Origin of the sequence: Vibrio sp. ArtGut-C1 (assembly GCF_002105475.1) — a bacterium.
In the GTDB taxonomy this organism is placed as follows: domain Bacteria; phylum Pseudomonadota; class Gammaproteobacteria; order Enterobacterales; family Vibrionaceae; genus Vibrio; species Vibrio diabolicus.
In genome coordinates this window covers 115344-230686 of sequence record NZ_NCTH01000002.1, presented here as the reverse complement: position 1 = coordinate 230686, position 115343 = coordinate 115344, and the positions used below count along the sequence as shown (strand labels likewise).

Sequence of the window (115343 nt, the reverse complement as noted above, 5' to 3'; positions counted from 1 at the left end):
AGCGAGACTTGGTCATTCAGCGGCAAAGCCTGCTTTAAAATACAGTGGCTCACACTTAGTGTTAGAAGCCGCGTTATCACTACAAGGCGTAGCGCTCGTCAAACACAGTTTAGCTCATCAATATTTCCGTTCAGGCAAACTGGTCCGAATTGGTGATATAGCCATTAAACCCAAATTTGCGTATTACCTGTGCGCTCCAAAAGGCTACTTAAAGCGACCTAAAGCCCAATTGTTTGCACAATGGTTGAGAGAAGAAATAGAAACATTTGAAAAGTCAGTGATACCAGATTTTAAAACCATCGACCTCAATGTTAGTAATACTGGCTCAGCTTCAGAATAGTCGGTAAACAACACCAAAGACGTATATCAGCGAAACCAAAACGCGCTGTGTATAAGCGGTTAGATACAAAAAGCCCCGCACTAGGCGGGGCTTTCAAGTTATAGAGTTAACTTAAGAATTACTTCTTAGCGTTACGCTCTTTAACGTCAGCAATTACTTGCTCAGCAACGTTTGCTGGACATGGTGCGTAGTGTGAGAACTCCATAGAGAACTGACCACGACCAGAAGTCATTGTACGTAGAGTACCGATGTAACCAAACATTTCTGATAGAGGTACATCACCCTTGATACGTACGCCAGTAGACGCAGCTTGTTGGTCTTTGATCATACCACGACGACGGTTAAGGTCACCGATTACGTCACCAACGTGATCTTCTGGAGTGAACACGTCAACTTTCATGATTGGTTCAAGAAGTTGCGCGCCAGCTTTAGGCATAGACTGACGGAATGCGCCTTTAGCAGCGATTTCGTAAGCGATTGCTGAAGAGTCAACTGCGTGGAAACCACCGTCGAATAGTTCAACTTCAACGTCTAGAGTAGGGAAGCCAGCTAGAACACCGTGCTCCATCATTGACGCAAAGCCTTTCTCAACTGCAGGCCAGAATTCTTTAGGTACGTTACCACCAACAACTGTTGACTTGAACGTGAAGCCAGAGTTTGGCTCACCTGGTTTGATACGGTAATCGATCTTACCGAACTGACCAGAACCACCAGACTGTTTCTTGTGCGTGTAGCTGTCTTCGATTGCTTGAGTGATAGTTTCACGGTAAGCAACCTGTGGAGCACCAACTTCTAGCTCAACGCCGTAAGTACGCTTAAGGATATCTACCTTGATGTCTAGGTGAAGTTCACCCATACCTTTCAGGATAGTTTCGCCTGAATCTTCATCAGTCTCAACTTGGAATGATGGATCTTCTGCAACCATTTTACCGATCGCGATACCCATCTTCTCAGAACCGCCTTTATCTTTAGGCTTAACTGCGATAGAGATTACTGGATCTGGGAAGATCATTGGCTCAAGAGTACATTCGTGCTTAGGATCACATAGAGTGTGACCAGTTTGAACGTTCTTCATACCAACTACAGCGATGATGTCACCAGCTTGTGCTGAATCGATCTCGTTACGCTCGTCTGCGTGCATCTCAACCATACGGCCGATACGCTCTGTTTTACCAGTTGCAGAGTTAAGTACTGTGTCACCTTTCTTCATCTTACCAGAGTAGATGCGGATAAAGGTTAGAGCACCAAAACGGTCGTCCATGATCTTAAATGCAAGCGCACGTAGTGGCTCGTCTGCAGATACAGTCGCAACTTCACCAGTTGGCTCACCAGTCTCTGAATCAGTTAGAGGCTGTGGATCAACTTCTGTTGGAGATGGTAGGTAATCAATTACCGCGTCAAGAATAAGTTGGATACCTTTGTTCTTGTACGCTGAACCACAGTAAGTTGGGAAGAATGCTAGATCACGAGTACCTTTACGGATACAACGTTTGATGTCTTCTAGAGATGGCTCTTCGCCTTCTTCTAGGTAAGCCATCATTAGATCTTCGTCTTGCTCTAGAGCAGTTTCGATTAGCATTTCACGGTATTCAGCAGCTTTTTCTACCATGTCTGCTGGAATATCTTGAACTTCGTAGTTCTCTGGCTGGCCAGACTCATCCCATACGTAAGCTTGTTGGCTTAGTACGTCTACAACACCTACGAAATCTTCTTCGATACCGATAGGTAGAGTCATAACTAGAGGTGTAGCACCTAGTACGTTTTGTACTTGATCTACAACTTTGTAGAAATCTGCGCCCATACGGTCTAGTTTGTTAACGAAGATCAGACGTGATACGTGTGATTCGTCAGCGTAACGCCAGTTAGTTTCTGACTGAGGCTCAACACCACCAGAACCACAGAATACACCGATACCACCGTCAAGTACTTTTAGAGAACGGTAAACTTCGATAGTGAAGTCAACGTGTCCAGGAGTATCGATGATGTTTAGACGGTGATCGTTCCAGAAACAAGTTGTTGCTGCAGACTGGATTGTGATACCACGTTCAGCTTCCTGCTCCATGAAGTCAGTTGTAGTTGAACCGTCGTGTGTATCACCGATCTTATGGATCTTACCAGTTAGCTTTAGGATACGCTCTGTAGAGGTAGTTTTACCCGCGTCTACGTGAGCAAAAATACCAATGTTTCTGTATTTTGATAAATCAGTCATTGTCTTACTCTGTTAATAAGGTATAAAGTGCGCGCAGAGTATATCACATTCTGTCAATACTGATACCCTTGCGTGCGGATGGAAGAAAAAAAATTTTAACGTGAAATTTCCGTCCCCAAAGCATAGTCAAACACAGCAATTTATGTACTTTATTCGCATTTTATTGAGGACGGATAGAACAGTTTGTGATTACACAAATACCATTCTTATGAGCATTACAGCTCGTCAAAAGCCTCTATAGCTTCCGACAATTTCTTAACGCCGTGAATTTGCATGCCAGGAATGCCGCCTTTCGGCATGTTTGCTGCAGGCACAATGGCTTTCTTGAAACCATGTTTGAACGCTTCATTCAAACGTTCTTGCCCACTTGGCACAGGACGGATTTCGCCTGCAAGCCCGACCTCACCAAAAATAACCACATCTTTGGGTAGTGGACGGTCACGAAAACTCGATAAAAGCGCCATAACTAACGCAAGATCGGCACTCGTCTCCGTCACCTTAACACCGCCAACCACATTAACAAAGACATCTTGGTCTGCCATTTGTAAGCCACCATGCTTATGCAACACAGCGAGCAAAAGTGATAAGCGGTTCTGCTCCAAACCGACCGCAACACGGCGAGGGTTTGCCAATTGCGAGTAATCCACCAACGCTTGAATCTCTACTAATAGAGGACGCGTACCTTCCCAAACCACCATAACAGAAGAACCTGATGTTTCTTCTTCACCACGAGAAAGGAAAATCGCGGATGGGTTACTCACTTCTTTCAACCCTTGGCCTGTCATTGCAAAAACACCGAGCTCATTCACAGCGCCAAAGCGGTTTTTATGACTACGCAATGTGCGAAAGCGGCTATCAGTACCACCATCAAGCAGCACTGAACAGTCTATAATGTGCTCAAGAACTTTAGGGCCCGCAAGGGTACCATCTTTTGTTACGTGACCAACAATAAATACCGCGACGTTATTCTGTTTTGCGTATCGTGTCAGAGCTGTCGCAGATTCACGTACTTGAGCAACACTGCCCGGTGACGATTGAACATCTGAAACGTGCATTACCTGAATCGAGTCAATCACCATAATGCGAGGTTGCTCTTTTTCAGCAATTTGGCAAATTTTGTCGACGTTCGTTTCCGATAGCATTTTTAAATGATCTTTCGGCAACCCTAGTCGAGAAGCACGCATTGCTACCTGCTGCAACGATTCTTCACCTGTTACATAGAGCGTTGGCATTTGCGCAGACAAACTACACATGGTTTGCAGCAGCAAGGTGGATTTACCAGCGCCAGGGTTACCACCAATCAAAATAGCGGCGCCGGGTACAACGCCCCCACCTAATACGCGGTCAAGTTCTTTAAACCCACTTGTGAAGCGTGGCACTTCCTGCAGATCAATTTCGGATAACGTTTGAACTGTAGCTTCTGTTGCGGAGCCCGCGTAGCCGGATAAACGTTCATTACGAGCAACCGTTGGCGATGCAGCGATACGGACTTCTGTTATCGTATTCCACGAACCACATGCGTTACACTGCCCCTGCCAACGGGGAAAATCCGCGCCACAATCATTACAAACATACGCTCGTTTTGCTTTCGCCATGATGCCTCGATTTTTTCTACAAATGTGACTAAGCACAGCCAAGTCAGACCTTAACTGAAATGAACTATTGATATACTTAAGTTTTACTTCGCTTAGCCGATACAATTTAAAGTAACGACATACTCTAACAGAAATAATGCAGCAATCTGAAATTCTCTCGATCGCAGAACGACTCATTCCCGTTTACGGTTCGGATGACTTTGACTTTGTCCTTGGCCAATTGACCGAGGAAGAGCCGCCTTCGGCCAAAATCTTAGTGAAAATGGAACTTAACCGCTTGATGGCTCCGTGCAAAAAAAGCATCGATCTGCGCGGTCGCGTCCAAGGTGAATGTCGCGAGTATATTTTGGATGGTATTCCACATTGGTTAGATGACGTTGCTTTCAACGCTTACCATAAAAACATCAAAAAGTTTGGCGGCTACACTGAGGGAATGTGGGAAGCTTTGGTCAACACGCGGAATAACTTTCGCGTAATGAGCAAACGTCTTACTCAACAAAAAACGCAATCGTTAACGGATCCTAAAAGCCCTTTCTTAGCGGAGCCTGTTCACCTCGGCTATGACTTAAAGCGCCAAGAAAAGCGCTTGAAAGTCCAATCTCAAGTCGAGATTTGCCGCTCTAAAGGGCAACTTCTGCATGGGTTAAGCATTGACTTATCCTGCTCTGGCGCAAAGTTCAAAGTCCCAAGTGCGTTTAAATATAACCTTGGGGAGATTATTCAGGTCACGTTTACTGAATTTGCCAGCAAATCTCAGGTTGCCGGAATAGAGAAACCGCTGGCGTACCGCATACTTGCGGTTGATGACTGTTACGAGAATGACTCAGTTCGATACCTCAGAACCATACGTTTAACTGAAACCAATGTCGTTACTCGAGTGATCGATGAAGCGCTCAACAGCGCAGCGAAAAGAGCTCGTCACGATAATCAAGATAAGATCATTCGAGCTCGAACTCGTGGTTATGAGCACATCGCGCTTAAGCACACCAGCAGCTTACCTCTATTCTTTGATGGCAGTGAGCTGAAACTCGCTATGTTGACGCCAAACAATCAAAAGCTTTGGCAGTACTGGCATGATGAAAGGAACCAGCAAATGTTTGGATCCTTATTTAATGAGAAGCGAGTCGCGTCACTCATTAAACCTGGCGTTAAAGGCACCACCAATGTCCTTTATTCATTTACTCACGAGCACGAAAACCGAACCTATTTCTATTCGATGCTTCGTCCTGAGGCCACTCGTGAACAACGCCAGCTATTTTGGCATTTAGGTGCTAAACGTGAAAGTTGGCGCGCGTTTAGAATTTCGATATTTGAACTGTCAGAGCAAGAACAGGAAGACTTAGCCGCTTTCTCTCCGGAGTTAGCTGAAACGTCCCAATCATTGACTCACATTGGCATCTTGCAAGAAATTGCTGACGAAAAATCAGGGCAGGATTATCTGCTCACTGAAAAGCCGCGCTTACCCGCAAATACGTTAAATGCATTTCGCCATCCGAGAAGAGTTATAGGCAACCCGAAAGGCATTTATTTTGATGCCAAGTCTCGTCGTAAAGAGCCACGTTACCGATTTAAGACCCCAATAGAACTACGTTCTGGGCCCGTCACAGCGATCGGCAGCACCGTCGATATTTCAAAGCGAGGGCTCGGCATTAAACTGGACGAACCTACCATGTTGCGCTCTGGGCAAGAGGTTCAGATCAACTTCCGAGAGTTACAGCTCTACGACAAAAAGCTGCCTTTAACGTCGGTGCCATACCGCGTAATTCGTGTTAGCCCAGATGGCTGTAGCGTACAGCTAGTTATTGATGAAAGCAGCCACACCATTAAAGTGATCGCCTTTTTCAACAGCATTATCGAGCACAATCAAGATAAGTTGATCCCGCAAAAAGAGATGCTACCGAGTAATGCGTTACTTGAAAGACTGCACAGCATGTTGCTCTCTCGAACTCTGAGCACACCCATTTTTATCAGTAAAACTACGTCGTCTTCAATCAAAACCCCCGTTATTGGGGTGAATTTGCCGCTACCTAAGCACATTGAGCTTTTTGCACGCCTTGGGCACGATCAATTGTTGTCACTTGAACCTATCTTTAAAGGTCGAACAAGCACATTAATCGCAGAGCCGATAAAGCGTGTAGAGGGAGCTCAAGCAAGGCATCAGGATATCTACATTAGCGCAGCCAAAGTCGGCAATAAAATTACAGGCATTGAGTCTAAGCTTCATCAAGAGTTCAACAGCGTAAAAGAACGGATTCAATTTATAAAGAAAGCGCGAATGATGGGTGACTTCTACGTAATTCGCTTATCTACAGCCCCAATTTTCGATCCGATGACATCGTTGCTGCAACAAGATTTAAGTGACTTAACCCAATTTGGTGTACATCAAGCGAGCAAATTAGAAAAGGAGCTGACCGCTTTGGTCGGTTACAGTGAGTTTGAAGACATTACGGAAGAGGTTGTAATTAGATTGGAGTTAACCGAGTAAATTTAGAGCCATACTAAGTCAACGAAAAACACCGCCAGAAAGGCGGTGTTTTTGAATGGATAAATTAAGGTTTTGCTTTCCAGCTGACCTTTTGCTGCTTCACCAGTGCACCAGATAAAATACAGAGCACACCGCCTAAGCCTGCAAAGCGAATCGCAGATTGCGCTTGAGCTTCCACTTTAGGTTTTGCGTGGTACGCGATACCTAAGCCCGCCACCGACATCATCACAAGATCGTTAGCGCCATCACCGACAGCAACCGTGTTGTGCTGCTCAATTTCGTATTCATCCGCCAACTCCACCAGGATATCTGACTTCATCTGCGCGGTAACCACATCGCCAAGTACGTTCCCCGTGAGCTTACCATTAATGATTTCCAACTGATTAGAGCGAGCAAAATCTAAATCGACTTTATCTTTGATATAGTCCGAGAAGTAAGTAAAACCACCGGAAGCAATCGCTGTTTTCCAGCCTAGTGCTTTTAACGTTGCGATTAACGCTTCAAAGTCCGGCATAAATGGCAATTGGGAACGAACTTGTTCAAGAATTGATTCATCCGCACCTTTGAGCTTGCCTACGCGTTGACGCAAACTTTGCTCAAAATCCAGTTCTCCTTGCATCGCACGTTCAGTAACTTCTGCCACCTCATCCCCGACTCCGGCCAATTTTGCGATTTCATCAATACACTCTATCTGGATTGCCGTTGAGTCCATGTCAAATACAATCAAACCTTGGGTTGAGAGATCTGGAACTTCATTAAGCGAGGCGTAATCCAAGTTGAGGCTTTGTAAGATCGTTTCGTGTTGAGGGGTCAACTCTCCTGCCATCAAGGCGACTTCATATTGGCCAACTTTCCACGTTTCTAACACGGGGTTGTAGACACCTGTGAAGAAATCAATGTCTTCAAAATGACGTGGCGAAAGGTATTCTGCAAACACTATCCAGTTTGCTTTTGCTTTATCTAGTTGGGAGGCAAATCGAGTCTCGGGTAATCGTTTTAAAAGTGTCGTATGTTTTCTGATAGGCAAGCTTTTTGACGCGTCCATGTATATAATCCCTTATGACTTTGCTAAAACGTTACCTCAACAAACTAAAAAGGCAAGTCTTTGTTTTATTTTAAATGGATGAGTAAAGAGCATGAGTGAATCCTTGTTCTCAGTAAGGAATGCCCTAAGAATTCTGGCACTAATCCTACTGTGTGTGATGTTGTTTATCACGATCAAAAACAGTGTTGTGATCAGTAAGGGCAACGAGAAAATTCAAGCACAGCAGCTTGAGACACTCACCAAAGTTTTGATTTCACAGGCGTCTCTTTCTGCCAGTGAAATGATTTTGACCAAAGATCAAGAACGCTTACTTAAGCTGACAAACCAGCTAGCACAAGACCGTTTGGTGTTTGATGCGACAATATATGATGCACAAGGCGTACGTTTAGCGTCTAGTGAAGATGCGCTATCGGTACGCGAAGTTTTAGGCTTAGACACGCCCTTGGCAACAGCTTCCATTGGCCGCCAGCAGTTGGTTGAACCAGTATTTGCCGATGAAGCACTCATCGGTTTTGTTCGCGTTACCTTTGAGACAGGTCGTGTAACCGCGATTTCTGACCACCACTATCGTAAGAGTGATCGCTACATGTACATGATGGTGCTAATGAGTTTTGTGTGCGGCATGTTATTCATTATGATTTTACGTAGACAGCCTATCCGCCGTAAAAAAGCGCAAAACCTACTGCTAACCAAATAGTCAGTCGGTAATCAACATCTAATACAAAAACAGCCCGCATTGTGCGGGCTGTTCTTTTAGTTCTTAATGTCAAGAAACTAAGATGACTCTTTGTCGCTTATTCTTCGTCGCCTAGCAATACTGAATCTAGTGCGATTAGCATCATGTCGTTGAATGTTGTTTGACGCTCATCAGAAGTTGTTTGCTCACCCGTTTTGATGTGATCTGAAACCGTACAGATTGTCAGAGCTTTTGCACCGTATTCTGCCGCTACGCCGTAAATACCCGCCGCTTCCATTTCAACACCAACAATGCCGTACTTGTCCATTACGTCGAACATTTCTGGATCTGGCGTGTAGAAAAGCTCCGCTGAAAATAGGTTACCGACTTTCACATCAATGCCACGTGCTTTTGCTGCGTCTTCTGCCGCGCGAACCATTTTGTAGTCTGCGATTGCTGCAAAGTCATGACCTTTAAAACGGATACGGTTCACTTTAGAATCCGTACACGCGCCCATGCCGATCACAACATCACGCACTTTGATGTCTTCGTTTACTGCGCCACAGCTACCAACACGGATAATTTTCTTCACGCCGAAGTCTTTAATTAGCTCCGTTGCGTAAATCGAGCATGATGGGATACCCATACCGTGGCCCATAACCGAGATCTTACGACCTTTGTATGTGCCTGTGTAACCGAACATATTACGCACATCACACACTTGCACAACGTCTTCAAGGAAGGTTTCTGCGATGTATTTTGCACGTAGCGGGTCACCCGGCATCAGTACGACGTCTGCGAATGCACCCATTTCAGCATTGATATGTGGAGTTGCCATTTTCTTTTCCTTAACCTTTCTCTAGCGCTCCGCGCTTAAGGCGATATAAGCCAGAGTATTCTCATTTCCGACAAGCAGTACTTGCATACTGCAAACATAAAACTAGGAGCATTCAGCTCCTAGTTTTCAATATCCTAATTATAGGAAATTCTTACCGTAATCCATTGGAGAAGTACCGAAGTAGCTCGCCAATGTTTGGCCAATGTCTGCGAATGTTTCGCGGCGGCCAAGAGAGCCTGCTGGCACTTTTTGGCCGTAAACCAATACTGGGATGTGCTCACGAGTATGGTCAGTGCCTGGCCATGTTGGGTCACAGCCGTGGTCTGCTGTTAGGATAAGCACGTCATCTTCACCCATCAGTTCAAGCACTTCGTTGATGCGACCATCAAAGTACTCAAGCGCCGCAGCGTAACCCGCTACATCACGGCGGTGGCCGTAAGCAGAATCGAAGTCAACGAAGTTAGTGAATACGATGGTGTTATCACCCGCTTCTTTGATCGCTTCTTTCGTTGCTTCAAATAGTGCTGGAATGCCTGTTGCTTTGGTTTTCTTAGTGATCCCGCAACCAGCATAAATATCTGAAATCTTACCGATGGAATGAACCTGACCGCCCTTCTCATCAACTAACTTTTGTAAGATAGTCGCTGATGGTGGCTCTACAGATAGGTCACGACGGTTACCCGTACGCTCAAATTGACCTTTACCCGGGCCAATGAATGGGCGCGCGATTACACGGCCGATGTTGTAATCTTCTAGTTCTTCACGTGCAATTTGGCAAAGCTCTAGTAGACGGTCTAGACCGAATGTCTCTTCGTGACAGGCGATTTGGAATACAGAGTCCGCAGAGGTGTAGAAGATTGGCTGCCCAGTCTTCATATGCTCTTCACCCAAGTCATCAAGAACTTGAGTACCAGATGCGTGGCAGTTACCTAGGAAACCGTCAAGACCCGCGCGCTCAAGGATGCGATCCGTCAGCTCTTTAGGGAAGCTGTTTGATTTGTCTGTGAAGTAACCCCAGTCAAACAGAACAGGAACACCTGCGATTTCCCAGTGACCAGACGGCGTATCTTTACCAGAAGAAAGCTCTGCGGCGTGACCGTACGCACCAATGATTTCTGCATCTGCGTCTAGGCCAGGTGCGAAGCGACCTGTTGACTCTTTATGTGCCATTGCCAAACCTAACTTAGATAGGTTTGGAAGGCGTAGTGCGCCTTGACGTTGGTCGTTATCTGCTAAGCCTTTTTCGCATTGTTCTGCGATGTGGCCTAGTGTGTCTGAACCTACATCACCAAATTTCTCAGCGTCAGCGGTTGCACCAATACCGAATGAGTCTAGTACTAAAATAAATGCTCTTTTCATTGCTCGTTCCTTAGGCCCACTCGGCTTTTTATTATGGTTGAGTAGGCCTTGTGTAATTACTTGTTCTATTAAATATCTTCTGCACGAATTTGGCGGTAAACCTCTGGAGTTGGTGTGTACTCACCACCTACTTTGATTGCACTGCGCAGTGCTTTTGCCGCTTCTTCCCACTGCTCTTCACTGCGAGCGTGGATAACGGCAAGAGGTTTATCGCTATCTGCAACTTCACCCAAGCGGATGAACTCGTCGAAACCTACGGCATAGTCGATTTCATCAGTAGCAACACGGCGACCACCACCCATAGCAACGACAGCCATGCCAATCGCACGCGTGTCCATTGCTGAAACAATGCCCGTTTCCGTCGCGTAAACAGGCTTGATGATTTCCGCTTTTTCTAGGTAGTTATCGTAGTTTTCTACGAAGTCTGCTGGGCCGCCAAGACCCGCAACCATCTTGCCGAAGCATGCTGCTGCTTTACCGTTGTCTAGCGCTTCCATCAACTTCGCACGTGCGTCTTCTGTGTTCTCAGCCAGTTTGCCAAGTACCAGCATTTCTGCACAAGAAGCCATGGTGACTTCAAGTAGGCGTGGGTTACGGTATTCACCAGTTAGGAAACGAACCGCTTCACGAACTTCCACCGCATTACCTGCCGAAGAGGCCAATACTTGGTTCATGTCTGTCAGGATTGCAGTGGTCTTAGTACCCGCACCGTTTGCTACTGCAACGATTGATTTCGCTAGCTCTTCAGACGCTTCGTAAGTTGGCATGAATGCACCAGAGCCGACTTTAACGTCCATCACTAGCGACTCCAGACCCGCCGCCAATTTCTTAGAAAGAATGGAAGCAGTGATCAGAGAAATGTTGTCTACGGTTGCGGTAATATCACGAGTCGCGTAAACACGCTTATCCGCTGGAGCAAGGTCACCAGTTTGACCGATGATCGCCACGCCAGCGTCTTTAGTTACTTGCCCAAACACATCGTTGCTTGGTGTGATGTTGTAGCCTGGAATAGACTCAAGCTTATCTAGCGTACCGCCTGTGTGGCCAAGACCACGGCCAGAGATCATTGGTACGAAACCGCCGCATGCTGCCACCATAGGGCCAAGCATCAAAGACGTTACGTCACCCACACCGCCGGTAGAGTGTTTGTCGACAATTGGGCCACCAAAGTTCATGTGGCTCCAGTCGATAACCATGCCCGAATCACGCATTGCACACGTTAGGGCGATGCGCTCATCCATGGTCATTTCATTGAAGAAAATCGTCATAGCAAACGCCGCGATCTGACCTTCAGATACGGTGTTATTTGCTACGCCTTGAATAAAGAAGTTGATTTCGTCTGCGGTAAGTACTTCACCGTCACGTTTTTTACGAATGATTTCTTGTGGTAAATACATTAGTGCCTCCCATGCTCTCAGTGAGCCATGGTTAAGTAGGATAGAAGAGGTTTGGTAGCACCCGTTTAGGTGCTACCGTTCAGACATATTATTGGGATTAGTACGCTGCTGGATCAGCAGTTTCGTCTGTCACTTCTAATGTATTTAGTAGGTTAGTTAGCAGGCTAGACGCACCGAAACGGTAGTGACGGGCATCAACCCAGTTGTCACCTAGGATTTCGTCAGCCATTGCTAGGTATGCAGCTGCGTCTTCAGCAGTGCGCACACCACCTGCTGGCTTGAAACCAACAGTTTCTGCAACACCCATGTCGCGAATCACTTCAAGCATCATGCGTGCATATTCTGGTGTTGCGTTTACTGGCACTTTACCAGTTGAAGTTTTAATGAAGTCAGCACCTGCTTCAATACAGATTTGAGATGCTTTCTTGATTAGTGCTTCTTCTTTTAGTTCACCCGTTTCGATGATCACTTTAAGAAGAATATCACCACAAGCCTCTTTACATTGCTTAACTAGTTCGAAGCCTACTTTCTCATCACCCGCCATTAGCGCGCGGTATGGGAAAACAACGTCAACTTCGTCTGCACCGTAAGCAACCGCCGCTTTTGTTTCAGCAACAGCGATTTCGATGTCGTCGTTACCGTGTGGGAAGTTCGTTACTGTTGCAATGCGAACCTCTGGCGTACCTTGCTCACGAAGTGTCTTCTTAGCAATAGGAATAAAGCGAGGGTAAATACAAATTGCAGCTGTGTTGCCTACTGCTGTTTTCGCGTCATGACATAATGAGATCACTTTTGCATCAGTGTCATCGTCATTCAACGTAGTTAGGTCCATAAGTTTAAGTGCACGTAGCGCTGCTGCTTTTAAATCGCTCATTTCTATCTCCGATCAATATTCAAAAAATTCACTACTCAGCCTTACATCACGTCTCTAACTATAATCAACAAGTCGAGACAATGTGAGTAAATGGCTAAACAGTCTATTAATGAACGGACTTGGTTCCCTGAAGACTCGGCATATACAGCGAAAATTTCATATGCCAATTGCTATCCTTGTCACCGCACAGTACCAGTTTGGCCTATGGCACAACAATCTATGATTGCGGTGTCTTTAATATCACATCACACAGCAAAACGCCTATTAGATCTGATATTGCTGGGCAAGTCATTTGCCCATCGATTATGTAATATTCATTACGTGATTAAGTATCAACCTTAACCACTATCCTGTGATTAATACATTATAGAGTTTCACCGCAAAACTGTAGCACCAAATAGAGCGCAAACGGTTTGTATCTCAAAATTTCCTAGCCCCTATTCCATCGGCTGCGTAACTCATAGACTGAGTCCGGCACCCGGTGAGATTTTAGAGCCCGAAAAACGAAAAATGCCCCGCAGCAATCTCTTGCTACAGGGCATGATGTAAAACGGCGTCTATATATTAAGAACCGATTCTAATTATAGTGCTGCAAGGCTTAAGCAGAAGCCTGCAATTGTCGCTGCCATAAGGTTAGACAACGTACCTGCAAGAACAGCTTTAACACCCATGCGAGCAATGTCACTACGACGGTTTGGTGCAAGGCTACCTAGACCACCAAGTAGAATCGCGATAGAAGAAAGGTTCGCGAAACCACATAGTGCGAATGAGATGATAGCTGTTGTCTTCTCAGACATTACTTCACCAGTTGCCGCGATTACTTGAGCGTTTTCACCTAGGTATGGTGTGAAGTTCAAGTAAGCAACGAATTCGTTCACTACGATTTTCTGACCGATGAATGAACCAGCAGTTACTGCTTCAGCCCATGGAACACCGATTAGGAATGCTAGTGGAGAGAATGCGTAACCTAGGATTAGCTCTAGCGTTAGTTCTGGCATGCCGAACCAACCACCGATGCCACCTAGCATACCGTTGATCAGCGCGATTAGACCAACGAATGCGATTAGCATCGCACCTACGTTAAGCGCAAGTTGTAGACCAGAAGCCGCACCGCCCGCTGCTGCGTCGATTACGTTTACTGGTTTGTCGTCGCCGCCGTCCATCGCTTCTTCGATACTTTCGTGAGGCTGGTCAGTCTCTGGGTGAAGGATTTTAGCGAATAGTAGGCCACCTGGTGCAGCCATAAATGATGCCGCTACTAGGTACTCTAGTGGAACACCCATTGAAGCGTAGCCCGCTAGTACACCACCAGCAACAGAAGCTAGACCACCACACATTACCGCGAATAGCTCTGATTGAGTCATTTTTGGAACGAATGGACGAACAACTAGAGGTGCTTCTGTTTGACCTACGAAAATGTTTGCTGCTGCTGACATTGATTCCGCACGTGAAGTGCCCAGCGCTTTTTGTAGTGCGCCACCAAGAATCTTGATAACCCATTGCATAACGCCAATGTAGTAAAGAACTGAAATCAGTGCAGAGAAGAAGATCAGTGTAGGAAGAACACGGAATGCGAAGATGAAACCGCCGCCGCCGAATACTTCGAACATCTTGTCAGAAACAAGACCACCGAACAGGAATGATGAACCATCGTTACCGTAGTTGATAACGTTAGAAACACCTGAAGAGAAACCGTTTAGTAGATCACGGCCCCAAGGTACATACAGAACAAATGCACCTAATGCGAATTGGATAGCGAATGCGCCACCCACAGTTCTTAGATTGATAGCTTTTCGGTTATTAGAAAATGCCACTGCAATCGCAAGAAGCACTACCATACCGATTAGGCTCATAAACAGGCTCATAGTTTATGACTTCCTTATAAGTTATTTATTGGCGTGTTACAAAATGGAGCTATAAAGCGGGAGCAATTATACTCATGCAGAATCAATTAAAGTAATGCCAGCCTCACACTTTCCTATAAGATTCATGATTGATTCAGCCAGCTTTGTGAGTTAATTCACAATAAGCAGGAAAACGTTTTCTATTTCAAACCACATCTTTAGATTTTATTCACATATCGAGAAAGCAAAATTGCTATTTTTCCATAACTGAGAGGCAATCGATTGCTTTGAGCCGTTATGCAACTCTACGAGCTCATTAAAGACGTGAATGAGTTTGGCTGGGTGATTCGACTCCCCTTGATACCCAAGTATAGGCATATCCGGTGCATCTGTTTCGATCACGAGATGTTTGAGTGGTAATTTTTGAATTGCGTCGCGCGTTTTCTTCGCTCTTGGGTAGGTGATGGTTCCTCCTACACCGATAAAAAAACCTAATTTGACCCACTCCATTGCTTGCTGATAACTCCCAGAGAAAGCATGTAGCACACCGCCCCGAGGGAGCTTCGCCGCTTTAACTATTTGAATAAGGCGATTGTGCGCTTTTCGGCTATGTAAAATAACTGGGAGTTCGAAGCGTCTAGCCAGTTCAAATTGAACTTCAAGTGTCTTTTCTTGCAACTGTGGGTCAACATCAATGGCAAAATCTAGCCCACACTCTCCTATTGCCACGCACTGGGGAACATTTTGTTTTAGATAATGTTCCAACTCAGCAAAGTGCTGCTCGACGTTATCTTCAAGAAAATACGGATGAAACCCAAGGGCGTAATACAAATTGGCATGTTGATCTGCCAAGGTTTGAATACGAGCCCAGTTTTGAGGTCCCACTGAAGGAATCAGAATTCTTGTCACGCCTTGCGTTTGAGCTAGCTGAAGTTGATGTGCAAAGTCACCTTGGAATACATCAAAGTCAAAGTGACAATGGGTATCAAAGAGCTTCATCTTGAGACTTTTTATCTGTACCGACAAACTGAGAATCAGAAAATAGTAGAGCTTCACTGTTCTCTTCATTTTGATGGGCAGGATCTTTTCGATACGGAACGCAGCTGCGTTTTTGATCAGGGGTTAGCCCCATCTCCTTGCACCAGTCGTCGTAACGCTTCAATCCTCGTTTAAACCAGTTCATATCTCATCCTTATAAAAAACGCCCTTGGCTAAGTTTATAGCCAAGGGCGTTTTAAAATCTAGTTTGCGTTAAAGCTAACCCAAACCGCTTTTTGATTAGTGCTCACGCGTCGCACGGAAATCAATATCAGGGAAACGCTCTTTCGCCAAGTTTAAGTTAACCATTGTTGGCGCAATATACGTTAGGTTATCACCACCATCCAATGCTAAATTTGCTTGGTTCTTACGTTGGAACTCATCCAGTTTCTTCGCATCATCACACTCAACCCAACGCGCAGTCGCAACGTTAATGCCTTCATAAATCGCTTCAACGTTATATTCAGACTTCAAACGAGCCACAACAACATCGAACTGAAGTACACCAACGGCACCAACGATCAGGTCGTTGTTTTGTAGTGGACGGAATACCTGTACCGCACCTTCTTCTGATAGTTGCACCAAGCCTTTTAGTAGCTGTTTCTGCTTTAGTGGATCTTTCAGGCGAATACGACGGAACAGTTCTGGGGCGAAGTTCGGAATACCAGAGAACTTCAGTGACTCACCTTGAGTAAAGGTATCACCAATCTGGATAGTACCGTGGTTATGCAGACCAATGATATCACCCGCGTAAGCGTGTTCTGCGCGTGAACGGTCACCCGCCATAAAGGTTACTGCATCAGAGATACTCACCTGCTTGCCAAGACGAACGTGGTTCATCTTCATACCCTGCGTGTAAGTACCCGATACAATACGCATGAATGCGATACGGTCACGGTGTTTCGGGTCCATGTTTGCTTGGATCTTGAATACGAAACCAGAGAACTTCTCTTCTGTCGCTTCAACTTCACGCTCAACCGCTTGACGCGTTTTCGGTGCTGGTGCCCACTCTGTTAGACCGTCTAGCATGTGGTCTACACCGAAGTTACCTAATGCGGTACCGAAGTAAACTGGCGTCAGGTCACCTGTTAAGAACATTTCCAAATCAAACTCAGGGCAAGCACCCATAACAAGCTCAAGCTCTTCTCGAACACTTTCCGCAAGGCCTGCACCGACTTTTTCATCAAGCTCTGGGTTATCTAGACCTTTGATGATTCGAACTTCTTGAATCTCATGACCGTGACCAGATTCGTATAAAATCGTTTCATCACGGTGAATGTGGTACACACCTTTAAACTCTTTACCACAGCCGATTGGCCACGTGATAGGCGCACACATCATGCCCAGTTCGTTTTCTACTTCGTCCAATACTTCCATTGGATCACGAACGTCACGGTCAAGTTTGTTCATAAAGGTCACGATTGGCGTATCACGTAGACGGGTTACTTCCATCAACTTACGAGTACGATCCTCGACACCTTTCGCAGCATCGATAACCATCAAACACGAGTCGACTGCCGTTAGAGTACGATATGTATCTTCCGAGAAGTCTTCGTGTCCAGGAGTATCAAGTAGGTTTACCAGGCAATCATTGTAAGGGAACTGCATCACAGACGTGGTTACCGAGATACCACGTTCCTTTTCCATTTCCATCCAGTCTGATTTTGCGTGCTGTGCATTACCACGACCTTTAACCGTACCTGCTTTTTGAATCGCGTTTCCGAATAAAAGGACTTTTTCAGTAATGGTGGTTTTACCCGCATCCGGGTGAGAAATAATAGCGAACGTTCTACGTTTAGACACTTCGCTTAGAAAAGGAGTATTTGACATGAAACTGGTCTTCTTTGATGTCTGAATGCTTGCTCGAAAAGCAAACACGCTTTTTAGATTCAATATTGCGCGGTATTCTCGCTTATTATTGCCTCAGGGGCAACTGATCGCTTTAGGGGCGACTTCCCTTATGGGATGCGTTAACGTTAGTGAAAGAAGAGATAACTCATGATGATCGCATCTTCTTTTCCCGTGCCAGTTTTCGCAGGGTAATAATTATGACGTCGATCAACTTCATTGAATCCAGCTTGTTCATAAATATAAATAGCAGGCTTATTACTCTCTCGCACCTCAAGCCAAGCACTCTCCGCTTTTGATTGCTCACAATGTTCTAAGAACGCATCCAACAGTTTTTGACCATAGCCTTTACCCTGAAGATGCGGCGCGATAGCAATATTCAGCAACGTAACTTCACCGACAATATTCTGCGCATAGAAGTAGCCAATCACCATCTCGCCATCGAGCATCACATGATGACATGCTCCACGGCTGGATAAATCACGTACCAAAGACTCTGCCCACGGATGCGAGTGTGCTTGCTGCTCAATTTGCCAAACTTGATCTAAGTGCTCAGCGCACATTGGTAAGATTTTAGTTGTCATTATTTACCTAGGGGTTCATGTGCAATACCAATTGCAGTAAAACGGGGATTAATGCTTATTTGCTCGAATTGTTGTAAGAACAAATCTGTTGCCAAAGTGCACGTTTTTGTTGGGTATTCCCATCCACATCTTGCAACAATGGCGATGTCAGCGGTTTAGTGTCAGGCAATACTTCGGCTTCACACCCAGCAAACCAAACCCACTCAAGCTCGTGCTGGCCAAGTAATGGAAATCGCTCTGGCTCAATATGTAACGCTTGGTCAAGCGTTAACTTCATACTCTTTAGGATGTTTTCAAACAAAACCGCCGTCTCATTCTCTGGACATACCGGAGAGATCAACAGGAGTTTGCAAGAACTTTGCAAATCGATTTTTGGCGATTGGTAACCTGCCAATCTATCTGGGTGTACCAGCTCCCATGTGCTGATGCCCATTTCGTGTAAATACTGTTTCTCGTTAATTGACATTTTCCGTCACCTATTTGAACGAGGGCAATCCTAACAAATAATCGTGATTATACCTAAAGGACTTCAAGGAACACCTCAATACATTGGAATGATTGAACTGTTCTGCCTATGACAATGGCCATACCGTAGGTATAACATATGAGGTACATTATGAAATTCTTACCTACACTGCTGCTTTGCGCACTGGTAGCCGCCACCAGCATGAGTGTTTTTGCTAATAGCAGCGATGAGTGGGAGCTGATTGCAACGAAAACCGTCAAATTCCAAACAGAAACGGATACCGTGACACCAAATAGCCTATTTCGAAATCGCAGCTTCAGTAAAATTAAACTGAAATGTGTGCAGGGCACGGTAGACATTAACGACTTAAAAGTCTTGATGACGGACGGTAGTGAGAAAAAGCTAACCTCTATGGGTGTGCTAACAAGTGGATTATCGACTCGTGCATGGAGCCTTCCTGGCTCAAAAGAAGCGAAGCTAAAACAGATTGAAATGACTTACAGTAGTTGGGGCAGCAGAAAACTCAATGTTTTAGGGCTAAGTAAGAAAGCAAAAATAGAGGTTTGGGGTAAGAAGAAAAGTGACCAGTCATCCTAATCTCCCTATCTCAGTTTTCAATGAACTAAGAAAGAAGCCCACTGAGTTAGTGGGCTTCTTTCATTTACAGTTCAGAGAACTCTGGCGCGTAATCTATGCGTCCGGAGCGTCCGGCATATTGACCTTCGACCAACTCTGCGATACGAAATGCACCTTTAGGAACATCCCAAGCGCATTCGAATCCCATCTCGTCGCATGATTGAAAGCCCTGGCGCGCGTAATAATCAGGATCGCCCAACACCACACACACTGGATAGCCAAAATCACGCAGTGAATCAAAACCTTCTTTGATCAACTCTGCAGCGATGCCTTGGCGACGGTAATCTTCATGAACAGCCAATGGCGCCAGCCCTTGCCACGACAAATCTTCACCATTTAAGGTCACTGGGCTAAATAAAGCATGGCCTATCACCTCTCCCTCATCTGTACACGCGACTAAGGAAAGTGTGAATTTGCTGTTTTCGCGCAAACGCATCACAAGCTTAGCTTCAGCTTCCGTCGGGAAGGCGTGTTTCAATAAGCGGTCAATGGTAAGAATGTCCGCAGGGGCTTCAGTTCGAATAAGCATTCGCTACTCCGGTTGGTTGTGCTGGCGCTTGAACCCCTTTCTGAACAAAATCAGCCAATTGATTCAAAGCGACTTGCATTGCTTTCGGTAACTGCTCTAAGTCGACACTGTCCATTAAGTTTTTCACTTCTAAGCCAAGCTCAGTATCGCCTTCAATTGAAAGGCGACGTTGGAAGAACAGTGTGTCAGGGTCTTCTTTACGACCAGCAATCAGTACTAGGTCGTTTAGATTACCACTAAAACTCACATCTTCCTGAACTGGTTTTTCAGCTACCACTAATTTTTCGTCTTGATAGCTGATGTACCATGCTAAGTTCAAGTCTTTAATCGCAACTTTTAACCACTTGTCTTCAAGGAACTCAAAGTCACCATCTTCCAAGGCTTCTTTAAACACCATTTTTAGCCCCTCCAGCAATGCTTTTTGCTGAATTGGCTGTGGTAATAACTGGACTGGAGAACGCAAAATGTTAGCTGCGTTCTTTACTAGTTGACTGCGAATCTTGTTTAACACGTTCATTATCCGTTACTTTGTCATTAGGTTGCCTATATTAAGCAATCGTGGCAATGAGATTACTGTTATGTATCAATAAAGTGCTTATTTTAGATTGGTGGATTATTGTTCACTAACGCTTCTTTTTTTGAAGTTACGTGTATTATTGATGCGAACAGGTGGATAAACACTTTTACAACCGTATTTTCAAAGTTATAGTTATCTGAGCGTATCCATGTGATTGTCGACTGTAAAGTTAAAACCGCGAGCCCTTTAATGGCAAGCGATACTGTGACTTGATAGTAGACCGCCGCAGGCTTATCAGGGTGTCGCTTTTTATACACGGACGAATAATCTGGCTCATTGGAGATCGGTAATACCCTAATGCCTTCCCAGCAATTAAAACATTGGTTTGCCACGCTAACCTCAAATAGCCCTTTCTTCTTTGCCATTCTTGATAAAAAACACAATTATCGAATGGTAAGTGACCGTTACTGCGATATCGCAGGTTTAAGTCATGAGGAAATCATCGGCTTAAACGATTGCCAGGTACTGGGTGAGCAGTTTTATAAAAAGCTGGCCCCTTACTATCAGCGTGCATTCAAAGGAACGCATGTCGAAGCCGAAATCACCCTCGATGAAACCGACCTTGAAACAAGCCTGCACTTTAGTCTGTCACCGGTTTTTGAAGGTAACGAAATTCGCTTTGTCGTTTTTCACGCTGTGGATACTTCAGAAAAGCAGATCCTCGTACGCTCCTTAGAGGAGTCCGAAAGTAAGTTTGCTAAATTAACACAACTACTGCCTGACGGTCTGCTGCTTATCGAAGATGACATTATCATCTCTGCCAACCCTGCATCAGCACGCCTTCTGGGACTGAACTCTCCCCATGAGTTGCTAGGCGAAGAGCTCAGCCGTTTATTCATCGATGAAAACAGCAAGAAAGTGTTTAGTCATCGTTTGAGTACATTAATTTCTGACAAGCCTTTTGTTTGCTTAACCAGCGCGAGATGTGGCTTTGAACGAAAAGTTCAGTTACACGCTGATTCCACGGCGATATTAGGCAGCGAGTCTCAAATCATCTTGATCCAAGACGCTGACGATACACCTAAGAATTTGTCTTCTGCATCGAATGAAGACATACATATTGATTCGCTCACCAAACTGTACAACCGCTTTGGCTTCACCAAACGTTTGGAACAGCTGATCAAAAAGCAAACACCGCTTCTGGTGTTCTATTTGGATATCGATAACTTCAAAAATATTAATGACTCACTTGGTCACCACATTGGCGATAAAGTGATTCAAGAGGTATCAGCCCGTCTTAAACGATTACTGCCAAATCAAGCGATTATTGGTCATTTGGGTGGCGATGAGTTTGGCGTCATTCTGCCAGAACCAGAAAATACCCGCATGGCTGAAATTTTGTCAGATCGCATTATCTCGTTGATCAACCAGCCTTTCGACTTGCACCACTTCAGTAAACGCCTTGCGTGCTCAATTGGTAGCGTTCGTTACCCTGAAGACGGGCAAGATGCGCGAATCCTGCTACAAAATGCTGATACAGCGATGTATGAAGCCAAAGATCGTGGCCGAAATCGCCTGATCAAATTTAACGACCAGATGAACAAAGAAGCGCGCATGCGTTTGTGGCTTGAAATCGAACTGCAAAAAGCATTGCAGCAGAACGGGTTAGAAGTGTGGTATCAACCAAAGGTTAACGCGCGTGACTTCAGCATTAACGGTGCCGAAGCGCTCGTTCGTTGGAAACACCCTGTCGAAGGTTACATTAGCCCAGGTTCATTCATTCCTGTCGCCGAGCGTGCAGGGTTAATCGAACACCTTGGACGCGTCGTGATGCGTGATGTTTTCAATACGGTAAAACGTTGGAAACAACAAGGCATACTGCCAGGTCGTGTCGCTATCAACCTCTCTCCCGAGCAATTTGGTAACCCACAGCTGATCGACTTTATGGAAAAGTTACTTCGCACTACCGAGCTTGACCCAAGCTGCATTACCTTCGAGCTAACCGAAAGTGCCGTGATGAGTGATAGCGAGCATACACTGCAAATGCTGAATGCGATTAAGAAACTGGGCTTCGCCCTCTCTATCGATGACTTTGGTACCGGTTACTCTTCCCTTTCCTACTTAGCGCGCTTCCCTATCGACGAGCTGAAAATCGACCGCGCGTTTATTAACGATATCGACACGCTACCTAAACAGGTCACTGTGATTGAAAACATCATTAATCTGGGTAAGTCACTCGACTTGACGGTCGTTGCCGAGGGGGTGGAAACCCACCAGCAAGCTACTTTGCTCTCTAACCTTCAATGTAATGCGATTCAAGGATTCCATTTTTATCGCCCACAGCCAAAACATGAAATTGAAGAGCTGTTTGTACAGAATCGTCGTCACAAGAACTAACCCCGACTCGATATCCTTACTCTCAAGGGGTAAATATCGACTTTATTGAGCTAAACCTAACTTAGGTCAATTTCGCTATTCATAATTCTTCATAAAATGCGGACACCTTTTTATTCTCAATGATTGTGAGCATATGGAACTCTTGTGTCCCGCGGGTAACCTGCCTGCGTTAAAAACTGCGATTGATTGCGGTGCCGATGCCGTCTACATTGGCTTCAAAGATGATACCAACGCCCGTCACTTTGCTGGCCTCAACTTTAACGGCAAAAAGTTAGAAAAAGCGGTGCAATACGTTCACGACCGCGACAAAAAAATTCATGTCGCGTTGAATACCTTCGCTCATCCCAATGGCTTTGAGCGCTGGACGAACGCGGTAGACAATGCAGCGGCATTGGGTGTGGACGCGCTGATTGTTGCAGACATTGCAGTTCTGGAGTACGCGGCTCGCAAATATCCCGATCTGGAACTACACCTTTCAGTGCAAGCATCAGCGACCAACGTCGCAGCCATTGATTTTTATAAACAAAACTTCAACGTAAAACGTGTGGTGCTGCCTCGCGTCTTATCGATTCATCAGGTGAAGCAGCTTTCGCGCAACATCACTAGCGATGTCGAGCTAGAAGTCTTTGCTTTTGGTAGCCTTTGTATTATGTCCGAAGGCCGTTGTTATTTGTCATCATACATGACGGGTGAGTCCCCAAACACTGTGGGTGCCTGTTCTCCTGCCAAATACGTTCGTTGGCAAGAAACTGATCAAGGCCTTGAGTCTCGTCTAAATAATATCCTAATTGACCGCTACTGCGCAGGAGAAAACGCAGGCTACCCTACGCTCTGTAAAGGTCGTTTTGAAACAGAAATTGATGGTGAGAAAAAACGCTATCATGCTCTGGAAGAGCCAACCAGTTTGAACACCCTTTCGATGCTGCCAGAACTGTTTGCCGCTAATGTCGCATCTGTAAAAATTGAAGGGCGCCAACGCAGCCCAGCTTACGTAGAGCAAGTCACTCGAACATGGCGAGCCGCGATCGATCGCTACCAAGCCAACCCAGAAGCTTACCAAGTTGAAGCCGCATGGGATGCGACGCTCGCAAATGTGTCGGAAGGAACGCAAACCACCTTAGGTGCTTACCACCGTAAATGGCAGTAGAGGTTAAGATGGATAACTCAATGAAATACGCACTTGGCCCACTACTCTATTTTTGGCCAAAACAAGATGTAGAAGCCTTCTACCAACAAGCAAAACAAAGCTCTGCAGACATTATTTACCTGGGTGAATCGGTTTGCTCTAAACGCAGAGAAATGAAACCTGCCCACTGGTTGGAAATCGCCAAAGACTTATCTGCTTCTGGCAAGCAAGTCGTTATCTCTACGATGGCGCTACTGGAAGCACCTAGTGAAGTAAACATAATGAAGAAGTACATCAATAACGGTGACTTCGCCATTGAGGCTAATGACGTATCGGCGGTTCAATTAGCATCAGAGCATAAAGTGCCTTTCGTCGTTGGTCCTGCAATCAATACTTATAACGCACACACGCTCAACTTATTTTTGAAGCAAGGTATGATGCGTTGGTGCATGCCTGTCGAGCTCTCTCGCGAATGGTTAAACGATACTTTAGTTCAGTGTGACGAGCTGGGTATTCGTAACAAGTTTGAAGTTGAGGTATTTAGCCACGGTTATTTACCTTTAGCGTATTCCGCTCGCTGTTTCACAGCCCGAGCTGAAAACCGAGCGAAAGACGATTGCGAAACCTGTTGTATCAAATACCCAACAGGAATCCAGGTCAGTAGCCAAGAAGGGCAAGAAGTCTTTAACCTTAACGGTATTCAAACGCAATCAGGGTATTGTTATAACCTGATCAATGACTTACCAAGCATGCAAGGGCTGGTTGATGTGGTCCGCTTAAGCCCTCTCGGTGTGAGTACACTTTCTGAGTTAGAGCATTTTCGCTCAAACGAGCACGGCGACAACCCTGAAAAACTCGAAAGCCGCCAATGCAATGGCTATTGGCATCAGCTAGCTGGCTTAGAAGTAAAAAACATTTAGCTCCCCAAAAAGAAAAGCGAGGCCCAACCTCGCTTTTCTCTATCAGCCATTATTAACAGGCTTGCACTGTTGGCTCAGCCGAAGCTTCGTTTAGCAGCTTTTTCACATCCCGCCACAACATACTGACCACAACTAAACTCAGCGCAATATTGGACAATGGGAAAGCCAGCCAAATGCCTGTCACGCCAAACAGTTTCGGCATAACGAATAAAAACGGCAGTTGAACCAACATGTTGCCTAGTGTCACAAACATGGCTTTGCTGCCTTTGTTTACCGATTGGTAGTACGCAGCCGCCACGACTAAAAAGCCATCTAGGAACAACGCAAACATGTGTAAACGAATCCCGATCACCGTGCTATCAATCAACTGTTGATCAGCATTGTTAAACACCGAGACCAACTCGTACGGGAAAAGGTTCATCAAACCCACAAACGCTACACCACCAAGCACAGATGTCCCCATTGCGACTTGCAGTAATTTTCTGACGTTCGCCTGGTTGCGCGCCCCGTGGTTGAAGCTCACTAGCGGTTGCATACCGTTCGCTATTCCCTCTGCAATCAGATAGTAAACCGTCACGATATATCCCAAAATAGCATACGCCCCGATCAACATTGCACTTCCGTACTGAGCAAATAATGCGTTGTGCATTGCCACCATCACAGAACCGTACGCGTACATAAAGAAGCTAGATGTACCGATCATTATAATCTTTGGTACAACATCAACTTGAACCTTAAAGTCACTGATTCGAAGGCGTAAGGTCGCTTTTGAAGTAAAGAAGTAACCAATACCAAGCACGGTTACCACCAATTGTGCCAGCGCTGTAGCAATGGCCGCTCCGGTTAACTCCCACCCCAACCAAGCAATAAATACGTAGTCTAATACAATATTAATGACAGCACCGATGACCATCAGCATCGTTGCTAAGTTCGGGCTGTCGTCATTGCGTAAAAGAAATGGAACCGCGATAGAGCCTAGCGTAAATACGCACGCGACAATCAGAATATGCAGATATTGCAGCGCGAGTTCAAACACTCGCCCTTCCGCCCCCTGCCAGCGAATAAATTCATCGGCAAAATAGAACAATATGGTAGCAACGACCGGCATCAATATCGCTAACAACCCCAATCCGGTTGTTAAAATACGCTTCGCGCCTTCATGATCGTTTTCTCCTTGCTTAATCGACGTTAGCGCACCAGTCCCCACGCCAATCATCATCCCTATACCAAGGATGGAACCGATGATCGGCCACGCAACATTGATCCCTGCTAATCCGTCAGCACCAACATAACGGCCAATAAAAATGCCATCAACTATTTGATATAAACCGTTCACGAGCATTGCTGCGACGGTTGGAATCGTATATTTCCAAAACTGTCTATAAATTGAGTTTTGCATGACTGCCACCAGTAGTTAGCAAAGCTAACCATTTAATTAGCAAGACTAACTAAATAGTTAAATTAAATAAAAGAAAAATGAAACACCAAAGGCTAATGCGTACAGCGGAGGCCTTTGGTTTAATTTAAAATGACTTATTGCTCAATGCTTTATTCAGTAAAGCTTGTAACTGCTCAGCTTCTTGCTGATTTAATTGTTGCATCATTTGTTCAGAGATATCTTTGTAAACCACCTGCTCCAAAGACATTTTTTCTGCGACTTCTTTTGTCAGCAATACACGCTTAGCACGGGCATCCTCATTACATGCGATGCGTTTCACTAAACCCTTTTTTTCCAAACGAACAACCATTGTCGATGCGGAAGGCTTAGTCACTTGCAACTCTTCTGCAAGATCGGTTATTCGTACACCCTCAGGGTAAACCTGAATCACACGTAAATAATCGAACTCATTAAAGCTTAGATGTGATAACGGATCTTCTTTGGCATAAACACGCCAAGCTTTTGCGCAAAAACGCTCTAAATCAATCAAGCTTTCTTCTAGTGCCATAAAAGCCACCACCACTTAGTTAGCAAGACTAACTATTTTAAATGAGTCACTAATCAAGTTCAATCATAAAAAAAGCCGCTCTCATCGAGCGGCTCTAAATCATTCCATTTCCTGCTTCTTAGCGGCCTTTAGCTTGGCTAATCTATCTTGCTGTAATTGATCGTAGATTTGTGCCAGTTCCAAGAAGGAATACCGGTGCTCAACATAATCATAAACGTTGAACGAAATCGCGAGCTTATAAAGTGAGATGGCACTTGCGATGTCACCTTCAAGCTGATTACGCTTTCCAAGGTAGAAATACGTTTCCGTTAATCGTTCAGCTAGGCGATAGTTCTCTCTCGTTCCATCCATAATGGCTTTAAGCGCGTCTTCGTCCGAGACGTCGCGCAGCATGATGGCAACAAGAACCCATCCCCACTCTTCACTACGATCTCGTAAATAACGCTGTTGAAGATTGGCTTTTGCTTGCTCTGGATTTTGCTCAGCTTCGATGATGTACAGCCATAATGAACGAAAAGGATCCGTTGGCATTTCTTGATAGTGCTTGGTCATATCTTCTAAAGCGAGATCGATTCGGCCACCATAATATAGTGCAATCGCACGGTTGCGCTCAGCATAGGTATTATCCGGAGCCAACTCTATGGTCGAGTCAAACGCTTCATAAGCAGCGTCAAACTCCCCCACTTGGGTGAAATACACCCCCAAAAGATTGAAGATATCCGGTTGAGCAGGATTCAACTGCAAAGACTGGTTAAAGTCCAAACGGGCAAGATCACGCAAACCAACGCTATCGTAGTAGCTACCGCGCTCATAATGCATTTTAGCGCGTACTTCATCACTGAGATCAGGACGTTGTAGCAACTGCGATAAACGCGCGATTTGTACTTCTTGTTGAACGCTAGGCTGAAGTGGCACCGCCATCGGTGGATATAGCCACTTTTGTGCTGATTGCTGAGAAGTATTTGCACAACCGGTCAGCGCGATAGCAACACATAAACTTGCGGTTTGAAACCATTTCACTAATTGATACTCCTGTTTGGACCGCTCAAAATTTATTTCTCTTAATGCAATATAGGCGATAACCTCGTTTGAGGTTAATGCGTCGAAATAAACCAAAAAAAGGGGAGCGAAAATGCTCCCCTTTTATAACATGCTTTCAGGCCCTTAATCTAATAAAAGGCTGAAAGTCTCATTTTGTCTTACTCGTCTTTCGCAGCTGGTGCTTCAGCAGCAGCTTCTTCAGCTGGCTTTTCTACCGCTTCTTTCATGCTTAGACGTACACGGCCTTGGCGGTCGATTTCAAGAACTTTAACTTGAACTTCTTGGCCTTCAGCTAGGTAGTCAGACACTTTCTCAACACGTTTTTCTGCGATTTGAGAAATGTGTACCAGACCATCTTTGCCTGGAAGAACCGTTACAAATGCACCGAAGTCAGCTAGACGTGCAACTTTACCCGTGTAGATACGGCCAACTTCAACTTCAGCAGTGATCTCTTCGATACGGCGGATAGCTTCTTTCGCAGCAGTGCCTTCAGTTGCAGCAATCTTGATAGTACCGTCGTCTTCGATTTCGATAGTTGTACCAGTCTCTTCAGTTAGAGCACGGATAACTGCACCACCTTTACCGATAACGTCTTTGATCTTCTCTGCGCTGATCTTCATCGTGTGAATACGAGGAGCAAATTCAGAGATGTCTTCACGGGCACCAGAGATTGCTTCATCCATTACAGATAGGATGTGCTTACGTGCACCTTGAGCTTGGTTAAGCGCAATTTGCATGATTTCTTTAGTGATGCCTTCGATCTTGATGTCCATTTGAAGAGCAGTGATACCAGTGTTAGTACCTGCTACTTTAAAGTCCATATCGCCTAGATGGTCTTCGTCACCAAGGATGTCAGAAAGAACAACGAAGTCGTCGCCTTCTTTAACAAGGCCCATTGCGATACCCGCAACAGAAGACTTGATTGGCACACCTGCGTCCATAAGCGCAAGAGACGTACCACATACAGAAGCCATTGAAGATGAACCGTTAGATTCAGTGATTTCCGATACAACACGTACTGTGTATGGGAACTCATCTACTGATGGCATTACTGCTGCGATACCACGTTTAGCCAGTTTACCGTGGCCGATTTCACGACGCTTAGGAGAACCTACAAAACCAGTCTCACCTACACAGTATGGAGGGAAGTTGTAGTGTAGTAGGAAGTGATCTTTACGCTCGCCTGTTAGCTCATCAATGATTTGAGCATCACGCTGAGTACCTAGAGTTGCCGTCACGATAGCCTGAGTTTCACCACGAGTGAATAGCGCGCTACCGTGTGTGCGAGGAAGAACACCAGTGCGTACATCTAGTGCACGAACCATGTCTTTTTCACGGCCATCGATACGAGGGTTACCCGCGATGATGCTACGACGTACGACTGTTTTCTCTAGATCATGGAAGATAGTGTGAATTTCTTTTGTATCCGCTTCTGGATCTTCAGCAAGAAGAACTTCATTTACTTCCGCAGCGATCTCATTGATACGGTCGTAACGAGCCATCTTCTCAGTGATTTTGTAAGCCTCAACAAGCTTCGCTTCTGCTAGCTCAGCAATCTTATCTTTAAGCGCTGTGTTTTCTTCAGGAGCTACCCAATCCCAAGCAGGAGTTGCCACTTCTGCTTTGAATTCGTTGATAGCTTTGATAGCAACTTGTTGTTGATCATGACCGTAAACAACCGCTGCTAGCATTTCTTCTTCAGTTAGGTTGTCCGCTTCTGATTCAACCATCAGTACGGCTGATTCTGTACCAGCAACAACAAGATCAAGCTTAGAAGTTTCTAGTTCAGTTTGGCTAGGGTTAAGTACAAGCTGACCATCGATATGACCAACACGCGCCGCACCGATAGGGCCGTTGAATGGAATGCCAGAGATAGCAAGAGCAGCAGAAGTACCGATCATTGTAACGATATCTGGCTGAACATCTGGGTTTACAGACATTACTGTCGCGATAACCTGAACTTCGTTTTTAAACGCGTCTGGGAATAGCGGACGGATTGGACGGTCGATTAGACGAGCTGTTAGCGTTTCGCCTTCAGAAGGACGACCTTCACGCTTGAAGAAGCCGCCTGGGATTTTACCCGCAGCGTAAGTGCGCTCTTGGTAGTTAACCGTTAGTGGGAAGAAGTCTTGACCTGCAACGGCTTCTTTTTTACCTACAACAGATACGAATACAGACGTATCATCCATTGTGACCATAACTGCTGCTGTAGCTTGACGTGCAATAACGCCAGTTTCTAAAGTAACTGTGTGGTTACCGTACTGGAACGTTTTAACAACTGGTTTTTCGAACATTGTTATTCCTTGTTTCTAATCTTCCTTTAGTGCTTAAAGAAATCTTAGATGTGTTAATTGACACTCAAGACATTACGAATCGCGACTAGTAAAAAGAAACTCGGAAATTCCTTTTGAATAGTCGCGACCTTTTGGTCGACGTGGTTGACTGTAATGCTATGAGCTTTTGAGAAAACCTATTACGAGGTTTAGCCGCCAGTATTATAACGGCATAAGTCTAATTTGGCTAAATTTAGGCAACAAAAAAGGGGCATAAAGCCCCTTTTTAGACAAACTGCTATGCAGTCGCTGATTAGCGACGTAGGCCTAGACGTTTGATTAGGTCTTGGTAGCGAGCTAGGTTTTTACCTTTTAGGTAATCTAGAAGCTTACGACGACGAGAAACCATGCGTAGAAGACCACGACGGCTGTGGTGATCGCCTTTGTGCGCTTTGAAGTGACCTTGTAGATGGTTGATAGAAGCTGTAAGTAGAGCTACTTGAACTTCTGGTGAACCAGTGTCGCCTTCGCCTTGTGCGTATTCTGCAACGATTGCTGCTTTAGTTTCTGCATTCAGAGACATAATTCTCTCCTAATAAGAGTAGGTTTAAAGTTGTAGCAGCCAATCTCTGATTCAGCCGCTACGCGAAGCGCGGATTATAGGGAAATTTCCTATTTCGTGCAATATAAAAATACCGACACTCAGGTCGGTATTTTCAATCATTTACTTGGATGCGACGTCATCTCGGAACACAACCAATCGCTTAGGAGCGATTTTGCCATCTTCGTTCATTTCGCCAACGCCAATAAACAAACGCTCTTCACCCATGGTAAGGCGAAGTGAGCCTTCGGTAGGCGCACCAAATACTTGAACAGGTTGCCCATGCTGAACCATATCCGCCAGTTCAGGCACTAAGTTGACTTCTGGTAAGTCTTCTACCGCTGTATCCATTGGTAACAGCAATGGGTCCAGTAGTTCTCGAGGAGCGCGTTCTTCACGGTGTGCTTGCTCTAGTAACTCATTCAGTTGCTCAAGTGTCACCATCTTCTCGTAAGGGTATTTCGCAACACCAGTGCGTCGAAGCATAGTTACGTGCGCACCACAACCTAACATTTCGCCTAGGTCATCCACGATGGTACGAATGTAGGTGCCTTTTGAGCAATGAACTTCCATCTCGACTTCATCGCCTTCAAAACGGTGAAGAACAATCTCGTATACCGTGATCTTACGAGATTCACGCGGAACTTCGATGCCTTTACGAGCGTATTCATACAAGGGTTTCCCTTGATATTTCAACGCTGAAAACATGGAAGGTACTTGATCAGATTCGCCACGGAACTTCTCAATGCACGCTTCTAGCTTGTCTAACGTAACATCGATTGGACGTGTCTCTACAACTTCACCATCCGAGTCAGACGTGTTGGTACGTTCACCAAGCTTTGCGATCACACGGTAGCGTTTATCAGAATCTAGAAGAAACTGAGAAAACTTCGTCGCTTCACCCAAGCAAATTGGCAGCATGCCTGTCGCTAATGGGTCCAAGGCACCAGTGTGGCCTGCTTTCTCAGCAAAGTAGATTCGCTTTACTTTTTGCAGTGCATCATTGGAAGAGATACCTGTTGGTTTGTCCAACAGTATAACGCCATTAATTGGACGACCTTTACGACGACGAGCCATTATTCTTCGTCCTCACGACCAGAATCTTTTTGCTTTTGTTTGTCTGAACTAACGACTTCAGACACTAGGTTAGACATACGCATACCTTCAACAAGCGTATTGTCATAGTGGAAGCGGATTTCTGGCGTTAAACGTAGACGAATGCGCTTACCTAACATCATGCGAATGTGCACTTCGTGCTCGCGTAGTGCTGCTAGACATGATTCTGGTGTTTGCTCGCCCACACATAGGAAGGTCACAAATACTTTTGCGTAAGCTAGGTCACGAGAGACTTCTACGTCTGAGATCGTCACCATGCCAAGGCGAGAGTCACGAACTTCACGTTGAAGGATCATCGCTAGTTCTTTTTGCAGCTGCTGTGCAACGCGCTGCGTGCGGCTAAATTCTTTTGACATATCTTTACTCTTATATAGAAAGAATGGGGGGGTGGTCAAAGCCAGCCCCCCATGGTGTATTCAACAACCAATTACTACTTATCTTTCAAAGACAATATTAGTAATTTTAGTCAATTAGTCTAGAGTACGTTTAATTTCAACGATTTCGAAGACTTCGATTTGGTCACCAACGCGAACATCATTGTAGTTCTTAACGCCGATACCACATTCGTAGCCATTCTTAACTTCTTGAACGTCATCTTTGAAACGACGTAGTGACTCTAGTTCACCTTCGTAAATAACAACGTTATCACGTAGTACACGGATTGGGTTGTTACGCTTGATCACACCTTCTGTAACCATACAACCAGCGATAGCGCCCAGTTTCGGTGACTTAAACACGTCACGAACTTCAGCAAGACCAATGATCTCTTGCTTGAATTCTGGAGCAAGCATACCGCCCATTGCTTGTTTAACTTCGTCAATCAATTGGTAAATGATTGAGTAGTAACGTAAGTCAACAGCTGCGGCTTCTACAGCACGGCGAGCAGAAGCATCTGCACGAACGTTAAAGCCAAGGATGATTGCGTTTGAAGCTTCCGCTAGTACTACGTCAGTTTCCGTAATACCACCAACACCAGAACCAACGATGTTCACTTTAACTTCGTCAGTAGATAGCTTAACTAGTGAGTCTGCGATTGCTTCTACAGAACCTTGAACGTCTGCTTTAAGTACAACGTTAAGTTCAGCAACTTCACCAGCAGTCATGTTAGAGAACATGTTCTCTAGTTTAGATTTCTGCTGACGAGCAAGTTTCACTTCACGGAACTTACCAGCACGGTAGTTAGCTACCTCACGCGCTTTACGCTCGTCACGAACTACTGTTGCTTCATCACCTGAAGATGGTACACCTGAAAGACCTAGGATCTCTACAGGGATAGATGGGCCAGCCGAAGTAATTTCTTTACCTAGCTCATCACGCATTGCACGAACACGGCCGTATTCTTGACCACAAAGAACGATGTCGCCTTTGTTTAGTGTACCTGATTGAACAAGTACTGTTGCAACTGGACCACGACCTTTATCTAGGCGAGATTCAACAACAACACCAGATGCCATGCCTTCAGCTACAGCTGTAAGTTCAAGAACTTCAGACTGGAGAAGGATTGCTTCTAGAAGACCATCGATGTTTGTACCCTGTTTAGCAGAGATGTGAACGAACATGTTCTCACCGCCCCACTCTTCAGGAATAACGTCGTATTGAGCAAGCTCGTTCTTAACGTTATCTGGGTTCGCGTCTTCTTTATCGATCTTGTTCACAGCAACAATTAGAGGAACGCCTGCCGCTTTCGCGTGCTGAATCGCTTCTACTGTTTGTGGCATTACGCCATCGTCTGCTGCAACTACAAGAACAACGATATCTGTCGCTTGAGCACCACGAGCACGCATTGCAGTAAACGCTGCGTGTCCAGGAGTATCAAGGAACGTGATCATGCCGTTGTCTGTTTCAACGTGGTACGCACCAATGTGCTGAGTAATACCACCCGCTTCGCCAGAAGCAACGTGTGTGCGACGGATGTAGTCAAGTGTTGACGTTTTACCGTGGTCAACGTGACCCATGATAGTAACAACTGGAGCACGTGGAACTGCTTCCGCGTTAGTGTCACGGTCAGATAGTACCGCTTCTTCCAGTTCGTTCTCTTTACGAAGAACTACTTTATGGCCCATTTCTTCAGCAACAAGTTGTGCTGTTTCTTGGTCGATCACTTGGTTGATAGTCGCCATAGCGCCCATCTTCATCATTACTTTGATAACTTCTGTCGCTTTAACCGACATCTTGTTAGCAAGTTCTGATAGAACGATCGTTTCGCCAATTACAACGTCTTGCTTAGCAACCGTTGCTGACTTATCAAAGCCATGCTGCATTGAAGTCGGTTTAGCAAGTTTGCCTTTACGACCTCTACCGCCACGTTGGTTGTTACGGCCACCGCGAGCTTGGTCGTCTTTACCTGAAGCTTTTTTCTTCTTACGACGACCGCTCTCTACTTTGCGATCTGCTTCATCTTCGGCTTCACGTGCGTATTGTGAAGTCGTTACATGGTAATCTGTATCTTCCATATCACCCTTTTTCTCTTCTGCAGCAGACCAACGCTCTTTATTCTTTTCAGCCAATTCGCGAGCTTCTTCAAGCTTGCGCTGACTTTCCTCTTCAGCCTTACGCTTAACTTCTTCTTCCTGACGACGTTTAAGCTCGTCGGCCTCTTTTCGCGCTGCTTCTTGCTTAATTTTCTCTTCAGCATCACGCTTTGCTTTTTCTTCAGCATTGCGTTGTGCATTCGTATCTACGTCTCGCTTCGCTTTTTCTTCAGCTTCACGTTTCGCTTTTTCTTCCGCTTCACGTTTTGCAGCTTCTTCAGCTTCACGTTTTGCAGCTTCTTCAGCTTCACGTTTTGCAGCTTCTTCTGCTGCACGTTTTGCTGCTTCTTCTGCTTCACGTTGTGCTGCTTCTTCAGCTTCACGTTTCGCTTCATCTTCAATTGTGCTGCGCTTCACGTATGTACGTTTTTTGCGCACCTCAACCTGAACATTCTTACTCTTACCACCACCCGCGTTCACACTAAGTGTACTACGAGTTTTACGCTGAAGCGTAAGGCGAGTCGGCTCTGAATCACCTGATTTATCACCGTGTTCTTTCTTTAGATGAGAGAGAAGCTTCTGCTTCTCTTCATCAGTAACATTGTCAGAGCTCGCCTTTTTAATGCCAGCGTCAGCAAGTTGTTCAATCAAGCGGTCGACTGGCGTACCAATCTCATCACTCAGTGCTTTAACTGTTAATTGTGTCATGCCGCTTCCTCCTTGCCGAAATTATGCTTCTTCGCCGAACCAACAGATGTTACGTGCGGCCATAATTAGCTCACCTGCACGTTCTTCGGTCAGGCCTTCGATACCTTCTAAATCGTCAATACCTTGGTCAGCAAGATCTTCCAGTGTCGCTACACCTTTCGCTGCCAATTTAAATGCCATCTCACGCTCAAGACCTTCAAGTGCAAGCAGATCTTCAGCTGGTTCTAGACCTTCAAAAGACTCTTCTTGTGCTAGTGCGATCGTCGTTAGTGCATCTTTTGCACGTCCACGAAGCTCTTCGATTAGTTCTTCATTCAAACCATCGATTTCTAGTAGCTCGTTAACTGGCACGTATGCGATTTCTTCTAGCGTTGAGAAACCTTCTTCAACAAGAAGTTGAGCGAAGTCTTCTTCAATATCTAGGTACTTCATGAAGTTTTCAATAGATGCTTGTGATTCTTCAGCGTGTTTCTTCTGAAGATCAGCAACTGTCATAACATTCAGTTCCCAACCTGTTAGTTGAGATGCTAGACGCACGTTTTGACCGTTACGACCGATAGCTTGCGCTAGGTTGTCAGCTTCAACTGCGATGTCCATTGAGTGTGCATCCTCATCAACGATGATAGAAGCAACATCAGCTGGCGCCATTGCGTTGATAACGAATTGAGCTGGGTTATCATCCCAAAGCACAATATCGATACGCTCACCACCAAGTTCGCCAGAAACAGCTTGTACACGTGCACCACGCATACCAACACACGCACCTACAGGGTCGATACGTTTGTCATTTGTTTTGACAGCGATCTTAGCGCGAGAACCAGGATCACGTGCCGCGCCTTTCAACTCGATAATATCTTCAGCGATTTCAGGCACTTCAACACGGAATAGTTCTGCCAGCATTTCAGGCTTAGAACGAGTGATGAACAGTTGGAAACCACGTGCTTCTGGCGCGACTTTGTAAAGAAGACCACGAACGCGGTCGCCTGGACGGAAGTTTTCACGAGGAAGTTGGTCATCACGTAGGATTACCGCTTCAGCGTTGTTACCAAGGTCAAGTACGATTGTGTCGCGGTTTACTTTTTTCACAACGCCAGTGATTAGATCACCTTCATTATCGATGAACTGCTCAACGATTTGTGCACGTTCAGCTTCACGAACTTTTTGTACGATAACTTGCTTAGCCGTTTGAGTCGTAATACGGTCAAACGTTACTGATTCGATTTCGTCTTCTACGTAGTCGCCAAGCTCGATTGAGTCATCTTCGTACTGTGCTGCTTCTAATGAGATCTCTTTTGTAGGGTTCTCAACATCATCAACAACTAACCAACGACGGTAAGTCACAAACTCACCAGTTTTACGGTCAATGGCAACACGTACGTCGATTTCGATTTCGTATTTTTTCTTTGTAGAAGTTGCTAGAGCAATCTCAAGAGCCTCAAAGATACGCTCACGAGGTACCGCTTTTTCGTTCGATACCGCTTCTGCTACCGCTAAAATTTCTTTACTCATTGTATTTAGCCTCTAAGCTTAAACTTTTTTAGGGAACTAAAATTTAGGGATCAGGTTAGCTTTGGAAATGTTACTTAGAGCAAACTCTTCTTGCTGACCGTCTACAGTAATTGTCACTGTTTCGCCATCAACGCCGTGGATAATACCTTTCCACTTACGACGGTTTGCTACAGCCATTTTCAATACGATGCTGACCTCGTGACCAATAAATTGCTCGTAATGTGCTGCTTTAAAAAGTGGTCTTTCTAAACCTGGAGAAGACACTTCTAGGCTGTAAGCAACAGAAATTGGATCTTCAACGTCTAAAACCGCACTAACTTGGTGGCTAACTTCTGCACAGTCGTCCACGTTAATACCATTTTCATGGTCAATGTAGATGCGTAACGTTGAGTGCGCGCCTGCACGAATGAATTCTAATCCAACCAACTCATAGCCTGATGCCTCTACTGGTGCTTCAAGCATTTCAGTAAGTTGTCTTTCTAAACCAGTCATTTAACCACTCCAGAAACAAAAAAAGGGCTCAGAGCCCAATCAAAAAACCAAGCAGTCTCTGAGCTATTTCAAAAAGCTCAGATAACAAAAAACCCCGATAGTCGGGGTTTTATGCTGCTGGACCCTGATACGTTAAGAATAGCCAACAAATGCTTCTCTTAACTCGTAGTGTGGTTAGCACTACGCAAACTTGCCAATCTACGATTTCTTCTTAAAGAAAGAGATTGGTTGCGGGGGCCGGATTTGAACCGACGACCTTCGGGTTATGAGCCCGACGAGCTACCAAGCTGCTCCACCCCGCGTCCGACTTGCTGAGCATTATACTCGCAAACAAGTGATTTACAAGTTTGTAAATACATGGTGCCGAGAGAGGGACTCGAACCCTCACACCTAAGGCACTAGCACCTCATGCTAGCGTGTCTACCAATTTCACCATCTCGGCATCAAAACCTTACAGCTTATTGAGGAATTTCATCACCCGCAGGGGCTGGAACTTCACTCGCTGCATCCTTAACTTGTTCAACAACTGGTTGACCTAATGTTGGGTCTACCCATTGTGATTCAGTCTGGTGCGTAGACATACGACCAAGCAACAAGCTAACGATAAAGAATACGGTTGCTAAAATAGCAGTTGTTCGGGTTAAGAAATTACCTGAGCCGCCAGCACCAAACACTGTGTTTGAAGCACCAGCACCGAACGAGGCTCCCATATCTGCGCCTTTACCTTGTTGAATCAACACAAGGCCAATCACACCAAGCGCTGCCAACAGGTAAATCACAAGTAGAACTGAAAACATTTTTTCCACCTATGTTCCAAATTGTTGAGCCAGCGCCGTTCAAGAGAATAAATCATAATTGAACAAGGCTAGCGACCTCCTAACAGGAGGCGGAGCAATACTAGCGAAAGCCGGTAACGCTGACAAGGGAAAATTAGTAAAAAATCAATGCCAATGCGCTAAGCGCTCAAAAAAAGGGCAAAAGATGCCCTTTTCATTCACTGCACACTTTAACGCAATGATTAACAACTTGCTTTTACAGCTTCGGCAATTTTCAGTGCAGAGCTTTGAACTAGCTCGCCATCCTCACCTTCCACCATAACGCGAATCAAAGGCTCTGTGCCAGATTTACGCAACAATACACGTCCTTTATCACCCAGCGTAGCTTCTACTTCGGCGACGGCGTTTAGTACTGCTTGAGCTTCAAGAGGATTACTTTCCCCTGCAAAGCGGACATTTTCTAGAACCTGAGGATACAACGTCATGCCTTGCGATAGCTCATGCAAAGACATATCGCTGCCAACTACAGAAGCCAGCACTTGCAGTGCTGCAACAATCGCATCGCCCGTGGTGACTTTATCTAATAAGATCACATGGCCTGAGTTTTCAGCACCAATTTTCCAGCCTTTTTCTAGCAGTTGTTCCATGACATAACGGTCACCAACAGCGGCACGTACGAATGGAATGCCTAGCTGCTTTAAGCCATTTTCCATGCCCAAGTTAGTCATCAACGTACCAACGACACCACCCTTTAGCTCGCCACGACGAAGAGCATCACGAGCAATAATGTAAGCGATTTGGTCGCCATCGACTTTGTTGCCAAGGTGGTCGACCATAATGATACGGTCACCATCACCATCAAATGCTAAACCAAGGTGTGCTTGCTCTTCAACGACACGCTTTTGAAGCGCACGAACATCTGTTGCGCCCACTTCTTCATTAATGTTGATGCCGTTAGGCTCTACGCCCATTGCAATAACTTCTGCGCCAAGCTCTTTGAAGACATTTGGAGCAATGTGGTACGTTGCACCGTGCGCACAATCTACCACAATTTTAAAGTTTGCAAGACTCAATTCAGATGGGAAAGTACTCTTACAGAATTCGATGTAACGGCCTGCAGCGTCATTTAGACGAGTGGCTTTACCAAGTTCTGCAGACTCAACACATTCAATGTCTTTATCCAGCTCAGCTTCAATCGCCAACTCGATATCGTCAGGTAGCTTAGTACCTTCAGAAGAAAAGAATTTAATGCCGTTGTCGTAATATGGGTTATGCGATGCAGAAATCACAATCCCCGCCTCCGCACGGAAAGTTTGAGTTAAATATGCCACTGCTGGGGTTGGCATTGGACCAGTAAATGTTGCTTTAAGTCCCGCTGCAGCAAGGCCTGCTTCTAATGCAGATTCAAGCATATAACCGGAGATACGCGTATCTTTACCTATAATAACTTTCTTTGTGCCTTGTTTTGCTAGTACACGACCAGCAGCCCAGCCAAGCTTAAGTACGAAGTCCGGAGTGATTGGGTATTGTCCTACTTTACCGCGCACACCGTCAGTACCAAAGTAACGTCTTTTATTCGACATAAACTTTCCTTTATTATTTTTAAATATTGTTTTTCGTCATCTCAACAACTTTCATTGCTTCGATTGTCTCTTCAAAGTCATGCACACGAATGATCTGCGCGCCTTTCATTGCTGCAATCGTAGCGCAAACGACACTCGCATTTGTACATTCAGCCGCTGGCTTATCCAACAATTTAAAAATCATTGATTTACGAGACATGCCAGCCAAAATTGGCAGGCCGAATTCATGAAACTTTTCAAGATGAGCGAGCATATGATAATTGTGTTCTATCGTTTTGCCAAAGCCAAATCCAGGATCGAGAATCAGTTGAGATTTATCAATCCCTGCAGCTTCACATGCCGCGATACGTTCTTCTAGAAAGGCAGATACGTCGCTCATCACATCATCATAATGAGGCGCAACTTGCATGGTTCTAGGTTGACCTTTCATATGCATCAGACAAATTGGAAGCTTTGCTTCTGCTGCGACTTCGAGAGCACCAGGTTCTTGCAAAGATCGAATGTCATTGATCAAATCTGCACCAGCATCAATAGCTTGACGCATAACTTCCGCTTTGCTGGTATCGACCGAAATCCACACATCGTACTTTTCACGAATGGCCTTGATTACTGGGACAACACGTCGAAGTTCTTCTTCTAAAGACACATCTGGCGCGCCAGGCCTTGTCGACTCCCCACCGACATCAACAATGCTTACACCAGCCTTTATCATTTTATCAACTTGAGCAAGGGCGAGTTCAATCGAGTTGTATTTACCACCATCCGAAAAGGAATCCGGAGTCACATTTAGAATGGCCATAACATGTGGACGGGAAAGATCTAAAGATTTGTTATTTGCTGTAATCATCATCATAAACACAAAAACCCCGAGATAACTCGGGGTTTATTATTATCAACACTCTTTATTCAGAGTCTTTCTTTTCAGGCGCTTCGCTAGAAGTCGCTTCTGAAGAGCTAGACTTTTCTGCATCTTTCGCAGCGTCCGTTGCTTCTTCTTTAACTTCTGGCTTTGCTTGAGGCTTCTCGCTGTCTTCAGGTTTGCTAGTTGAGTTATCACTCCAACCCGCAGGCTCACGAATTTCAGCTTTGCGCTCCATTAAATCATCAATTTGACGAGCATCAATGGTTTCATACTTCATCAGCGCATCTTTCATCGCATGCATGATATCCATGTTTTCTTGAAGAATCTTCTTCGCACGGTCATAGTTGCGGTCAATGATCTGACGAACTTCATCATCAATCAACTTCGCCGTATCGTCAGATACATGCTTAGTCTGAGTTACACTACGTCCTAAGAACACTTCGCCTTCATCTTCTGCATACAGTAGAGGACCAAGCTTTTCAGAGAAACCCCATTGAGTAACCATCTTACGAGCAATATCAGTTGCACGTTCAATATCGTTTGACGCGCCTGTTGAGACTTTATCAGCACCGTAGATGAGTTCTTCCGCTAGACGACCACCGTACAAGCTAGAGATCATAGACTCTAGATGCTGGCGAGACATGCTGACACGGTCTTGCTCCGGTAGGTACATAGTCACACCCAACGCGCGACCGCGTGGAATGATCGACACTTTGTACACTGGATCGTGCTCAGGTACTAAACGACCAACAATTGCGTGACCTGCTTCGTGATAAGCCGTTGACTCTTTTGTCTCTTCAGACATCACCATTGAACGGCGCTCGGCACCCATCATGATTTTGTCTTTCGCTAATTCGAATTCAACCATAGAAACGTTACGCTTGTTACCACGCGCAGCAAATAGCGCCGCTTCGTTGACTAGGTTTGCTAAATCAGCACCAGAGAAGCCTGGTGTACCACGAGCGATTAGAGAAGGCTCTACGTCACCTGCTAGAGGGACTTTACGCATGTGTACTTTTAGAATCTGCTCACGACCACGTACATCTGGCAATCCAACCACTACTTGGCGGTCAAAACGACCAGGACGTAACAATGCTGGGTCAAGAACGTCTGGACGGTTAGTCGCAGCGATTACGATGATACCTTCGTTACCTTCGAAACCATCCATTTCTACTAGCATTTGGTTTAGTGTTTGCTCACGTTCATCGTGACCACCACCAACACCAGCACCACGCTGACGACCTACCGCATCGATTTCATCGATGAAGATAATACAAGGTGCCGCTTTCTTAGCTTGTTCGAACATGTCACGTACACGAGATGCACCGACACCCACGAACATTTCTACGAAATCTGAACCCGAGATGGTAAAAAACGGTACTTTCGCTTCACCAGCAATGGCTTTCGCTAAAAGCGTTTTACCAGTACCAGGAGGACCTACCATTAACACACCAGTAGGAATCTTACCGCCCAGTTTTTGGAAGCGGCTTGGATCACGCAAGTAGTCCACCAGCTCTTTCACGTCTTCTTTTGCTTCGTCACAACCTGCAACGTCAGCAAAAGTTGTCTTGATTTGCTCTTCGCTCATCATTCGAGCTTTACTCTTACCAAAAGACATGGCGCCTTTACCGCCGCCGCCTTGCATTTGACGCATGAAGAAAATCCATACACCAATCAGTAAGATCATTGGGAACCAAGAAATGAAAATAGTACCAAGCAAGCTTTGCTCTTCTGGAGGCGTGCCCTGTACTTTCACGTTTTGGTTAATTAGGTCATCTAGAAGCTTTTGGTCATACACTGGCATGTAAGTGACCATTTTGGCACCGCCGCCACGACGAACAAAGCTAATTTCACCGTCTTTAAAAGTTGCTTCTTGAATCTGGCCTTGGCCAACTTCCTGTACAAACGTGGTGTAATCCACGGTTCTGCCATTGCTTTCTCCAGGGCCAAAGCTCTGGAATACCGACATCAATACGACGGCGATAACAAGCCACAGAATTAAATTTTTTGCCATGTCACTCAAGGTGTAAGCCTCTCGATAACTAATTGTAATTAAAGGTAGGGTACTACAGTTCATTCACTGTAGCTATAGTGTTAACACGCTCTCAAGAGAGCAAAATGGTTAACCTTTGTAACCAGTGGCTACAACAAAGACTTCTCGAGAGCGAGCTCGCGATGAGTCTGGTTTTCTAATTTTTACGGCTTTAAACATGTCTCGGACTTCTTTCACATACTGATCGAAGCCTTCCCCCTGGAAAACCTTTACGACAAAGCTACCATTAGGCGCTAGAACTTGTCGACACATATCTAAAGCCAATTCAACTAAATACATAGCACGAGGTTGGTCAACAGAGTTATTTCCCGCAATATTAGGTGCCATGTCAGACATTACTACGTCTACCATTGAAGGTTGGATTCTTTCTAGCAAAGCTTCCAATACAGCATCATCGCGAAAGTCGCCTTGTAAAAAGCTGACACCCGCAATCGGGTCCATAGGAAGCAAATCACACGCAATGATCTGACCACTGTCTCCTACTATCTTAGCAGCATATTGAGACCACCCGCCCGGTGCCGCACCCAAATCGACGACTGTCATCCCAGGCTTTAACAATTTATCTTTCGTTTGAATCTCATCGATCTTGAAATAAGCACGTGAGCGATAGCCTTTTTTACGAGCCTCATTCGCGTATTTATCATCAAAGTGTTCTTTCAACCAACGACCAGAACTAGCCGAATGTTTTTGTTTACTCATTTTAATCCCAACAAGGCGCAAATTGGAGCTATTGTTTTAATAGGCGCTACCTATTACTCAATAAATTATAGTCTTCAGCAATAGATGGCGTTAAAATAGCTTTTTTCAACCCTTATTTTAAAGAAAATTGGCCGCGTAATGAACCTAAGCACCAAACAAAAGCAGCACCTTAAAGGCCTAGCTCACAGTTTAAAACCTGTCGTGCTAATGGGCGCAAATGGACTTACAGAAGCCGTGCTAGCAGAAATTGAAATCGCTCTTAACCATCACGAACTAATCAAAGTAAAAGTTGCTTCAGAAGATCGTGAAACAAAACAGCTAATCATCGACGCTATCGTACGTGAGACGGGCGCAGAAAAAGTTCAGACTATTGGTAAAGTGCTTGTGCTGTACCGCCAGTCTGAAGAGCGTAAAATCGAAATCCCTCGTAAGTAATTCTACTTACGTTGCTGAAGAAAAAAGGTCGCCATTGGCGACCTTTTTGCGTTTTATTGGAGTAACAGACTACTCTCAACGACTTAGATGTACTCTACTCGGTCGATTTCGAAGTCTTTCGCGCCACCCGGAGTTTGAATAGCAACCTCATCGCCTTCCATCTTACCGATCAAGCCACGAGCAATTGGTGAGCTTACTGAAATACGACCAGCTTTAATGTCTGCTTCGTCATCACCAACAATTTGGTATGTTTTTTCTTCTTCGGTGTCGATGTCAATCAAGGTTACGGTTGAACCAAAAATAACTTTACCCGTGTTCTCCATCTTCGTTACATCAATTACTTGAGCAACTGACAGTTTGTATTCAATGTCACGGATTTGTGCTTCACAGATACCCTGCTCTTCTCGAGCGGCGTGATATTCTGCGTTCTCTTTTAAATCACCTAACTCACGAGCTTCAGCGATTGCCTCTGAAATTTGAGGACGTAGTTTAAGTAGACGATCGAGTTCTGCACGTAGCTTTTGCTCGCCACGTAGTGTCATTGGAACTTTTTCCATTTTATAACCTCAAGCCCAAATGGGTCTTTGGACAATAAAAGCCCACCCTGCCATAGGGCTGGGTAGTGCGCTTAAAGATGTATTTCATTTAGTGTAAACAAACTCCCGGACGAAATCATCTTAATTCGAAAGGCTGTAAGACTATGCCCTTTCGGCATAATGATATAAGTCACTTTTAGAACGATTCTAGAGTGCATCACTGTCGCAATTTGTTGAAAAACAACACTGTTCATTACACAAAAAACATCAAAAAAGATAAAAACTAATCAATGTCAGACGAATGTTATAGCCACAAAATCTTATTTAAAACAAAAAGTTAAACAAAAAACCAGAGCAATCGAACAGTGTTCATCGATACGATTTATATCATTTTACTAACTCATACGGAAACTTTAGCAGTAAAACATGTCCAGCGAGTTGTTAGATCAAAGGCTTACAAGGGCGAATTATACCGCTCATTGGCCGATTATAGACCAACAACTTGTGAGAGATTACCTCTCCCCCATACAACAATGATTATGGACAGCTAACTAGGACAAATAAGATGAAAAAGACTCTAATTGCTCTTTCTGTATCTGCAGCAGCTATGGCAACTGGCGTAAACGCAGCTGAACTTTACAACCAAGACGGCACTTCTCTAGAAATGGGCGGCCGTGCTGAAGCACGTCTATCTATGAAAGATGGCGACGCTCAAGACGAATCTCGCATCCGTCTAAACTTCCTTGGTAAACAAGAAATCAATGACAACCTATACGGTGTTGGTTTCTGGGAAGGTGAGTTCACTACCAACGAACAAGGTGGTGTTGATGGTGACGTTAATAAAGACAGCAGCAACCTAGACACTCGTTACGCATACGCTGGTCTTGGCGGTGCATGGGGTGAGTTCACTTACGGTAAAAACGAAGGTGCACTAGGCGTTATCACTGACTTCACAGATATCATGGCTTACCACGGTAACTCAGCAGCTGACAAACTAGCAGTAGCTGACCGTTCAGACAACATGATGGCTTACAAAGGTCAATTCGAAAACCTAAGTGTTAAAGCAAGCTACCGCTTCGCTGACCGTGTAGAACAAAACGGTGAATACTCTGATAACAAACAAGACGGCTACTCTCTATCAGCTATCTACGCTGTAGCAGACACTGGTCTTGAGCTTGGTGCTGGTTACGCAGACCAATACGATGCAAACGAGTACATGCTAGCTGCATCTTACACAATGTCTGATCTTTACTTCGCTGGTATCTTCACAGATGGCGAAAAAATGACTGACACATTCAACAACACTGTTGATTACACTGGTTACGAACTAGCGGGTGCTTACACGCTAGGTCAAACAGTATTCACAACAACGTACAACAATGCAGAAACTGACAATGAAACTTCTGCAAACAACTTCGCTGTTGATGCTTCTTACTACTTCAAACCTAACTTCCGCGGTTACGTTTCTTACAACTTCAACCTAATTGACGCTGGCGATAAGTTCGGCTCAACTAGCGGTAAGACAGTTGCGAACAAGATCGATGCTGAAGACGAGCTAGCTCTAGGTCTACGTTACGACTTCTAATTCCGGTCTTTGACTAGAATATCGAATGCCCGCTTCAAGCGGGCATTTTTTTTACTCCATTTTAAGCCGCGCGCCTTTCTCTCATGTCTCATTCCTGATGACATATAAAGCATTTCTTTAGTTACCTAGCATATTGAAAGGACTTGCGTATACTCAATCACATAACTCACCTTAGAAAGTATCATTATGCGTTTACGTTGGCCCTTGCTCATATTCTCTTCATTACTTTCTGCTTTTTCACAAGCGTACCCTCATCAAGAAGTGTTGCCGGAAGGCTCTCGCATCAGTTTAGTCGCAGAAAAACTCAGTGAGAATGTTGAACTTGACGGTGTTCATCCTACCGAACAACTGTTCCCACCAGCTAGTACATTAAAAATCGTCACAGCATTAGCGGCAAAGTTAGAGCTGGGTGATAACTTCCGCTTTCGAACCAAGCTAGAAGCTTCGAGCTCAGACGCAGTGATTTACTTTGTCGGCGATCCAACGCTCCAAACCAACGATTTAAAATCACTTCTTACCCTAACCAAGAAAAATGGCTTAAAACGTATTGACGGTGACTTATGGCTCGATAACAGCGCATTCACTGGTTACAACCGTGCAGTGGGCTGGCCGTGGGATATCTTGGGAGTTTGCTACAGCGCTCCGGCATCGACCATCACACTCAATAACAACTGCGTGCAGGCTTCTATCTATACGCAAAAAGACGGTGGGACTCGAGTCTACGTACCTGAGCATCAACCTATTCGTGTAACAAGTACTGTCGAGACCGTTTCTAAAACGATTAAGAAAAGTCGTCATTGCGATTTAGGCTTAGTCGCAAACCCTGATAACAACTACAAGCTAACTGGATGCTTAGTTGAGAGGGAGAAACCATTGCCACTTAAATTTGCCGTTCAAGATCCCGAACTTTATACCAGCCATAGATTGGCAGCTTTGCTTAAGCAGCTCAATATTGAGTTATCAGGAAAGATTCGGATCGGTTCGGCTCCGGAAAAACAGCGCAAGCTAATCGCCATGCACCAATCAGAGGCATTACCAGACATTTTGGAAGAGATGCTTAAAAACTCTGATAACTTGATTGCAGATACATTAACCAAAACACTTGGCGCTAAGTTTTTTGTTCAGTCAGGTAGCTTTGCTAACGGTACAGAGGCGATCAAGCAGATCATTTTCGCCAATACTGGTATTGATATTCGTAATGCGCGCCTAGAAGACGGCTCAGGACTTTCACGAAACAATCGTATCTCCGCCACCAAAATGGCGGAAATTCTTCGTTATATTTGGAAGCACGAAGACGAGCTTAAACTGATCGCCATCATGCCGAAGTCAGGTGAGTCAGGCACACTAAAGTACCGACAAAGTATGCGAAAGTTGCCAATTAAAGGACAATTGATCGCCAAAAGCGGCTCCCTCTACGGAACTTATAACATGGCCGGATATGGCTTGGATAAAAATGGTCAACCTAATACCGTTTTTGTTCAGTTTGTTTCAGACTACTTCCCAGAAAAAAGGGACGATAACAAACCTGTCATCGCCCCTATTACACATTTTGAGCAGCTTTTTTATAGTGATATTGTGAACTTTAGTCAGGCGATACCCAAGAAATAGTTCACCACATTAAAGTATATCCACATCCCTGAGATATCGACGATAGATGCAAGCACTGGACTCACCAATACCGCTGGGTCCATCTTGCAAGCTCGTGCAATAATTGGTAGCAGCCCACCTAATGTTGTAGAAATCGTTACTTGGATGAATAACGCAACCGCTATTGCCAATGCGATATCGGTAAGTTCAAAGCCCCCTATTGATTGACCGGCACTAAATAACATAATGCGTCCAATCATCACGATAGCGATAGCTAACGCAATAAATAGAGCAACGCGGCTCTCTTTCCACAAAACTTCTAACCATTGGCGTTTTTTTAGCTCTCCAGTTGCAAGAGCACGAATCACCAAAGTTGCAGCTTGTGTTCCTGTATTACCACCAGCCGCAGCGATCACAGGCATGTACACCGCAAGCAAAACGAGCTGGCTAAGGGTGTCCTCATACTGAGCAATGATCAAACCCGACACAATCCCTAAAAGGGCCAGTGCAATGATCCACCCAATACGCTGCTTCACGTGCCCCAAAACACTAGTCGATAAATAACCATCAGGTGTATCAACTTCAGACATATGCAAACCCAATTGGTGAGCATAATGACGTGCGCGTTTGTCATGGCCTGCTTGCTCAAGTTGAGCAATAAGACTATTCACATAACCGACAGAGCAATGCTGCAAAATACCTACCGCCTCATCAATCGGCATGATCGTAAGCAAATGGACTTGTTGCTCTTGCTCATACTGCAAAAATGCATTGCGAGCTGCACCAATTTCTACTTCAGAAAAGTTTGGTGTTGTTTCAATAAAAGTGTTGTTCATTACCGTCATGGCGAATCTCCCGATTGGCATTGGTAACGACCATCGACAAGGCACGCAAAGTCACTCTTGCATACTTAAAGTCACACAACAATTAAGATGCACAGAGAAAACCAATGCGGACGCACTGTCTATTCAGAATGTATGAAGGAAATAACGAGAAGAAAATTAGAAAAGATGCCTCACCACTTAGGTAAGGCGGAGATCGCCAATACCGAAGCGGGTTATTTCGCTCCCTTGCTCTTACTCACCCAACGACTGGGAGGATGGTCGGTATTGTTCATGTAAATCTCCGATAACGCTGCCATTATTGGCAGCGAGAGTATAGTAGCAAAGTTAAACATGTTTGGAAGTTTTACTTTGTCTTTTTCGCTAAATTTTTATACAAAAAAAGCGCCCATCAGGCGCTTTCATTTGCAGCGATTATTGATTACTGAATAGTAATACGTGCAAATTTACGTTTGCCTACTTGGAACACGTAAGTACCCGCTGCTGGAGCAAATTTGCTGTCCGCAATTTTTTCACCATCTATCTTCACAGCGCCCTGCTTAACCATACGCATCGCATCTGACGATGATGGGCATAAGCCAGCCTCTTTCAACAGATTGCTCACTGGGCGACCTGCATCAAAATCAAATTCTGGCATTTCATCAGGAATTTGGTTCTTCGCAAAACGGTTTACGAATTCTTGCTCTGCCGCATCTGCATCAGCTTCACTGTGGAAACGAGCAATAATTTCTTTTGCTAGCAATACTTTGATGTCACGAGGGTTTTTGCCCGCTTCTACATCAGCTTTGAATTGAGCAATCTCTTCCAGAGGACGGAAAGATAGCAGCTCGTAGTAGCTCCACATTAGGTCATCAGAAATAGACATGATTTTACCAAACATTTCGCTTGGCGCTTCACTGATACCGATGTAGTTATTTGCTGACTTAGACATCTTCTTCTCGCCATCAAGGCCCACTAGAAGAGGCATCATCAGAACAACCTGTGGTTTTTGACCGTGAGACTTTTGCAGTTCACGACCCATTAGCAGGTTGAACTTCTGGTCAGTACCACCAAGCTCAACGTCAGTTTCCATTGCTACTGAGTCCCAACCTTGTAGAAGTGGGTACATGAATTCATGAATAGCAATTGGCTGACCACCCGCGTAACGCTTTTTAAAGTCATCACGCTCTAGCATACGAGCAACAGTTTGGTTTGCAGCAAGACGAATCATACCTTCTGCACCAAGCTCAGATAACCACTCAGAGTTGAACTGAATCTTAGTTTTTGCAGGGTCTAGAATTTTGAATACCTGCTCTTTGTAAGTTTCTGCATTACGCAATACGTCTTCGCGGCTTAGCGGTGGACGTGTTGTGTTTTTACCTGTTGGGTCACCAACCATTGCAGTGAAGTCACCAATTAGGAACGTCACCTCATGACCTAGCTCTTGGAACAAGCGAAGCTTATTGAAAATAACCGTATGACCTAGGTGAATATCTGGAGCCGTAGGATCCGCACCCAACTTAATACGTAGAGGACGGTCTTCTTTTAGTTTTGCGATAAGCTCTTCTTCTGGAATCAGCTCTTCAACACCGCGCTTAATCTCGGCTAGTGCAGCTTCAATGCTCGCCATTCTTGTTCACTCCCACAGATTTGGCAAAAATATAATAGCTGAACATATTACTTGAATAGCGATGCATTTTGAAACACGTTAGACTAGGTAGTTGTCAATTTTTCCGTTTAATTTAGCAATCAAGTACCTCATGCATTCGATTTTTGTCCGACTTCCACTCTTGCACAAAGTATTGATCGGTTTTTTTAGTGCGCTGATTATCTTCGCGCTCTTCTTTTTACCTGATCCGCAAGACCTAGACCCGCAGCAGAGCCGATTAAAAGTTGGTCAACATTATCCTGTGCCAGTTTCCCTAGAACTCAGTGCACTAAACAGTTCGTCTCCAGCGTCCTCCGCTGTACTGCGTTGGGAAACGTACAAAGTGAAAAATGGTGAGAGTGCCGCCATCTTGTTTAGTCGCGTGGGGCTTTCTGCCCGCCTATTGCATGAGCTTGTCTCATCAGACAAAGAAGTGGAAAAGCAATTAACCCGACTTCGACCTGGCGATCGATTGCAATTCGGTTTTGACGAAAACAACGACTTAGTACAGTTAAGAAGAACATTAAGCGCATTCGAAACTTTTCGTATCACGTTAAAAGATGGCAAATACGTCTCAGAAGTCGATAAAAAAGAAGTCGACTTCCAGTACAACTACGCTGAAGCCACCATCAAATCAAACTTTTGGAATGCGGGAATCTCTTCAGGATTAAATGGCAACCAAATCATGGAACTGGCCGGCATATTTGGCTGGGATATCGACTTTGCTTTAGATATTCGTAAAAACGACAGCTTCCGAGTGCTTTACCAAGAGGAAGTGGTAGAAGGTGAAGTAATCGGTCGTGGAAAAATCATTGCTGCGATCTTTAAAAACCAAGGCGATACCTTCACCGCAATACTGGATCAGAAAAGTGGCAAGTATTACGACGAAAATGGACGAGCAATGAAAAAGGCGTTCTTGCGCGCACCGTTGGATTTCCGTCGAGTTTCGTCTAACTTCAACCCACGCCGCTTACACCCAGTAACGGGACGCGTTCGTCCTCATAGAGGCACGGACTATGCGGCACCAGTGGGCACCCCGATTTGGGCGGCTGGCGATGGTGTCGTTCAAAAATCGTCTTACAACAAATTTAATGGTAACTACGTTTTCATTAAACATAGCAATACTTACATTACCAAGTACCTGCACTTAACTAAACGTACAGTACGAGCTGGTCAACGCGTTAAACAAGGCCAAACCATTGGTACGCTTGGCGGAACAGGTCGTGTAACAGGCCCTCACCTGCACTATGAGTTCCTTGTGAATGGTGTCCATAAAAACCCGCGCACGGTGAATTTGCCACAATCTAAATCCCTAACAGGCAAAGCAAGACAAACTTTCATGGCAAACGCAAAAATTAGCATGGACAAACTTGAGCGCTACAGCAAACTGTTAGCAATGAAGTAAATTGATGTATTGAAAAGGGCAGATCAGCTGCCCTTTTTGTTTCTTCAATATCATCACGATGAAGCTTACTTTTCGGAGTGATGCTCTCTCCCGAGCATGAGCAAGCATGGTGTCAGAACCAGTGTTAGCAAAGTCGCAAACGCCAATCCACCCGCGACAGCCGTCGCAAGTTGAGACCACCATTGAGTGCTTGGCGCGCCAAATTCCACTTTTTGGTTAACTAAGTCGATGTTCATTTCTAGCACCATTGGCAATAAGCCTAGTATGGTGGTCACCGTCGTGAGTAAAACGGGTCTTAAACGCTGCACACCTGTACGCAAGATCGCCTCAGATTTCTCTAAGCCACGTTTACGCATCTGATTATAAGTATCGATTAATACGATGTTGTTATTCACAACAATACCTGCAAGCGCAATCACCCCTATTCCCGACATGATGATGCCAAATGGCTTTTGGAAAATAAGCAATCCAGCAAAGACCCCAACGGTAGAAAACAACACAGCACTGAGGATTAAGAAAGCTTGATAAAAGCTATTAAACTGCGTAATTAAAATCAGAGCCATCACACCAAGCGCGACAATAAAAGCATTTTGCAAGAATGCTGATGAGTTTTCCTGCTCTTCATTTTGACCCCGAATCTTATATTCAATGCCTTCCGGTAAGTCGAGCTGTTCCATTCCAGCGGCAATCTTAGGTAATTCAAGCGCTAAATTGTAACCTTCCACCATATCCGCTTTAATATTGATAACTCGATGACCGTCGACCCGACGAATGGTGTCTTGCTTATGATCTGCTTTGATTTGAGCAAAATTCGTAATCGGTACCAGACCAGCTGCCGTTTTCACTCTCAGTTGGTCAAATCGACCAATATCGCGCTTATCTTGTGGATAGCGTACCAAAATATCGACTTCTTCATCCGCATCATCGGGCAAATAATCGCCTATTTTCAAACCGTTTGTAACAAACTGAACAGTATTCCCGACTAAGGTCGCATCCGCTGCAAAGCGAGAGGCGTCATCTCGCTGGATATCAATTTGCCAATCAATCCCTTCCTTATTAGTGGTATCACTCAAGTTGGTCAGTGCAGGATTACCATCAGCCCAATGTCGTACTTTTTTGGCTGCTTCATCTAACGCACTAACACTCAAATTTCGTGATGACACTTCAATCACGAGATCATGCTCGACAGGCGGTCCTGCGTCCGGGAATTTATATTCAAGTTCAACACCATAAAAGCGGTCTGTCGTCTCTTTTAGTTCCTCAATAATGGTTTTCACTTTGCGTCGATACTGCCAATCCACAGGCGTTATTTGAATCTGGCCAATCTCGTCCCCATTATCGCTCGATCCTGTGCGCGTGTAGACACTTTCAAACTCGTCATGACCGAGCATCACCTTCTCGATTTCGCGCATAACAACATCTTTTTCGTGAATAGACAGGTCACCATAAGAACGAACTTTAACGGTAAAAAAGGCAGGGTCCACCTCAGGGAAAAACTCTGCACCCAAGCCAGCTTTGTTGTAAGTGAAGCCGACACCTGCCGCTAGCAGTATCGCGCTGAGTAAGACCTTCCATGGATGACGAATCGCTACCGACAGAGTCTGGTAATAAAGCTTGGTAATGCCTGTCGCTTTTTCAAAGTTGCCGTTATGCAGCTCAACCATTTCTCGCTGAGCTTTCTGATTGACTACTTGAGGTTTGCCAATGATCCCACCGATGACAGGAACGAACAGCAACGCCATCATCAGTGAAGCGGCCAAGGTAGCAATTAAAGTGAGTGGTAAGTACTTCATGAACTCACCGGTGATGTCAGGCCAGAAAAGTAACGGAGCAAACGCTGCCAATGTGGTTGCAGTGGATGCGGTAATTGGCCATGCCATCCGCTTTGCTGCATCTCGATAGGCTTCTTTACGTGGCGTACCTTCTTGCATGCGCCTGTCAGCAAACTCTGTCACCACAATGGCACCATCCACCAACATGCCCACCGCCATAATTAAGGCAAACAGTACGACGATATTGACCGTCAACCCAAATACCGATAACACCAACAACCCAGTCAAGAACGATCCCGGAATAGAAATACCTACGAGAAGCGCGGTCCTAACCCCCAATATAGCAATAATGACGATCACGACGAGGATAATTGCGGATAAGATATTGTTTTGTAGATCACTGAGCATCAATTTGACATCGTCGGATTGATCCCAAGTGTATTTGACTTGCAAATTGTCGGGCCACTCGGCTCGCTGTTGTCCTTGAGCAATCACCTCTTTGACTAACGCTACGGTTTCAATAATGTTCTCGCCCGCACGCTTTTTCACGTCAAGCACAATGGCAGGCTCACCATCTAAACGAGCAAAACTTTCAGGGTCGCGAAATGCACGCCGTACTGTCGCCACATCGCCAAAAGTGATCACCTCTTTGCCATTCACCTTGATCGGTAGTTCAAGCACATCTTTCAGTGAATCAAACACCGATGGGACTTTTACCGAAAAGCGTCCATACCCAGTATCGACAAACCCCGCTGCCACAACCCGGTTATTCAAGGCGATTAAATTATAGATATCCGCTTGATCGAGACCGTAGCTTTCCATTAATAGTGGATCGACAACTATCTCCACGATGTCTTCGCGATCTCCTGCGATTTCAACCTCAAGAATCTGACGGAAACTTTCCAAGCGATCACGTAACGTTCTAGCAATCTGAACAATGGTTCGCTCTGGTACGGTGCCATAGAGCACAACGGTCAAAACAGGCTCTTCAGATGCAAACGTGACTTCGTTTACCGTTGGCTCATCACTGTCCTCTGGCAATTTTGGCTTCGCAAGGTCAACGGCGTCTCGGACATCTGCCATCGCTTTATCAAGATCCACTCCAACACTAAATTCCAGCGTCACCGAAGCATGACCTTCTGATGCCACAGAGGTCATCTCTTTTACGCCTTCAATAGAGCGCAACTCTTGCTCTATTGGGCGAACTAATAAACGCTCGGCATCGACGGGAGAAATGCCTTGATGTCCAACGGAAACGTAGATAATAGGAATGGTAATATCAGGGCTCGATTCCTTGGGGATAGTGACGTAAGTAATGACACCGGCAATTAAGATCATCACCAATAATGTCAGCATAGTGCGAGCGCGAGATAACGCAGCATCAATCAGAGTGTACATAGGTGCTCCTTACTGCTCACTAGCCGCTTCAACAACTACGTCATCAACTTTGTTGGCCAGTACTTTATCGCCATCGCGTACAAACCCTTGCCCCAGTACGATAATATCGGCTCGCTCTCCTAACCCAGAGAGCCAAACACCATCATCCTCGGCCTTAACGAGCTGAATCGGAACAAATTCAACATGCTCATTACGCAGTGTTTTAACGCCTAAATTACCTTCTTCATCGAGTGCTAGCATTGCAGCCGTAATCTTTACCGCTAACACTTCACTCAACGGCAACTGTACTTCAGCGCTCATACCGGCCGGAATTCTTGCGTCTTGGTTATCAATTTCGATTTCAATTGGAAAGGTGTTAGTAGAAGCAGAAGAAACACGCCCAATGTAGCGTACCCGACCTTGATAATGCTGTTGGTTAATGGTTCTTACATCGGCTTGTAGACCTTCCTTAAGGTATTGTATATGCCGTTCACTGACATCGGCTTCAATCACCAAAGTGTCCAAATCAATGACCGTCGCAATAGGGTCGCCAATCCCTACAAAGTCGCCTAACTCAACAAAGTGGTGATCAACAATGCCATCGAATGGTGCTTTCACCTCGGTATTTCTTAATGCCGTTTGCACGTTGCTCAAATTCGCTCGAGCATCCACCAATGCCGCTTGTGCTGTCGCAAACGCAACTTCGCCCTGTAGTCCGCGACTTTTTAGCGATTTAGCTGCATTAAACTCTTTCTCTTTAACCAACAGCATCGCCTGAGCCCGCTTGAGCTGAATACCAAGATCGCGCTTGTCGATGCTTGCGATCACTTGCCCCTGCTTGACTGTTTGACCTTTTTCTATAGTGAGGCTGACTATTTTACCCGCGACTTCAGCGCCAAGGCGCGCTTGACGATTGGGGGCAGTCCGTCCATACAGTTCGATGGTTTTACTTGTGGGTTCAGCAATAAAGGTGTCGAACATCACCTTTGCAAGTGGCGTGGTGTTAGTTGAAGAGGATGAAGAATTGAGATTATCATCTTGTGCTTTCAGTTGACCTATTGCCAGCCATGCAACAAGAAGCAATATGAGGATAAGAGATACTAGCCACGGGCGCTCGACAATGCGACGTCCGAAAGACGATCCAGACATATAAAGTCCTTTTTATTATTTCTCTGCATATTCTGCGAGAGCGACTTTACGTGACATCCTTCTACGTAAAGTTAAGGCAGCCACTGGCTGCCTGATTGGTGTTAATTACACACTAAACGATGCACCACAACCACATGTTGTCGTTGCATTTGGGTTGTTTACAAAGAAGCGCGCTCCTTCTAACCCTTCTGTGTAGTCAACAATGCCGCCAACGAGATATTGCAGACTCATAGGGTCTACAACCAGTGTTACACCACTGTTTACGATTGTCGTATCGCCTTCGTTTACATTTTCATCAAAAGTAAAGCCGTATTGGAAGCCGCTACAGCCGCCACCAGTAATGTATACGCGCAGTTTCAATGCTGGGTTTTCTTCTTCAGCAATCAATGCTTTAACGCGAGATGCTGCTGCGTCAGAAAAAGATAATGGTACGTTTACTTCGCTCACGAAGACCTCTCTCACTCGTGTAATGCGTCAAGCCTGAAGCAAGACGTCAAATTTGTGCTAATTGAGACGATTATCCAATACCTGACAAACTCGTTCAAGTATTCGCCGCCGATTCTTTATAACAGATGCGGATATATAAGATTACACTGCGAAACAACACATAAATTAAGCAAAACGTTTCTAACTTGATTATAGCTAGGTACAATGCGCTCCACTTGGTCCGAGCAATCAAAAGAGGATAACCCCATGACCAAATCATCAGAGCTGTATCAAAAAGCTCAGCAAACCATCCCTGGCGGTGTCAATTCACCAGTTCGTGCATTCAACGGCGTTGGCGGCTCTCCGCTATTTATCGAACGAGCAGACGGTCCACTGATTTTTGATGCCGATGGTAAAGCGTACATTGATTACGTTGGCTCTTGGGGTCCAATGATTCTTGGCCACAACCACGCGGTTATCCGCGAAGCCGTCATTGACGCAGCGCAACGTGGCCTTAGCTTCGGCGCGCCGACAGAACTTGAAATCGCGATGGCAGAGTTAGTTTCTGAACTTGTTCCATCAATGGAGCAAATCCGCATGGTAAGTTCTGGTACCGAAGCGACTATGAGCGCGATTCGCCTTGCACGTGGCTTCACTGGTCGCGACAAGATCATGAAATTTGAAGGTTGTTACCACGGCCACGCTGACAGCTTGCTAGTCAAAGCGGGCTCTGGCGCATTGACCCTTGGTCAACCAAGCTCTCCTGGCGTTCCTGCAGACTTTGCTAAGCACACACTAACAGCAACATTCAACGACCTAGATTCTGTACGCGAGCTATTCGCTGCTAACAAAGGCGAAATCGCTTGTATCATCGTTGAGCCAGTTGCAGGCAACATGAACTGTATTCCACCAGTGGAAGGCTTCCACGAAGGTCTACGTGAAATCTGTGATCAAGAAGGTGCCCTACTGATTTTTGATGAAGTTATGACAGGCTTCCGTGTGGCACTTGGTGGCGCACAAGCGCACTACAACATCAAGCCAGACCTAACGACACTGGGTAAAGTGATCGGTGGTGGTATGCCAGTGGGGGCTTTCGGTGGTCGTAAAGAAGTAATGCAATATGTTGCGCCAACGGGTCCGGTTTACCAAGCGGGTACGCTTTCTGGCAACCCTGTCGCAATGGCTGCAGGCTATGCATGTTTGAACCTTCTTAAAGAAGAAGGCAACGAAAAACGTCTAGCTTCAAAAACCAAACAACTAGCAGATGGCTTTAAGTCTCTAGCAGAGAAACACAGTATTCCTCTGGTTGTGAACCAAGTCGGTGGCATGTTCGGCTTCTTCTTCACTGACCAAGAAAAAGTGACTTGCTACGAAGACGTAACGAAGTGCGATGTGGAACGCTTCAAGCGCTTCTTCCACTTAATGCTCAAACACGGTGTCTACCTAGCGCCTTCAGCGTTCGAAGCGAGCTTTACTTCCCTTGCTCATGGTTCAAAAGAAATCGATGCCACGCTAGAAGCAGCTGACCGCTGTTTTGCAACTCTTGCAGAAGAAGCAAAATAATCGCTTAAAAGCTGCGATAACTAATTTAAAAAAGGACCATCACGGTCCTTTTTTATTGCCAATTCAATATAACCAATACTGCTAAAACACCAATAACAATGCCAAACCACGGTATTCGTTTGGCTTTTTTCTCGGTTTGACACTTTTTATCACCGTTGCAACAACCCATAGTTCATCTCTTGATTGATAACCGACTGATTTGTGGTCATTATAACAAGGTATATTGCTCTGCTCTAATTCGGCATTGTCATAAGCTTGAAAGAGTTAAGAGTGCAAAGTAATAAAGGTTCAACGCCATCTTTGAAGGCGCAAACCGTAAACGTCACCTGTAAGTTGGACTAATCTCATGCCAAATAATGTAAAAATAACGTCGAGTCACCGAGTGCTAATGGTCGCTTTACTCGCCGCTGCTTTTGCTTGCTACTTATTGGTTGAGCCATACATCAATTCCATTGTGATGGCTTTTATCATTTCTTTGCTCATGTTTCCGGTACACGAATGGTTTGAGCGAAAAATCCCCAAGCACCCCAATATGGCCGCACTGCTGTCATGTGTCGTCTTGACGTTTATTATCGTTATCCCACTGCTATTTGTGTTTGCAGCCATTGTTCAACAAGGCTCTGTTTTTTCACAAAATACGTACAACTGGGTCACTAATGGTGGAATCCAAGATATATTCCAACATCCTTTTGTTATCAAAGGCTTAGCCATAGTTAATGAGTACTTACCTTTCGATAAAATCGAGCCAAAAGCCATTGCGGAAAAAATTGGTCAATTTGCCACATCGTTTGGCTCTAACCTAGTTGCTATCAGTGCCAAAATTTTAGGAGACGCCACCAACTTCCTAATGAATTTTTTCCTGATGCTGTTTGTGCTGTTTTTTCTACTTCGTGATCACGACAAAATTATCTCTGCGATTCGTCATATTCTGCCACTCTCACGTAGCCAGGAAGACCGTATATTGACAGAGATAGAGCAGGTTTCTAAATCAGCCGTGATGGGCTCATTCCTAACGGCTATTGCTCAGGGTCTGGCTGGCGGTATCGGTATGTGGCTCGCTGGCTTCCCTGGGTTATTTTGGGGAACGATGATGGGCTTTGCATCATTCATTCCAGTGGTCGGAACCGCACTAATCTGGATTCCTGCAGCGGCGTACTTGTTCTTAACAGGCGATATGACTTGGGCTATCTTCTTGACGGTGTGGAGTGTGGTCGTCGTTGGTTCTATTGATAACCTATTGCGTCCGCTGCTAATGCAAGGCAGCGCAGGCATGAATACCCTAATGATTTTCTTCTCGTTACTGGGTGGTCTGCATCTATTTGGATTGATCGGCCTGATTTACGGTCCACTGATTTTTGCCGTGACAATGGTACTGTTTAATATCTACGAAGAAGAATTCAAAGACTTCCTCAACCAGCAAGACAACAGCTAGTCACAGCTTAATCACTTCAAGCTTGGGGCAGATTGTGCGAAAATCTGCCCCAATTATTTCTGATGAACCCAATTTATGTCTGCTTATATCGCTCCTAGCCAAATCGCTCAGCGTCAGCTCGAGTACTTCAACGGAAAACATGTTTTAGTTGCAGGTGAAGTCGAAGATCTCTTTCCACTTGAACTGACCAAACACTGTGAATCTGTAGAAGTCTTCACATCAAACTACAGCTTCTACCGTCAAATTCGCACTCATCACAAGGTTAAAAGCCATTTTGGTTCTGAGTTTAATACTGAGACACAAGCAGACATGGTGCTTTTGTACTGGCCTAAAGCCAAAGCCGAAGCCGAATACCTTCTGGCGATGTTGATGGCGAAACTAGGCGTGAACACTGAAATTGTAGTGGTTGGCGAAAACCGCTCAGGTGTTAAAAGCATCGAGAAGATGTTCAAAGAGTATGGCCCGGTCAATAAATACGATTCCGCTCGTCGCTGTTCATTTTACTGGGGCACTTGCCTCAATGAACCAAAGCCGTTCAATCAAGCAGACTGGTTTAAAACCTATACGGTCACACTTGGTGAGCAATCACTGACTGTTAAGAGTTTGCCTGGAGTATTCAGTCATGGCGAATTCGATTTAGGTAGCCGCCTATTACTCGAAACCTTACCTACTCTATCAGGTAAAGTCCTCGACTTTGGATGTGGTGCTGGGGTGTTAGGTGCTTTCATGGCAAAAGCCAATCCAGAAATTGCGATTGAGATGTGTGACATTAACGCGTATGCCATCACATCGAGTCAAGCCACACTAAAAGCCAATGGATTAACCGGCCATGTATTCGCCTCTGATATTTACTCAGACACTGCCGACGATTATCGTTTTATCATCAGTAACCCACCTTTCCACAGTGGTTTAGATACGAACTACAACGCAGCAGAAACACTCTTGGGTCAGGCTCCAAAGTATCTCGATAACCATGGTGAAATGATCATTGTCGCGAATAGCTTCTTAAAATATCCACCAATTATTGAGCGAGCGTTTAATAATTGCGAGACGCTAAATAAGACCAATAAGTTTTCTATCTACTACGCGAAAAAGTCATAATCTTCCCTCGCGCAGGTACAAACCTGCGCGATTTTTTCTCAAAAACTCAACACTCATAAGAAAAACTGCGTCACCCTGCACGCTTTACAACTAACTTTCTTGTCAAAGAAAAAAAACTCGTTAATTTTGTTAATTCTATCTAGTTGAACATCTTATCCGTTTTTAACGAGAACCTCGGCAGCGAAGTACATTTTAGAACTGCCCTTTATGAGTTGTAATCTTATCCATGTTTAAATTCTACAAAAAACAGAAATTTAAGCGCCTTCAGAGTACACTGATGACCGCATTTCTGGTGCTCAGTATCACACCTCTTACTATTACTGCGATCTTTTTCCTACAGTCCCACAGTAAAGATCTGCAAGAACAAAGCACCTCACACTTGTTGTCTGTTCGAGATACAAAACAACAGCAAATTATCGACTACTTTGAGGCGCGGGAAACCGAAGTCATGGGCTTTGTGCGCTCTGAACTGGCTTACGCCAGTGGTGGTCGATTCTACGGTCTCGTCAATGCTTTTAGTCGTTTAGGTAATGACATTGAAGAATCTCGTAAAAATGCCCAACAGCGCTACATTGAAGGCAGCGGAGATCAAATCAAAACGTCAACGTTACCCGAGTCTTCCAACTATGTCGGAAGTGAACGTTACCGACTCTTACATAAACGTTACCACTGGGCCTACTTGGAGCTCCTCAAGCGCTCTGATTTTAATGATATTTTGCTGGTCGATATCAACGGTAATGTCACCTACTCGATCAACAAAGACGATAACTACGGAACAAACTTATTATCAGGCCCCTACAAAGACTCAGCACTTGGCAAAACCTTCAAGCGTCTAGCTGATGACGTCACTGAACGCCGTAAGGTGAATGAAGACTACACCCCTGTGATTGTGTCTGATTTCGAACTGGAAGGTGGTAAACAAGTCGCTTGGTTAGGTGCTCCAATTGTTCAGCAAGGCTACCTACACAGCTATGCTATGTTCCGCTTACCAAATAATGGCATCACGAAGTTAGCCGCTGACGCCAACCGAGAGTCATCCATTAACACCTTACTGGTTGGAAATGATCACCAACCTCGCACAATTAACACCAAGCAAGATGACATTAAGAACAGCTTAGAAGTGATCGATAAAGCACTCTCTGGTGCATTTGGCGTCGGCACTTACACGAACGGTTTAGGTGAAGAGATCATCGCTGCTTATGCACCGATTGAAACGCGTGGTGTTATTTGGGCACTCGTCGTGCAATTACCTGAAAACGAAGCTTTCGCTCGTATTCATCAACTCGAAAAACTGTTTGTTATCGCCATGCTGATCGCCATCATTCTAGTGGTAATCGCTTCCCATTATTTATCAAATTTTATTACTTCTCCGTTGCTGAAGTTAACTTGGGCTGCCGAAAAAGTGTCTGCCGGAGATCTTGATGACACCACCTTTAATACGGTTCGCAAAGATGAAATTGGCCGTCTTGCGCTGAGTTTTGAACGAATGCAACGCTCTATTCGAGAGAAAATTCAAACCATTAAGAAGCAAAATGAAGAGCTCGAGAGCAACATACAGATCATTCAAAAACAAAATGATGAACTGCAATTGGCCGACAAACTTAAAGATGAGTTCTTAGCCACCACTTCTCATGAACTCCGCACACCATTGCACGGCATGGTCGGAATCGCTGAGACTTTAGCGTCCGGCGCTAACGGTGCTATTCCTGCTAGCCAAAAATATCAGCTTGATATCATCATTAAAAGTGGGCAACGTCTCGCAAACCTTGTTGATGACTTATTGGATTATCATAAAATGCGTTACGGAAGCATGGATATCCAGAAGTCAGCGGTGAGTTTAGCCAGTGCAACGCGACTGGTACTAGAGCTTTCCAGCCATTTACTCGGAAATAAAACCATCCGTATCATCAACCAAGTACCAGCGGATTTGAAAGCGGTGTCTGCCGATCCTCAACGCCTTGAACAAGTGTTATATAACCTGATCGGTAATGCGATTAAGTACACCTCAGAAGGTAAAATCGTTATCTCCGCCAATGTGGTTGATGATCATGTTCGTGTGCAAGTTGTGGATACTGGGCAAGGTATTCCTGCAGAACATCTTGAACATATTTTCGAACCACTTATCCAAGCAGGACAAGACGCAAGTCGCTATCGTCAAGGTGCAGGGCTCGGGCTTTCGATTAGCCGTCAATTGATTGAGTTGATGGGTGGCTCGTTGTACGTCAGCAGCCAGCCTATGGTCGGCACCACCTTCAGTTTCACGTTACCACTTGCCAGTGAAGAAGAGATCCAAACAACTCAAACCCTTGCTGCGCACGGACACTTCCAGATTCCTGAAATCGATGTAGAGAACAGTGAAGACTTATCGCTGCCAGAGAATCCAGACGGCCCGTTACTGTATGTCGCTGACGATGAGCCAGTAAACCTGCGTGTGCTTGAGAGCTTCTTACGTTTAGAGGGCTATCGCGTACGTACCGTCTCTGATGGACCAGAAACATTAGCACTCGTTGAGCAGGAAAAACCGGAACTCCTATTATTGGATATCATGATGCCAGGCATGAGCGGCTATCAAGTCTGCAGTGAATTACGTGAAACTTATGACCATGCCGAGCTACCTATCATTATGCTCACCGCGCTTAGTCAAACAGAAGATCGTGTACGAGGCTTTGAAGCAGGAGCCAACGACTATTTATCTAAGCCATTCAATAAACAAGAGCTAGCTGCGCGCATCCAAGCGCACTTAACGGCAAGCCAAGCTGAAATGCGCCACATGGAGAATAAGATACTTGAATCTGAACTTCGCCAACGAGCGGCTGTAGAGGCAAGCTTATTAGAAACTCAAGGGCGATTGTTGGAACAACTGGAATCGGCTCCTGAAGCGATTATCTGTTTGCGTGAAGATAAGCGTATTCGGTTTGCTAATGAAGCTGCTTGCAAGCTATTCAAGCGTAACTTAGAACAATTAAAACGTTCATCTGCCGATGAGTTGATTGCACCTAAGTATCTGACCGTCAAACAACCTCATTACTGTGGCAAGATTGATATCTATATTGAAGATATTCGTCAAAACATCGAAGCAGACATTCTTAAACTACCTGAAGGCTCAGGCTTAGATGTCATGTATATCTTTAATGTTGGCGGAGGAGCCAATGCCGCTCGCATACACAACCTAGAAACTGCCGTAGAAGTGCTTTCAAGTTATGCTTTTGATGGCGATAAAGACCAGTTGCAGAAGCTGAAAGAACTCGGTGGAGAGTTTACACGCCTTGCAGACAAAGCGCTTGGTAACAAAAAAGACAAACAAGAGCTAATGCGAGAAATTCTGGTCGACGCAATGACACACGCCTTAGAGTATTGGGAGTCAGTCACTGGTGAAAGTAAATTCGCATTTGCCGAACAAAGTGGCTTATGGCGCGTTTATCTTGACCGTAGCACTCTGCAAACACGCACTTTGGATAAATACATGCGTATAGAAACGCTGCCGAAAACGCCACGTTGGAGAACGGTGTTGAGCTCGATAGAATTCATCCTTGAACACTGTAAAGAACAGAGTCCTGAGCGTGCGTACATCGAAGCTCAACGAGATAAACTACAGCGACTGTTGACCAGCTAATACCTATCAAAAAAACTAGCCCAGCGCATAAGCTGGGCTTTTTATTATCCAAGCCTTCTCTTTCTCTAAAGACGAACAATACAGCGACTCTCTACCGTTACCACATTAAAATGCCGAATAAGCCTCTGGACAAAGTTGTCCATGTTAGGAATTCCAAACATACGCTTCTATCGATATAACCAACCCAAACTAGGTTGAGTCGAGCGAATAAAACACTTCATTTTCACAATAAAAAAAGAGCAATAAATGAGAGAAAACTGTCGATAAAAGAGACCATTTTTCAGATAACAAACGGTTTTTAACCAACAATTGACAGAGATTGCGAACTCAATCACAACAGAACGGCAGATTAATTTTTAGCTAATTAATTAACATATTTTCTGCATGTGAGCGAGATCTCCGAACCAGGAAGAGAATCAGAAGGCTTTTATTTTAAATAGACTGTAGGTTAGCAATCACTAACACTCACTATTAACAAGGATATAAACTGCGACGCATATCAACGTTTATTTTTTGGTCTATCTCTAGTCAAAATTAGCCAAAATAACGTTTATAACGGAGAGTGACGATATTTTAACGTTTTTAACGAGAATCGAGTTTGATTATTTTATGGATAAGGTGTTTTCTTACTCCTGCCTAAGGCCTACAGGCCACTCTTGGCGAAACTCAATGTTGTAATGAGTAATGCATAAACAAGAGGTAGGTCTTGGAGAGTGTTTATCAATTGATGACATTCAATTCCATTTAGTGAAATGAAAGCAAATAGTAAGGAACAGCTATGCTTGCCAATATTAAAAAAACAGCACTAGCAACAGCAATTATTGCAACGGCTACTACAGGTTTTGCATCGGTAGCTACTGCGGCTGAACGCAGTGAACTGACTATCCACCCTAAAGAGTTTACAACTTTCGTTCGTAACTTTAACCCTTTCTTGGGTGCAACTAACCTGCACACAACAACCGACTTTATTTACGAGCCGCTCGTTGTTTTTAACGAAATGCACGGTAACACGCCAGTATTTCGTCTAGCAGAAAACTTTACCATGGCTGATGACCTAATGAGCGTGACCTTCGATATTCGTAAGGGCGTAAAATGGTCTGACGGCAAAGCGTTTACCGCTGATGACGTAGTTTATTCTTTCAACCTAGTTAAAGAGAAACCAGAGCTAGACCAATCTGGTATCAACTCTTGGGTTACTGGCGTAGAGAAAGTTAACGACTACAAAGTTAAATTCCGTCTAAGCGAAGCAAACTCTAACGTTCCTTACGAAATTGCGAAAGTACCAGTTGTACCTAAGCACGTATGGAGCAAAGTGAAAGATCCAGCAACATTCACAAACGAAAATCCAGTAGGTAGTGGTCCATTTACCGAAATCGACACTTTTACACCGCAACTATACATTCAGTGTGAAAACCCGAATTACTGGGATGCTGATAACCTAGATGTAGACTGTCTACGAGTGCCACAAATCGCGAACAACGACCAATTCTTGGGCAAAATCGTTAACGGCGAAATGGACTGGACGTCTTCATTCGTACCAGACATCGACCGCACTTACGCTGCAGCAAGTCCGAATCACCACTACTGGTACCCACCAGCGGGTACTCAAGCGTTTGTAGTGAACTTCAAAAACCCAGACGCGGCGAAAAACGAAGCACTTACTAACGTTGACTTCCGTCGTGCGTTCTCTATGGCGCTAGACCGTCAAACGATTATCGACATTGCATTCTACGGTGGCGGTACAGTAAATGACTTCGCTTCAGGTCTAGGCTACGCATTCGAAGCTTGGTCTGACGAAGAGACGCACAACAAGTACAAAGGTTACAACACATACAACGCCGAAGGTGCGAAAAAGCTTCTTGCTAAAGCAGGCTTCAAAGATGTAAACAAAGATGGCTTTGTAGATACACCATCTGGCAAGTCTTTCGAGCTTCTCATTCAATCGCCAAACGGTTGGACTGACTTTAATAACACTGTACAACTAGCTGTTGAGCAACTAGCAGAAGTCGGCATTAAAGCACGTGCTCGTACTCCAGATTTCTCGGTATACAACCAAGCAATGCTAGAAGGTACATACGACGTTGCTTACACCAACTACTTCCACGGTGCGGATCCACACTTGTACTGGGACAGCGGCTACAACTCGAAGCTACAGTCTGGTGACGGTATGCCTCGCTTTGCAATGCACTTCTACAAGAACGATAAGTTAGACGGTCTTCTTAACAGCTTCTACAAAACCGCTGATAAGCAAGAACAGCTAGAAATCGCTCATGGTATCCAGAAGATCATTGCTCAGGACCAAGTAACCATTCCTGTGCTATCTGGCGCGTACATGTATCAATACAACACAACTCGCTTCACTGGTTGGTGGAACGAAGAAAATCCTAAGGGCCGTCCAAACATTTGGGCTGGTATCCCAGAGCGTCTACTTCACGTGCTGGACCTAAAACCAGTTAAATAAGTAGAAGTTCATTTCAAGCGGCATACATCCCGTGTGCCGCCTATAAAAATCCCTTGTTAACGAAACCAATATGTGGCGCTCGTCGTCAGGGGATTTTTCGCTCTAAATTTCGCTAGGAGCGACCTGAAACCAGAAACAGGGAAAAAATCTGGGTGAGTAAGGTGTGAGTTATGGGTTATTTTTTAAGACGTTTGTCGTTCTATCTTGTCGCGCTCTTAGTTGCAGCGACGTTAAACTTTATTATTCCGCGAGCAATGCCTGGTGACCCAGTTACCATGATGTTTGCTAACGCTTCTGTACAGGTAACGCCAGAACGAATCGCAGCAATGAAAGAACTGCTCGGTTTCGTTGATGGGCCGATTTACATTCAGTACTTTTCGTACATTAAAAACATTCTAAGTTGGGAGCTAGGTACATCAATCCAGTTCTACCCTCTTTCAGTTAACTCTTTACTAGGTAGTGCATTTGGCTGGTCTCTCTTCCTAGCTGGTACTGCGGTTGTACTTTCTTTCTCAATCGCTTCTGTACTCGGTATTTTTGCCGCATGGAAGCGTGGTAGTAAATACGATGCATTCGTAACACCTGGTACATTGATCATTCAAGCTATCCCACAGATGGTTATCGCAATGTTAGCGCTGTTTACCTTTGCGATTGGCCTAAAATGGTTCCCATCTGGCTATGCTTACACGCCAGGTACTATCCCTGATTGGTCAAGCTGGGAGTTCATCAAAAACGTGGGTTACCACGCAGTACTCCCTCTATTCTGTGCAACCATCGTTCAGATCGGCGGCTTCCTCGTCAATATGCGTAACAACATGATCAACCTTCTTGCCGAAGACTACATCACGATGGCGAAAGGCAAAGGGCTTAGCGAGAACCGTGTCGTCTTCAATTACGCCGCACGTAACGCGCTACTTCCAAGTGTAACCGCGCTATCTATGTCTTTGGGTATGGCCATTGGTGGCCAATTGATCATCGAGATGATTTTCAACTACCCAGGTTTAGGCACCGTGCTACTTAACGCAATTCACGCTCGTGACTACCAAGTACTTCAAGGTCAGTTAATTATCATGACGATGTTCATGCTGTGCTTCAACTTAATGGCTGACATGCTGTACATGATTCTAGACCCTCGCCTACGTACGGGAGGCAAATAATCATGAAAGAACTATTCAAACTTATTTTAGGCAACTCATTCGCTCGAATCGGTCTTGGTATTGTTACCGTATTCGTATTCGTTGCGATCGCAGCTCCTTTACTTACGAAACATGCGCCAGACAAGCGAACCGGTAATCCACACGAATACCCTAGCTTTGTCGTAAAACAAGCGCAAAATAATCCTGATGGCTGGGTAGCTAAAAATCTAGCAGATGATCGTCGTACGCTGATTATGTCGAAAAAGGCTGATCACGTTCTGGGGACTTCACGTATGGGTCGTGATATTTGGTCACAAGTGGCTTACGGTGCTCGCGTATCGCTGGGTGTCGGCTTTGGTGCTGGCATCATCGTATGTTTCCTAGCAACGGTCATTGGTATCTCGGCAGGTTACTTCGGCGGCAAAGTGGATGACATATTGAGTGCAGCGATGAACATCATGCTGGTAATCCCTCAATACCCATTGCTCTTTGTACTGGCAGCCTTTATTGGCGAAGCAGGTCCACTCACCATTGCCTTGATTATCGCTGGTACCTCTTGGGCGTGGGGCGCACGTGTTGTCCGTTCTCAAACCATGGCTCTGCGCGAGAAAGAGTTTGTGAAAGCCGCTGAAGTATTGGGCGAGTCTTCATTCCGCATCATCTTCGTTGAAATTTTACCAAACCTAATCCCGATTGTCGGTGCAAGCTTCATCGGCTCAGTAATGCTCGCTATCAATACTGAGGCTGTAATCTCGTTCTTGGGCCTGGGCGATGCCAACACCATCAGTTGGGGCATCATGCTTTACAACGTGCAAACCTCATCAGCAATGTTGATTGGCGCATGGTGGGAAGTATTAGCACCTTGTATCGCCTTAACTCTTTTGGTGACTGGTCTTGCTCTACTTAACTTTGCCGTTGATGAAATTGCTAACCCACAGCTTCGTTCTCACAAAGGCATGAAACGCTGGAAGAAACTGGCAGAGAAAGACAAGAAAGAGCGCGCGCCTGAAATGGCACCACAAAATGCACTATGGAGCGGAGATAAATAATCATGACTGCACCACTAATTTCTATCCGTAACCTATGCGTAGATTACATCACAGATGCGGGCGATGTCCGCGCCTGTAATAACGTTAGCTTTGACATTGCGCCAGGTGAAGTCTTTGGCCTGGCAGGTGAATCAGGCTGTGGTAAATCCACAGTTGCTTTCTCGCTCATGCGTCTTCATAAGCCGCCAGCATTCATCACTGGTGGTGAGGTCATCTTCAACGGTGAAGACATCATTAAGTACAGCGATGAACGTATGCAATCATTCCGCTGGAGCGAGATGTCGATGGTGTTCCAAAGTGCAATGAACGCATTAAATCCGGTGCTTACGATGGAAGAGCAGTTTTGCGATGTCATCATGCGCCACACCAATATGACACGTGAACAAGCGAAAAAGCGCGCCGAAGGATTGTTGGAAATCGTTGATATTCACCCAAGCCGCTTGAATGACTACCCACACCAATTTTCTGGTGGTATGCGCCAGCGCTTAGTCATTGCGATTGCTCTGGCTCTCAATCCAAAGATGATCATCATGGATGAGCCAACGACGGCACTCGATGTTGTGGTTCAGCGTGAAATCTTACAAAAGATCTATGCACTGAAAGAAGAGTTCGGCTTCTCGATCCTTTTCATTACCCACGACTTGTCACTCATGGTCGAGTTCTCGGATCGAATCGGCATTATGTACTCCGGAGAGTTGATTGAAGTCGCCCCTTCTAAGCAAATTCTGGAAAGTCCTTACCACCCTTACACCAAAGGTTTGGGTAGCTCTTTCCCTCCACTAACTGGTCCTAAAACCAAATTAACTGGTATTCCAGGCAACCCTTTGAACCTATTAGAGATTCCTCAAGGCTGCCGATTCCAAGCTCGCTGCGACCGCGTCCACGAAGCTTGTACACGAGTACCAACTCAGCTGCGTCAAATTGAACCTGGTCGTTTTTCAAATTGCCACTTATACGGCGACACGATTGCTCAAGCTAAGGTTTAACAACAAAAAATAACGCTAGCTAAGAACAAAATTACACTGGAGAGAATTATGAGCAAACAACTCGGCGAACTGCTGATTGAGGGTAAACATGTCGTTAAGGACTTCCCTTTAAATAGTAACTCAATCAAGCAGTCAAAAATGCGCGCGATCAACGACGTGTCATTCAAGATGTACAAGAGCCGCGGTTTGTCAGTAGTAGGTGAATCAGGCTCTGGTAAATCTACTACCGCTAAAATGATAGCTAAAATGTACGCCCCTACAGAGGGGGTGATCGAATACAGAGGTCGTGATATCCAAGATATTACCTCTCGGCATGACTTGATGACATACCGTGAAGGCGTACAAATGGTATGGCAGGACCCATTTGGCTCACTAAACCCTACACACAATATCTTTCACCACATTGCTCGCCCGTTGCTGATCCATAAAAAGATTGCACCAGGCAACAAAAAGGAACTGGAAGAGCGTGTGTATGACCTACTAGAACAAGTTGGTCTGATTCCGCCAAAAGAAACCGCGCAAAAGTTCCCGCACCAGCTATCTGGCGGTCAGCGTCAACGTGTAAACCTAGCCCGTAACATCGCTGTAGGTGCAGAAGTGGTATTGGCAGATGAGCCAACATCAATGCTGGACGTGTCAATTCGTGCAGGTGTTTTGAATTTGATGGAAGAGATGAAGTTTGAAAAACAAATGTCTCTGCTTTACATCACTCACGACATCGCAACGGCGCGTTACATTGCTGAAGATCTCGCGGTTATGTACGTAGGTCACATGGTTGAATGGGGCGATACTGAAGAAATCATTCACGATCCTCAACACCCATATACGCAACTGTTGGTATCTGCTGTGCCTGATCCATCGAAGTCTATCCACGAGAAGCTGAAAGGCAACAAAGGGGAAATCCCACTTTGGACACCGGATTCAGTCGGCTGCCCATTTGCAGGACGCTGCGTACACGCAACCGATAAATGTCGCGAACGACTACCAGGCGTCACTCAGCTTTCTGAGAACCACTTTGTTCGCTGTTACTTATTTGAAGATTAATTATAACGAGGGTCAGGTTCAGCCTGACCCATTCCTGTTTTATCGTTTCCCGGAGACATTGAATGCTGCTACTGACTAACCACATTGGTTATGAACATCTGGGCCCAAAGAAAGCCATTGTCCAGACCGAACAACCACACTTGTCTTCTTACACTGCTCAATTGATTTGTGCCACTAGCGAGCAAACCGTGGCAACTTTTGCGGTTGAAGAACAAGGTAAAGTGGCGAACTGGCATCAGGGCTATTTCTACCTCATCGACTTTTCATCTTTCACAGATTCAGGCGACTATTTCCTGCAAGTGGAAGATTCGCGTTCTTCCTCTTTCACTGTTGGCGAACATATTCTGTTGGATCAAACCCTGTCAGATGTGATCCACTACTTCAAATCACAACGTTGCGGTGGGGTTTTCGATCAACAAGATCGACAAGTGCCAGTGCTCAACGCCAACCAAACAGTTGATGTTCACGGTGGCTGGTACGACGCATCTGGAGACGTTAGTAAGTACTTAAGTCATCTTTCATACGCTAATTATTTGAACCCTCAACAAACTCCAATGGTGGTTTGGAACATCCTAAAAGGGCTTTCATTGCTTGAAGGAAGCGAAGACATTGCAGCCTTCACACGCACACGTCTTATTGAAGAAGCCCTGTTCGGTGCAGACTTCCTTGTTCGTATGCAAAACGAAAAAGGCTTCTTCTACATGACGGTCTTTGATAAGTGGAGCAAAGATACTGCGCAACGAGAAATCTGTGCCTACGAAACGCAACTTGGTCACAAATTTGACGACTACCAAGCAGGCTTTCGACAAGGTGGCGGTGTCGCCATCGCAGCGCTGGCCGCGGCGTCGCGTTTAGGTGTTCACGGCGAATACGATCAACAGAAATACCGCAACGCTGCTGAAAATGGTTACTGGCACTTAAAAGAGCACAATACGCAATACCTCAATGATAGTGAAGAAAACATTATCGACGAATACTGTGCGCTACTAGCTAGTGTAGAACTGTTTAAAGCCACCAAAGAAACTCGCTACTTGGAAGAGAGCCGTTTGTGGGCACAACGCTTAGTTGTTCGCCAAATGAGCGACGAGCAGATTCAACACTTCTGGTCAGCAAACCAAGACGGCAGTCGTCCATACTTTCACGCTGCCGAAGCAGGTCTACCCGTTATTGCCCTATGCGAATACCTAGCAATTGAAGACGACTCCGTACAGACAGAATCGGTAAAACGCATCGTTAACCGAGCGTGTGAATTTGAGATCAAAATATCGAATAAAGTGACCAACCCATTCGGTTACCCTCGCCAGTATGTTAAAGGCGTAAATGAGTCAAAACGCGATGCATTTTTTGTCGCACACAACAATGAATCCGGCTATTGGTGGCAAGGCGAGAATGCTCGATTGGGCTCACTCGCGACCATGGCGTATCTTGCTCAACCGCATATAGCGTCGCAAGAAATACAGCAACAACTTTCCGTGTTTGCTCAAGATGCATTGAACTGGATTGTAGGCTTAAACCCATACGACATGTGCATGCTTGATGGCCACGGTCGTAACAACCCTGATTACCTTCCTCAATATGGTTTCTTCAACGCTAAAGGCGGTGTGTGTAACGGAATCACTGGCGGCTTTGAAGACGAGGAAGACATCGCATTTAACCCACCAGCACAAAAAGACGACATGTTACAAAACTGGCGCTGGGGCGAACAATGGATCCCGCATGGCGCTTGGTACTTACTCGCGATAATGAGTCAAGCTCAGCATATTTCTCAGTTGGCAACCTCTAAAAATATTAAGGAACAATAATCATGGGGATGTATTTTGTTGGTATCGATGGTGGCGGCACGTCATGTCGAGCCAGGATTAAAGATTCACAAGGTAATTTTCTTGGCGAGGCCAAAAGCGGCAGCGCCAACATAATGCTAGGCGCTGAAATTGCAATGGCTTCGATTCTTGAATCCATCACTTCAGCTGCCGAGCAAGGCGGCCTGACACAACAAGATTTCGCATCGATGCACGTCGGCTTAGCCCTTGCAGGTGCTGAGCACAAAGCATCTTGGCAAGCCTTCATGTCTCTTCCTCATCCGTTTGCCAGTATGACTCTTAATACTGATGCTTACGGCGCGTGCGTTGGTGCACACAATGGCGAAGATGGCGCAATCATGATCGCAGGAACAGGCTCTTGTGGCATCTATCTTAAAGGATTGGAGCAGCACGTTGTCGGTGGTCGCGAATTCCCGATTTCGGATCAAGGTGGCGGCGCAGTGATGGGGCTTCGCCTAGTTCAACAAGTTTTGTTAGCAGAAGATGGCATCAGAGAGAAAACGCCTCTAGCACAACACGTCATGGCGCATTTCGAAAATGACGTTGATAACGTGGTGGCTTGGTCTAAACAAGCGCTTCCTCGTGATTATGGCCAGTTTTCTCCTGCAATTTTCCAACATGCAGAACAAGGTGATGCACTAGCAATTGAGATGCTGAAGCAAACTGCAGCTGATATAGAAATGTTTCTCGTGGCATTAAACAAGCGCGGCGCAACGCGTATTTGTTTAATGGGCAGCATTGCTGAACGTATTTTACGTTGGCTTTCGCCACCCGTTCAGCAATGGGTTGTTGAGCCACAGTTTGACGCGATTGAAGGCGCAATTATGTTTGCAGGTAAACCTGAACATAACCTTTACTCGCTCAATGCGGCGCAGGAGTAGATATGGAATATCGTGTTGATCTCGTCGTCCTATCAGAACAAAAGCAAAACTGCCGTTTCGGACTGACTTTCCATAATTTGAGCGATCAAGATCTCCACAATTGGAGCCTGATTTTTGCTTTTGATCGCTACATTCTGCCGGATAGTATTTCGAATGGTCAACTCAAGCAAATTGGCAGTTACTGCACCCTCAAACCAGAAGGGTTGGTGCTGGCAGCTAACCATCATTTTTACTGCGAGTTCAGTATTGGTTCGAACCCATTCCGTTACTATTCTGATGGATTCAATGAAGCCTTGGTCAACTTTGAAGTCAACGGCAACCTTCAGCGAGCTCAAGTCGATGTTACGCCGATCGTATTGGCTTCACCGTACCGTGAACGTAGTGAGATCCCTTCCAGCTTGACGCATGCGCAACCTTTATTGCCAAAACCAAACCATATAGAAGTCAGCGATCACTGCTTTAGCTTTAATCATCAAGCTGGCGTTGCGGTTTATTCAAACCTAGCCAATGCAGCTAAAGAGTGGTTACTTGAAGAGCTTAAGCGCATTCATCAATTTGAGTTCGCATCAGACAATGGCAGTCAGATCATCTTCAAAGGCAACCCAACCTTGGATGAAGGCGCTTACAAGCTGAAGGTAGCAGAAGAGTCGATCAAAATTGAAGCAGGTTCTTCGTCTGGTTTTACCCATGCTTGTGCAACGTTATTGCAATTGATCAAAGTTGGCGATCAACCAGCCTCAATGGAAGTGGTTTGCTGTTCAATCAAAGACCGACCACGTTTTCGTTACCGCGGTATGATGCTAGATTGTGCACGCCATTTTCACTCCGTTGAGCAAGTCAAACGTTTGATCAACCAGTTGGCTCACTACAAGTTCAATACATTCCATTGGCACCTTACCGATGATGAAGGTTGGCGAATTGAGATCAAATCATTGCCTCAACTAACCGATATTGGCGCATGGCGTGGGTTGGATGAAACCAATGAGCCACAGTACACGCACCTTGCTGAGCGTTACGGCGGTTTTTACACTCAAGAAGACATCAAAGACGTGGTTGCCTTTGCTTCGAAACGAGGCATCACTGTAATCCCTGAAATCGATGTACCAGGCCACTGCCGAGCTGCCATCAAGTCGTTACCACACCTATTGGTAGAAGCAGAAGACACCACCGAATACCGCAGCATTCAGCATTACAACGACAACGTCATTAACCCAGCTCTGCCGGGGAGCTATGAGTTTATCGATAAAGTGTTGGAAGAAGTCTCCGCGTTGTTCCCTGCCCCTTATGTTCATATCGGTGCGGATGAAGTACCTAACGGCGTATGGTCAAAAAGCCCTGCGTGCCAAGCACTAATGGAACAACTGGGTTACAGCGACTACAAAGAGTTACAAGGGCACTTCTTGCGTCATGCAGAAGACAAACTGCGCAAACTTGGCAAGCGCATGCTGGGTTGGGAAGAAGCACAGCATGGCGACAAAGTCAGCAAAGACACAGTGATCTATTCGTGGTTAAGCGAAGAAGCGGCGTTGAACTGCGCGCGCCAAGGTTTCGATGTGGTGCTACAACCGGCACAAACCACCTACCTAGATATGACCCAAGATTACGCACCTGAAGAACCGGGCGTGGATTGGGCTAACCCGTTGCCGCTAGAAAAAGCTTACAACTATGAACCACTCGCTGAAGTGCCAGCCGACGATCCAATACGTAAACGCATTTGGGGCATTCAAACAGCATTGTGGTGCGAAATCATCAACAACCAGTCTCGTATGGACTACATGGTCTTCCCGCGCTTAACCGCAATGGCAGAAGCATGTTGGACAGACAAACAACACCGAGACTGGACCGACTATTTATCACGTTTGAAAGGACACCTACCGCTGCTTGATTTGCAGGGAGTGAATTACCGTAAACCGTGGAAGTAATACAGAGCTGATGTAGAAGCATCACGCTTGAAGAGTTTTTAAATTTTGGCTGCAGACGCAGCTTTGTAAAAAGGAAAGACACAAATGAAATACGGCTATTTCGATAACGAGAATCGTGAATACGTCATTACTCGCCCTGATGTACCTGCTCCTTGGACCAACTACCTAGGTACAGAAAAATTCTGTACCGTTATCTCGCACAACGCGGGTGGCTACTCGTTCTACAACTCTCCAGAATACAACCGTGTTACTAAATTCCGTCCAAACGCGACATTCGATCGCCCAGGACACTACGTTTACCTACGTGATGATGAGACGGGTGATTACTGGTCAATCTCTTGGCAACCAGTCGCCAAAAGCCTAGACGAAGCGAACTACGAAGTTCGTCATGGTTTGTCGTACTCTAAGTTCAAATGTGAATACAGCGGCATTAGCGCAACCAAAACGCTCTTTGTACCAAAAGGCGAAGACGCGGAAATTTGGGATGTGGTCATCAAGAACACCTCTGACAAACCACGTACGATCAGCGCATTCTCATTCGTTGAGTTCTCATTCAGCCACATTCAATCTGATAACCAGAACCATCAGATGTCTCTGTACTCTGCTGGTACGTCATACAACGAAGGCGTGATTGAGTACGACCTGTACTACAACACGAACGATTTCGAAGGTTTCTACTACCTAGCTTCAACGTTTGACCCAGATTCGTACGACGGTCAACGTGACAGCTTCCTTGGCCTATACCGTGACGAAGCAAACCCGCTAGCGGTAGAACAAGGTAAGTGTTTCAACACAGCGCAAACGTGTTACAACCACTGTGGCTCTCTGCACAAGCAATTCACTATCCAACCGGGTGAAGAAGTTCGTTTTGCTTACATTCTAGGCATCGGTAAAGGCAACGGTGAACGTCTGCGCACTAAATACCAAGACCTGGCTGAAGTAGACAATGCATTTGCTGGTATCAAAGCACACTGGGATGAGCGTTGTGGCAAGTTCCAAGTGAAATCGCCAAACGAAGGCCTAGACACGATGATCAACGCTTGGACGCTGTACCAAGCAGAAACGTGTGTGGTTTGGTCTCGCTTTGCTTCGTTCATCGAAGTCGGTGGCCGTACTGGCCTTGGTTACCGCGATACGGCGCAAGACGCAATTTCCGTTCCTCACGCGAACCCGAAAATGACTCGTAAGCGCATCGTTGATCTACTGCGTGGTCAAGTAAAAGCGGGTTACGGCCTACACCTATTCGATCCTGATTGGTTCGATCCTGAAAAAGCAGATGTTAAACCATCTAAGTCTCCAACAGTTGTTCCTACTCCGTCCGATGAAGATAAGATCCACGGTATTGAAGACACTTGCTCTGATGATCACCTATGGCTAGTACCAACCATCTGTAAATACGTGATGGAAACCGGTGAGCACAGCTTCTTCGACGAAGTGATTCCTTACGCGGATGGCGGTGATGCAACCGTGTATGACCACATGAAAGCTGCGCTAGACTTCTCGGCGGAATACGTAGGTCAAACGGGCATCTGTAAAGGTCTACGTGCAGACTGGAACGACTGTCTAAACCTAGGAGGTGGTGAATCTTCAATGGTGTCGTTCCTACACTTCTGGGCACTGCAAGAGTTCATCGACCTAGCTAAATACCTAGGTAAAGAAGCCGACGTTGAAAAATACACGGAAATGGCAGCAAACGTGCGTGAAGCGTGTGAAACACACCTTTGGGACGACGAAGGCGGTTGGTACATCCGTGGTCTGACGAAAAATGGCGACAAGATCGGTACTGCACAACAAGCAGAAGGTCGAGTACACCTAGAGTCAAACACGCTTGCGGTACTTTCTGGTGCGGTATCTCAAGAGCGCGGCGAAAAAGCGATGGACGCAGTCGACGAGAACCTCTTCTCTGAATACGGCCTTCACCTAAACTCACCATCTTTTGCAACACCGAATGATGATATCGGCTTCGTAACTCGCGTTTACCAAGGCGTAAAAGAGAACGGTGCAATCTTCTCGCATCCAAACCCATGGGCTTGGGTAGCTGAAGCGAAACTGGGTCGTGGTGACCGTGCAATGAAATTCTACGATGCACTAAACCCATACAACCAGAACGACATCATCGAAAAACGTATTGCAGAACCATACTCATACGTTCAGTTCATTATGGGTCGTGACCACCAAGACCACGGTCGTGCAAACCACCCATGGTTAACAGGTACATCTGGCTGGGCTTACTTCGCTGTTACCAACTTTATCCTTGGTGTGCGTACAGGCTTCGATGGCCTGACTATCGATCCATGTATCCCAACTAACTGGCCTGGTTTCGAAGTGACTCGTCAATGGCTAGGTGCAACGTACAACATAAAAGTGGTGAACCCTGATTCAGTAAGCAAAGGCGTCAAGTCAATTACTGTGAACGGTGAAGCAGTAAATGGTGCATCTGTACCAGTTCAAGCGGAAGGTTCCGTCAACGAAGTGATCGTAACACTAGGTTAATCGCTTCAAAACGTCCCAATGCACTTTTGCTTTTTAGCTTGTGCATTGGGCTCGCTAGCAAAATTTTAAGGCGCGGTGTATTGCCGCCCTTATTGAGGTTCGAATCATGATCAAATTTGGTACAGGCGGTTGGCGCGCATTCATCGGTGAAGAATTCACTAAAGATAATGTTCGTTTGGTTGCTCAAGCAGTTGCAAACATTACGAATAACGAATCTGTTGCTGATCGCGGCTTTGTCATTGGCTATGACCGACGTTTTCTGTCTGACAAAGCTGGCCGTTGGTTTGCCGAAGTTTTAGCAGCAAACGGCATCGTCGTTAGCTTTATCGATAAGTTTGTTCCAACGCCTATCGTAATGTTTAAAGCGAAGGAAATGGGCTGCGCTTACTCTGCATGTATTACGGCATCGCACAACCCGGCCGATTACAACGGCATTAAAGTCTTCATTGAAGGCGGTCGTGATGCAGATGAAATCATCACCCAAAAAATCGAATCACAAATCGATACGCTCACTGCACAAGATGTAAAAAGTGTCGATTTTGAACAAGCGGTTGAAGATAAGCTGATTCAAATTATCAACCCGATGAACGAATTCGTAGATTCGATCATTAACTTTATTGATATCGAGTCGATCAAAAAAGCCAACCTACGCGTTTTGATTGACCCGATGTTCGGTGTTGCAAAAAATGCGCTGCAAACCGTATTAATCAATGGCCGCTGTGACGTTGATGTGATTAACGATGGAAAAAACCCAGACTTCGGTGGGTTAATGCCTTCGCCAAGTGCTGCAACACTCTACCGTTTGATGCACCTAGTAAAAGAGCAAGGTTACGATATTGGCATCGGTACCGATGGCGATGCGGACCGTCTTGGTATTATTGACGAAAAAGGTAACTTCATTCATCCGAATGAAGTCCTGATTCTACTTTATTATTACTTATTGGAGTACAAAGGTTGGACAGGTTCCGTGGTACGTAACATCGCGACGACTCATCTTCTCGATAAAATTGCTGAAGACCACGGTGAAAAATGCTTTGAGGTACCAGTAGGCTTTAAGCACATCAGCTCTCAAATGGAAGCGGATGACTCACTGATTGGTGGGGAAAGCTCTGGCGGCCTAACCATTCGCGGCCACATCAAAGGTAAAGATGGCGTCTTCGCGTCTAGCTTGTTAGTTGAAATGATTTCAGTAACCGGCAAGAAGCTGTCTGAGTTGCTAGATGAAATCTACGGTAAGTACGGCTATGCCTACATGGCAGAAGGTGATTGCAAGTTCAAACCGGCGCAAAAAGAGGTACTGTTCAACAAAATTTATATTGAAAAGCAGTTGCCTGAGTTTGAGTTTGAAATCGAAAAAGTCAGCTATGAAGATGGTGCGAAAGTCTACTTCAAGAACGGCGGTTGGATCATCGCACGCTTCTCTGGTACTGAGCCGTTACTACGTATTTTTGCAGAAATGCAAGATAAGGACACTGCGGAACGTGTTCTTCAACAGTTTAAAGACTTCTTATCTTTATAACTGACCTTGTGCCCGCTTCGAGCACTTCGGCTACGCTTGTCATGTAATTCAAGCTGTCGCTAAGGGGAAGAATACTTGCCCGGCATCACTGCCGGGCTTTTTTATTGTGTGTAGGCAGGCATAAGAGAATAGTAAAGGTACCCAGTAACGTTATGCGAATGCCAGCACGCCCTGCGTTTCAATTTTCACAGCAACAGACTCACCAATATTTAATGCCTGCGATGCTGTAGCCAACAAACGGTCGCCATTCGCATCAATCACGTAACGGCAGTGGTCGCCCATAAAGTGCTGCTCCAGCACCGTTACTGAGCTCTCTTCATCGGATTGAATTTGTATATGTTGCGGCCTTAGTAACAAAGAGCATTCAGACTGCACTGGGATCTCTTGTTGGGCTGTGGCTTCAACCACACCCAAGTGGGTTTCATATTCTGAATCCGAAACTCGTTTAGCGGCCAGGTAGCTACCACCACCTAAGAAATCCGCAACAAACTTACTTGAGGGCTGGTAGTAAAGCTCAGATGCCGTGCCATATTGCTCGATAACACCATTGTTCATCACTGCCATTTTATCAGCGAAGGCAAAAGCCTCTTCACGGCTATGCGTAACAAAAATGGCAGTCACGCCTTGCGCCTTAAAAATCTTACGGATCTCACTTATCAACTCATGGCGAACTTGCGTATCAATATTAGAGAACGGCTCATCCAGCAACAATAAGTCTGGGCTGTAAGCTAATGAGCGAGCAATCGCAACACGCTGCTGCTGTCCACCAGACAATTGATGAGGATAACGATCGCCATAGCCTTGCAAATGCACGAGCTCGAGCATCTCTTGGACTTTGCCATTTTTCTCTTTTGTCGAGTAATGCTTTAAGCCAAAGGCAATATTTTGCTCCACCGTCAGGTGAGGAAAAAGCGCATAATCTTGGAAAATCATCCCGATATTACGCTGTTCTGGTGGCAACCAGTTCTCCCCATCATCAATCGTGACGCAATTTAAGCTCATTTCGCCTGACGTTAATGGCAATAGCCCTGCAACGGCTTTTAATAGTGTTGTTTTTCCGCAACCACTTGCACCTAGTAAACAGACAATTTGCCCTTGTTCCACCTCAAGAGATAATGATTCGAGTACGGTTTGATCATCATATTGGCAAGTTAGGTTTTTAATTGATAATGCGCAGCTCATCAGTGATTTTGCTCCAGTGAACGGTTAACAACAACAAGCGGGATCAACCCAACAAGAACCAACAGAACCGCAGGCAAAGCGGCCAATTCTAAGTGCTCATCCGAGGCGAAGTTATAAACGTATGTGGCTAGTGTTTCAAAGTTAAATGGACGAAGTAATAGAGCCGCATTGAGCTCTTTCATCGACTCGATAAACACTAACAGAGCCGCAATCAGTGCACCACGTTTAACCAGCGGAAAGTGCACACGCCACAGCATGGCATTAGGCTTACACCCCATGGTGCGAGACGCCATATCTAACGAAGGCGAAATTTTATTTAAATTACTTTCGATACTACCAATCGCCACCGCTGAAAAGCGCACAACCATGGCAAAAACCAGGGCGAACATGGAGCCAGAAAAAATAAGTCCCGGTCTTCCCCACTCCATGGCTTTAGCAAGGTCGTTGACGCGGTGATCCATAAACAGTACTGCGACCATCACACCAATCGCTAATACGGTTCCTGGCACTGCATACCCCATCGAAGAAAGACGCATAAATGCCAAGCTTTCGCGCTTGCCATTGACGCGATGGGTAAAGTTAACGATCAGTGCGACAGCAACACCAATAATGGCGGCAATAACCGACACGACCAAACTATTCCATGCGTATTCACGAAACTCGGGGGTCCAACTCTGCGCAAAGTAAGTTATCGCATAATCAATCAGCTGTAGTAATGGCAAAATAAACGCGACCGAAACCAAGCCCCAACACCAAACCAGCGCGGTCCACTTTTTCCAGCCCGTCAACTCATAACGAAAATCTTCGTGACTGTTAAATTGGCTTTGAAAAAGCTTTTGTTTACGACGACTGTAGCGTTCGGCACTGAGGAGCAATACTACGATGACGAGCATCATGGCAGAAATTTTGGCTGCTGCATTAAGATTAGAGTACCCCAACCAAGTATCGTAGACCGCTGTGGTTAACGTATTCACAGCGAAGTAACTTACAGTACCAAAGTCACCGATAGTCTCCATTGCGACCAGCGACAAACCCACCGCGATAGAAGGTCGCACTAATGGCATCGAGATGCGCCAAAAGCTTTCCCATGGAGAGCATTTGAGCAAACGCGCGCTTTGCAACAAAGAGACATTTTGCTCCATAAATGCAGCTCGACACAGCAAATACACGTAAGGGTACAGCACTAAAGCCAACACAAAAGTCGCGCCAGGCAAGGTGCGAATATCAGGGAACCAATACTCGCCAGGTCCCCATCCGGTTACATCACGCAAAAAGATCTGAATTGGACCAGCAAAATCAAACCAATCAGTAAAAATATAACCAATGATATAACCTGGCATCGCAAGAGGTAACACCAATGCCCACTGCAACCATTTTTCGGTAGGCAGTTTGCACATGGCCATTATCCAAGCGCTTGGTATACCAAGAATTAAGGACAACACCATTACGCCAATAGTGAGCGCAACTGTGTTAAAAATATAAGTCGGCATGACTGTCGCCATTAAATGGGCAAACAAATCATCCGTTTCACCAATTGCGGTGTAGAAGATCGCTAAGATCGGCAAAACCAGTAACAGAGTTATTACCCCACTACTGGTTTTCCATAAAGAGTGTTTATCTTTCATCGCCTAATTACTGCAAGGCTGTATGAAATACAAATGCTGTTGCAAATACATCTCATATCCTTTAATCAAATGGGGGTACTGTTATACCCCCACAAGGAATTAAAGGTCAAATTTCACTTCGTCTAATAGCTTAATTGCCGCTTCGTGATTGGCTGCAATATCGTCTAGAGAAAGCTTGTCTGCTTTAAAGTCACCCCAAGATTCCACAAGTTCAGAACGCTTCACGCCTTCTTTAACAGGGTACTCGTAGTTAACTTCTGCGTACATCTGCTGCGCTTTGTCACCCGTTAGGAATTCCATTAGCTTCACAGCATTGTCTTTGTTTGGAGAGTACTTCGCCATCGCCATACCAGAGATATTTACGTGAGTACCTGTAGTCTCTTGGTTAGGAAAGTTGATGTAAACTGCATCTGCCCAAGCTTTTTGCTCTTTGTCGTTAACCATTTTACCTAGGTAGTAGCTGTTACCTAGAGAAACATCACATAGGCCTTCTTTGATCGCTTTAACTTGTGCACGATCGTTACCTTGTGGTTTGCGAGCAAGGTTTGCTTTCACGCCTTCCAACCACTCTTTGGTGTCTGCTTCGCCATTGTGAGCAATCATTGCTGAAACTAGAGAAACGTTGTACGGGTGCTTGCCGCTACGAGTACAGATTTTACCTTTGAACTCTGGCTTAGCTAGATCTGCATAGTTGAAATCTGCGCCTAGTTTACCTACGCGATCACGTGAAGAGTAAACACTACGTGAACGTAGAGTTAGAGCAAACCACTCATTCTCTTTATCTTGGTATTGAGCAGGTACGTTTTCTTCAATGATTTTGCTATCTACTTTCTGAACTAAACCTTTGTTTGTCAGTTCAGCTAGACGACTGATGTCTGTCGTAAGGATAACGTCAGCTGGGCTGTACTCGCCTTCTTGAGCTAGCTTTTCTGCTAAGCCTTTTTTAGCAAATTTTACGTTTACTTTGATGCCAGTTTCTTTAGTGAACTCGTTGAACATAGGTTCAACTAGGAAAGGTTGACGGTAAGAGTAGACGTTCACTTCTTCAGCAGCCATTGCTGTTGGAGCTAAGGTTGCGCAAGTTAATGCTGAAAGAGTTAGCAGTTTTTTCATTGTTTAATCCTTTACCATGCTAATGATAACGTTTATCAGTTGCGTTATTATATGTATGTTCAATAAGAAGACAATGACAAATATTAAAAAACCTGCTCATCGGAGCAGGTTTTTATAGGTTGAGAGTGTAACTATTTATTACAGGCTATTGATTACTTCACAGTCACAAATTCTGGGTACGCACCGACACCACAATCATGCATGTCCATACCTTCCATTTCTTCATCTTCCGTGACGCGAATTCCAACGGTTGCTTTCAAGATAGCCCACACAACTAGGCTGGCACCAAATACCCAAGCAAAGATAACGACAGCACCTAAAAGCTGTGCACCGAATGTAGCATCGCCGTTACTTAGTGGCACAACCATCAAACCAAAGAAGCCACAAACACCGTGCACTGAAATCGCACCGACTGGGTCATCAATTTTCAGTTTATCTAGGCCAATGATGCTGAATACGACTAGCGCGCCAGATACTGCACCGATAGCAACCGCATATAATGGCGATGGTGATAGAGGATCTGCAGTGATGGCAACCAAGCCAGCTAGCGCACCATTGAGAATCATCGTTAAATCCGCTTTGCCCCAAGTTGTTTTACATACAAATAGCGCCGCAATAGCACCTGCAGCAGCTGCTGCGTTGGTGCTTAGGAAGATCTGACCTACCGCTGTTGCGTTCTCAAAGTCTGAAACCATCAACTGAGAACCACCGTTAAACCCAAACCAACCAAACCAAAGGATGAAAGTACCTAGTGTTGCCAAAGGCATGTTTGAACCTGGAATCGGGTAGATTTCACCGTTTTTACCATATTTACCTTTACGAGCACCAAGCAATAACACACCAGCGAGAGCTGCAGAAGCACCAGCCATATGTACGATACCTGACCCCGCAAAGTCGCTAAATCCAGCTTCTGCTAGGAAACCACCGCCCCATGTCCAATAACCTTCCATTGGGTAGATAAATGCGGTCAAAATCGCAGAGAAAACCAAGAAAGACCAAAGCTTCATACGTTCAGCCACCGCACCAGAAACGACGGACATTGCGGTTGCAACGAAGACTACTTGGAAGAAGAAATCAGACTCTAGAGAGTGATCAGCCCCTTCTCCTTGGGTACCAATCAGCGCACCAAATGAAGGTAACCAGCCTCCTTCTCCGTTGTCGACATACATGATGTTGTAACCAACGATCAGAAACATCGTACATGCAATTGCGTACAAACAGATGTTCTTCGTAAGAATTTCTGTTGTGTTCTTAGAGCGCACAAGACCAGCCTCTAGCATCGCAAAACCAGCTGCCATCCACATTACCAACGCACCGGAAATGAGGAAGAAAAAGGTGTCAAGTGCGTAACGTAACTCGGTTACTGTTGTTGTTAATTCCATAATAAGTTTCTCCAATCCCTTGAATTCTTAAAGTGCTTCTGCGTCCATTTCGCCCGTTCGGATACGCACCGCTTGGTTCAGGTCGTAGACAAAAATTTTACCGTCACCAATCTTTCCTGTTTGCGCAGCTTTTGTAATCGCTTCAACCACTCGCTCAACATTATCCGCGTGAGTAGCGATTTCAATTTTCACTTTTGGTAGGAAATCGACCTGATACTCAGCGCCGCGATACAGTTCCGTGTGGCCTTTTTGACGACCAAACCCTTTAACTTCTGATACCGTCATCCCTTCGATACCGACGTTAGCCAATGCTTCTCGCACATCGTCTAATTTAAACGGCTTAATAATGGCATTGATTATTTTCATTCAATTCTCTCCGAAGCTTTCATCCTGAAACACTTCTAATAATCCAATCTACGTGCCAAGTTTTTAAGTCATTGAATAATAAAAACTAACGTCAATTTACATATCTATAAACAAAAAGGGCGCACCATATCGGTGCGCCCTTTTCACAAATTTAAAGCAACAAAAGGAAAGTTACCCAAAACTGTGCACTAAATGTTCAAAAAGTCTTTCCATCGCTCGATAAGAATCATGAAGTCCTCTATTCCACAGCTTGCTGTACTTTCTGCATTGTAGAAATCGAATTCACTTTCCATCTCAACATCATGGTCATGGGCCAATGCGTTTTCTTGCACTAGGACTTCATCGCCCTGAATCATCAAGCTAATTTCTGTACCTGTTAGGTTATGCTCTTGAGAAGGCGCTGAAAATGACTGCTCAATTAGCTTTTCAACCTGAGCTATCTTCATAGGATCTTTGCCAATTTCTTCTTGTAGCCAGCGCCCAACAATCTCATGCCCCATGCTGCATTTTACGTAGTACTCGCCCATCAACGTGTTACGGATGAATTCAAATTCCATCGAGATTGCCTTTTCGTATCAATTTGGTGCGGAGTATAGCGAATTGCGCCCATAAAAAAAGCACCTCGTTTGAGGTGCTTTTTAATTGTGCAGTTAAGCTTATGCAGGCTCTTGGAAGATCACTTCATCCGCTTTCTTGGTGTACTGATCCATTTTATGGAAGTTCAAGTAGCGGTAAGTATCTGTAGCGGTTGCATCAATTTGCTTCGCATACTCCAAGTACTCTTCTTTAGTTGGAATCTTGCCAAGGATTGCACCTACGGCAGCTAGTTCCGCAGACGACAGGTAAACATTCGCACCAGTACCTAGACGGTTCGGGAAGTTACGCGTTGAGGTAGACATCACTGTTGATTTGTCTGCAACACGCGCTTGGTTACCCATACACAGTGAACATCCTGGTGTTTCGATTCGAACCCCAGCACGGCCAAAGATACCGTAATAACCCTCTTCCGTTAGCTGATCCTTGTCCATCTTCGTTGGCGGAGCGATCCATAGACGAGTTGCAAGCTGTCCATTGAACTTATCTAGCAGCTTACCAGCAGCGCGGAAGTGACCGATGTTCGTCATACAAGAACCGATGAACACTTCATCAATCGCTGTGCCTTGTACTTCAGACAACAAGCGAGCGTCATCCGGATCATTCGGTGCACATAGTACTGGCTCATTGATTTCAGCCATATCGATTTCAATAATATGTGCGTATTCAGCGTCTTTATCCGCTTGCATCAGCTCAGGATTTGCTAGCCACTCTTCCATCGCTGTAATACGACGTTCGATAGTACGGCGGTCACCGTAACCTTCAGAGATCATCCACTTCAGCATCACGATGTTAGAGTTTAGGTACTCTTCGATCGACTCTTGCGACAGTTTCACAGTACAACCTGCCGCCGAACGCTCAGCAGAAGCATCAGACAGCTCAAATGCTTGCTCAACAGTTAGCGTTTCTAGGCCTTCAATCTCAAGGATACGACCAGAGAATTCGTTGATCTTGCCCGCTTTCTCTACTGTTAGTAGACCTTGCTGAATCGCGTAGTAAGGGATGGCATGAACAAGGTCACGCAGTGTGATACCCGGTTGCATTTCACCTTTAAAGCGAACCAAGATTGACTCAGGCATATCTAGTGGCATAACGCCTGTCGCAGCTGCAAAGGCAACCAACCCCGAACCTGCTGGGAATGAAATACCTAGCGGGAAACGAGTATGTGAGTCACCACCCGTACCGACTGTATCCGGCAGTAGCATACGGTTTAGCCATGAGTGGATAATACCGTCACCAGGACGAAGAGATACACCACCGCGGTTCATAATAAAGTCCGGAAGTGTGTGGTGCGTGTTTACGTCTACTGGTTTTGGATACGCAGAGGTGTGACAGAAAGACTGCATGACAAGGTCAGCAGAGAAGCCGAGACACGCCAAGTCTTTAAGTTCATCACGAGTCATAGGGCCAGTAGTATCTTGCGAACCTACTGTCGTCATCTTCGGCTCACAGTAGGTACCAGGGCGAATGCCTTCTACGCCACACGCTTTACCAACCATTTTCTGTGCAAGCGTGTAACCCTTGCCAGAATCTGCGATTTCACCAGGTTTACGGAATACATCCGAAGGCTCAAGACCTAGCGATTGACGCGCTTTGTCTGTCAAACCACGACCGATGATCAATGGGATACGACCGCCAGCACGAACTTCATCAATCAGTACTTCCGTTTTTAGCGAGAACTCAGCTAAAACTTCACCTGTTTCGTGATTACAAACTTTACCTTCATATGGGTAAACATCGATAACATCGCCCATGTTGAGCTTAGTCACGTCGACTTCGATTGGTAGTGCGCCCGCATCTTCCATTGTGTTGAAGAAGATAGGTGCAATTTTACCACCAAGCACATAACCACCAGCACGTTTGTTTGGAACGTAAGGGATATCATCTCCCATGAACCAAAGTACTGAGTTGGTTGCAGATTTACGTGAAGAACCAGTACCAACAACATCACCAACGTAAACCAATTGGTGACCTTTTTCTTTCAATTCTTCAATTTGCTTGATCGGACCAATATTGCCCGGTTGATCAGGATTGATGCCTTCACGCTCGTTCTTCAGCATCGCAAGTGCGTGCACTGGGATATCAGGACGAGACCAAGCATCAGGTGCAGGTGAAAGGTCATCCGTGTTCGTTTCACCTGTTACTTTAAATACAGTTAGAGTGACTTTTTCTTCAAGCTTAGGCTTAGAAAGGAACCACTCAGCATCAGCCCATGACTGAAGTACTTTCTGTGCATGCGCATTGCCTGCTTTTGCTTTCTCTTCTACATCATAGAAAGCATCAAACATCAGAAGTGTATGAGACAATGCTTCTACAGCAATCTCTGCCAGTGCTTCGTCATCAAGTAGCTCAACTAGCGGCTCGATGTTGTAACCACCTTGCATAGTGCCTAGCAGTTCAGCCGCTTTTTCACGACTCACTAATGGTGATTTAACTTCACCTTTTGCTACTGCTGTTAGGAAACCCGCTTTAACATAAGCGGCTTCATCTACACCTGGTGGGATGCGGTTTTCAAGTAGGTCAAGAATGAACTCTTCTTCACCTTGCGGGGGATTTTTCAGAAGTTCTACAAGTCCAGCAACTTGTTCTGCGTCTAGCGGTTTAGGAACAACTCCTTCAGCAGCACGCTCTTCGACGTGTTTACGGTAGGCTTCAAGCACGACTTTTTCCTCTCATTGCGGTTCCTCCTCTATTATTACTATTGTTAAAGTAAAGGAGTGAACATCCTTGGAAACTTGGCTCTCCATTGCCCTTGTTTTCATTCAATTATGATTGAGAAACAGCGCCGTAGAGGCCAAACTGTGGGCAAAATAATAGCAAATTTAACCTTAAATTAAAATCTTATCATTTTGACCAACATAGCAACTTACGACTAAAGTTCTGCTAATTTTGACCAAATATGCCAAGTTTTTGCTTTCTTATACCCGGTTAATTAAACGACGTTCCTACGATCAAATACACAGCATCCATATCCTGCTCAGTGCGACCATAAGCCAACATAATTGGCCCGATTGGTGAGTCAACACCAAAGAAAATAGAGCCAGCATTGTAAAGTGGCGCTTCATTCAGCTTCAGATCATTATCTGACCAAACTCCACCGTATTCCACTGATGCACCTAGGTAGACTGGCGCTTCAAATAGTCCAAAGTCATTGTCGAACCATTTGTAACGGTACACCAAGCTACTAAAAAACAGGTTCTGTCCAATCAAGCTATTTCTTGGGATACCAGATAGGTTTAAAAAGCCGCCTAACTCTCTCGGATCAAGCGGAACCGATGAGTTTTTACTTTCTACAAAGCTATATTCTGCATGTCCGACTAAAGTATGACGCTGATGACTGACCGCACCTTTGAATCGCGCGGAGATTTCATACACGGTATCTTCAATCATCTTTTCCGTATTGAGTAGAGTGATGCCTTCCGGACTCTTGTCATGGGATACGAAATATTCAAGATCGACCAGCAGTCCGCGAGTAGGAAATGCAAAATCATCAAGCGTATCGAGTCGATAGCTCGCAAATATACCTTTGCGCTCGAAGTCTAGCTGCCCTGCCGAGGCCAAGGTAGACAGCTCAATATCTCCTGTAGAGTAACGAGCACCAAGGCGCAACTCTTGCCATAACGTAGGTTGAATGCCAATCGCCAGTTCTGAAGCAAAGTCATTATAGGAAACGGGTAAGAAGTCGTTAACTGAGCTGAGGTCCGGGTTTTCAAACTCGCTAAAAGGTAAGTTTCTATCTTCACTGCTGTATCCAACACGGCCAGCAACAAAAAGCGTTTGGCTAGATAAAACAGGCGAATACAACTCAGCCTCTATCAGCTTATCCGTGCCCATTTCTACGTTGAACGCCAACTCTGCACCATGCGAGTTTAAATTAGTAAAATTGGTCGACATACCGATGCCGTATTGGCTATCCGTATCGAAGTCATCTTCAAGGAAAAATCGAAAGTTAACGTAATTCGGCCCCCACGACTTTTCGTTAACATCAAAAACCAACAATGTCTTACCATCAACATCTTCAAAGTGGTAAGTGATTAACTCAAAACGATCCAACGCATAGAGATTTTCAACGGCTTTTTCTATTTCAGCCGTTGGAATACGACGACCTGTTTTCAATTGAATACGGTTAGTAAGTAATACATCACTGTAGTGGGTGTTATTCACTATCACAATGTCATCAACAATGCGTTTATCACCGTAAACCAGCGTCTTACGTACCTCTTGCTTGTGATCGATGTACTTTTGGTATTCTGCGTTCGATAAACTTAGACCAAGCAGCTTATCTTCAAGCTGCTTGGTAATATCGTAACCCGCTTGAAAAGCCCAAGGCATTTTGTCGAACTCGACCGTTTCCATGGTGCCCACATTGGGACGAATATAAATATCTTGAGGTTCAAGCTCGTCCACTTGCTGTTGTGTACTACGACGAACGAGATAGTTAGAGAGTTGGTCCGCGACAGTAAACAGCCCGGTAAATTCATCTTCGGTTTTGTAGTCGGTGCTAATATCGACAGCAATAACAACATCTGCCCCCATGGCGCGAGCCACATCGACAGGCATGTTATTAACGACGCCACCATCGACAAGCATATGGCCATTGAGCTTATAGGGAGGGAGCGCTCCTGGTACAGACATACTGGCCATCATGGCGTCCACGAGGTAGCCATTGCCAAGAACCACTTCCTCTAGGGCAAGAATATCTGTCGCCACAGAGCGGTAAGGAATGGCAAGATCATCAAAAGAATCGAATCGCCCTAAGTTCCCTGTAGTCTCACGCAATACGCGCAACATGTTCTGGCCTTGCACAACACCCGTTGGGGCACGAACCTCACCAAATCTTAAGCCGAGGTCAGTGTTAATTTGATAGCGGTCTTCATACTCTTTATCACGAACTCGGCGTTGACTGCGGTCGACACGATCTCGATAGCCACTGCTCCAATCCACGGTGTAGATAAAACTTTCAATTTCATCAGCGCTCATCCCCGTGGCATAGAGACCACCAACATAAGCGCCCATACTAGTGCCCGTTACGATATCGACCGGGATCTGCATCTCTTCTAACGCTTTGAGGACGCCGATATGCGCAGCGCCTTTTGCGCCGCCACCGGCGAGCACAACCGCCACCTTTGGGCGAGGCTCCAAGTCATCCGTTTTTGCTAGAGAGTTTGCGAGGGAAACAGAAGGAGTGGTGATCAAAAAGGCACTAACCCAAAGCGCGAAATGGCGAGTCGACGGGCTTGATAACAGCTTTTTGAACATTCACTTCTTCCTTTGTTGAATTTCTTATCAAGTAGGGCGTGCTAGCAGCACCGCACTAACACGCCCTAATATGTACTAAGAATTGACCAGAGAGACAAGCTAATGTTGTTGATTTGGCGATGCTACCAATCAAATAAGCTGTTAAGCCAGTTTGATTTCTTCTCACACTGCTGCTTTATTTGACCCGTTTTATCCCAAACTGGCAGTTTATAATCACTACGACAGTTCATTTCTAAACCACCATCTGATGTCGGCTTAAATCCTAACGTGGTGATCTCTCTTGGCCACGGAAGCTCTAAACGCTCAGGAATGCGTTGCTTCAAATACTCTGCGTACACTCGTAATGCACCGCTCGACCCCGTTAGATGAACCGGTTTGTTATCGTCGCGGCCTAGCCAAATTGTCGTCACTTCACGGCCATCAACACCGACAAACCAGCTATCGCGGTTATCATTACTGGTACCCGTTTTTCCTGCCAGTGCAGCCCAACCAAACTGGCTTTGTAAGAAGCGGCCTGTACCTTGAGCAACCCCCTGTTTCATCGCGTAGGTCGTTAGCCATGCTGCTTGCTCATCCACGGCTCTTGATGAACGAGGCAAGGATTGATACAGCACATTACCTTCCATATCCATCACTGAACGCAGAGCGGTCAGTTTCGCACGTTTGCCTGAGTTCGTCAGTGTCTGATACATCTGTGCGACTTCGAATGGCGTCAAAGAAAACGAGCCCAAAAACATCGAAGGCACTGGGCGGATTTCGTCTTTGTTGACGCCCAAACGCTCTAAAGTATCGGATACTTCTGGGATACCAAGCGCCATGCCTAAGCGCACAGTTGGCACGTTGAGTGACTTCGCTAAAGCAATGTAGAGTGGCACATCACCACGGTATTTTCGGTCGTAGTTACGCGGTGTCCATACATTACCTTTACTGCTTTTCAGGCTTAGCGGCGTGTCGTGTAGCGTCGTGCCTAGGTTATATTTTTCCGGTTGTTCTAGAGCCGTCAAGTAAATCGCTGGTTTAACTAAAGAACCAATTGGACGACTGGCATTGAGCGCGCGGTTAAAACCTTCATAACCAACACGTTTACCGCCAACCATGGCACGGATTTCACCACTATGACGATCAACCGCGACTGCAGCGGCTTCTAATTCTTTACCGCCTCGTTTAGCTAGCTCCGGGATCTTTTTCGCGATGGCTTGCTCCATTTTGCTTTGCGATACCGGATCCAGAGACGTAAACACGCGTAGTCCGGTTTCCGCTTTAAATCGCTCCCCCACTTTTTCTTTCAATTCAATGCTCAATTGTTGGAAATAAGCGGGCTGACGGCTCGCAATACGTGGTTTACTCTGCGTATCAAGCGAACGACTGACGGCTTGCTCATACTGCTCAGATGTCAGCATGTTTTGCTGCATCAACAAACGTAATACAAGATCGCGGCGCTCTTTCGTGCGCTCGGGGTAACGAATTGGGTTGTAGTAAGACGGTCCTTTTACCATCCCAACTAACATCGCCAGTTGATCGATTCGCAGCTCTTGGATCGGTTGTCCAAAGTAATAACGCGATGCCAAGCCAAACCCGTGGATCGCTTCACCACCACTTTGCCCTAGATACACTTCGTTAAGGTAGGCTTCCAAAATACGATCTTTGCTGTAACGGTAATCCAAAATTAACGCAATATACGCTTCTCTAACTTTGCGCCACAGCGTCTTATCACGGGTCAAAAACAGGTTTTTCGCCAACTGCTGAGTTAGCGTACTACCGCCTTGAACAGTACGACCCGCTTTAATGTTTGCAACCATTGCTCGTGCAATCGCGAGTGGAGACACCCCATCGTGTTGATAAAAATCCCGGTCTTCGGTCGCAAGCAGTGCATCAACTAAAATTTCTGGGAACTGATCACGACGCAAGAACAGACGCTGCTCATCTTGATCTTTCTCCAGCATACCTAACATCTTAGGCTCTAAGCGTAAGTAACCAAGATCGCCTCGGGACTCTAAAGACTGAATACGCTGTAAGCCAGAATCTGAAAAATGGAGCATCACGTGACGATCCGGTTCAGGACCATCGGCAAATTCAAATGGACGACGGATCAGCTCAATACGAGTGGAAGAAGAAGAGTACTCACCAGGATAGCGAGGCTGACTTACCTTACGGTAATTCAGTACATCCAGCTCGTTACGCAGTTCTTGAATGGTGATATTTTCACCCGGATTTAAGTTCAAGATGCGAGCATAAACCACCGTTGGCAGTTCAAATAGCTGGCCTTCAAAGCGCTCTTTCACAACACTATCTAAATAAATACCCACAAACAGCAAAACAGCGGCAAGCGCAACACCGGCTTTCCAGCTAAATGACCACAAAACTTTCAGCCACGAACGTTTCTCGTTAGCCGGCTTTTTACTCGGTGTGCGTCGAGTCGGTTTTGTCGTTCCTTTATTGGTTGTACTTTTCTTCGCTGGCGCTTTTTTCGCGCTAGGCTTCTTGCTGTTAGTCATTATTCAATTGTCTTTTTGTTTTCGTAGTTGCTACATGATTGGCAGGGTCATCTGGCCAAACGTGTTTTGGGTAGCGCCCTTTCATCTCTTTTTGAACGTCTTTATAGCTTCCGTTCCAGAAAGCCGCCAAGTCAGACGTCACTTGCAGCGGACGTTGTGCCGGCGAAAGCAGTTCAAGCACCAAACGCTTACGACCAAGTGCTACCGTAGGAGAGCCACTCTCACCAAATACCTCTTGCATACGCACCGATAGTTTCGGCTCATGGCCATACTGGTAACGGATACGCTTCTTTGAACCTGTCGGCAGTTGGTAATGCTCTGGTAACCATTCATCCAGCTGTTGATTGAGTGGCCAACCTAATCGAGCGTTCAGCGCTTCGACCAAGTTTATCTTGCTCAAATCGTTAACCGAACTGACGGACGTCATGTACGGCTCTAACCACTCTTCTAATGAATCCAACAAACTGGCTTCATCAAACATTGGCCATGATTGCTCGGGTAACCATTCCACCGCACAACGAACCCGAGCCAACAAGCTCTCCGCTGCCGGTGTCCAGTTTAGACTCTGTAAGCCCTGGCGGCGGACATACGTGAGTAAAGCTTGTGTCATTTTTTCTTTGCCAGGGCTTGGCAAAGGCTCGCGTTCAACCACCAGCTGACCGAGTTTTGTTTGTCGCTCAGCCATTAGACGCCCTCTTTTTTCATCCCAGTCTACAACTTCTTCAGACGAAAATAGCGCTTCAAAGGTCGCTCGCAATATATTGACATCCAATTCACATGCCGAATGAATTTGACTGGAGTTAGAATGAGAACGCATTAAGTCAACGGCAACCAAATACTCACAGCCACCTAGCATGTCTTCCTGACGACATTCTGCACCATGACCATTAGCCAAAGTAAATCGCCCAAATTGATTTGTGCGCTGCTGCGCAATGCGATCTGGAAATGCCAAACTTAACACTAGCGGTAATGCCTCTTCATCCACGCCTTTCAGGTCAAATACCGTATCCAATTTGTACGCCAGAGATTGAGCACGCTTGAACAATAGCGACTTTTTGGGATGAGTACCAACAAGCCAACGATGCAAGCTATGAGCGATATTGGTAACGTTTCTCTCTGGCTCTTCAATCAGTGCGACCGCCGCCAAAGCAGCATTTAACATCTTATCACTGTAAGATTGCGCTTTAATTAGCATCGCAGCCGCACGAGGCTCAACGCCTAGTTCATGCGCCTGTTTTCCTTCGGACGTTAATTGCCCTTTTTCCGTCAGTAGTCCCAATGACACCAATAGCTGCTTCGCTTGTTCCAATGACACATTAGCGGGAACATCAAGCCACTTGAGATCGTGGATATCACTCGCTCCCCAAAAGGCCAGCTCCATGACTAAGCTCGATAGATCGGAATGCAAAATTTCAGGTTGGGGAACCAGCGGTTGCTGCTTGAACTGGCTTTCAGAATAAAGACGAACACAAATGCCCTCTTCTATTCGTCCTGCTCGTCCTGCACGCTGAATCGCTGAAGACTGTGCAATGCGTGTTTGCTCTAAGCGTGTTAAACCGTTTTTCAAATCAAACCGGGCAATACGCTCTAACCCAGAATCAACCACTAGGCGAATGCCTTCAATCGTCAGTGAAGTTTCTGCGATGTTGGTCGCGAGTACGACTTTACGCTTGCCGTGTTCTGCTGGCGTGATGGCTTTTTGTTGCTCAGTAAAGCTCAGTTGCCCATAAAGCGGACACACTTCAATATCATCCGCCAAATGAGATAAACGTTCTTCGACTTGTTTAATGGCCCCTACGCCCGGAAGGAAAGCCAACAAAGAGCCGGATTCTTTATTCATAAGGCTTTCTATCGTTTGGGCCATACTCGTAGGTAAATGATCATTCACACCTAACGGTTGGTAACGCATTTCTACGTCGAAACTGCGTCCTTCTGATTCAATGTAACTGGCTTCAGGCAACAACGACTGTAAGGCTTGTTGATCAAGCGTTGCCGACATTACCACCAGCTTGAGATCGTCTCGCAATGCCTCTTGAACTTCTAAACTGAATGCCAAAGCGGTATCGGCATGAATGCTGCGTTCATGAAACTCATCAAAGATCAGCAGATCAACACCATCCAGTTCAGGGTCCGTTTGGATCATCCTGGTCATGATCCCTTCGGTTACGATCTCCAGCTGCGTTGCAGAACTTACCTTTGCCTCGCCACGAACTCGATAACCCACGCGTTGCCCTACTTGCTCTCCCAATTGCTCAGCAAGATAACGGGCAATGTTACGCGCCGCGAGTCGTCTTGGCTCAAGCATGATGATTTTTCCAACAACCGAATGGTTTAAGAGGAGCTGCAAAGGGAAGTAAGTCGACTTACCGGCACCAGGCGCCGCTTTTAAGATCACTTGATGTTGATTTTTGACCGCCGTCAGCAACTCAGGCATCACGGCTTCAATCGGCAATTGTGACAAAGGAAATACCTTATGGTGTAATGGTGGCAACATTGTACATAAAAAAATTTTTGTCTAAATAAGCAAATGCATTTCACACCCGCTTTAGAGTCCGCCACTCTACTCAAACGCTATAAACGCTTTCTTGCCGATATCGAACTCGATACCGGTGAAATTCGTACTATCCACTGCGCAAACACTGGTGCTATGACAGGTTGTGCGACACCGGGAAACAAAGTTTGGTTTTCCACTTCCGACAACCCGAAACGAAAATATCCCAATAGTTGGGAGTTGAGTGAAACCGAACAAGGCCACCGCATTTGTATCAATACCGCGCGCGCCAACCAATTAGCCGTTGAGGCTATTGAAAATAATGTCATTTCAGAGCTTTGTGGTTATGACACACTTCAAACTGAGGTGAAATACGGTAATGAAAATAGCCGAATTGATATCTTGCTCAGCGCAGACAACAAGCCAAAGTGCTATATAGAAGTGAAAAGCGTCACTCTTCTTGATGAGACCGACTCTACTGGACAAGGATACTTCCCAGATGCGGTCACGACTCGGGGACAAAAGCACCTGAGAGAGCTCACAGAAATGGCACAAAATGGAAGTAGAGCCATACTTTTATTCACTGTTTTACATTCAGGTATTGAAAAAGTATCCGCGGCGCACCATATAGACGCGAAATATTCACTATTACTCAAACAAGCACAAGACGCTGGAGTGGAAGTTCTCTGCTACAAAGCTGAACTGAGCGATACTGGAATGAAGCTGATTTCCGCTATTGATTTTATCAATTAAGAGAAAAAATGATGTCGTCTTCACATTGACGATAACTTTGCGATTCAGTATTTGCTTGCACCGCCTCTTTTTGCTATAGATACCCGCCTTAAATTGACTGCGTAGCAGTTGACTAGGTGTAAGTAGGAGATGCTGTATGCCAGAATCAAAGAAGAAAACGATAGGCATCCTAGCCATTGCCGGCGTGGAGCCATATCAGGAAAAACCTGGTGAAGAGTACATGTCACCAGAGCAGGTTGAACACTTTACGAAAATCTTAACAGCTTGGCGCGACCAGCTGAGAGCTGAAGTGGATCGTACCGTTCACCACATGCAGGACGAAGCAGCAAACTTCCCAGATCCAGTTGACCGCGCCTCTCAAGAGGAAGAGTTCAGCCTAGAACTGCGTAACCGCGACCGCGAACGCCGTTTGATCAAGAAGATTGAAAAGACTTTGGATAAAATCAAAGAAGACGATTTTGGCTTCTGTGAGTCTTGTGGCGTAGAGATTGGCGTTCGCCGTCTTGAAGCACGTCCAACCGCTGACCTATGTATTGACTGTAAAACACTTGCAGAAATCAAAGAGAAGCAAATGCAAGGTTAATCAACCAAGCATTATGATTATTGAAGGGAGCTCAGGCTCCCTTTTTGTTTTGACTACCTTTGCATCCCATTTGTTTACTAAATTCGAGATACACGCATGACACGCTATGTAGGTCGATTCGCCCCATCTCCTTCTGGTCCTTTACATTTTGGTTCACTGATTGCCGCTCTTGGCAGCTATTTTCAAGCGAAAGCACACAACGGAACTTGGTTAGTACGTATTGAGGACTTGGACCCACCAAGAGAAATGCCAGGTGCGGCGCAACTTATCCTAGATGCGCTCAAAGCCTATCAGCTGCATTGGGATGGAGAGGTGGTATACCAGAGTGAACGTCATGACCTTTACCAAGCCCAAATAAACACATGGCTCGAAAATGGTGAGGCCTATTATTGCCAATGTACTCGAAAGCAAATTAAAGAGCATGGCGGGTTTTATCCTGGCACTTGCCGCGATAAAAACTTGAAAGACGGCGCGATTCGCCTAAAAATGACCAAGCCTGTCGCTCATTTCTTCGATCAGAAGCGTGGAACCATTACGATTCCAGAGCAACTCGTTAATGAAGATTTCATTATTAAACGTCGAGATGGATTATTTGCTTATAATCTTGCGGTAGTATTGGACGACATCGACCAAGGCATCACCGAAGTCGTGCGTGGTGCAGACTTAATCGAGCCAACAGGGCGTCAAATCAGTCTGTACCAGATACTTGGGCAACCTGAAGTCAGCTACTTGCATTTACCATTGGCGATGGACAACAACGGCAATAAACTGTCGAAACAAAATCACGCGACGGCTATTGATATAGAGACACCAAAGCCTACTCTATTACGCGCCATGACATTTTTGGGCTTCGAGATACCTGAAGCCATAAAAGCGGCCAACATAGAAGAGATTCTTCGTTGGGGCTGCGAAAACTGGCGCTTGGAACAGCTTCCAACAGAGATCGAGATCACAGCGTGATTCTCAAATGGCATTGTGTAGGCTATCATTAGCCGCAAATTAGGCCCTAGAGGCGCAAAAACTAACCAAAGCAAGATTGGACTAAACCCAGTTATTGCCAGATGCACATGAATACAAACGACTATACACCAAGCGAACCTGCCACTATTCCAGAGCTCGCTCTCAATGTAATAACTCGTGAAGAGCACAACATTTCGCGTAAGCAGATCAGTGATAATGCACTGAAGGTACTGTACCGCCTAAATGGTGCTGGTTTCGATGCTTTTCTTGTGGGTGGCGGGGTTCGAGACTTACTGCTTGGACAGAAACCAAAAGATTTTGACATTGCGACCAACGCAACGCCGGAACAGATCAAACAGCTATTTCGTAACTGCCGTTTGATTGGTCGCCGCTTCCGCTTGGCTCATATTATGTTTGGCCGAGATATCATTGAAGTAGCGACATTCCGCGGTCACCACCAAGAGCAAAAGAATAAGAGCATCTCTCAGCAATCGAAAGAAGGAATGCTGCTGCGGGACAATGTCTACGGCACCATCGATGAAGATGCTGAGCGCCGTGATTTCACGATTAACTCGATGTACTACAATATCGCGGATTACTCGATTCACGACTACGCACGTGGTATTGAGGATTTAGAAGATCGCCTCATTCGACTGATTGGCGATCCAGAAACACGCTACCGTGAAGATCCAGTACGTATGTTGCGTGCGGTTCGCTTCGCGGTAAAGCTGGACTTTGATATTGAAGAAGACACCGCGGCACCAATCGAACACATGGCACCGTTGCTCGGTGACATTCCGTCAGCGCGTCTTTTTGAAGAGTCACTCAAGTTATTGCAATCCGGTCATGGCTTAGAAACCTACCACCTACTGCGTGAGTACAACTTATTCCAACAGCTCTTCCCGACGATTGCAGCGCACTTCACGGAAGATTACTCCTCTCACACTGAGCAAATGTTGGATCTTGTCCTAGATTCTACTGACATGCGCATCGAAGATGGGAAACGCATCAATCCAGCATTTATGTTTGCTGCAATGCTGTGGTACCCACTGTGTGCGAAAGCCGATGAACTGATGGAAGAGCGCAACCTAGGCCATTACGACGCTATTATGGAAGCGAGTAACATCATTCTTGATGAACAAGTTCGTACAATTGCCATTCCAAGACGCCACACCGCAACCATTCGCGAGATTTGGCAGCTGCAGCTGCGCCTTCCTCGACGTAACGGTAAACGTGCATTCCGTCTTATGGAGCTCAATAAATTTAGAGCTGGCTTTGATTTTCTTGAAATGCGCGGTGAAATTGAAGGTGGTGACACTCAGAAGCTTGCCAAGTGGTGGGAAACTTTCCAAAATGCAGGCCGAGAAATGCGTCAAGCAATGGCTGCCGACCTAGACGGTCAATCACCGAAGAGTGGTCAGCGCCGCCGTAAAACCTATCGCAAGAAAAAGAGTAAGCCTAAGTCATGATCACAGCGTACATTGCGGTAGGCAGTAACTTGGCTGATCCTGTCAGCCAAGCGAAGCAAGCGATTGAAGCATTAAAAACGCTGCCTAAATCAGAGTTTGTTCAAGCTTCTTCGCTATACAGCAGCACGCCAATGGGGCCACAAAACCAACCGGATTACATCAATGCGGTTGTGTCTATTAACACCAGTTTGACGCCTATTGAATTGCTCAATTGCACACAAGCTATAGAGCAAGAACAAGGGCGTGTCCGTAAAGACGAACGCTGGGGACCAAGAACCTTGGACCTCGACATTGTTCTTTATGGCAATGAGGTGATTAATTCCGAGAGGCTGATCGTTCCTCATTATGGAATGAAAGAGCGTGAATTCGTACTCTACCCTCTTGCGGAAATTGCACCAAGTTTACAACTCCCCGATGGGACCGAGGTCTCTGAACTACTGGAACAAGTAGATAGAAACGGCCTCAGTATCTGGCAGTCATAGCCAACTCCTAGTAAGGATAAAACCATGAAAAAAATGACCATCAACGACCTAATCAAGTGGAAGCAAGAAGGTCGTAAATTTGCTACTTCAACCGCTTATGATGCGAGCTTTGCCCAACTGTTTGAAAGCCAAGAAATGCCAGTACTTCTTGTTGGTGATTCTCTAGGTATGGTTTTGCAAGGTCACAACGATACTCTGCCAGTAACGGTCGATGATATCGCTTACCATACTCGTTGCGTACGCGCAGGTAGCCCAAATTGTTTGTTGATGGCTGACATGCCATTCATGAGCTACACCACGCCAGAGCAAGCTTGCGAAAATGCGGCTACACTGATGCGTGCTGGTGCCAATATGGTGAAAATTGAAGGTGGTGACTGGCTAGTCGACACTGTAAAAATGCTCACTGAACGCTCGGTTCCAGTTTGTGCTCACCTTGGTTTAACTCCTCAAGCCGTGAATATTTTTGGTGGTTACAAAGTTCAAGGTCGCGATCAAGAAAAAGCGGACCGCATGGTGAAAGATGCGTTAGCACTGCAAGAAGCAGGCGCTCAAATCGTCTTACTAGAGTGCGTGCCAGCTGAGCTTGCTGAGCGTATTACGCAAGTGCTCGACGTGCCTGTTATCGGTATTGGAGCTGGTAACGTGACAGATGGTCAAATTCTCGTGATGCATGATATGTTCGGTATCTCTGCCAACTACATGCCGAAATTCTCCAAAAACTTTCTTGCTGAAACAGGTGATATGCGCAAAGCCGTTGCTAAATACATTGAAGATGTAGCCAACGGTGTATTCCCAGACGACGCTCATACCATTGCCTAGAGGATAAATGCATGCAAACTTTTGCGGAAATCTCAGCAGTTCGTGAACACCTTAAAACCTTTAAACGTGAAGGTCGTAAAATTGCGTTTGTCCCAACCATGGGCAACCTTCACGAAGGTCACTTAACTTTAGTGCGTAAAGCACGCGAATACGCTGATATCGTTGTCGTAAGCATCTTTGTTAACCCGATGCAGTTTGATCGTGCAGACGATTTAAATAATTACCCACGTACGCTAGAGGAAGACTTAAGCAAGTTGACCTCTGAAGGGGTCGATGTGGTATTTACGCCAACACCAGAAGTTATCTATCCTGAAGGGCTTGATAAACAAACGTTTGTTGATGTTCCGGGTCTATCGACAATTCTTGAAGGGGCTTCACGCCCAGGTCATTTCCGTGGCGTCACAACCATCGTAAACAAGCTATTTAACATCGTTCAGCCAGATGTGGCCTGTTTTGGTGAGAAAGATTTTCAACAACTTGCGGTTATCCGCAAGATGGTTGTCGATCTTGCGATGGACATTGAAATCATTGGTGTACTAACCGTACGTGAAATGGACGGGTTAGCTATGAGCTCACGCAATGGTCTGCTTACACTTGACGAACGTCAACGTGCGCCAGTGCTTGCTCGTACAATGCGTTGGATCAGCAGTGCCATTCGCGGTGGCCGAGATGACTACGCATCGATCATCGAAGATGCGAGCGACCAACTTCGAGCTGCAGGTTTGCACCCTGATGAGATCTTCATTCGTGATGCTCGTACTTTACAAGTGATCACGCCAGAAACGACACAAGCCGTCATTCTGATGTCTGCGTTCTTAGGCAAAGCTCGTCTTATCGATAACCAAACGGTAGATATGGTTGTCGAAGCGAAGGAAGAAGCAGAGTCTAGTAATACAAACTCAGAGAGCGCAGAGTAAGCTCTGAGCCATCAAGACGTAAAAAGGTCGACTCTTAGTCGACCTTTTTTATGTTCTACGTATAGACGCAATCTAACCCTTCAGGGCGTGTTTTAAACCGCTTGTGCAGCCACATCCACGCTGGAATATCACGTTTTATCATTTTCTCGAGTTCTTGATTCAAGATACTTGCCGCTTTAATCGCATTACGCCTCTCGAAACGCTCACTGATATCTTTTCCAATATACAACGTGTAATGGTGATTCTTGCTCACTGTGACGCCAGATATGACCGCACACTTTGTTGCGTCTATAAGCACACTAGAGCCCACGGTACTCGCGGCTTGTTCAACAGCAAAGAACGGCGCAAAAACAGAATGGCTGACGCCATAATCATGGTCGGGCAAATACCACAGTCGATGACCATTTTTCAGAACTTTGAGCATTGATTTAACGTCTTTTCGATCAATCATTTGATGCCCAAAACGAGTTCGACCTCGATGTTGAATAAACTCATAAGCAGGGTTCGTGTTTGGGCGATACACACCGTAACCTTTGGCAAACTGGCTAAAAATACGAGCGGTTATCTCCAAGTTTAAATGGTGACTGCACACCACCAACACACCACGGCCATTCTTTTCCTCAGCGAGTAAACGATCTTTTCCAACAGTAGAGGTTATCCGACGAATCCGCCAATCTGGCCAAAACCACGCTATGCCCGTTTCGATGATCGCCATTCCCGTATATTGAAAGTTTTTTCGTACTACGTCCTTACATTGCCAATCCGTAAAATCAGGGAAACACAGCTGGAGATTACGCAGAGCGATCTTGTGTCGGCGCTTCATTACATGCATCGCAACACAACCGATGCCTCTACCTAAGATTTGCAACACCACGTAAGGGAGTAGATTTACAATAACCGCTAGAGAGCCAAATGCTAGCCATACAGACCAATATTTGGGCTTAAGTAACTGATAGGAGAAAGGTGGCGGCGGGACAATATTCATAGGATCACTCATTTATTACAAATGATTGAAACCTATCATGATAAAAACTGAAAGATTGTATGGGTATGTATTGTTATGCATGCCAAAGAGCAGCATGATTCGCTGCTCTTTGTTGTGTGGGAGAGTCTTAGCTTCTTAGCCCAATACCTTTCGTTACTAAGTAATGAGCAACGGCATACAGCGCTATCACAAACACCGCAAGCACACTGAATGAAGTGACAATACCTACATCCGATACGCCTAAAAAACCATAACGGAACGCATTCACCATGTAGACGATTGGGTTAATCTTAGAGACACCTTGCCAAAATTCAGGCAGTAAGCTGATGGAATAAAAAACACCACCCAAGTAGGTTAACGGGGTCAACACAAATGTAGGAATGATCGAAATATCATCAAACGTTTTTGCATAGACCGCATTGATCAGCCCGCCTAGAGCAAATACAACGGATGTCATGAAGACGGTCGCAACAATAATACCCCAGTGTTCAACTTGCAGATCCACAAACAATAGAGACACACAGGTAACAATAGCGCCTACTAACAAACCTCGAGTCACACCGCCCATTACGTATCCAGCAATAATCACGTAATTTGGCACCGGTGCCACCAGCAGCTCTTCAATGTTCTTCTGTAGTTTTGCACTAAAGAACGAAGACGCCACATTCGAGTATGAATTGGTGATCACCGACATCATGATCAAACCTGGAACTATGTACTCCATGTAGCTAAAGCCGCTCATCTCACCGATTCGAGAGCCAATAAGATTACCGAAAATGATGAAATACAGTGTCATTGTGATTGCAGGCGGAACTAAAGTTTGCACCCAAATGCGCGTAAAACGGGTGATCTCTTTGCTCAGCAAGCTACGAAATGCCGTCCAATATAAACCGTACATTTACTTACTCCCTTCTCTTACAATGCTAACAAACAACTCTTCCAGTCGGTTGGCTTTGTTACGCATTGAAAGAACTTTAATACCATGCTCTGTTAACTGACTGAACACTGAGTTCAATCCTTGGCTTTTGTCTAGCTCTATCTCTAAAGAGCCATCAACAATACTTTGTCGATTGACGCCTTCAAGCTCAGGCACCTCGCCTTCAGATTCAATGTCTAGGATAAATGTCTCGACGCTTAACTTACCTAGCAACGCCTTCATGGTGGTGTTTTCAATCAACTCACCCCGGTTGATAATGCCGATATTTCGACACAGCATCTCCGCTTCTTCTAGGTAGTGCGTCGTCAAAATAATCGTAATCCCTTGCTCTTGGTTGATCTCTTTCAGAAATTCCCACATTGAGCGGCGTAGTTCAATGTCCACCCCAGCCGTTGGTTCATCCAAAATGAGTAACTGCGGTTCGTGCATCAAAGCTCGGGCGATCATCAAACGGCGCTTCATCCCGCCAGATAAATTACGGGCACGCTCTTTACGTTTTTCCCATAAATCGAGTTTTTTCAGGTACTTTTCAGCTCGTTCTTTGGCTAATACTTTAGACACACCGTAATAGCCCGCTTGCTGCATCACGATTTGTTCAACAGTTTCAAACTGATTGAAGTTGAACTCTTGTGGCACCAAGCCTAAATTCTGTTTGGCCAACTCAAGGTCGGTATCAATGTCATAACCGAAAACTTTCGTCGTTCCAGAAGTTTTGTTCACTAAGGAGGAGATGATGCCGATCGTGGTCGATTTTCCTGCACCATTGGGACCCAGAAGCGCGTAGAAGTCACCTTTTTTCACTTGGAGACTAATACCTTTTAACGCCTCAAAGCCACCTGCATACGTCTTGCGCAGCTGTTCAATTTCTAATGCGTACATAAGGTCTTGATTGCCGTTTGTTTGTGATTACTAATACCGACTCGATGTTTATCAGCGGTTTACTACGAAATCGCCTTGGGTATTGTACTGGAGGCCCATCAGTTTATCGTTGAATAACGATGATTACAATTAAACCTTTCGATAATATTGGAAATATAGTCCCTATCAACGTAAAGGTTATCTGCAAGTAAGGAAAAGTTAGGGAATAAAAAACGCAACAGAGCGCTGTTGCGTTTTTAACGATCAGAGTGATTACGCCGTTATACGCTGATACTGGTCCGCCTCGACATGTGCTACCGCCGCATTCAATGCTTCATAACGGAATTGGTACATATTGTCATTCGGGACAAGATCAATAACGTGGAACTTTTCTAGCTGTTCTCGCGTGCGCTCATTTGGACACAACAAATACACGGCACAATTAGCATCGAGCGCATCTTTAATCGCGTTTTCTAACGCTAAACCGACAGTAACATCAATCATAGGTACATCGGTAAGATCGAGAATCATCACATCATAATCCGAAATGCTGGAGTGCTGGCGTGAAATTGCCTTAGACACACTGAAGATCATTGGACCCGAAAGATAAAAGAACAGTACTTTGCCATTGGCGCGATCAAGCAAGCCACGCTCGCTGTCAGTTAGCGGCACATCGTCTTCATCCGCGTCACTGATCGCTTTCACTTGTCTCGCCTGTTCTCGGCTCAGACGCTCAATGATAATAATGTTGGAAATAAAGACGCCCAAGCCCACGGCAACGATAAGATCAACGAACACTGTGAGCAACATAACGCCATACATTACCGCCATTCCGGAAAAGCTAACCTTGTGTGCTCGTTGAATAAAACTCCAATCCAAAATGTTAAAGCCGACATATACTGCAATGCCAGCCAACACAGCCATTGGGATCGGCTCCGTTAATCCACCAGCAACCAATACGACCAATGCAAGCATAAGTGCACGAATCACACCGGACAATGGTGAACGAGCCCCAACTTGAATGTTAGTCACCGTGCCCATCGTTGCACCCGCGCCAGGTAGTGCACCGAACAAGCCTGAGATCATGTTGGCAAGGCCTTGGCCTCGCAGTTCTTTGTCTGAGTCGTGCTCTTTACGAGTCAAGGAGTCACCGATAACCGCCGTTAACAAAGTATCGATACAACCTAAGGTGCCGAGCACCAACGCATCAATAACCATCTCAACAAACATATCTGGATCAATATGAGGTGCAACGAGAGAAGGCAATCCAGCCGGGATTTCACCGATACGACGAATATCTTCCGTATCGAAGAGCATCACAGACAACAAAGTCACCGCAACCAACGCCACGAGTTGCGCTGGTACATATTTTCGATATTGCTTAGGGAAGAAAAAGAGAATCCCCAAAGTCAGTAAACCTAAAAACAGTTCACTGAACTTAAGGTTAGAAATAGTCTCCGGCAAAGCAGATAATGTTCCGAGCACTCCTCCAGAAGGCGCGGCATGCCCCATCAAAGGTGATAGCTGCAAAATGATAAGAATCACGCCAATCCCTGACATAAAGCCCGAAATCACGCTATAAGGCATCAAGGTAACGTATTTACCCAGTTTTAACGTTCCTAATAGGATTTGGAACGCGCCAGCCATCATAACAACCGTGAAGGTCATGGCCATGCCCGTTTCTGGATACTTCGCCATCATACTGGTTAATACAGCGGTCATGATTACCGTCATTGGCCCTGTTGGTTCTGATATTAACGTATTAGAACCACCAAACAACGAAGCAAACAGACCGACCATTATTGCGCCCCAGAGGCCTGCTTCTGCCCCTGCACCGGATGCAACACCGAACGCTAACGCCAAAGGAAGAGAGATAATCGCTGTGGTTACCCCACCAAATACATCCCCTTTGAAATTAATATCTTCAAAACGACTACCGAACACTGCTGATTTCCCTGCATTCAATTTTAAAAAGTAAAATGTCATTACTTTAACGAGCCAGGTGAAAATTTAAACCATAAATAGATTAAGGCTAAATTCACACCACAAATAATTAGGCCTAATTTTACGTTTTTATTGATGAAAACTAGTCAGATGAGTCCTGTCTGACGAATATTTAACGGGATCGAAATTGTAACATTGTGTATAGTTACAACACTGATCGCTTGCATGTTCATATAAGCGGCAGCGCTTTTGTCTTTTAAGGGAAGTAGTTTGCAAGATGCCGGAAATTAAACAGTTATTTGAAAACAATTCAAAATGGTCTCAAGAGATCAAATCTGATCGACCTGAATACTTCGCAAAACTCGCAGAGGGTCAAAAGCCCGATTTTCTTTGGATTGGCTGTTCTGATAGCCGTGTCCCTGCCGAGCGACTAACCGGACTATACTCGGGTGAACTATTCGTTCATCGGAATGTTGCAAACCAAGTCATCCATACTGATCTCAACTGTCTGTCCGTCGTTCAATACGCCGTAGACGTTCTTAAGGTTAAGCACATCATTGTCTGTGGACACTATGGCTGTGGTGGCGTAAACGCTGCCATTGATAACCCTAAGCTAGGTCTTATTAATAATTGGCTGTTACATATCAGAGATATCTATTTCAAACACCGCACTTACCTAGATCAAATGCCGCAGCAAGATCGAGCAGATAAACTAGGCGAGCTTAATGTCGCAGAGCAAGTGTACAACTTGGGTAACTCAACCATCCTGCAAAACGCTTGGGAGCGTGGGCAAGATGTTGAAATTCATGGCGTGGTATACGGAATTGAAGATGGTCGTTTAGAGTACTTAGGCATTCGTTCTAACTCTAAGGAAACCGTAGAAGCGTCTTATCAGAAAGCCCTTTCGACGATTCTAAATACAGATAACAAGCTGCTTTGTCGCTAAGCTACATCTAAGAGTTGAACAAAAAACGCCCATCTGAGATGGGCGTTTTTTTATATTTTTAATGCTGCTCTCAATGATTATTCTTGAGGTACAACTTTACCGATGTATGGTAAGTGGCGGTATTTCTGCGCGTAATCAATACCCACACCAACGACAAACTCATCTGGGATTTCGAAACCAATCCAATCCACAGGAACATTCACTTCACGACGAGATGGTTTATCTAAGAGCGTACAAATCGCGATAGACTTCGGCTCACGCAGCGATAAGATCTCACGGATTTTATTTAGTGTGTTACCTGTATCAATGATGTCTTCAACAAGCAAAATGTCTTTGCCTTTGATGTCATCATCCAAATCTTTCAAGATACGAACGTCACGTGAACTTTCCATTGTGTTGCCGTAGCTTGACGCTGTCATAAAATCAACTTGGTGAGTCAGTTCGATAGCACGTGCCAAGTCTGCCATAAATACAAATGAGCCACGCAATAAGCCTACCAACACAAGATCTTCACTACCTTGATAACGCTCTGTAATTTGTTTGCCTAATTCACGAACTCGTTCCTGAACTTCTTGCTCAGAAATCATGACTTCTATTGTATGTTTCATACTGTGCTCAATCTAATTTGTGGGTTGAGGTAAGTCGCACGCAAACGATCACCTAATCTTACGGCGTGTAGTGTATCACCACGTTCATTGGGTTGAAAGTCACATCCTGTTGCCAAAAAATCTTGGAAGAAGGTCTTAGTTTTATAAAGTTCATAGCTAAATTTATCAATAATAATGACATTACTGTATATAAATTGTTCTACAGATGTTGACCTTGTTGATATGCACCATTACACTCATCACTGCTTTAAGCAACTATTAAAATAATCAATTAGGGGGTTACCCCCAATATCAACTCAAATGGCAAGGAAAATGGATATGGACTCAATTGCAAAGAGACCTAGAACTAGGCTTTCCCCGATCAAACGTAAGCAACAGTTAATGGAAATCGCATTGGAAGTGTTTGCGCGCCGCGGCATCGGTCGTGGTGGTCACGCAGATATCGCAGAAATTGCTCAAGTTTCTGTGGCGACCGTTTTTAACTACTTCCCGACTCGTGAAGACTTAGTGGATGAAGTACTCAACCACGTCGTACGTCAGTTCTCGAACTTCCTATCGGATAACATTGACTTAGACTTACACGCACGTGAAAACATCGCCAATATTACTAATGCAATGATCGAGCTTGTCAGTCAAGACTGTCACTGGCTAAAAGTTTGGTTCGAGTGGAGTGCTTCAACACGTGACGAAGTATGGCCATTGTTTGTTTCAACTAACCGTACTAACCAGTTGCTGGTACAAAACATGTTCATTAAAGCGATTGAACGTGGCGAAGTGTGTGACCAGCACGATTCAGAACACTTGGCAAACTTGTTCCACGGTATTTGTTACTCACTGTTTGTCCAAGCGAACCGTGCAAAAAGTGAAGCGGAACTTAAGCACCTTGTTAGTTCATACTTAGACATGCTCTGCATTTACAACCGTGAACACTAAAGCTTAACTCGCAATATATGTCAGCCCACCGTTTGGTGGGCTTTTTATTGTCTGCTGTCAGCCGAGCACACGTTTATATTCCTACCTAACAAACATAAAAAAACCGCTGCAATGCAGCGGTTTCTATCATTCAGTCAGAAAAAGCTTACTTCTTCTTAACTGCTTTTTTGTTTGGCAGGTCAGTGATTGAACCTTCAAATACTTCAGCAGCTAGACCTACAGACTCATGTAGAGTTGGGTGAGCGTGGATAGTCAGAGCGATATCTTCTGCATCACAGCCCATCTCAATTGCAAGGCCGATTTCACCAAGTAGTTCACCACCGTTAGTACCAACGATAGCACCACCGATTACGCGGTGAGTTTCTTTGTCGAAGATTAGCTTAGTCATACCGTCTGCACAGTCAGATGCGATTGCACGACCTGATGCTGCCCATGGGAATGTCGCCACTTCGTACTTGATGCCTTCTTCTTTCGCTTCTTTTTCAGTCTTACCAACCCAAGCTACTTCTGGCTCAGTGTAGGCAATTGAAGGGATAACTTTAGGGTCGAAGTAGTGCTTCTTACCAGAGATAACTTCAGCAGCTACGTGACCTTCATGCACACCTTTGTGAGCAAGCATTGGTTGACCAACGATATCACCGATCGCGAAGATGTGAGGAACGTTAGTACGCATTTGCTTATCAACGTTAATGAAGCCACGCTCGTCAATTTCTAGACCCGCTTTTTCACCGTCGATTAGCTTACCATTTGGTACACGACCGATAGCAACTAGAACCGCATCGTAACGCTCAGCTTCAGCTGGCGCTTTCTTGCCTTCCATTGAAACGTAGATACCGTCTTCTTTTGCTTCAACTGCTGTAACTTTCGTTTCTAGCATTAGCTTGAACTTGTCTTTGATACGCTTAGTAAATACTTTCACGATATCTTTGTCTGCTGCAGGAATTACCTGGTCAAACATTTCAACAACTTCAACTTTAGAACCTAGAGAGTGGTAAACCGTACCCATTTCTAGACCGATGATACCACCACCCATGATAAGCAGTTTTTCTGGCACTTCTTTTAGTTCAAGAGCGTCAGTAGAGTCCCAAATACGTGGGTCTTCATGCGGGATAAATGGCAGTTTGATTGGACGAGAACCAGCCGCAACGATTGCGTTGTCAAAGTTAACAACTGTTGGCTCACCTTCGCCTTCTACAAGGATAGAGTTAGGGCCAGTGAACTTACCGTAACCGTTAACTACTGTTACGTTACGCATCTTAGCCATGCCGCTTAGGCCGCCAGTTAGTTGGTTAACAACTTTTTCTTTCCAGATGCGGATTTTGCTGATGTCTGTTTGAGGCTCACCGAACACAACGCCGTGGTCAGCCATCGCTTTCGCTTCTTCAATTACTTTAGAAACGTGAAGCAGTGCTTTAGATGGGATACAACCCACGTTCAGACATACACCGCCAAGCGTGCTGTAACGTTCAACTAGTACAGTTTCAAGACCTAAGTCCGCACAACGGAATGCAGCGGAGTAACCAGCAGGACCAGAACCAAGTACAACAACTTGGGCTTTAATTTCTTTGCTCATTTTGACCTCTTGTAGTCATTATCCCTAACAGGCTGAGTGGGTATCGATTTTTTATGTTTAAGAGAGATTTGTTTTAAACAGTTATTTTCAGACCGCTAACAGTTTACAGAGATGTTAATGGTGTGAAAAGTAAATCAATTTAGCCTGTGAGCTAGACAACAATTCGATTGTGAAAACCCTGAACGAAGCAAGGCTGATAACCAAATTGTCGGTAATTATGATTAGCAGAGGCGGCTAAGTTGCCGCCTCTCATTCATCTAATTTCTATTACAGAACTAGACGACGAATGTCAGATAGACATGAGTTTAGGTAAGTGATGAAGCGCGCACCTTCAGCACCATCGATCACACGGTGGTCGTATGATAGAGACAGTGGAAGTTGTAGACGCGGTTCGAACTCTTTACCGTTCCATACCGGTTTCATTTCTGACTTAGACACACCTAGGATACCAACTTCTGGCGCGTTTACGATTGGAGTAAACGCCGTACCGCCGATACCGCCTAGGCTAGAGATAGTGAAACAGCCACCTTGCATGTCAGCAGCAGTTAGCTTACCTGCACGTGCTTTCTTAGAAACAGCCATTAGCTCTTCAGATAGCTCGTAGATGCCTTTCTTGTTCACGTCTTTAAATACCGGAACAACAAGACCGTTTGGTGTATCTACCGCGATACCAACATTCACGTATTTCTTCAGAATTAGGCTCTCACCGTCTTCTGATAGAGAAGAGTTGAACGCTGGGAACGCTTCAAGCGCTTTAGCTACCGCTTTCATGATGAACACAAGTGGTGTGATCTTCATGCCAGTGTCTTTCTTCGCTTCAATCGCGTTTTGCTCTTTACGGAATGCTTCAAGAGCCGTGATGTCTGCGTTATCCCACTGTGTAACGTGCGGGATCATTACCCAGTTACGGTGTAGGTTTGCACCAGAGATCTTCTTAATGCGAGATAGCGGTTGAACTTCTGTCTCACCAAACTTGCTGAAGTCCACTTTTGGCCATGGTAGTAGACCAAGAGCCGCGCCGTCGCCTTTGCCAGATGCTGCTGCACCTGCGCCAGACTCAAGACGCTTAAGTGCATCTTTCACGTAAGCTTGAACGTCTTCTTTTAGGATACGGCTCTTACGACCAGAACCCTTAACCTTAGAAAGGTTAACGCCAAATTCACGCGCTAGACGACGAACAACTGGAGACGCGTGAGCGTACTCGTCGTTCTCTTTGAAGTCGCCAGTCGCTGCTGGAGCTGCTGCCGCTGGAGCTTCTGCTTTAGGAGCCGGAGCCGCAGGTGCTGCTGCTTGAGCTGGAGCCGCTGCAGGAGCTGGAGCTGCGCCCGCCACTTCGAATACCATGATTAGTGAGCCAGTAGACACTTTGTCGCCAGCTGCAATCTTGATTTCTTTAACTGTACCAGCGAATGGTGCAGGAACTTCCATAGAAGCTTTGTCACCTTCAACAGTGATTAGAGATTGCTCTTCTTCCACTGTGTCGCCAACGGCAACCATGATCTCAGTAACTTCAACTTCATCGCCGCCGATATCTGGAACGTTCACTTCTTTTGCCGCAGACGCTGCTGGAGCTGCTGCCGCTGGTGCTTCAACTGCCGCTGGTGCTGCTGGAGCACCTGAACCTGCTGTTTCGAATACCATGATAAGTGAGCCAGTCGATACTTTATCGCCAGCTGCAACTTTGATCTCTTTTAGCGTACCTGCGAATGGCGCTGGAACTTCCATAGAAGCTTTGTCGCCTTCAACAGTTAGAAGAGATTGCTCTTCTTCGATGCTGTCTCCAACGGCAACCATGATTTCAGTAACTTCTACTTCATCACCACCGATGTCTGGTACGTGAACTTCTTTTAGTTCTGCCGCTGCTGCTGGAGCTGGAGCTGCTGCTGGAGCCGCTTCTGCCGCAGGAGCAGGTGCAGCGTCAGCTGCACCCTCGGCTTCGAAAATCATGATTAGAGAACCAGTAGAAACCTTGTCGCCTTCTGCAACTTTGATTTCTTTAACGATACCCGCTTGAGAAGCAGGAACTTCCATAGAAGCTTTATCGCCTTCAACTGTGATCAGAGACTGCTCTTCTTCAACCTTGTCGCCAACGCTTACAAGAATCTCAGTAACTTCAACCTCATCCGCACCGATGTCTGGTACATTAATTTCGATTGCCATTTCTTATCTACCTTCTTAATTAAGCGTATAGCGGGTTTGTTTTCTCTGTGTCGATGTCGAATTTCTTAATTGCTTCTGCAACTACAGATTTCTCAACTTCGCCACGTTTCGCTAGTTCAGTTAGCGCTGCTACTACTACGTAACCTGCGTTCACTTCGAAGTGACGACGTAGGTTTTCACGGCTGTCTGAACGACCGAAGCCATCAGTACCAAGCACTTTGAAAGACTCAGCAGGAATGTATGCACGAACCTGCTCTGCGTAGTTCTTCATGTAGTCAGTTGCTGCGATAGCAGGTTCAGTACCCATTACTGTTTGGATGTAAGGTACTTTCGCTTCCGCTTCTGGGTGAAGCATGTTGAAACGCTCTGCATCTTGGCCATCGCGAGTTAGTTCGTTGAATGACGTTACAGAGTAAACATCAGAAGCAACACCGTAATCTTCGCTTAGGATTTGAGCTGCTTTACGTACTTCATTCATGATAGTACCAGAGCTCATCAGCTGAACTTTCGCTTTGTTGCCAGTGTAAGTTTCTAGCTTGTAGATACCTTTACGAATGCCTTCTTCAGCGCCTTCTGGCATTGCTGGCATTGCGTAGTTTTCGTTCATTAGCGTTAGGTAGTAGAACACGTTTTCTTGTTCTGGACCGTACATGCGACGGATACCGTCTTGCATGATTACTGCTACTTCGTACGCGAATGTTGGGTCGTAAGAAATACAGTTAGGAACCGTACCCGCCAAAATGTGCGAGTGGCCGTCTTCGTGTTGTAGACCTTCACCGTTCAACGTTGTACGACCCGCAGTTGCACCTAGTAGGAAACCACGTGCTTGTTGGTCACCAGCCATCCACGCCATGTCGCCAACACGTTGGAAGCCGAACATTGAGTAGTAGATGTAGAACGGAATCATTGGTAGGTCGTTTGTCGAGTATGAAGTCGCAGCAGCAACCCATGAAGACATAGCACCTAGCTCGTTGATACCTTCTTGTAGAACCTGACCTGAAGTCGCTTCTTTGTAGTAAGAAACAACGCCACGGTCTTCTGGTGTGTAAGTTTGGCCGTGCGGGTTGTAGATACCGATTTGACGGAACAGACCTTCCATACCGAATGTACGCGCTTCGTCAGCAATGATAGGAACGATGTTCTTACCAATGTTCTTGTTCTTAAGTAGAACGTTTAGCGCACGTACGAATGCCATAGTAGAAGAGATATCACGCTTCTGTTCTTCTAGTAGTGGCTTGAATTCTTCTAGCTCAGGAACGATGAATTCTTGAGTGAATTTTGGTAGACGCTGTGGCGTGTAGCCGTGTAGCGCTTTACGACGAGCGTGTAGGTATTCGTACTCTTTTGAACCTTCTTCAAGTTTCAGGTACGGAAGTTCTTTCACTGCTTCGTCAGTTAGGATGTCTTGAAGACCCAGACGGTCACGTAGGTGTAGTACGTGAGTCATGTCCATCTTCTTAACTTGGTGCGCGATGTTCTTACCTTCAGCCGCTTCACCCATGCCGTAACCTTTAACAGTCTTAGCTAGGATTACTGTTGGACGACCTTTAGTTTCTGCCGCGTTTTTGTATGCCGCGTATAGCTTAGAAGACTCGTGACCACCACGCTTAAGTGCGAAGATTTCGTCATCAGTCATGTCAGCAACAAGTGCAGCTGTCTCTGGGTACTTACCAAAGAAGTGCTCACGTACGTACGCGCCGTCTTTTGATTTGAATGTTTGGTAGTCGCCATCGATCGTTTCGTTCATAAGCTGTAGAAGCTTACCAGAAGTATCTTTAGCTAGTAGTGAATCCCAGTTGTTACCCCAGATTACCTTCACTACGTTCCAACCAGCACCTTTGAACAGACCTTCAAGTTCTTGAATGATCTTACCGTTACCCATTACAGGGCCATCTAGACGCTGTAGGTTACAGTTGATTAGGAAACATAGGTTGTCTAGTTTCTCACGCGCAGCGAAAGAGATAGCACCACGTGATTCTGGCTCATCCATCTCACCGTCACCTAGGAACGCGTAAACGCGCTGCTCTGAAGTATCTTTAAGACCACGGCCTTCTAGGTACTTAAGGAAACGAGCTTGGTAGATAGAAGCGATTGGACCTAGGCCCATCGATACTGTCGGGAACTGCCAGAATTCAGGCATCAGTTTAGGGTGCGGGTATGAAGGAATACCTTTGCCGTCTACTTCTTGACGGAAGTTGTCTAGCTGCTCTTCAGTTAGACGACCTTCAACGAATGCACGTGAGTAGATACCTGGTGAAATGTGACCTTGGTAGTAAACTAGGTCGCCACCGTCCTTCTCGTTTGGCGCACGGAAGAAGTGGTTGAAACATGTCTCGTAGAACGCAGCAGAAGACTGGAAAGACGCCATGTGGCCGCCTAGCTCTAGGTCTTTCTTAGATGCACGTAGAACGATCATGATAGCGTTCCAACGAATAATTGAGCGAATACGACGCTCAAGTGTTGTGTCACCTGGGTATGCTGGTTCTTGGTCTGCAGGAATCGTGTTGATGTAGTTAGTTGTGATACCTGTTGGCATATCAACACCGTCTAGACGTGCTTTATCTAGAACTTGCTCTAATAGGAATTGAGCACGCTCTAGACCTTCTTCACGTACAACTGACTCAAGCGCTTGTAGCCATTCTTGAGTTTCCAGTGCATCTACGTCATGCTTCATATCAGACATGGCGATCTATCCTTCTGTTGGTTGGATCTACTTATTTAAGTAACGCTCTTACGAGTCATTACCCTGCTGAATTCGACGTAGAGAACGCTCTCGTCGAGACTCTTCTCGAGTCAAATCCAACAATGTTTCTTCGATGTAAGCCAAGTGCGAGTGGGACATTTCTCGCGCCTTTTCAGGCTGACCAGAAACAATCGCATCCACGATATTGGCTCGGTGTTTACTGACTTTCTCGACCGCTTCTGGGCGGCGACGTAGTAATTTAAAATTTTGTAGAATATTTTGCTCAAGCAAAGGTGCTAAGCTTCGAACAATGTGCAACAAAACCACGTTGTGCGCGGCTTCTGTCAAAGCGATCAAAAATTGCATCACTTCCGCAGATTCAGCTTCGATATCGTTGTTTGCTTGCTCTTGGCTAATGCGTTCAAGGCAACCTTGAATACGCGCAAAATCTTCTTCGGTACCACGTAAAGCTGCAAAGTAAGCTGAAATTCCTTCCATTGCATGACGAGACTCAAGCACATCAAGCTGGGTTTCAGAATGACTAGACAACAAATTCAACAAGGGATCTGAAAAGCTCTTCCAGATATTCTCACTTACGAATGTTCCGCCACC

Annotated in this window: 89 protein-coding genes and 2 tRNA genes (2 of these 91 cut by a window edge); 34 read left to right on the top strand and 57 right to left on the bottom strand. The window is 45.4% G+C overall.

Annotation, left to right across the window (positions count from 1 at the left end; translation table 11 throughout):
• Positions 1 to 340, top strand: the 3' end of a protein-coding gene (locus tag B7360_RS02760) for a LysR substrate-binding domain-containing protein (protein ID WP_065645470.1). 611 nt of this gene lie to the left of the window's left edge; the window shows 340 of its 951 coding nt (coding positions 612-951); its start codon lies off the left edge, out of view; the stop codon is at positions 338 to 340.
• A gap of 118 nt (positions 341 to 458) precedes the next feature.
• Here the strand turns inward: B7360_RS02760 and fusA are convergent, their stop codons facing one another.
• On the bottom strand, positions 459 to 2549 hold the full coding sequence (gene fusA, locus B7360_RS02755; RefSeq protein WP_012841459.1) for an elongation factor G: 2091 nt from the start codon (positions 2547 to 2549) through the stop codon (positions 459 to 461).
• Between the two features lie 215 nt (positions 2550 to 2764).
• Positions 2765 to 4144: a DNA repair protein RadA gene (gene radA / locus B7360_RS02750; RefSeq protein ID WP_012841458.1), complete on the bottom strand. Its 1380-nt coding sequence runs from the start codon at positions 4142 to 4144 to the stop codon at positions 2765 to 2767.
• Between the two features lie 136 nt (positions 4145 to 4280).
• Between radA and B7360_RS02745 the strand changes: the two genes are divergently transcribed.
• Complete coding sequence (locus B7360_RS02745) at positions 4281 to 6629, top strand: PilZ domain-containing protein (protein ID WP_085342677.1); 2349 nt, start codon at positions 4281 to 4283, stop codon at positions 6627 to 6629.
• Positions 6630 to 6693: 64 nt separating this feature from the next.
• Here the strand turns inward: B7360_RS02745 and serB are convergent, their stop codons facing one another.
• On the bottom strand, positions 6694 to 7674 hold the full coding sequence (gene serB / locus B7360_RS02740) for a phosphoserine phosphatase (protein WP_006742382.1): 981 nt from the start codon (positions 7672 to 7674) through the stop codon (positions 6694 to 6696).
• Positions 7675 to 7765: 91 nt separating this feature from the next.
• Between serB and B7360_RS02735 the strand changes: the two genes are divergently transcribed.
• Positions 7766 to 8371, top strand: a complete 606-nt coding sequence (locus B7360_RS02735) for a YtjB family periplasmic protein (RefSeq protein ID WP_041852892.1) — start codon at positions 7766 to 7768, stop codon at positions 8369 to 8371.
• Between the two features lie 97 nt (positions 8372 to 8468).
• Here B7360_RS02735 and deoD read toward each other — a convergent pair whose 3' ends face one another.
• The 10 genes from deoD to B7360_RS02685 form a co-directional block, all read right to left on the bottom strand.
• Entirely contained in the window at positions 8469 to 9188 is a 720-nt protein-coding gene (gene deoD, locus B7360_RS02730; RefSeq protein ID WP_006742381.1) for a purine-nucleoside phosphorylase, read from the bottom strand.
• A 138-nt stretch (positions 9189 to 9326) separates the two neighbouring features.
• Positions 9327 to 10547, bottom strand: a complete 1221-nt coding sequence (locus B7360_RS02725; protein WP_085342676.1) for a phosphopentomutase — start codon at positions 10545 to 10547, stop codon at positions 9327 to 9329.
• 68 nt (positions 10548 to 10615) lie between these two features.
• Positions 10616 to 11944, bottom strand: a complete 1329-nt coding sequence (deoA, locus tag B7360_RS02720; RefSeq protein ID WP_048625940.1) for a thymidine phosphorylase — start codon at positions 11942 to 11944, stop codon at positions 10616 to 10618.
• Between the two features lie 97 nt (positions 11945 to 12041).
• Positions 12042 to 12818: a deoxyribose-phosphate aldolase gene (gene deoC / locus B7360_RS02715; protein WP_006742378.1), complete on the bottom strand. Its 777-nt coding sequence runs from the start codon at positions 12816 to 12818 to the stop codon at positions 12042 to 12044.
• Between the two features lie 581 nt (positions 12819 to 13399).
• Complete coding sequence (locus B7360_RS02710) at positions 13400 to 14683, bottom strand: NupC/NupG family nucleoside CNT transporter (protein WP_006742377.1); 1284 nt, start codon at positions 14681 to 14683, stop codon at positions 13400 to 13402.
• A 204-nt stretch (positions 14684 to 14887) separates the two neighbouring features.
• On the bottom strand, positions 14888 to 15661 hold the full coding sequence (locus B7360_RS02705; RefSeq protein WP_085342675.1) for a TatD family hydrolase: 774 nt from the start codon (positions 15659 to 15661) through the stop codon (positions 14888 to 14890).
• Positions 15648 to 15845: a DUF5363 family protein gene (locus B7360_RS02700; RefSeq protein ID WP_046875042.1), complete on the bottom strand. Its 198-nt coding sequence runs from the start codon at positions 15843 to 15845 to the stop codon at positions 15648 to 15650. The genes B7360_RS02705 and B7360_RS02700 overlap by 14 nt, the downstream gene beginning before the upstream one ends.
• 95 nt (positions 15846 to 15940) lie before the next feature.
• Complete coding sequence (gene prfC / locus B7360_RS02695) at positions 15941 to 17530, bottom strand: peptide chain release factor 3 (RefSeq protein WP_012841453.1); 1590 nt, start codon at positions 17528 to 17530, stop codon at positions 15941 to 15943.
• Between the two features lie 146 nt (positions 17531 to 17676).
• The gene (rimI, locus tag B7360_RS02690; protein ID WP_005394641.1) at positions 17677 to 18132 is read right to left on the bottom strand and encodes a ribosomal protein S18-alanine N-acetyltransferase; all 456 of its coding nucleotides are present in this window, start codon (positions 18130 to 18132) and stop codon (positions 17677 to 17679) included.
• Between the two features lie 55 nt (positions 18133 to 18187).
• Positions 18188 to 18598 (bottom strand): DNA polymerase III subunit psi, encoded by a 411-nt coding sequence (locus B7360_RS02685; RefSeq protein WP_005394642.1) that lies wholly within the window; start codon positions 18596 to 18598, stop codon positions 18188 to 18190.
• A gap of 150 nt (positions 18599 to 18748) precedes the next feature.
• Between B7360_RS02685 and B7360_RS02680 the strand changes: the two genes are divergently transcribed.
• Complete coding sequence (locus B7360_RS02680; RefSeq protein WP_053809238.1) at positions 18749 to 19195, top strand: hypothetical protein; 447 nt, start codon at positions 18749 to 18751, stop codon at positions 19193 to 19195.
• Between the two features lie 64 nt (positions 19196 to 19259).
• Here B7360_RS02680 and B7360_RS02675 read toward each other — a convergent pair whose 3' ends face one another.
• Both B7360_RS02675 and B7360_RS02670 read right to left on the bottom strand, forming a co-directional pair.
• Complete coding sequence (locus tag B7360_RS02675) at positions 19260 to 19763, bottom strand: GNAT family N-acetyltransferase (RefSeq protein ID WP_085342674.1); 504 nt, start codon at positions 19761 to 19763, stop codon at positions 19260 to 19262.
• Positions 19747 to 20274 carry an SCP2 domain-containing protein gene (locus B7360_RS02670; protein ID WP_005394645.1) on the bottom strand — a complete coding sequence of 176 codons (528 nt, stop codon included), beginning with the start codon at positions 20272 to 20274 and terminating at the stop codon, positions 19747 to 19749. Before B7360_RS02670 ends, B7360_RS02675 begins: the two co-directional genes overlap by 17 nt.
• Positions 20275 to 20637: 363 nt before the next feature.
• Between B7360_RS02670 and B7360_RS02660 the strand changes: the two genes are divergently transcribed.
• From B7360_RS02660 to B7360_RS02650, 3 genes are all read left to right on the top strand, one after another.
• The gene (locus tag B7360_RS02660) at positions 20638 to 22677 is read left to right on the top strand and encodes a bifunctional diguanylate cyclase/phosphodiesterase (RefSeq protein WP_047008947.1); all 2040 of its coding nucleotides are present in this window, start codon (positions 20638 to 20640) and stop codon (positions 22675 to 22677) included.
• 133 nt (positions 22678 to 22810) lie between these two features.
• Positions 22811 to 23824, top strand: coding sequence for a peptidase U32 family protein (locus B7360_RS02655; RefSeq protein ID WP_047008948.1), 1014 nt, complete (start codon positions 22811 to 22813; stop codon positions 23822 to 23824).
• Positions 23825 to 23844: 20 nt separating this feature from the next.
• A complete protein-coding gene (locus B7360_RS02650; RefSeq protein WP_085342718.1) occupies positions 23845 to 24723 on the top strand; it encodes a U32 family peptidase in 879 nt (292 codons plus the stop codon).
• A gap of 52 nt (positions 24724 to 24775) precedes the next feature.
• On the opposite strand, the gene B7360_RS02645 is transcribed toward B7360_RS02650, so the two are convergent.
• The 17 genes from B7360_RS02645 to rlmE all read right to left on the bottom strand — a co-directional run bounded on the left by B7360_RS02645 (position 24776) and on the right by rlmE (position 42853).
• Complete coding sequence (locus tag B7360_RS02645) at positions 24776 to 26122, bottom strand: MATE family efflux transporter (protein ID WP_085342673.1); 1347 nt, start codon at positions 26120 to 26122, stop codon at positions 24776 to 24778.
• 124 nt (positions 26123 to 26246) lie between these two features.
• On the bottom strand, positions 26247 to 26669 hold the full coding sequence (locus tag B7360_RS02640) for a MarR family winged helix-turn-helix transcriptional regulator (RefSeq protein WP_085342672.1): 423 nt from the start codon (positions 26667 to 26669) through the stop codon (positions 26247 to 26249).
• A 99-nt stretch (positions 26670 to 26768) separates the two neighbouring features.
• Entirely contained in the window at positions 26769 to 27689 is a 921-nt protein-coding gene (nlpI, locus tag B7360_RS02635) for a lipoprotein NlpI (protein ID WP_005394654.1), read from the bottom strand.
• Positions 27690 to 27868: 179 nt separating this feature from the next.
• Positions 27869 to 30004, bottom strand: coding sequence for a polyribonucleotide nucleotidyltransferase (gene pnp / locus B7360_RS02630; RefSeq protein ID WP_005394655.1), 2136 nt, complete (start codon positions 30002 to 30004; stop codon positions 27869 to 27871).
• A 292-nt stretch (positions 30005 to 30296) separates the two neighbouring features.
• The gene (rpsO, locus tag B7360_RS02625; protein ID WP_005380094.1) at positions 30297 to 30566 is read right to left on the bottom strand and encodes a 30S ribosomal protein S15; all 270 of its coding nucleotides are present in this window, start codon (positions 30564 to 30566) and stop codon (positions 30297 to 30299) included.
• A gap of 141 nt (positions 30567 to 30707) precedes the next feature.
• The gene (truB, locus tag B7360_RS02620) at positions 30708 to 31661 is read right to left on the bottom strand and encodes a tRNA pseudouridine(55) synthase TruB (RefSeq protein ID WP_005394656.1); all 954 of its coding nucleotides are present in this window, start codon (positions 31659 to 31661) and stop codon (positions 30708 to 30710) included.
• Entirely contained in the window at positions 31661 to 32056 is a 396-nt protein-coding gene (gene rbfA, locus B7360_RS02615) for a 30S ribosome-binding factor RbfA (RefSeq protein ID WP_005380087.1), read from the bottom strand. The genes truB and rbfA overlap by 1 nt, the downstream gene beginning before the upstream one ends.
• 114 nt (positions 32057 to 32170) lie before the next feature.
• A complete protein-coding gene (gene infB, locus B7360_RS02610) occupies positions 32171 to 34879 on the bottom strand; it encodes a translation initiation factor IF-2 (RefSeq protein ID WP_085342671.1) in 2709 nt (902 codons plus the stop codon).
• Positions 34880 to 34900: 21 nt separating this feature from the next.
• Positions 34901 to 36388 carry a transcription termination factor NusA gene (gene nusA, locus B7360_RS02605; RefSeq protein ID WP_005380084.1) on the bottom strand — a complete coding sequence of 496 codons (1488 nt, stop codon included), beginning with the start codon at positions 36386 to 36388 and terminating at the stop codon, positions 34901 to 34903.
• Between the two features lie 36 nt (positions 36389 to 36424).
• Positions 36425 to 36880: a ribosome maturation factor RimP gene (rimP, locus tag B7360_RS02600; RefSeq protein WP_005394659.1), complete on the bottom strand. Its 456-nt coding sequence runs from the start codon at positions 36878 to 36880 to the stop codon at positions 36425 to 36427.
• 225 nt (positions 36881 to 37105) lie between these two features.
• Positions 37106 to 37182, bottom strand: a tRNA-Met gene (locus B7360_RS02595).
• Positions 37183 to 37238: 56 nt separating this feature from the next.
• Positions 37239 to 37322 (bottom strand) — tRNA-Leu (locus B7360_RS02590).
• A gap of 16 nt (positions 37323 to 37338) precedes the next feature.
• A complete protein-coding gene (secG, locus tag B7360_RS02585; protein WP_005380080.1) occupies positions 37339 to 37677 on the bottom strand; it encodes a preprotein translocase subunit SecG in 339 nt (112 codons plus the stop codon).
• Positions 37678 to 37898: 221 nt separating this feature from the next.
• Positions 37899 to 39239: a phosphoglucosamine mutase gene (gene glmM, locus B7360_RS02575; RefSeq protein WP_005394663.1), complete on the bottom strand. Its 1341-nt coding sequence runs from the start codon at positions 39237 to 39239 to the stop codon at positions 37899 to 37901.
• 19 nt (positions 39240 to 39258) lie between these two features.
• Positions 39259 to 40089, bottom strand: a complete 831-nt coding sequence (gene folP, locus B7360_RS02570) for a dihydropteroate synthase (RefSeq protein WP_031780413.1) — start codon at positions 40087 to 40089, stop codon at positions 39259 to 39261.
• 52 nt (positions 40090 to 40141) lie between these two features.
• Entirely contained in the window at positions 40142 to 42115 is a 1974-nt protein-coding gene (gene ftsH / locus B7360_RS02565; protein WP_085342669.1) for an ATP-dependent zinc metalloprotease FtsH, read from the bottom strand.
• Positions 42116 to 42223: 108 nt separating this feature from the next.
• The gene (gene rlmE, locus B7360_RS02560) at positions 42224 to 42853 is read right to left on the bottom strand and encodes a 23S rRNA (uridine(2552)-2'-O)-methyltransferase RlmE (RefSeq protein WP_005388985.1); all 630 of its coding nucleotides are present in this window, start codon (positions 42851 to 42853) and stop codon (positions 42224 to 42226) included.
• A 138-nt stretch (positions 42854 to 42991) separates the two neighbouring features.
• On the opposite strand from rlmE, the gene yhbY reads away from it, so the two are divergent.
• Entirely contained in the window at positions 42992 to 43288 is a 297-nt protein-coding gene (gene yhbY, locus B7360_RS02555; RefSeq protein ID WP_005380066.1) for a ribosome assembly RNA-binding protein YhbY, read from the top strand.
• Positions 43289 to 43371: 83 nt separating this feature from the next.
• Here yhbY and greA read toward each other — a convergent pair whose 3' ends face one another.
• Positions 43372 to 43845, bottom strand: coding sequence for a transcription elongation factor GreA (greA, locus tag B7360_RS02550; RefSeq protein ID WP_005380065.1), 474 nt, complete (start codon positions 43843 to 43845; stop codon positions 43372 to 43374).
• Positions 43846 to 44389: 544 nt separating this feature from the next.
• Between greA and B7360_RS02545 the strand changes: the two genes are divergently transcribed.
• Positions 44390 to 45409 (top strand): porin, encoded by a 1020-nt coding sequence (locus B7360_RS02545; RefSeq protein WP_005394671.1) that lies wholly within the window; start codon positions 44390 to 44392, stop codon positions 45407 to 45409.
• Positions 45410 to 45595: 186 nt separating this feature from the next.
• The gene (gene dacB, locus B7360_RS02540) at positions 45596 to 47017 is read left to right on the top strand and encodes a serine-type D-Ala-D-Ala carboxypeptidase (RefSeq protein WP_085342668.1); all 1422 of its coding nucleotides are present in this window, start codon (positions 45596 to 45598) and stop codon (positions 47015 to 47017) included.
• On the opposite strand, the gene B7360_RS02535 is transcribed toward dacB, so the two are convergent.
• Positions 46996 to 47841 carry a magnesium transporter gene (locus tag B7360_RS02535; RefSeq protein ID WP_085342667.1) on the bottom strand — a complete coding sequence of 282 codons (846 nt, stop codon included), beginning with the start codon at positions 47839 to 47841 and terminating at the stop codon, positions 46996 to 46998. The two genes, dacB and B7360_RS02535, sit on opposite strands and share 22 nt — an antisense overlap.
• A 418-nt stretch (positions 47842 to 48259) precedes the next feature.
• Positions 48260 to 49447: a tyrosine--tRNA ligase gene (tyrS, locus tag B7360_RS02530; protein WP_065645535.1), complete on the bottom strand. Its 1188-nt coding sequence runs from the start codon at positions 49445 to 49447 to the stop codon at positions 48260 to 48262.
• Positions 49448 to 49577: 130 nt separating this feature from the next.
• On the opposite strand from tyrS, the gene B7360_RS02525 reads away from it, so the two are divergent.
• A complete protein-coding gene (locus B7360_RS02525; RefSeq protein ID WP_065645536.1) occupies positions 49578 to 50870 on the top strand; it encodes a peptidoglycan DD-metalloendopeptidase family protein in 1293 nt (430 codons plus the stop codon).
• A 65-nt stretch (positions 50871 to 50935) separates the two neighbouring features.
• Here the strand turns inward: B7360_RS02525 and vmeK are convergent, their stop codons facing one another.
• From vmeK to erpA, 3 genes are all read right to left on the bottom strand, one after another.
• Entirely contained in the window at positions 50936 to 54040 is a 3105-nt protein-coding gene (gene vmeK / locus B7360_RS02520) for a multidrug efflux RND transporter permease subunit VmeK (protein ID WP_085342666.1), read from the bottom strand.
• A 9-nt stretch (positions 54041 to 54049) separates the two neighbouring features.
• Positions 54050 to 55168 carry an efflux RND transporter periplasmic adaptor subunit gene (locus B7360_RS02515; protein WP_085342665.1) on the bottom strand — a complete coding sequence of 373 codons (1119 nt, stop codon included), beginning with the start codon at positions 55166 to 55168 and terminating at the stop codon, positions 54050 to 54052.
• 105 nt (positions 55169 to 55273) lie between these two features.
• Complete coding sequence (gene erpA, locus B7360_RS02510; RefSeq protein WP_005380031.1) at positions 55274 to 55615, bottom strand: iron-sulfur cluster insertion protein ErpA; 342 nt, start codon at positions 55613 to 55615, stop codon at positions 55274 to 55276.
• A 246-nt stretch (positions 55616 to 55861) separates the two neighbouring features.
• Here erpA and hemL point away from each other — a divergent pair, with 246 nt between their 5' ends.
• The 14 genes from hemL (at position 55862) to B7360_RS02440 (ending at position 78614) form a co-directional block, all read left to right on the top strand.
• Entirely contained in the window at positions 55862 to 57157 is a 1296-nt protein-coding gene (gene hemL, locus B7360_RS02505; protein WP_085342664.1) for a glutamate-1-semialdehyde 2,1-aminomutase, read from the top strand.
• A gap of 346 nt (positions 57158 to 57503) precedes the next feature.
• Positions 57504 to 58589 (top strand): AI-2E family transporter, encoded by a 1086-nt coding sequence (locus B7360_RS02500; RefSeq protein ID WP_006743285.1) that lies wholly within the window; start codon positions 57504 to 57506, stop codon positions 58587 to 58589.
• 75 nt (positions 58590 to 58664) lie between these two features.
• Entirely contained in the window at positions 58665 to 59690 is a 1026-nt protein-coding gene (gene rsmC / locus B7360_RS02495) for a 16S rRNA (guanine(1207)-N(2))-methyltransferase RsmC (RefSeq protein ID WP_085342663.1), read from the top strand.
• A 226-nt stretch (positions 59691 to 59916) separates the two neighbouring features.
• A complete protein-coding gene (locus B7360_RS02490) occupies positions 59917 to 63303 on the top strand; it encodes a response regulator (RefSeq protein WP_085342662.1) in 3387 nt (1128 codons plus the stop codon).
• Positions 63304 to 64081: 778 nt separating this feature from the next.
• Positions 64082 to 65764, top strand: a complete 1683-nt coding sequence (locus B7360_RS02485; RefSeq protein ID WP_005394703.1) for an ABC transporter substrate-binding protein — start codon at positions 64082 to 64084, stop codon at positions 65762 to 65764.
• A 170-nt stretch (positions 65765 to 65934) separates the two neighbouring features.
• The gene (locus tag B7360_RS02480) at positions 65935 to 66921 is read left to right on the top strand and encodes an ABC transporter permease (protein WP_005394705.1); all 987 of its coding nucleotides are present in this window, start codon (positions 65935 to 65937) and stop codon (positions 66919 to 66921) included.
• Between the two features lie 2 nt (positions 66922 to 66923).
• Complete coding sequence (locus B7360_RS02475) at positions 66924 to 67949, top strand: ABC transporter permease (protein WP_005394707.1); 1026 nt, start codon at positions 66924 to 66926, stop codon at positions 67947 to 67949.
• 2 nt (positions 67950 to 67951) lie between these two features.
• Positions 67952 to 68935 (top strand): ABC transporter ATP-binding protein, encoded by a 984-nt coding sequence (locus B7360_RS02470; protein ID WP_005394709.1) that lies wholly within the window; start codon positions 67952 to 67954, stop codon positions 68933 to 68935.
• Positions 68936 to 68983: 48 nt separating this feature from the next.
• Entirely contained in the window at positions 68984 to 69979 is a 996-nt protein-coding gene (locus tag B7360_RS02465) for an ABC transporter ATP-binding protein (protein WP_005394711.1), read from the top strand.
• Between the two features lie 62 nt (positions 69980 to 70041).
• Positions 70042 to 71781: a glycoside hydrolase family 9 protein gene (locus B7360_RS02460; RefSeq protein WP_085342661.1), complete on the top strand. Its 1740-nt coding sequence runs from the start codon at positions 70042 to 70044 to the stop codon at positions 71779 to 71781.
• Between the two features lie 2 nt (positions 71782 to 71783).
• The gene (locus tag B7360_RS02455) at positions 71784 to 72680 is read left to right on the top strand and encodes an N-acetylglucosamine kinase (RefSeq protein ID WP_085342660.1); all 897 of its coding nucleotides are present in this window, start codon (positions 71784 to 71786) and stop codon (positions 72678 to 72680) included.
• Between the two features lie 2 nt (positions 72681 to 72682).
• Positions 72683 to 74602 carry a beta-N-acetylhexosaminidase gene (locus B7360_RS02450; RefSeq protein WP_085342659.1) on the top strand — a complete coding sequence of 640 codons (1920 nt, stop codon included), beginning with the start codon at positions 72683 to 72685 and terminating at the stop codon, positions 74600 to 74602.
• A gap of 84 nt (positions 74603 to 74686) precedes the next feature.
• Complete coding sequence (locus B7360_RS02445) at positions 74687 to 77095, top strand: GH36-type glycosyl hydrolase domain-containing protein (RefSeq protein WP_085342658.1); 2409 nt, start codon at positions 74687 to 74689, stop codon at positions 77093 to 77095.
• A 106-nt stretch (positions 77096 to 77201) separates the two neighbouring features.
• On the top strand, positions 77202 to 78614 hold the full coding sequence (locus B7360_RS02440) for a phosphoglucomutase/phosphomannomutase family protein (protein ID WP_053809216.1): 1413 nt from the start codon (positions 77202 to 77204) through the stop codon (positions 78612 to 78614).
• Between the two features lie 150 nt (positions 78615 to 78764).
• On the opposite strand, the gene B7360_RS02435 is transcribed toward B7360_RS02440, so the two are convergent.
• The 10 genes from B7360_RS02435 to hrpB form a co-directional block, all read right to left on the bottom strand.
• Positions 78765 to 79796: an ABC transporter ATP-binding protein gene (locus B7360_RS02435; protein WP_085342657.1), complete on the bottom strand. Its 1032-nt coding sequence runs from the start codon at positions 79794 to 79796 to the stop codon at positions 78765 to 78767.
• Positions 79796 to 81421 carry an iron ABC transporter permease gene (locus B7360_RS02430; protein ID WP_005396731.1) on the bottom strand — a complete coding sequence of 542 codons (1626 nt, stop codon included), beginning with the start codon at positions 81419 to 81421 and terminating at the stop codon, positions 79796 to 79798. The genes B7360_RS02435 and B7360_RS02430 overlap by 1 nt, the downstream gene beginning before the upstream one ends.
• A gap of 99 nt (positions 81422 to 81520) precedes the next feature.
• On the bottom strand, positions 81521 to 82534 hold the full coding sequence (locus B7360_RS02425; protein ID WP_012841430.1) for a Fe(3+) ABC transporter substrate-binding protein: 1014 nt from the start codon (positions 82532 to 82534) through the stop codon (positions 81521 to 81523).
• 152 nt (positions 82535 to 82686) lie between these two features.
• Positions 82687 to 83916 carry an ammonium transporter gene (locus B7360_RS02420; protein ID WP_085342656.1) on the bottom strand — a complete coding sequence of 410 codons (1230 nt, stop codon included), beginning with the start codon at positions 83914 to 83916 and terminating at the stop codon, positions 82687 to 82689.
• A 27-nt stretch (positions 83917 to 83943) separates the two neighbouring features.
• On the bottom strand, positions 83944 to 84282 hold the full coding sequence (locus B7360_RS02415) for a P-II family nitrogen regulator (protein WP_005396729.1): 339 nt from the start codon (positions 84280 to 84282) through the stop codon (positions 83944 to 83946).
• Between the two features lie 188 nt (positions 84283 to 84470).
• The gene (locus tag B7360_RS02410; RefSeq protein WP_012841428.1) at positions 84471 to 84839 is read right to left on the bottom strand and encodes a YacL family protein; all 369 of its coding nucleotides are present in this window, start codon (positions 84837 to 84839) and stop codon (positions 84471 to 84473) included.
• Positions 84840 to 84938: 99 nt separating this feature from the next.
• A complete protein-coding gene (gene acnB, locus B7360_RS02405; RefSeq protein ID WP_085342655.1) occupies positions 84939 to 87536 on the bottom strand; it encodes a bifunctional aconitate hydratase 2/2-methylisocitrate dehydratase in 2598 nt (865 codons plus the stop codon).
• 268 nt (positions 87537 to 87804) lie between these two features.
• On the bottom strand, positions 87805 to 90135 hold the full coding sequence (locus B7360_RS02400; RefSeq protein ID WP_085342654.1) for a patatin-like phospholipase family protein: 2331 nt from the start codon (positions 90133 to 90135) through the stop codon (positions 87805 to 87807).
• Between the two features lie 122 nt (positions 90136 to 90257).
• On the bottom strand, positions 90258 to 92630 hold the full coding sequence (gene mrcB / locus B7360_RS02395) for a penicillin-binding protein 1B (protein ID WP_005396725.1): 2373 nt from the start codon (positions 92628 to 92630) through the stop codon (positions 90258 to 90260).
• A complete protein-coding gene (gene hrpB / locus B7360_RS02390; protein WP_085342653.1) occupies positions 92623 to 95091 on the bottom strand; it encodes an ATP-dependent helicase HrpB in 2469 nt (822 codons plus the stop codon). The genes mrcB and hrpB overlap by 8 nt, the downstream gene beginning before the upstream one ends.
• A 66-nt stretch (positions 95092 to 95157) precedes the next feature.
• On the opposite strand from hrpB, the gene sfsA reads away from it, so the two are divergent.
• The 7 genes from sfsA (at position 95158) to panC (ending at position 101104) form a co-directional block, all read left to right on the top strand.
• A complete protein-coding gene (sfsA, locus tag B7360_RS02385) occupies positions 95158 to 95874 on the top strand; it encodes a DNA/RNA nuclease SfsA (RefSeq protein WP_005396723.1) in 717 nt (238 codons plus the stop codon).
• A gap of 136 nt (positions 95875 to 96010) precedes the next feature.
• Positions 96011 to 96457 (top strand): RNA polymerase-binding protein DksA, encoded by a 447-nt coding sequence (gene dksA, locus B7360_RS02380; RefSeq protein WP_005386584.1) that lies wholly within the window; start codon positions 96011 to 96013, stop codon positions 96455 to 96457.
• Between the two features lie 96 nt (positions 96458 to 96553).
• Entirely contained in the window at positions 96554 to 97417 is an 864-nt protein-coding gene (gene gluQRS / locus B7360_RS02375) for a tRNA glutamyl-Q(34) synthetase GluQRS (RefSeq protein ID WP_085342652.1), read from the top strand.
• Positions 97418 to 97518: 101 nt separating this feature from the next.
• Complete coding sequence (gene pcnB / locus B7360_RS02370; RefSeq protein ID WP_046875073.1) at positions 97519 to 98886, top strand: polynucleotide adenylyltransferase PcnB; 1368 nt, start codon at positions 97519 to 97521, stop codon at positions 98884 to 98886.
• A complete protein-coding gene (gene folK / locus B7360_RS02365; RefSeq protein ID WP_017635910.1) occupies positions 98883 to 99368 on the top strand; it encodes a 2-amino-4-hydroxy-6-hydroxymethyldihydropteridine diphosphokinase in 486 nt (161 codons plus the stop codon). The genes pcnB and folK overlap by 4 nt, the downstream gene beginning before the upstream one ends.
• 24 nt (positions 99369 to 99392) lie before the next feature.
• Positions 99393 to 100187: a 3-methyl-2-oxobutanoate hydroxymethyltransferase gene (gene panB / locus B7360_RS02360; RefSeq protein ID WP_005396718.1), complete on the top strand. Its 795-nt coding sequence runs from the start codon at positions 99393 to 99395 to the stop codon at positions 100185 to 100187.
• Between the two features lie 11 nt (positions 100188 to 100198).
• Positions 100199 to 101104, top strand: a complete 906-nt coding sequence (gene panC / locus B7360_RS02355) for a pantoate--beta-alanine ligase (protein ID WP_085342651.1) — start codon at positions 100199 to 100201, stop codon at positions 101102 to 101104.
• 55 nt (positions 101105 to 101159) lie between these two features.
• Here panC and B7360_RS02350 read toward each other — a convergent pair whose 3' ends face one another.
• The 4 genes from B7360_RS02350 to B7360_RS02330 form a co-directional block, all read right to left on the bottom strand.
• The gene (locus B7360_RS02350) at positions 101160 to 102089 is read right to left on the bottom strand and encodes a Kdo(2)-lipid IV(A) acyltransferase (protein WP_048625964.1); all 930 of its coding nucleotides are present in this window, start codon (positions 102087 to 102089) and stop codon (positions 101160 to 101162) included.
• 127 nt (positions 102090 to 102216) lie between these two features.
• Positions 102217 to 102987 carry an ABC transporter permease gene (locus B7360_RS02340; protein ID WP_005396714.1) on the bottom strand — a complete coding sequence of 257 codons (771 nt, stop codon included), beginning with the start codon at positions 102985 to 102987 and terminating at the stop codon, positions 102217 to 102219.
• Complete coding sequence (locus B7360_RS02335; protein ID WP_005396713.1) at positions 102988 to 103905, bottom strand: ABC transporter ATP-binding protein; 918 nt, start codon at positions 103903 to 103905, stop codon at positions 102988 to 102990.
• A gap of 252 nt (positions 103906 to 104157) precedes the next feature.
• Complete coding sequence (locus tag B7360_RS02330) at positions 104158 to 105828, bottom strand: SulP family inorganic anion transporter (RefSeq protein ID WP_046875129.1); 1671 nt, start codon at positions 105826 to 105828, stop codon at positions 104158 to 104160.
• A 277-nt stretch (positions 105829 to 106105) separates the two neighbouring features.
• Here B7360_RS02330 and can point away from each other — a divergent pair, with 277 nt between their 5' ends.
• A complete protein-coding gene (gene can / locus B7360_RS02325) occupies positions 106106 to 106774 on the top strand; it encodes a carbonate dehydratase (protein ID WP_005379996.1) in 669 nt (222 codons plus the stop codon).
• A gap of 77 nt (positions 106775 to 106851) precedes the next feature.
• On the opposite strand, the gene hpt is transcribed toward can, so the two are convergent.
• Positions 106852 to 107382 carry a hypoxanthine phosphoribosyltransferase gene (gene hpt / locus B7360_RS02320; RefSeq protein WP_005379995.1) on the bottom strand — a complete coding sequence of 177 codons (531 nt, stop codon included), beginning with the start codon at positions 107380 to 107382 and terminating at the stop codon, positions 106852 to 106854.
• Between the two features lie 318 nt (positions 107383 to 107700).
• Between hpt and opaR the strand changes: the two genes are divergently transcribed.
• Positions 107701 to 108315 (top strand): transcriptional regulator OpaR, encoded by a 615-nt coding sequence (gene opaR / locus B7360_RS02315; RefSeq protein WP_031780576.1) that lies wholly within the window; start codon positions 107701 to 107703, stop codon positions 108313 to 108315.
• 145 nt (positions 108316 to 108460) lie between these two features.
• Here the strand turns inward: opaR and lpdA are convergent, their stop codons facing one another.
• From lpdA to pdhR, 4 genes are all read right to left on the bottom strand, one after another.
• Positions 108461 to 109888 carry a dihydrolipoyl dehydrogenase gene (gene lpdA, locus B7360_RS02310; RefSeq protein WP_005379993.1) on the bottom strand — a complete coding sequence of 476 codons (1428 nt, stop codon included), beginning with the start codon at positions 109886 to 109888 and terminating at the stop codon, positions 108461 to 108463.
• Positions 109889 to 110155: 267 nt separating this feature from the next.
• The gene (gene aceF, locus B7360_RS02305) at positions 110156 to 112048 is read right to left on the bottom strand and encodes a pyruvate dehydrogenase complex dihydrolipoyllysine-residue acetyltransferase (RefSeq protein WP_048625966.1); all 1893 of its coding nucleotides are present in this window, start codon (positions 112046 to 112048) and stop codon (positions 110156 to 110158) included.
• 19 nt (positions 112049 to 112067) lie between these two features.
• Entirely contained in the window at positions 112068 to 114731 is a 2664-nt protein-coding gene (gene aceE / locus B7360_RS02300; RefSeq protein ID WP_046875076.1) for a pyruvate dehydrogenase (acetyl-transferring), homodimeric type, read from the bottom strand.
• A gap of 48 nt (positions 114732 to 114779) precedes the next feature.
• Positions 114780 to 115343 carry the 3' portion of a pyruvate dehydrogenase complex transcriptional repressor PdhR gene (gene pdhR / locus B7360_RS02295; protein ID WP_005396680.1) on the bottom strand. 204 nt of this gene lie beyond the right edge of the window, so 564 of the gene's 768 nt are visible here — the last part of the coding sequence; its start codon lies off the right edge, out of view — the gene reads right to left on this strand; its stop codon occupies positions 114780 to 114782.

Coding starts and splice junctions, on each gene's coding strand:
- fusA (WP_012841459.1), bottom strand. CDS start 2,549: ATGACTGATTTATCAAAATACAGAAACATTGGTATTTTTGCTCACGTA.
- radA (WP_012841458.1), bottom strand. CDS start 4,144: ATGGCGAAAGCAAAACGAGCGTATGTTTGTAATGATTGTGGCGCGGAT.
- B7360_RS02745 (WP_085342677.1), top strand. CDS start 4,281: ATGCAGCAATCTGAAATTCTCTCGATCGCAGAACGACTCATTCCCGTT.
- serB (WP_006742382.1), bottom strand. CDS start 7,674: ATGGACGCGTCAAAAAGCTTGCCTATCAGAAAACATACGACACTTTTA.
- B7360_RS02735 (WP_041852892.1), top strand. CDS start 7,766: ATGAGTGAATCCTTGTTCTCAGTAAGGAATGCCCTAAGAATTCTGGCA.
- deoD (WP_006742381.1), bottom strand. CDS start 9,188: ATGGCAACTCCACATATCAATGCTGAAATGGGTGCATTCGCAGACGTC.
- B7360_RS02725 (WP_085342676.1), bottom strand. CDS start 10,547: ATGAAAAGAGCATTTATTTTAGTACTAGACTCATTCGGTATTGGTGCA.
- deoA (WP_048625940.1), bottom strand. CDS start 11,944: ATGTATTTACCACAAGAAATCATTCGTAAAAAACGTGACGGTGAAGTA.
- deoC (WP_006742378.1), bottom strand. CDS start 12,818: ATGAGCGATTTAAAAGCAGCAGCGCTACGTGCACTTAAACTTATGGAC.
- B7360_RS02710 (WP_006742377.1), bottom strand. CDS start 14,683: ATGAGCCTGTTTATGAGCCTAATCGGTATGGTAGTGCTTCTTGCGATT.
- B7360_RS02705 (WP_085342675.1), bottom strand. CDS start 15,661: ATGAAGCTCTTTGATACCCATTGTCACTTTGACTTTGATGTATTCCAA.
- B7360_RS02700 (WP_046875042.1), bottom strand. CDS start 15,845: ATGAACTGGTTTAAACGAGGATTGAAGCGTTACGACGACTGGTGCAAG.
- prfC (WP_012841453.1), bottom strand. CDS start 17,530: ATGTCAAATACTCCTTTTCTAAGCGAAGTGTCTAAACGTAGAACGTTC.
- rimI (WP_005394641.1), bottom strand. CDS start 18,132: ATGACAACTAAAATCTTACCAATGTGCGCTGAGCACTTAGATCAAGTT.
- B7360_RS02685 (WP_005394642.1), bottom strand. CDS start 18,598: ATGTCAATTAACGAGAAACAGTATTTACACGAAATGGGCATCAGCACA.
- B7360_RS02680 (WP_053809238.1), top strand. CDS start 18,749: ATGAAATTCTTACCTACACTGCTGCTTTGCGCACTGGTAGCCGCCACC.
- B7360_RS02675 (WP_085342674.1), bottom strand. CDS start 19,763: ATGCTTATTCGAACTGAAGCCCCTGCGGACATTCTTACCATTGACCGC.
- B7360_RS02660 (WP_047008947.1), top strand. CDS start 20,638: ATGCCTTCCCAGCAATTAAAACATTGGTTTGCCACGCTAACCTCAAAT.
- B7360_RS02655 (WP_047008948.1), top strand. CDS start 22,811: ATGGAACTCTTGTGTCCCGCGGGTAACCTGCCTGCGTTAAAAACTGCG.
- B7360_RS02650 (WP_085342718.1), top strand. CDS start 23,845: ATGAAATACGCACTTGGCCCACTACTCTATTTTTGGCCAAAACAAGAT.
- B7360_RS02645 (WP_085342673.1), bottom strand. CDS start 26,122: ATGCAAAACTCAATTTATAGACAGTTTTGGAAATATACGATTCCAACC.
- B7360_RS02640 (WP_085342672.1), bottom strand. CDS start 26,669: ATGGCACTAGAAGAAAGCTTGATTGATTTAGAGCGTTTTTGCGCAAAA.
- pnp (WP_005394655.1), bottom strand. CDS start 30,004: ATGTTCGAAAAACCAGTTGTTAAAACGTTCCAGTACGGTAACCACACA.
- rpsO (WP_005380094.1), bottom strand. CDS start 30,566: ATGTCTCTGAATGCAGAAACTAAAGCAGCAATCGTTGCAGAATACGCA.
- truB (WP_005394656.1), bottom strand. CDS start 31,661: ATGGCTCGTCGTCGTAAAGGTCGTCCAATTAATGGCGTTATACTGTTG.
- rbfA (WP_005380087.1), bottom strand. CDS start 32,056: ATGTCAAAAGAATTTAGCCGCACGCAGCGCGTTGCACAGCAGCTGCAA.
- infB (WP_085342671.1), bottom strand. CDS start 34,879: ATGACACAATTAACAGTTAAAGCACTGAGTGATGAGATTGGTACGCCA.
- nusA (WP_005380084.1), bottom strand. CDS start 36,388: ATGAGTAAAGAAATTTTAGCGGTAGCAGAAGCGGTATCGAACGAAAAA.
- rimP (WP_005394659.1), bottom strand. CDS start 36,880: ATGACTGGTTTAGAAAGACAACTTACTGAAATGCTTGAAGCACCAGTA.
- secG (WP_005380080.1), bottom strand. CDS start 37,677: ATGTTTTCAGTTCTACTTGTGATTTACCTGTTGGCAGCGCTTGGTGTG.
- glmM (WP_005394663.1), bottom strand. CDS start 39,239: ATGTCGAATAAAAGACGTTACTTTGGTACTGACGGTGTGCGCGGTAAA.
- folP (WP_031780413.1), bottom strand. CDS start 40,089: ATGATGATTACAGCAAATAACAAATCTTTAGATCTTTCCCGTCCACAT.
- ftsH (WP_085342669.1), bottom strand. CDS start 42,115: ATGGCAAAAAATTTAATTCTGTGGCTTGTTATCGCCGTCGTATTGATG.
- rlmE (WP_005388985.1), bottom strand. CDS start 42,853: ATGAGTAAACAAAAACATTCGGCTAGTTCTGGTCGTTGGTTGAAAGAA.
- yhbY (WP_005380066.1), top strand. CDS start 42,992: ATGAACCTAAGCACCAAACAAAAGCAGCACCTTAAAGGCCTAGCTCAC.
- greA (WP_005380065.1), bottom strand. CDS start 43,845: ATGGAAAAAGTTCCAATGACACTACGTGGCGAGCAAAAGCTACGTGCA.
- B7360_RS02545 (WP_005394671.1), top strand. CDS start 44,390: ATGAAAAAGACTCTAATTGCTCTTTCTGTATCTGCAGCAGCTATGGCA.
- dacB (WP_085342668.1), top strand. CDS start 45,596: ATGCGTTTACGTTGGCCCTTGCTCATATTCTCTTCATTACTTTCTGCT.
- B7360_RS02535 (WP_085342667.1), bottom strand. CDS start 47,841: ATGACGGTAATGAACAACACTTTTATTGAAACAACACCAAACTTTTCT.
- tyrS (WP_065645535.1), bottom strand. CDS start 49,447: ATGGCGAGCATTGAAGCTGCACTAGCCGAGATTAAGCGCGGTGTTGAA.
- B7360_RS02525 (WP_065645536.1), top strand. CDS start 49,578: ATGCATTCGATTTTTGTCCGACTTCCACTCTTGCACAAAGTATTGATC.
- vmeK (WP_085342666.1), bottom strand. CDS start 54,040: ATGTACACTCTGATTGATGCTGCGTTATCTCGCGCTCGCACTATGCTG.
- B7360_RS02515 (WP_085342665.1), bottom strand. CDS start 55,168: ATGTCTGGATCGTCTTTCGGACGTCGCATTGTCGAGCGCCCGTGGCTA.
- hemL (WP_085342664.1), top strand. CDS start 55,862: ATGACCAAATCATCAGAGCTGTATCAAAAAGCTCAGCAAACCATCCCT.
- B7360_RS02500 (WP_006743285.1), top strand. CDS start 57,504: ATGCCAAATAATGTAAAAATAACGTCGAGTCACCGAGTGCTAATGGTC.
- rsmC (WP_085342663.1), top strand. CDS start 58,665: ATGTCTGCTTATATCGCTCCTAGCCAAATCGCTCAGCGTCAGCTCGAG.
- B7360_RS02490 (WP_085342662.1), top strand. CDS start 59,917: ATGTTTAAATTCTACAAAAAACAGAAATTTAAGCGCCTTCAGAGTACA.
- B7360_RS02485 (WP_005394703.1), top strand. CDS start 64,082: ATGCTTGCCAATATTAAAAAAACAGCACTAGCAACAGCAATTATTGCA.
- B7360_RS02480 (WP_005394705.1), top strand. CDS start 65,935: ATGGGTTATTTTTTAAGACGTTTGTCGTTCTATCTTGTCGCGCTCTTA.
- B7360_RS02475 (WP_005394707.1), top strand. CDS start 66,924: ATGAAAGAACTATTCAAACTTATTTTAGGCAACTCATTCGCTCGAATC.
- B7360_RS02470 (WP_005394709.1), top strand. CDS start 67,952: ATGACTGCACCACTAATTTCTATCCGTAACCTATGCGTAGATTACATC.
- B7360_RS02465 (WP_005394711.1), top strand. CDS start 68,984: ATGAGCAAACAACTCGGCGAACTGCTGATTGAGGGTAAACATGTCGTT.
- B7360_RS02460 (WP_085342661.1), top strand. CDS start 70,042: ATGCTGCTACTGACTAACCACATTGGTTATGAACATCTGGGCCCAAAG.
- B7360_RS02455 (WP_085342660.1), top strand. CDS start 71,784: ATGGGGATGTATTTTGTTGGTATCGATGGTGGCGGCACGTCATGTCGA.
- B7360_RS02450 (WP_085342659.1), top strand. CDS start 72,683: ATGGAATATCGTGTTGATCTCGTCGTCCTATCAGAACAAAAGCAAAAC.
- B7360_RS02445 (WP_085342658.1), top strand. CDS start 74,687: ATGAAATACGGCTATTTCGATAACGAGAATCGTGAATACGTCATTACT.
- B7360_RS02440 (WP_053809216.1), top strand. CDS start 77,202: ATGATCAAATTTGGTACAGGCGGTTGGCGCGCATTCATCGGTGAAGAA.
- B7360_RS02435 (WP_085342657.1), bottom strand. CDS start 79,796: ATGAGCTGCGCATTATCAATTAAAAACCTAACTTGCCAATATGATGAT.
- B7360_RS02430 (WP_005396731.1), bottom strand. CDS start 81,421: ATGAAAGATAAACACTCTTTATGGAAAACCAGTAGTGGGGTAATAACT.
- B7360_RS02425 (WP_012841430.1), bottom strand. CDS start 82,534: ATGAAAAAACTGCTAACTCTTTCAGCATTAACTTGCGCAACCTTAGCT.
- B7360_RS02420 (WP_085342656.1), bottom strand. CDS start 83,916: ATGGAATTAACAACAACAGTAACCGAGTTACGTTACGCACTTGACACC.
- B7360_RS02415 (WP_005396729.1), bottom strand. CDS start 84,282: ATGAAAATAATCAATGCCATTATTAAGCCGTTTAAATTAGACGATGTG.
- B7360_RS02410 (WP_012841428.1), bottom strand. CDS start 84,839: ATGGAATTTGAATTCATCCGTAACACGTTGATGGGCGAGTACTACGTA.
- B7360_RS02400 (WP_085342654.1), bottom strand. CDS start 90,135: ATGTTCAAAAAGCTGTTATCAAGCCCGTCGACTCGCCATTTCGCGCTT.
- mrcB (WP_005396725.1), bottom strand. CDS start 92,630: ATGACTAACAGCAAGAAGCCTAGCGCGAAAAAAGCGCCAGCGAAGAAA.
- sfsA (WP_005396723.1), top strand. CDS start 95,158: ATGCATTTCACACCCGCTTTAGAGTCCGCCACTCTACTCAAACGCTAT.
- dksA (WP_005386584.1), top strand. CDS start 96,011: ATGCCAGAATCAAAGAAGAAAACGATAGGCATCCTAGCCATTGCCGGC.
- gluQRS (WP_085342652.1), top strand. CDS start 96,554: ATGACACGCTATGTAGGTCGATTCGCCCCATCTCCTTCTGGTCCTTTA.
- pcnB (WP_046875073.1), top strand. CDS start 97,519: ATGCACATGAATACAAACGACTATACACCAAGCGAACCTGCCACTATT.
- folK (WP_017635910.1), top strand. CDS start 98,883: ATGATCACAGCGTACATTGCGGTAGGCAGTAACTTGGCTGATCCTGTC.
- panB (WP_005396718.1), top strand. CDS start 99,393: ATGAAAAAAATGACCATCAACGACCTAATCAAGTGGAAGCAAGAAGGT.
- panC (WP_085342651.1), top strand. CDS start 100,199: ATGCAAACTTTTGCGGAAATCTCAGCAGTTCGTGAACACCTTAAAACC.
- B7360_RS02350 (WP_048625964.1), bottom strand. CDS start 102,089: ATGAATATTGTCCCGCCGCCACCTTTCTCCTATCAGTTACTTAAGCCC.
- B7360_RS02340 (WP_005396714.1), bottom strand. CDS start 102,987: ATGTACGGTTTATATTGGACGGCATTTCGTAGCTTGCTGAGCAAAGAG.
- B7360_RS02335 (WP_005396713.1), bottom strand. CDS start 103,905: ATGTACGCATTAGAAATTGAACAGCTGCGCAAGACGTATGCAGGTGGC.
- can (WP_005379996.1), top strand. CDS start 106,106: ATGCCGGAAATTAAACAGTTATTTGAAAACAATTCAAAATGGTCTCAA.
- hpt (WP_005379995.1), bottom strand. CDS start 107,382: ATGAAACATACAATAGAAGTCATGATTTCTGAGCAAGAAGTTCAGGAA.
- opaR (WP_031780576.1), top strand. CDS start 107,701: ATGGACTCAATTGCAAAGAGACCTAGAACTAGGCTTTCCCCGATCAAA.
- lpdA (WP_005379993.1), bottom strand. CDS start 109,888: ATGAGCAAAGAAATTAAAGCCCAAGTTGTTGTACTTGGTTCTGGTCCT.
- aceF (WP_048625966.1), bottom strand. CDS start 112,048: ATGGCAATCGAAATTAATGTACCAGACATCGGTGCGGATGAGGTTGAA.
- aceE (WP_046875076.1), bottom strand. CDS start 114,731: ATGTCTGATATGAAGCATGACGTAGATGCACTGGAAACTCAAGAATGG.